The sequence below is a fragment of the Geothrix fuzhouensis genome (assembly GCF_024609325.1).
GTDB lineage: Bacteria > Acidobacteriota > Holophagae > Holophagales > Holophagaceae > Geothrix > Geothrix fuzhouensis.
Genome location: NZ_JANHMQ010000002.1, coordinates 108,083 through 220,420 on the forward strand (window position 1 = coordinate 108,083; position 112,338 = coordinate 220,420).

Annotated in this window: 99 protein-coding genes, 1 tRNA gene and 1 riboswitch (2 of these 101 only partly in view); of the genes, 54 read left to right on the forward strand and 46 right to left on the reverse strand. The window is 65.9% G+C overall.

Annotation, left to right across the window (positions count from 1 at the left end; translation table 11 throughout):
- The 7 genes from NOV74_RS07725 to NOV74_RS07755 form a co-directional block, all read right to left on the reverse strand.
- Positions 1 to 1,917, reverse strand: the 5' portion of a protein-coding gene (locus tag NOV74_RS07725; RefSeq protein WP_257310764.1) for a molybdopterin oxidoreductase family protein. Its footprint begins 345 nt before the window's first position; only the first 1,917 of its 2,262 coding nucleotides appear in the window; the start codon lies at positions 1,915 to 1,917; its stop codon lies beyond the left edge, outside the window.
- Between the two features lie 7 nt (positions 1,918 to 1,924).
- Entirely contained in the window at positions 1,925 to 3,037 is a 1,113-nt protein-coding gene (locus NOV74_RS07730) for a hypothetical protein (protein WP_257310766.1), read from the reverse strand.
- 104 nt (positions 3,038 to 3,141) lie between these two features.
- Positions 3,142 to 3,588 (reverse strand): RrF2 family transcriptional regulator, encoded by a 447-nt coding sequence (locus NOV74_RS07735; RefSeq protein ID WP_257310768.1) that lies wholly within the window; start codon positions 3,586 to 3,588, stop codon positions 3,142 to 3,144.
- Positions 3,589 to 3,670: 82 nt separating this feature from the next.
- Entirely contained in the window at positions 3,671 to 4,438 is a 768-nt protein-coding gene (locus NOV74_RS07740; protein ID WP_257310769.1) for a YwiC-like family protein, read from the reverse strand.
- Between the two features lie 63 nt (positions 4,439 to 4,501).
- Positions 4,502 to 6,640: an acetate--CoA ligase family protein gene (locus NOV74_RS07745; RefSeq protein ID WP_257310770.1), complete on the reverse strand. Its 2,139-nt coding sequence runs from the start codon at positions 6,638 to 6,640 to the stop codon at positions 4,502 to 4,504.
- 1 nt (position 6,641) lies between these two features.
- Positions 6,642 to 7,241, reverse strand: a complete 600-nt coding sequence (locus NOV74_RS07750) for an indolepyruvate oxidoreductase subunit beta (protein ID WP_257310772.1) — start codon at positions 7,239 to 7,241, stop codon at positions 6,642 to 6,644.
- Complete coding sequence (locus tag NOV74_RS07755) at positions 7,238 to 8,884, reverse strand: thiamine pyrophosphate-dependent enzyme (protein ID WP_257310774.1); 1,647 nt, start codon at positions 8,882 to 8,884, stop codon at positions 7,238 to 7,240. The genes NOV74_RS07750 and NOV74_RS07755 overlap by 4 nt, the downstream gene beginning before the upstream one ends.
- 537 nt (positions 8,885 to 9,421) lie before the next feature.
- On the opposite strand from NOV74_RS07755, the gene NOV74_RS07760 reads away from it, so the two are divergent.
- The 9 genes from NOV74_RS07760 (at position 9,422) to NOV74_RS07800 (ending at position 22,540) form a co-directional block, all read left to right on the forward strand.
- Complete coding sequence (locus tag NOV74_RS07760) at positions 9,422 to 10,804, forward strand: hypothetical protein (protein WP_257310776.1); 1,383 nt, start codon at positions 9,422 to 9,424, stop codon at positions 10,802 to 10,804.
- On the forward strand, positions 10,804 to 11,277 hold the full coding sequence (locus tag NOV74_RS07765) for a hypothetical protein (RefSeq protein ID WP_257310778.1): 474 nt from the start codon (positions 10,804 to 10,806) through the stop codon (positions 11,275 to 11,277). The genes NOV74_RS07760 and NOV74_RS07765 overlap by 1 nt, the downstream gene beginning before the upstream one ends.
- A gap of 68 nt (positions 11,278 to 11,345) precedes the next feature.
- Positions 11,346 to 11,957: a hypothetical protein gene (locus NOV74_RS07770; protein ID WP_257310781.1), complete on the forward strand. Its 612-nt coding sequence runs from the start codon at positions 11,346 to 11,348 to the stop codon at positions 11,955 to 11,957.
- 90 nt (positions 11,958 to 12,047) lie between these two features.
- Positions 12,048 to 14,690 carry an OmcA/MtrC family decaheme c-type cytochrome gene (locus NOV74_RS07775; RefSeq protein ID WP_257310783.1) on the forward strand — a complete coding sequence of 881 codons (2,643 nt, stop codon included), beginning with the start codon at positions 12,048 to 12,050 and terminating at the stop codon, positions 14,688 to 14,690.
- A 175-nt stretch (positions 14,691 to 14,865) separates the two neighbouring features.
- Complete coding sequence (locus NOV74_RS07780) at positions 14,866 to 15,273, forward strand: ComEA family DNA-binding protein (RefSeq protein ID WP_257310786.1); 408 nt, start codon at positions 14,866 to 14,868, stop codon at positions 15,271 to 15,273.
- Positions 15,274 to 15,522: 249 nt separating this feature from the next.
- Positions 15,523 to 18,192 (forward strand): OmcA/MtrC family decaheme c-type cytochrome, encoded by a 2,670-nt coding sequence (locus NOV74_RS07785; RefSeq protein ID WP_257310789.1) that lies wholly within the window; start codon positions 15,523 to 15,525, stop codon positions 18,190 to 18,192.
- A gap of 448 nt (positions 18,193 to 18,640) precedes the next feature.
- Positions 18,641 to 21,235, forward strand: coding sequence for an OmcA/MtrC family decaheme c-type cytochrome (locus NOV74_RS07790; RefSeq protein WP_257310792.1), 2,595 nt, complete (start codon positions 18,641 to 18,643; stop codon positions 21,233 to 21,235).
- A gap of 132 nt (positions 21,236 to 21,367) precedes the next feature.
- Positions 21,368 to 21,706 carry a ComEA family DNA-binding protein gene (locus tag NOV74_RS07795; RefSeq protein ID WP_257310793.1) on the forward strand — a complete coding sequence of 113 codons (339 nt, stop codon included), beginning with the start codon at positions 21,368 to 21,370 and terminating at the stop codon, positions 21,704 to 21,706.
- Positions 21,707 to 22,042: 336 nt separating this feature from the next.
- Positions 22,043 to 22,540: an RrF2 family transcriptional regulator gene (locus NOV74_RS07800; RefSeq protein WP_257310795.1), complete on the forward strand. Its 498-nt coding sequence runs from the start codon at positions 22,043 to 22,045 to the stop codon at positions 22,538 to 22,540.
- 71 nt (positions 22,541 to 22,611) lie between these two features.
- On the opposite strand, the gene NOV74_RS07805 is transcribed toward NOV74_RS07800, so the two are convergent.
- The 4 genes from NOV74_RS07805 to gltA all read right to left on the reverse strand — a co-directional run bounded on the left by NOV74_RS07805 (position 22,612) and on the right by gltA (position 30,783).
- Complete coding sequence (locus NOV74_RS07805) at positions 22,612 to 23,157, reverse strand: RrF2 family transcriptional regulator (protein WP_257310797.1); 546 nt, start codon at positions 23,155 to 23,157, stop codon at positions 22,612 to 22,614.
- 141 nt (positions 23,158 to 23,298) lie between these two features.
- Complete coding sequence (locus tag NOV74_RS07810; RefSeq protein WP_257310800.1) at positions 23,299 to 24,291, reverse strand: dihydroorotate dehydrogenase-like protein; 993 nt, start codon at positions 24,289 to 24,291, stop codon at positions 23,299 to 23,301.
- An 11-nt stretch (positions 24,292 to 24,302) separates the two neighbouring features.
- Positions 24,303 to 27,863 (reverse strand): pyruvate:ferredoxin (flavodoxin) oxidoreductase, encoded by a 3,561-nt coding sequence (gene nifJ / locus NOV74_RS07815; RefSeq protein ID WP_257310803.1) that lies wholly within the window; start codon positions 27,861 to 27,863, stop codon positions 24,303 to 24,305.
- 142 nt (positions 27,864 to 28,005) lie between these two features.
- The gene (gene gltA, locus NOV74_RS07820; RefSeq protein WP_257310806.1) at positions 28,006 to 30,783 is read right to left on the reverse strand and encodes an NADPH-dependent glutamate synthase; all 2,778 of its coding nucleotides are present in this window, start codon (positions 30,781 to 30,783) and stop codon (positions 28,006 to 28,008) included.
- Between the two features lie 387 nt (positions 30,784 to 31,170).
- Here gltA and NOV74_RS07825 point away from each other — a divergent pair, with 387 nt between their 5' ends.
- The 3 genes from NOV74_RS07825 (at position 31,171) to NOV74_RS07835 (ending at position 34,228) form a co-directional block, all read left to right on the forward strand.
- A complete protein-coding gene (locus NOV74_RS07825; protein WP_257310809.1) occupies positions 31,171 to 31,617 on the forward strand; it encodes a hypothetical protein in 447 nt (148 codons plus the stop codon).
- A gap of 188 nt (positions 31,618 to 31,805) precedes the next feature.
- Positions 31,806 to 32,903, forward strand: coding sequence for a prephenate dehydratase (gene pheA / locus NOV74_RS07830; RefSeq protein WP_257310811.1), 1,098 nt, complete (start codon positions 31,806 to 31,808; stop codon positions 32,901 to 32,903).
- The gene (locus NOV74_RS07835; RefSeq protein ID WP_371748423.1) at positions 32,900 to 34,228 is read left to right on the forward strand and encodes a 3-deoxy-7-phosphoheptulonate synthase class II; all 1,329 of its coding nucleotides are present in this window, start codon (positions 32,900 to 32,902) and stop codon (positions 34,226 to 34,228) included. Before pheA ends, NOV74_RS07835 begins: the two co-directional genes overlap by 4 nt.
- On the opposite strand, the gene NOV74_RS07840 is transcribed toward NOV74_RS07835, so the two are convergent.
- Positions 34,229 to 35,215 (reverse strand): isoaspartyl peptidase/L-asparaginase, encoded by a 987-nt coding sequence (locus tag NOV74_RS07840; protein ID WP_257310818.1) that lies wholly within the window; start codon positions 35,213 to 35,215, stop codon positions 34,229 to 34,231.
- A gap of 9 nt (positions 35,216 to 35,224) precedes the next feature.
- Entirely contained in the window at positions 35,225 to 36,229 is a 1,005-nt protein-coding gene (moaA, locus tag NOV74_RS07845; protein WP_257310821.1) for a GTP 3',8-cyclase MoaA, read from the reverse strand.
- A gap of 59 nt (positions 36,230 to 36,288) precedes the next feature.
- Between moaA and NOV74_RS07850 the strand changes: the two genes are divergently transcribed.
- Together NOV74_RS07850 and NOV74_RS07855 are read left to right on the forward strand one after the other, a co-directional pair.
- The gene (locus NOV74_RS07850) at positions 36,289 to 37,533 is read left to right on the forward strand and encodes a DUF1444 domain-containing protein (RefSeq protein ID WP_257310824.1); all 1,245 of its coding nucleotides are present in this window, start codon (positions 36,289 to 36,291) and stop codon (positions 37,531 to 37,533) included.
- Positions 37,533 to 38,891, forward strand: coding sequence for a tetratricopeptide repeat-containing S1 family peptidase (locus tag NOV74_RS07855; RefSeq protein WP_257310826.1), 1,359 nt, complete (start codon positions 37,533 to 37,535; stop codon positions 38,889 to 38,891). The genes NOV74_RS07850 and NOV74_RS07855 overlap by 1 nt, the downstream gene beginning before the upstream one ends.
- A 75-nt stretch (positions 38,892 to 38,966) precedes the next feature.
- Here the strand turns inward: NOV74_RS07855 and recA are convergent, their stop codons facing one another.
- Positions 38,967 to 40,025 (reverse strand): recombinase RecA, encoded by a 1,059-nt coding sequence (gene recA, locus NOV74_RS07860; protein WP_257310828.1) that lies wholly within the window; start codon positions 40,023 to 40,025, stop codon positions 38,967 to 38,969.
- A 96-nt stretch (positions 40,026 to 40,121) separates the two neighbouring features.
- Positions 40,122 to 41,249: a glycosyltransferase family A protein gene (locus tag NOV74_RS07865; protein WP_257310831.1), complete on the reverse strand. Its 1,128-nt coding sequence runs from the start codon at positions 41,247 to 41,249 to the stop codon at positions 40,122 to 40,124.
- 68 nt (positions 41,250 to 41,317) lie between these two features.
- Between NOV74_RS07865 and NOV74_RS07870 the strand changes: the two genes are divergently transcribed.
- Together NOV74_RS07870 and NOV74_RS07875 are read left to right on the forward strand one after the other, a co-directional pair.
- Positions 41,318 to 41,950: a GNAT family N-acetyltransferase gene (locus NOV74_RS07870; protein ID WP_257310834.1), complete on the forward strand. Its 633-nt coding sequence runs from the start codon at positions 41,318 to 41,320 to the stop codon at positions 41,948 to 41,950.
- A 12-nt stretch (positions 41,951 to 41,962) separates the two neighbouring features.
- Entirely contained in the window at positions 41,963 to 42,928 is a 966-nt protein-coding gene (locus NOV74_RS07875) for a carbon-nitrogen hydrolase family protein (protein WP_257310835.1), read from the forward strand.
- 104 nt (positions 42,929 to 43,032) lie between these two features.
- Here NOV74_RS07875 and NOV74_RS07880 read toward each other — a convergent pair whose 3' ends face one another.
- Positions 43,033 to 43,524, reverse strand: coding sequence for a MarR family winged helix-turn-helix transcriptional regulator (locus NOV74_RS07880; RefSeq protein WP_257310837.1), 492 nt, complete (start codon positions 43,522 to 43,524; stop codon positions 43,033 to 43,035).
- Between the two features lie 53 nt (positions 43,525 to 43,577).
- Between NOV74_RS07880 and NOV74_RS07885 the strand changes: the two genes are divergently transcribed.
- Together NOV74_RS07885 and NOV74_RS07890 are read left to right on the forward strand one after the other, a co-directional pair.
- Positions 43,578 to 44,876 carry a chloride channel protein gene (locus NOV74_RS07885; protein ID WP_257310840.1) on the forward strand — a complete coding sequence of 433 codons (1,299 nt, stop codon included), beginning with the start codon at positions 43,578 to 43,580 and terminating at the stop codon, positions 44,874 to 44,876.
- Positions 44,877 to 44,951: 75 nt separating this feature from the next.
- The gene (locus NOV74_RS07890; RefSeq protein ID WP_257310842.1) at positions 44,952 to 46,202 is read left to right on the forward strand and encodes a cation:proton antiporter; all 1,251 of its coding nucleotides are present in this window, start codon (positions 44,952 to 44,954) and stop codon (positions 46,200 to 46,202) included.
- 525 nt (positions 46,203 to 46,727) lie between these two features.
- On the opposite strand, the gene NOV74_RS07895 is transcribed toward NOV74_RS07890, so the two are convergent.
- The 4 genes from NOV74_RS07895 to NOV74_RS07910 all read right to left on the reverse strand — a co-directional run bounded on the left by NOV74_RS07895 (position 46,728) and on the right by NOV74_RS07910 (position 51,445).
- Positions 46,728 to 47,450, reverse strand: a complete 723-nt coding sequence (locus tag NOV74_RS07895; protein WP_257310845.1) for an ABC transporter ATP-binding protein — start codon at positions 47,448 to 47,450, stop codon at positions 46,728 to 46,730.
- Positions 47,447 to 48,433, reverse strand: coding sequence for a FecCD family ABC transporter permease (locus NOV74_RS07900; protein WP_257310848.1), 987 nt, complete (start codon positions 48,431 to 48,433; stop codon positions 47,447 to 47,449). The genes NOV74_RS07895 and NOV74_RS07900 overlap by 4 nt, the downstream gene beginning before the upstream one ends.
- A complete protein-coding gene (locus NOV74_RS07905) occupies positions 48,430 to 49,197 on the reverse strand; it encodes an ABC transporter substrate-binding protein (protein WP_257310850.1) in 768 nt (255 codons plus the stop codon). Before NOV74_RS07905 ends, NOV74_RS07900 begins: the two co-directional genes overlap by 4 nt.
- A gap of 220 nt (positions 49,198 to 49,417) precedes the next feature.
- A complete protein-coding gene (locus tag NOV74_RS07910; RefSeq protein WP_257310853.1) occupies positions 49,418 to 51,445 on the reverse strand; it encodes a TonB-dependent receptor plug domain-containing protein in 2,028 nt (675 codons plus the stop codon).
- 75 nt (positions 51,446 to 51,520) lie between these two features.
- A riboswitch (cobalamin riboswitch) is annotated at positions 51,521 to 51,718 on the reverse strand.
- 48 nt (positions 51,719 to 51,766) lie between these two features.
- Between NOV74_RS07910 and mtnP the strand changes: the two genes are divergently transcribed.
- Genes mtnP through NOV74_RS07925 form a run of 3 tightly spaced genes read left to right on the forward strand, consistent with a single transcriptional unit; the run spans position 51,767 to position 53,903 of the window.
- Entirely contained in the window at positions 51,767 to 52,639 is an 873-nt protein-coding gene (gene mtnP, locus NOV74_RS07915) for an S-methyl-5'-thioadenosine phosphorylase (RefSeq protein WP_257310856.1), read from the forward strand.
- Complete coding sequence (locus NOV74_RS07920) at positions 52,639 to 53,085, forward strand: hypothetical protein (RefSeq protein ID WP_257310859.1); 447 nt, start codon at positions 52,639 to 52,641, stop codon at positions 53,083 to 53,085. The genes mtnP and NOV74_RS07920 overlap by 1 nt, the downstream gene beginning before the upstream one ends.
- Complete coding sequence (locus tag NOV74_RS07925) at positions 53,082 to 53,903, forward strand: peptidoglycan DD-metalloendopeptidase family protein (RefSeq protein ID WP_257310862.1); 822 nt, start codon at positions 53,082 to 53,084, stop codon at positions 53,901 to 53,903. Before NOV74_RS07920 ends, NOV74_RS07925 begins: the two co-directional genes overlap by 4 nt.
- A gap of 18 nt (positions 53,904 to 53,921) precedes the next feature.
- Here the strand turns inward: NOV74_RS07925 and NOV74_RS07930 are convergent, their stop codons facing one another.
- Positions 53,922 to 54,833, reverse strand: a complete 912-nt coding sequence (locus NOV74_RS07930) for a DMT family transporter (protein WP_257310865.1) — start codon at positions 54,831 to 54,833, stop codon at positions 53,922 to 53,924.
- 195 nt (positions 54,834 to 55,028) lie between these two features.
- Here NOV74_RS07930 and mgtA point away from each other — a divergent pair, with 195 nt between their 5' ends.
- Complete coding sequence (gene mgtA, locus NOV74_RS07935) at positions 55,029 to 57,569, forward strand: magnesium-translocating P-type ATPase (protein ID WP_257310867.1); 2,541 nt, start codon at positions 55,029 to 55,031, stop codon at positions 57,567 to 57,569.
- 6 nt (positions 57,570 to 57,575) lie between these two features.
- Here mgtA and NOV74_RS07940 read toward each other — a convergent pair whose 3' ends face one another.
- From NOV74_RS07940 to NOV74_RS07950, 3 genes are all read right to left on the reverse strand, one after another.
- Positions 57,576 to 58,169: a non-canonical purine NTP pyrophosphatase gene (locus tag NOV74_RS07940; RefSeq protein ID WP_257310870.1), complete on the reverse strand. Its 594-nt coding sequence runs from the start codon at positions 58,167 to 58,169 to the stop codon at positions 57,576 to 57,578.
- 152 nt (positions 58,170 to 58,321) lie between these two features.
- Positions 58,322 to 59,326, reverse strand: a complete 1,005-nt coding sequence (locus tag NOV74_RS07945) for a ThiF family adenylyltransferase (RefSeq protein ID WP_257310873.1) — start codon at positions 59,324 to 59,326, stop codon at positions 58,322 to 58,324.
- A gap of 196 nt (positions 59,327 to 59,522) precedes the next feature.
- The gene (locus NOV74_RS07950) at positions 59,523 to 59,987 is read right to left on the reverse strand and encodes a DUF6941 family protein (RefSeq protein WP_257310876.1); all 465 of its coding nucleotides are present in this window, start codon (positions 59,985 to 59,987) and stop codon (positions 59,523 to 59,525) included.
- A 101-nt stretch (positions 59,988 to 60,088) separates the two neighbouring features.
- Between NOV74_RS07950 and NOV74_RS07955 the strand changes: the two genes are divergently transcribed.
- Positions 60,089 to 61,696: a bifunctional metallophosphatase/5'-nucleotidase gene (locus NOV74_RS07955; protein ID WP_257310879.1), complete on the forward strand. Its 1,608-nt coding sequence runs from the start codon at positions 60,089 to 60,091 to the stop codon at positions 61,694 to 61,696.
- Between the two features lie 24 nt (positions 61,697 to 61,720).
- On the opposite strand, the gene NOV74_RS07960 is transcribed toward NOV74_RS07955, so the two are convergent.
- The 5 genes from NOV74_RS07960 to NOV74_RS07980 form a co-directional block, all read right to left on the reverse strand.
- Positions 61,721 to 62,620, reverse strand: coding sequence for a hypothetical protein (locus tag NOV74_RS07960; RefSeq protein ID WP_257310883.1), 900 nt, complete (start codon positions 62,618 to 62,620; stop codon positions 61,721 to 61,723).
- An 82-nt stretch (positions 62,621 to 62,702) separates the two neighbouring features.
- Complete coding sequence (gene dxs, locus NOV74_RS07965; protein ID WP_257310885.1) at positions 62,703 to 64,610, reverse strand: 1-deoxy-D-xylulose-5-phosphate synthase; 1,908 nt, start codon at positions 64,608 to 64,610, stop codon at positions 62,703 to 62,705.
- Between the two features lie 26 nt (positions 64,611 to 64,636).
- Complete coding sequence (locus tag NOV74_RS07970) at positions 64,637 to 65,524, reverse strand: polyprenyl synthetase family protein (protein ID WP_257310887.1); 888 nt, start codon at positions 65,522 to 65,524, stop codon at positions 64,637 to 64,639.
- Positions 65,521 to 65,760 carry an exodeoxyribonuclease VII small subunit gene (gene xseB, locus NOV74_RS07975; protein ID WP_257310890.1) on the reverse strand — a complete coding sequence of 80 codons (240 nt, stop codon included), beginning with the start codon at positions 65,758 to 65,760 and terminating at the stop codon, positions 65,521 to 65,523. The genes NOV74_RS07970 and xseB overlap by 4 nt, the downstream gene beginning before the upstream one ends.
- Positions 65,761 to 65,803: 43 nt before the next feature.
- Positions 65,804 to 66,538, reverse strand: coding sequence for a DUF4412 domain-containing protein (locus NOV74_RS07980; RefSeq protein WP_257310892.1), 735 nt, complete (start codon positions 66,536 to 66,538; stop codon positions 65,804 to 65,806).
- Between the two features lie 87 nt (positions 66,539 to 66,625).
- Here NOV74_RS07980 and NOV74_RS07985 point away from each other — a divergent pair, with 87 nt between their 5' ends.
- The 6 genes from NOV74_RS07985 (at position 66,626) to NOV74_RS08010 (ending at position 71,375) form a co-directional block, all read left to right on the forward strand.
- Positions 66,626 to 67,996, forward strand: coding sequence for a sigma-54-dependent transcriptional regulator (locus NOV74_RS07985; protein WP_257310896.1), 1,371 nt, complete (start codon positions 66,626 to 66,628; stop codon positions 67,994 to 67,996).
- 172 nt (positions 67,997 to 68,168) lie between these two features.
- Positions 68,169 to 69,149: a hypothetical protein gene (locus NOV74_RS07990; RefSeq protein WP_257310897.1), complete on the forward strand. Its 981-nt coding sequence runs from the start codon at positions 68,169 to 68,171 to the stop codon at positions 69,147 to 69,149.
- A 241-nt stretch (positions 69,150 to 69,390) separates the two neighbouring features.
- A complete protein-coding gene (gene deoC / locus NOV74_RS07995; protein WP_371748437.1) occupies positions 69,391 to 70,077 on the forward strand; it encodes a deoxyribose-phosphate aldolase in 687 nt (228 codons plus the stop codon).
- Between the two features lie 42 nt (positions 70,078 to 70,119).
- Positions 70,120 to 70,617: a roadblock/LC7 domain-containing protein gene (locus tag NOV74_RS08000; RefSeq protein WP_371748424.1), complete on the forward strand. Its 498-nt coding sequence runs from the start codon at positions 70,120 to 70,122 to the stop codon at positions 70,615 to 70,617.
- A gap of 15 nt (positions 70,618 to 70,632) precedes the next feature.
- Positions 70,633 to 71,217: a GTP-binding protein gene (locus tag NOV74_RS08005; protein ID WP_257310903.1), complete on the forward strand. Its 585-nt coding sequence runs from the start codon at positions 70,633 to 70,635 to the stop codon at positions 71,215 to 71,217.
- Positions 71,218 to 71,299: 82 nt separating this feature from the next.
- Positions 71,300 to 71,375, forward strand: a tRNA-Asn gene (locus tag NOV74_RS08010).
- 261 nt (positions 71,376 to 71,636) lie between these two features.
- Here the strand turns inward: NOV74_RS08010 and NOV74_RS08015 are convergent.
- The 5 genes from NOV74_RS08015 to NOV74_RS08035 form a co-directional block, all read right to left on the reverse strand.
- Positions 71,637 to 73,094 (reverse strand): hypothetical protein, encoded by a 1,458-nt coding sequence (locus tag NOV74_RS08015; protein ID WP_257310906.1) that lies wholly within the window; start codon positions 73,092 to 73,094, stop codon positions 71,637 to 71,639.
- A complete protein-coding gene (locus NOV74_RS08020; protein WP_257310909.1) occupies positions 73,091 to 73,774 on the reverse strand; it encodes a hypothetical protein in 684 nt (227 codons plus the stop codon). Before NOV74_RS08020 ends, NOV74_RS08015 begins: the two co-directional genes overlap by 4 nt.
- Positions 73,775 to 74,056: 282 nt before the next feature.
- Positions 74,057 to 74,407 carry a hypothetical protein gene (locus tag NOV74_RS08025; protein ID WP_257310911.1) on the reverse strand — a complete coding sequence of 117 codons (351 nt, stop codon included), beginning with the start codon at positions 74,405 to 74,407 and terminating at the stop codon, positions 74,057 to 74,059.
- A 9-nt stretch (positions 74,408 to 74,416) separates the two neighbouring features.
- Complete coding sequence (locus NOV74_RS08030) at positions 74,417 to 74,698, reverse strand: helix-turn-helix transcriptional regulator (RefSeq protein WP_257310913.1); 282 nt, start codon at positions 74,696 to 74,698, stop codon at positions 74,417 to 74,419.
- Between the two features lie 470 nt (positions 74,699 to 75,168).
- Entirely contained in the window at positions 75,169 to 76,401 is a 1,233-nt protein-coding gene (locus NOV74_RS08035) for a tyrosine-type recombinase/integrase (RefSeq protein ID WP_257310915.1), read from the reverse strand.
- Between the two features lie 205 nt (positions 76,402 to 76,606).
- Here NOV74_RS08035 and NOV74_RS08040 point away from each other — a divergent pair, with 205 nt between their 5' ends.
- Positions 76,607 to 77,062 carry a hypothetical protein gene (locus NOV74_RS08040; protein ID WP_257310919.1) on the forward strand — a complete coding sequence of 152 codons (456 nt, stop codon included), beginning with the start codon at positions 76,607 to 76,609 and terminating at the stop codon, positions 77,060 to 77,062.
- 164 nt (positions 77,063 to 77,226) lie between these two features.
- Here NOV74_RS08040 and NOV74_RS08045 read toward each other — a convergent pair whose 3' ends face one another.
- From NOV74_RS08045 to NOV74_RS08055, 3 genes are all read right to left on the reverse strand, one after another.
- On the reverse strand, positions 77,227 to 78,063 hold the full coding sequence (locus tag NOV74_RS08045; RefSeq protein ID WP_257312453.1) for an endonuclease/exonuclease/phosphatase family protein: 837 nt from the start codon (positions 78,061 to 78,063) through the stop codon (positions 77,227 to 77,229).
- Between the two features lie 94 nt (positions 78,064 to 78,157).
- On the reverse strand, positions 78,158 to 78,391 hold the full coding sequence (locus tag NOV74_RS08050; protein ID WP_257310921.1) for a hypothetical protein: 234 nt from the start codon (positions 78,389 to 78,391) through the stop codon (positions 78,158 to 78,160).
- A gap of 393 nt (positions 78,392 to 78,784) precedes the next feature.
- Positions 78,785 to 79,225: a helix-turn-helix domain-containing protein gene (locus NOV74_RS08055; RefSeq protein WP_257310923.1), complete on the reverse strand. Its 441-nt coding sequence runs from the start codon at positions 79,223 to 79,225 to the stop codon at positions 78,785 to 78,787.
- Between the two features lie 675 nt (positions 79,226 to 79,900).
- Here NOV74_RS08055 and NOV74_RS08060 point away from each other — a divergent pair.
- The 4 genes from NOV74_RS08060 to NOV74_RS08075 are packed head-to-tail and all read left to right on the forward strand — an operon-like array spanning position 79,901 to position 82,408.
- A complete protein-coding gene (locus NOV74_RS08060) occupies positions 79,901 to 80,239 on the forward strand; it encodes a hypothetical protein (protein WP_257310925.1) in 339 nt (112 codons plus the stop codon).
- A 16-nt stretch (positions 80,240 to 80,255) separates the two neighbouring features.
- The gene (locus NOV74_RS08065) at positions 80,256 to 81,113 is read left to right on the forward strand and encodes an MbnB/TglH/ChrH family RiPP precursor modification enzyme (RefSeq protein ID WP_257310927.1); all 858 of its coding nucleotides are present in this window, start codon (positions 80,256 to 80,258) and stop codon (positions 81,111 to 81,113) included.
- Positions 81,106 to 81,888, forward strand: coding sequence for an HvfC family peptide modification chaperone (locus NOV74_RS08070; protein WP_257310930.1), 783 nt, complete (start codon positions 81,106 to 81,108; stop codon positions 81,886 to 81,888). The genes NOV74_RS08065 and NOV74_RS08070 overlap by 8 nt, the downstream gene beginning before the upstream one ends.
- A 52-nt stretch (positions 81,889 to 81,940) precedes the next feature.
- Entirely contained in the window at positions 81,941 to 82,408 is a 468-nt protein-coding gene (locus NOV74_RS08075; protein WP_371748425.1) for an FKBP-type peptidyl-prolyl cis-trans isomerase, read from the forward strand.
- A 4-nt stretch (positions 82,409 to 82,412) separates the two neighbouring features.
- Here the strand turns inward: NOV74_RS08075 and NOV74_RS08080 are convergent, their stop codons facing one another.
- Both NOV74_RS08080 and thiC read right to left on the reverse strand, forming a co-directional pair.
- A complete protein-coding gene (locus tag NOV74_RS08080) occupies positions 82,413 to 82,994 on the reverse strand; it encodes a DJ-1/PfpI family protein (RefSeq protein WP_257310933.1) in 582 nt (193 codons plus the stop codon).
- Positions 82,995 to 83,092: 98 nt separating this feature from the next.
- A complete protein-coding gene (gene thiC, locus NOV74_RS08085; protein WP_306672391.1) occupies positions 83,093 to 84,922 on the reverse strand; it encodes a phosphomethylpyrimidine synthase ThiC in 1,830 nt (609 codons plus the stop codon).
- Positions 84,923 to 85,089: 167 nt separating this feature from the next.
- Here thiC and NOV74_RS08090 point away from each other — a divergent pair, with 167 nt between their 5' ends.
- The 7 genes from NOV74_RS08090 to gluQRS all read left to right on the forward strand — a co-directional run bounded on the left by NOV74_RS08090 (position 85,090) and on the right by gluQRS (position 90,962).
- The gene (locus NOV74_RS08090) at positions 85,090 to 85,407 is read left to right on the forward strand and encodes a hypothetical protein (RefSeq protein ID WP_257310936.1); all 318 of its coding nucleotides are present in this window, start codon (positions 85,090 to 85,092) and stop codon (positions 85,405 to 85,407) included.
- On the forward strand, positions 85,404 to 86,372 hold the full coding sequence (locus NOV74_RS08095) for an ATP-dependent 6-phosphofructokinase (RefSeq protein WP_257310939.1): 969 nt from the start codon (positions 85,404 to 85,406) through the stop codon (positions 86,370 to 86,372). Before NOV74_RS08090 ends, NOV74_RS08095 begins: the two co-directional genes overlap by 4 nt.
- Before the next feature lie 66 nt (positions 86,373 to 86,438).
- On the forward strand, positions 86,439 to 87,506 hold the full coding sequence (locus tag NOV74_RS08100; RefSeq protein ID WP_257310942.1) for a mannose-1-phosphate guanylyltransferase: 1,068 nt from the start codon (positions 86,439 to 86,441) through the stop codon (positions 87,504 to 87,506).
- A 224-nt stretch (positions 87,507 to 87,730) separates the two neighbouring features.
- Complete coding sequence (locus tag NOV74_RS08105; RefSeq protein WP_257310944.1) at positions 87,731 to 88,090, forward strand: phosphomannose isomerase type II C-terminal cupin domain; 360 nt, start codon at positions 87,731 to 87,733, stop codon at positions 88,088 to 88,090.
- Positions 88,090 to 88,779 carry an outer membrane lipoprotein-sorting protein gene (locus tag NOV74_RS08110; RefSeq protein ID WP_257310947.1) on the forward strand — a complete coding sequence of 230 codons (690 nt, stop codon included), beginning with the start codon at positions 88,090 to 88,092 and terminating at the stop codon, positions 88,777 to 88,779. The genes NOV74_RS08105 and NOV74_RS08110 overlap by 1 nt, the downstream gene beginning before the upstream one ends.
- Before the next feature lie 235 nt (positions 88,780 to 89,014).
- Positions 89,015 to 90,007 carry a deoxyhypusine synthase family protein gene (locus NOV74_RS08115; protein WP_257310949.1) on the forward strand — a complete coding sequence of 331 codons (993 nt, stop codon included), beginning with the start codon at positions 89,015 to 89,017 and terminating at the stop codon, positions 90,005 to 90,007.
- 55 nt (positions 90,008 to 90,062) lie between these two features.
- Positions 90,063 to 90,962 carry a tRNA glutamyl-Q(34) synthetase GluQRS gene (gene gluQRS / locus NOV74_RS08120; RefSeq protein WP_257310952.1) on the forward strand — a complete coding sequence of 300 codons (900 nt, stop codon included), beginning with the start codon at positions 90,063 to 90,065 and terminating at the stop codon, positions 90,960 to 90,962.
- 1 nt (position 90,963) lies between these two features.
- Here the strand turns inward: gluQRS and NOV74_RS08125 are convergent, their stop codons facing one another.
- The gene (locus NOV74_RS08125) at positions 90,964 to 91,293 is read right to left on the reverse strand and encodes a DUF5329 family protein (RefSeq protein ID WP_257310954.1); all 330 of its coding nucleotides are present in this window, start codon (positions 91,291 to 91,293) and stop codon (positions 90,964 to 90,966) included.
- 627 nt (positions 91,294 to 91,920) lie between these two features.
- Here NOV74_RS08125 and NOV74_RS08130 point away from each other — a divergent pair.
- Together NOV74_RS08130 and NOV74_RS08135 are read left to right on the forward strand one after the other, a co-directional pair.
- Positions 91,921 to 92,493, forward strand: coding sequence for a hypothetical protein (locus tag NOV74_RS08130; RefSeq protein WP_257310956.1), 573 nt, complete (start codon positions 91,921 to 91,923; stop codon positions 92,491 to 92,493).
- A 188-nt stretch (positions 92,494 to 92,681) separates the two neighbouring features.
- On the forward strand, positions 92,682 to 93,182 hold the full coding sequence (locus tag NOV74_RS08135) for a protein-tyrosine phosphatase family protein (protein ID WP_257310957.1): 501 nt from the start codon (positions 92,682 to 92,684) through the stop codon (positions 93,180 to 93,182).
- Positions 93,183 to 93,264: 82 nt separating this feature from the next.
- Here NOV74_RS08135 and rpsT read toward each other — a convergent pair whose 3' ends face one another.
- Positions 93,265 to 93,528: a 30S ribosomal protein S20 gene (rpsT, locus tag NOV74_RS08140; RefSeq protein ID WP_257310959.1), complete on the reverse strand. Its 264-nt coding sequence runs from the start codon at positions 93,526 to 93,528 to the stop codon at positions 93,265 to 93,267.
- A 192-nt stretch (positions 93,529 to 93,720) separates the two neighbouring features.
- Between rpsT and NOV74_RS08145 the strand changes: the two genes are divergently transcribed.
- The 3 genes from NOV74_RS08145 to pyrG are packed head-to-tail and all read left to right on the forward strand — an operon-like array spanning position 93,721 to position 98,013.
- The gene (locus tag NOV74_RS08145; protein WP_257310961.1) at positions 93,721 to 94,551 is read left to right on the forward strand and encodes a transketolase; all 831 of its coding nucleotides are present in this window, start codon (positions 93,721 to 93,723) and stop codon (positions 94,549 to 94,551) included.
- A gap of 20 nt (positions 94,552 to 94,571) precedes the next feature.
- On the forward strand, positions 94,572 to 96,371 hold the full coding sequence (argS, locus tag NOV74_RS08150) for an arginine--tRNA ligase (RefSeq protein ID WP_257310963.1): 1,800 nt from the start codon (positions 94,572 to 94,574) through the stop codon (positions 96,369 to 96,371).
- A gap of 31 nt (positions 96,372 to 96,402) precedes the next feature.
- The gene (pyrG, locus tag NOV74_RS08155) at positions 96,403 to 98,013 is read left to right on the forward strand and encodes a CTP synthase (RefSeq protein WP_257310965.1); all 1,611 of its coding nucleotides are present in this window, start codon (positions 96,403 to 96,405) and stop codon (positions 98,011 to 98,013) included.
- 70 nt (positions 98,014 to 98,083) lie between these two features.
- Here pyrG and NOV74_RS08160 read toward each other — a convergent pair whose 3' ends face one another.
- A complete protein-coding gene (locus tag NOV74_RS08160) occupies positions 98,084 to 99,394 on the reverse strand; it encodes a citrate (Si)-synthase (protein ID WP_257310968.1) in 1,311 nt (436 codons plus the stop codon).
- A gap of 204 nt (positions 99,395 to 99,598) precedes the next feature.
- Here NOV74_RS08160 and NOV74_RS08165 point away from each other — a divergent pair, with 204 nt between their 5' ends.
- The 3 genes from NOV74_RS08165 to NOV74_RS08175 all read left to right on the forward strand — a co-directional run bounded on the left by NOV74_RS08165 (position 99,599) and on the right by NOV74_RS08175 (position 103,382).
- Positions 99,599 to 100,531, forward strand: coding sequence for a DUF3187 family protein (locus tag NOV74_RS08165; protein ID WP_257310970.1), 933 nt, complete (start codon positions 99,599 to 99,601; stop codon positions 100,529 to 100,531).
- Positions 100,532 to 100,571: 40 nt separating this feature from the next.
- Positions 100,572 to 102,086, forward strand: a complete 1,515-nt coding sequence (gene lysS, locus NOV74_RS08170) for a lysine--tRNA ligase (RefSeq protein WP_257310972.1) — start codon at positions 100,572 to 100,574, stop codon at positions 102,084 to 102,086.
- Positions 102,087 to 102,254: 168 nt separating this feature from the next.
- Positions 102,255 to 103,382: a DegT/DnrJ/EryC1/StrS family aminotransferase gene (locus tag NOV74_RS08175; RefSeq protein WP_257310974.1), complete on the forward strand. Its 1,128-nt coding sequence runs from the start codon at positions 102,255 to 102,257 to the stop codon at positions 103,380 to 103,382.
- 16 nt (positions 103,383 to 103,398) lie between these two features.
- Here the strand turns inward: NOV74_RS08175 and NOV74_RS08180 are convergent, their stop codons facing one another.
- A complete protein-coding gene (locus tag NOV74_RS08180) occupies positions 103,399 to 103,782 on the reverse strand; it encodes a PilZ domain-containing protein (protein ID WP_257310976.1) in 384 nt (127 codons plus the stop codon).
- A gap of 217 nt (positions 103,783 to 103,999) precedes the next feature.
- On the opposite strand from NOV74_RS08180, the gene rplI reads away from it, so the two are divergent.
- From rplI to NOV74_RS08195, 3 genes are all read left to right on the forward strand, one after another.
- A complete protein-coding gene (gene rplI, locus NOV74_RS08185) occupies positions 104,000 to 104,449 on the forward strand; it encodes a 50S ribosomal protein L9 (protein ID WP_257310978.1) in 450 nt (149 codons plus the stop codon).
- 108 nt (positions 104,450 to 104,557) lie between these two features.
- Positions 104,558 to 104,857, forward strand: a complete 300-nt coding sequence (locus NOV74_RS08190) for an HU family DNA-binding protein (RefSeq protein ID WP_257310981.1) — start codon at positions 104,558 to 104,560, stop codon at positions 104,855 to 104,857.
- Between the two features lie 77 nt (positions 104,858 to 104,934).
- Positions 104,935 to 105,567, forward strand: a complete 633-nt coding sequence (locus NOV74_RS08195) for a YqiA/YcfP family alpha/beta fold hydrolase (RefSeq protein WP_257310983.1) — start codon at positions 104,935 to 104,937, stop codon at positions 105,565 to 105,567.
- Position 105,568: 1 nt separating this feature from the next.
- Here the strand turns inward: NOV74_RS08195 and NOV74_RS08200 are convergent, their stop codons facing one another.
- Complete coding sequence (locus NOV74_RS08200) at positions 105,569 to 106,474, reverse strand: LysR family transcriptional regulator (protein ID WP_257310984.1); 906 nt, start codon at positions 106,472 to 106,474, stop codon at positions 105,569 to 105,571.
- 89 nt (positions 106,475 to 106,563) lie between these two features.
- Here NOV74_RS08200 and amaB point away from each other — a divergent pair, with 89 nt between their 5' ends.
- Both amaB and NOV74_RS15340 read left to right on the forward strand, forming a co-directional pair.
- Positions 106,564 to 108,078 carry an L-piperidine-6-carboxylate dehydrogenase gene (gene amaB / locus NOV74_RS08205; protein WP_257310986.1) on the forward strand — a complete coding sequence of 505 codons (1,515 nt, stop codon included), beginning with the start codon at positions 106,564 to 106,566 and terminating at the stop codon, positions 108,076 to 108,078.
- A gap of 100 nt (positions 108,079 to 108,178) precedes the next feature.
- The gene (locus tag NOV74_RS15340) at positions 108,179 to 109,897 is read left to right on the forward strand and encodes a sensor histidine kinase (RefSeq protein ID WP_306672392.1); all 1,719 of its coding nucleotides are present in this window, start codon (positions 108,179 to 108,181) and stop codon (positions 109,895 to 109,897) included.
- Here the strand turns inward: NOV74_RS15340 and thiS are convergent.
- Together thiS and NOV74_RS08220 are read right to left on the reverse strand one after the other, a co-directional pair.
- Entirely contained in the window at positions 109,884 to 110,081 is a 198-nt protein-coding gene (thiS, locus tag NOV74_RS08215) for a sulfur carrier protein ThiS (protein WP_257310988.1), read from the reverse strand. The two genes, NOV74_RS15340 and thiS, sit on opposite strands and share 14 nt — an antisense overlap.
- 59 nt (positions 110,082 to 110,140) lie before the next feature.
- Positions 110,141 to 112,338: the 3' portion of an aldehyde ferredoxin oxidoreductase family protein gene (locus tag NOV74_RS08220; protein ID WP_257310990.1), read on the reverse strand. Its footprint extends 28 nt past the window's final position; the window shows 2,198 of its 2,226 coding nt (coding positions 29-2,226); its start codon lies beyond the right edge, outside the window; its stop codon occupies positions 110,141 to 110,143.

The following is a 112,338-nucleotide window of genomic DNA, read 5'->3' on the forward strand; positions in this document are numbered from 1 at the left end:
GGGGTGCGGGCACTGCTCCACCAGGAACCCGATGCGGCGCGTCTGGGTGCCGCTCAGGTAGTGGAAGACCACGCGGCCCGAGGTGAGCCAGATGGGGTACTCGTCGTCCACCACCTCCATGGGCGGCCGCCAAGGCGTGGGGATGAACTTCGCCTTGCCATCAGGGTGGAAGAACTGGCCGCCTTCGAAGAGGCGCGGCGTGCCGGGATGGTCTTCGGTGGGGCAGGGCCAGAACACGCCCATGTTCTTGACGATCTTCTCGTAGGTGATGCCCGCGTAGTCGGCGGTGCCGCCCTTGGAAGCCACTCGCAGCTCATTAAAGATGGCCTCGGGGCTGGTGAAGTGGTCGAAGTACTTCCCGCGGCCCAGGCGCTTGGCCAGCTCCACCATGATCTGCCAGTCGGGCCGGGCGTCGCCGGGGCAGTCCACGGCCTTGTTGATCTTGATGACGCGGCCCTCGGCGCTGGTGGAGGTGCCCTCGTCCTCCTCGTGCAGGGCCGAGGGGAACACGATGTCGGCGTGCTGGGCGCTTTCGCTGAGGAAGAAGTCCAGGCAGACGAAGAACTCCAGCTTATTGAGGGCCTCGCGGGTGAATTGGGAATCCGGCAGCGAGACCAGCGGGTTGAAGCAGAGCAGCAGCAGGCCCTTGATCTCGCCGGCGTGGATGGCGTTCATGATCTCCTGGGCGCTCTGGCCCACGCCCGGAAGTTCCTCGTCCGTGCAGCCCCAGACAGAGCAGATGTACTTCCGGTGCTCGGGGTTGCTGATGTCGCGGTTGCCCGGCAGCTGGTCGCACTTGTGGCCGTGCTCGCGACCGCCCTGGCCATTGCCCTGGCCCGTGATGGTGGCATAGCCGCAGCCAGGTCGGCCGATGCGCCCCGTGGCCAGCACCATGTTGATGCAGCCGAGGACGTTGTCCACGCCCTTGCTTTGATGCTCGATGCCGCGGGCGTGGAGCAGGAAGCTGCTCTCAGCTTCGCCCCAGATCCGGGCGGCCTTTTCGATGGCCTCCACGGGCAGGCCGGTCTTTTCGCTGGTCCACTGGGGCGTGCAGTCCTTCACCGCTTCGAGGGCCTCCTCGAAGCCCTGGGTGTGGGCCTTCACGAACTCCCAGTCGATGAGGTTCCACTTGTGAAGCAGGTGGAGGATGCCATTGGTGAGGGCGGAATCCGTGCCTGGCTTCAGGGGCAGCACCAGGTCGGCGGTGCGGGCCAGGGGCGTGATGCGGGGATCCACCACGATGAGCAGGGCGCCCTTGTCCCGGGCCCGCCAGATGTAGTCGGTGGTGATGGGGGAGCACTCGGCCACGTTGGAGCCCGCCACCCAGATCACCTTGGCCTGCTCGATGTCTGCCCAGGAGTTCGCGGCGCGGTCCACGCCGAACGCTTTTTTGTTGCCCGCGCCGGCGCTCACCATGCAGAGGCGGCCGTTGTAGTCGAGGTTCTTGGTCTGCAACCCGAGTCGCGCGAACTTGCCCGCCAGGTAGCTCTTCTCGTTGGTGAGCGAGACGCCGGACAGCACCGCGAAGGCATCCTTGCCGTGCTCCTTCTGGATGCGCTGGATCTCGGCCACGGTGCGGTCCATGGCCTCGCTCCAGTCCATGGGCTCGAAGCCGTGCTCCGTGCGCTTCATGGCCTTGGTGAGGCGATCGGGGTGGTTGCCCTGGAGGTAGCGCTTCACGCCCTTGGGGCAGAGCTTCCCCTGGTTGAAGGGGAACTCCTCCCAGGGATCGAAGCCGATGACCTTGTTGTCCTTCACCTTGAGCTTGATGCCGCACTGCTGGCCGCAGAAGCAGCAGTGGGTCTCCACCACCTTGTCGGGCGTGGGGTCGGATAGCCAGCCCCCGGGCGGGGCCAGGTTCAAGTGGGGGCCGAACTGGGCGCGGAGCTGGTCCTGGGAGAGGGGAAGCGTGCTCATGAAAACCTCAGGACTTCATGCTGATGGGATCGGAAATGGGTTCTGCATACACGGGGATCGTGGCGAAGGGATCAAAGGCGCCATGCAGCCGCGCGCCCTGGGCCTTCGCCACCAGGCGCCGCTTGCACATGGGGCACAGGTCCAGGTGGTGCACCGTCCCCCCATGTCGCGCGCCATCCAGCTCAAGCACCTTCCAGAGGGCTTCCAGGTCCCGGCGCTGGTTGGCCCGGATGAAGCCTGCGCCACAGCCCTTGCAGGCCAGGCGGCCCTCGGCCTCGCCCTCAGCCTTGTAGATGGCCACGCCCACCTGAGCGGGTCGCTGGACGATGTGGAAGAGCTTCCCGAAGGGCAGGCCGAGGAGCAGGAGGATCACGGTCAGCTCGTGAAGGTAGGCCAGTGTGCCGAAGTTGCGGCCCTGGAGCCACTTCTCCGAGGCGGTGAGCATGAGGCCCGTCGTGCTCACGGCGATGAGCAGCACCAGGGGCAGCAGGTCCAGGTCGAAGCGCTGGGTGGCCGCATCGCCCTCGTCCTGCTTCCGGCGGATGAGGCTGAGGGCGCAACCCGCGATCACCATGGCGGCAGCCAGGTCCAGGACATGGAAGCTCACGAAGGCCTGGAAGCTGCCCAGCGGAAAGGACCCGGCGGGAATGCCGAAGAGCCAGGCCTGGTAGCGGTCCGGGTTCAGACCGTCACTGGTGAAGCGAACCCATCCAAACACCAGGGGCAGGGTCACGGCGAAACCCAGCATGCAGCCCCAGGCCAGGAGCGCGTGGGCGCCCCACCGCTTCAGGGAGCGCTTCTCGATGAAGCGCTGGAGGAAGATCTGGTCCAGCGTCAGCACGGCCATGCGCGGCAGGGCCTTGAGGGCCTTCGGGGAGAGCAGCGTGCGGAGGGTGTGCCAGAAGTACATCCGCGTGGCGGGCCGTTCGATCCAGGAGAAGTAGCGGTAGGCCACGCCGAAGCAGGCGAAGAGGGTGGCCAGCAGGTAGCCCAGGAGGGCGGGGTCGAGCCAGCGCCCGCCCCGGCTACCCAGGGCCACGGCACCACCGAGGGCCAAGGTGGCGAGGGCAGCTCCTAGCAGGGGGCGGGGCTCAAGATCGAGTTCGGCGAAGACACTCATGGCGGGGGCTCCGAAGCGTCAAGCAGATTGCATGGAAAAGGACTGGAGAGTCCTAATTTAGGGCAAAACCAAAGCGGTTCAAGGCTCGAGATCCTGGGCCTGGGTCAGGGCTTTTCGCAGGGCGGACGGCCCTTGCCATCTTTCTGGTGCCGCAGGTCCATGAGCTGCAGGTCCCGGATGGTGGCCTCGGTCATGGAGGTGGCCACCTGGGCCTTCACGGCGCCCCAGGCCTCGTGCAGGGGGCAGGGGTGATCGCCGCCGCAGGTGGGGAAGCCCATGATGCAGCCATCCATGGAATTCGGGCCCTCCAGGGCGATGACGACTTCGCCCACGGTGATCCGGTGGGAAGGCCGGAGCAGGCGGAAGCCACCCTTGGGACCGCGCACGGATTCGAGGATCTCGGCCTGCACCAGGCCCTGGAGGATCTTCGCCAAGTAGGGGCCGGGCAGTTCCAGGCGGGCGGACAGATCCTTGGCCAGGCAGTAGCTCCCATCCTCGGGGAGGGCAGCCAGAGCCCTGAGGGCATAGCCAGTGGCGGTCGAGAAGAGCATTCCGGAATGATACTTCTGATTTAAGGGGGCAACCCCCTGATTCTGGAGTCCATCTCCATTTGTGCCCGATTTGTGATCGAGGTCAGAGCAGGGCGCGCCACAGAAGCAGGAGCCCCAGCACGCTCAAGCCCCCCTCACGCCAGCCGAGCGTGCGGGCCGGGAGGGGCCGGTAAGGCGCCAGGGCACGGAGGTAGAGCAGCCCGGTCCACCCGGTCCAGACGAGCCCGGCAATGCCCCGGGGGGCCAGCAGCAGGGCCGAGGCCCCGATCAGCAGCAGGTGGAGGACATGGACGGGGATCCGGCGCCGGTCCAGCTCCGCCGCGGCCAGCTTGTGGGCATGGCCCAGGAGGCGCCGCACATGGGCCAGATTGGCGCCGCCCACCAGCGTGGCGAAGAGCCAGGCCCGACCGGCCTCGAGCAGGGGTGCTGCCCCGGCGGCGAGGATGGCGGCGGCCAGGCCGGCGAAGGCCCCCTGGGCCGCCAGCTCCACGGCCAGCGAGCGCACCGCCCGCTGCAGGTCAGCCCGCAGGGCCAGGAGAACCAAGGGGGCCACGCAGGCCAAGGGGATCAGGAATCGCCAGCCTGAAATAACCAAGGCTGTGAGTCCGAACCCTGCCGAGAGGGCTCCAAACAAGAGGAGCGCGCGGAATTGAAGGGCGTCCCGTTGGCCCGTGAGCACGCGGCGGAGGGAAGGGCGGGCGAGGAAGAAGGCCAGGGCGGCCAGTCCCAGGCAGAGGCCACCCGCGCTCGGGCGGAGCAGGAGTCCCAGCACCAGCGGGAAGCCCAGCATGAACCAGCTGCCATGCTCGGCCGGCAGGAGGGTGCGCCAGGGGGGGAGAACTCGGGACATTTCGGTCCTTTCAGGTCCGAAATAGAGTCTGACCGCAATCGGGCCCTGCGGCCATGCAGGAGATCACACTTCCGAGGCGATGAGCCGCAGCCCCTCCATGGCCTCTTCCATGGTGAGGAAGACGGGCAGGCCAGCTTCCCGCAGGCCCTGGCGGTAGGCGTCGTAGATAGCGCCTCCTTCCACAGCCACGCCCAGCCACTTGCCGTGCTTCCGGGCCAGGTTCGCCAGGGCGCTCGCGAAAGGGCCGAAGGCGGCCGGATCGCTGGTGTTCAAGCGCCTGGTCAGGGGCACCAGACCCACCACCACCACATCGGCTTCCGAGGCCAGCAGCAGATCGGCGCTGGCCAAGTAGGCGGCCTCGTCGGCCATGGGCGTGAGGTCCAGGGGCAGGCGGGGGCTGACAAGCCCGGTGAGGCCGTGGGTTTCGATGGTGGCGGCGAGGGCTGTGCCCTCGGCTTCCGTGAGCTTCGCGCCCCGGAAGGGACCCGTCAGCAGGTCGGCGGAGGCCACGGACTCGAAGCCCGCATTGGTCACGATGGCCACCCGGTGGGGCGTCCCCGCGGCGTAGGTGGCCAGCCAGGAGAGGGCGGCATCGAAGACCTCGATGCGCTCGGCCAGCATGGCGCCGGCCCGCCGGAGCACGCTGGCCTGGAGGGCGTGATCGCCCGCCAGGGCGCCCGTGTGGCTGCTGGCGGCGGCCATGCCCTCCTGGCTGCGCCCGCCCTTGTAGAGCAGCACGCGGCGGCCCGCGGCGCGGAGCTGCTTGGTGGCCTGGGCCGTAGCCTGCAGGTCGCCGGGGGCGAAGCCCTCCAGGTAGGCGCCCACCACCTTCACTGCCGGGTCCGAGCCGAAACCTGCCAGGAAATCCGAACAGCGCAGGTCCATCTGGTTGCCAATGGCGATGGCGGCCCGCAAACCCAGCTCCGGCCGGCGGCTCAGGCGGGTGATGAGGAAGGCGCCGCTCTGGCTCACCAGGGCCGCGTGGCCCGGCTTGGGTCGCAGGGGCAGCTTCTCGTCGGGGATGAAGAGGGTGTTCAGATTCAGGTCGGGACTGTAGAGGCCCAGGCCGTTGGGGCCCACCAGGGCGGGGGTCCATTTGCCGGCGCGGCGGTGCTCCGCGAGGCAGGCCACGAGCCGCTCGCCGAGGCCTTCGCAGTCGGCGCCGTCGCCCAGGCCACCGGCCACCAGGTAGACCACCGTGGCGCCGCCACCCTGGCGGCAGAGCTGTTCGACCACATCCAGGGTCAGAGCCGCCGGCAGGGAGAGGATGAGCTGGTCGGCGGGCGCTGCGGCGAGCTCCGCCACCGAACCAAGGCAGGGAAGGCCCAGGAATTCAGTGGCACCGGGCTTGATGAGGCGGATCGAACCTTCCGGCAGCGTGGACTGCTGGAGGTTTTCCAGAATGATGCGGCCCACGGTGCCTGCCCGGCTGGAGACGCCGGCCAGCACGATGTTCTTGGGCGCTACCAGCGCCTGGTACCAGGCCGGATTCGGGCTGGCGGGTGATTCGGCGGCGGCTGCTTCCAGCGTGCCCACACCGTCCAGGGCGGTGGGCAGGCCGTCACCATCCAGCACCACGGGGTTCAGCTCCAGCAGGGTGACGCCTTCCCGGTCCAGGCCTTCCGCGGCGCGCCACAGGCCCTGGAGGAAGGCCAGCAGCTTCGGCTCGTCCGTAAGCGCTTCGGTGCCGCGCTGGCGGCCCAGCCAGGTGCGGCCCAGCCAGTGCTCGCGCAGGTCCGCCAGGGCCTGCTCCGGCTTGCATAGGCCCAACGGCCAGATCAGGGGCGGGGCCAGGGCGGCCCAGGCGTCGGCCTGGAGGCCACCGATGCCACACACCACCAGCCAGCCCGCGTCCGGATCGCGCTTGAGTGACACCAGTGCCTCGGTGGGCAGACCCGCCAGGCGCTTGAAGGCCACCTTCTCGCAGACCAGGCCGCCGATCCAGGGATGCTCCGCCACGCGCCCGCGCATGGCCGCGGCTTCGGTTTTCAGCGCCTCGGCATCGAAGGGGCCGAAGTGGACGGCGCCCTTGTCCGACTTGTGCCAGAGCTGGTCCGCGATGCCCTTGAGCACGATGGGCTCGCCGTGAGCGAAGGGCAGGGGCCCGGCTTCCAGGAAGCCGTGGCGCGGCACTCGCAGGCCCGCGGCGGCGAGCAGGCCGTAGGCGCGCCCCTCGTGGAGGAATCCCGTGGTCGTGTGCATGTCAGGCTCCCACGGGGTCGTGGATCAGACCGCGTCCAGCCTCGAAGGCCTCAAGGTTCTTCTCCAGCACGCGGGCGCCCTTGGACTCGAAGCGCTGGCTGATGACATCGCGCCAGACCGCGTCTTCCACGGGCAAGAAGCGGGAAGCCATGCCCAGCAGGGCCATGCCGCCGGCCTGGCGATGGTTGAGCTTGCGGGCCAGGTCCTCGGTGTCGATGAGGTGGGCGCCGCGCACCACCTTGAGGGCCGCATAGACGTCGTCCAGGGGCGGGTAGCCCGCCATATCCATCTGGGGCTCCTCCGACACGACCAGGTGCCCGTCCAGGCGCAGCATGGACACGTAACGCAGCGCCTCCAGCGGTTCGAGGGCGATGAGCAGGTCCGCGCCGCCCTCGTCGAGGATGGGCGAGGTGAGGGGAAGCTTCGAGTAGCAGACCTGGGCGTGGACGCTGCCGCCCCGCTGGCTCATGCCGTGGATCTCGGACTGGAGGGCCTGGAGGCCGCTGCGGCGCAGGGCTTCCAGCAGGATCTGGGCGAGGGAAAGCACGCCCTGGCCACCGACGCCAGACAGGACGATGCCGTGGATGCGGGAGGCGTTCATGAGCAGACCTCGGCCGTGCAGCGCTCGCGTTCCTGGCGGTCGTGATCCTTCAGGACGCCGCGGCGGATGGATTGGATGCATTCCCGGCGGAACACCACCACCGAGGGGCCGGGATGCCGCAGGGCGGCCACGACGGCCGACACGTTGGCGTCGTGCTGCTTTGGCACGGGCAGGAGGACCTGGAGCTGATCGTCCGGGATGCCCATGCCCCGCACCATGCGCTCGACATGGTCCAGGGCCTGGCTGGGCTGCTGGCCCGTCATGCCCACCACGCGGTTGTCGAGGATGATCACGGTGACGTTCACGCCGGAATCGACAGCGGTCAGCAGGGCCGGCAGGCCGCTATGGCCGAAGGTGGAGTCGCCGATGACGGCCACGGAAGGCGTCTGGCCCGCCAGGGCCGCGCCCACCGCCATGCTGATGCTTGCGCCCATCTCCACCACCGCGTGGATGGCGGCCATGGGCTCCTGGGCGGCCAGGGTGTAGCAACCGATGTCGCCGAAGACGCGGGTTTCCGGGGCGCCGACCTGAACGAGGGCCTCCTGGAGGGCCTCGTAGGCATCCACATGGCCGCAACCATCGCAGAAACGAGGCGCGCGGATCGGCAGCTCGAGGCTGGTGGCGGTTTTCCCGGTCGAGGCTGCCAGACCGAGGGCGTCCTTAAGCAGGCGCGGGGACAGCTCGCCCGTGCGGGGTAGGGAGCCGTCCAGCCGGCCGCGAACCTTCACCGTGCCGCGGAGGCCGAGGCGCTCCTCCAGCACCGGGTAGTCCTCCTCGAAGACCACGATTTCATCCACCTGAGCCAGGAAGGCCTGTTCCAAGGCGGGGTCCACGGGGTAGGCGGCGATCTCCAGGCGGGGCAGGGCGGCCAGGTCGGGGTTCTCATGGAGCAGCTGGCCGAAGTAGGCCCGGCCCATGCCTGACATGGCCACCCCACGGCGGGTCGTGCCGGGGACGAGGCGGTTGAGGGGGGTGGTTTCGGCCATCAGGCGGGGCTGTTTCTCCAGCAGATCCACGTAGCGACGGCGTGCGTTGGCGGGAATCAGGACCCAGTTCTGGATGGCCGCTTCCGGAACAAGGCCCAGGCTGGTGGGGCACTGGGCCTCGCGGCGGACCAAGGCGGCGCGGCAATGGGCCAGGCGGGTGACGATGCGCAGCATCACGGGCACCTGGAGGGCTTCGGACAACTCGAAGGCCCGGAAGGTGAGGTCGTAGCATTCCTGGACGGTGCTGGGCTCGAGGCACGGCAGCCAGGCGAATTCGGCCAGGCGGCGGCTGTCCTGCTCGTTCTGGCTGCTGTGCATGCCGGGATCGTCCGCCACCAGCAGCACCAGCCCACCCCGGACACCCGTGAGAGCTGAGTTGGCGTAGGCGTCCAAGGCCACATTCAGGCCGACGTGCTTCATGGTCACCAGGGTGCGGTGCCCCGTGTAGCTCATGCCCATGGCCAGGTCATAGGCCACTTTCTCATTGGCGGCCCACTGGGCCACTCGGCCGTCGAGGGCCTTGTGAATGAGGCGTTCGACCGCCTCAAACCCCTCCGTGGATGGCGTGCCCGGGTATCCGAACGCGCCCTTGATGCCGGCATCGAAGGCGGCACAACCCACCGCTTCAACCCCCAGCGCGAGGGTGCTCTGAACCATGAAAACCTCCAACCTTTTCCAAGCGGGAAGTATGCAGAGCCTCCGCAGTGCCCAGGGTCACAGGGAGTATGGTCCGACCAGAAGACCAGTCCTGCCGCTGGAGAGATCCCCCTGGTTCCTGCTCGTTTCGGGTACGCCTAGCTGGGATCGGGATCTGGTGCGGAGCAGGGAACCTTTCCCCAGTGGCAAAGGTCACAACTTTGTCCATTCCTGGAAAATCTGTTTTGACTTTTGTGTTTTTTTGGCCTGTATTTAACTAATTTATATTTTTATAAAATATTTATTTTCAATATTTTACAAAAATTATAAATTGGTCTTTAACGTAATATCTTTGCTTCTTTTTAACCATACAGTCATTCAGTGGATTGTCATTTACTCCCTTGAGGTCAGCAGAGTGAGAGCTATAGTTTGGTTTCTGACGCCAGCATCAGCTTTTACCTGCTGTCCGGCTCCCACTGGCAAGGCTTCCCACGCTCACGGCTCTGCTCTTTCCGCAATTCCACCCCGGTCCATTCACGCCACCGCATGAGGCGAATCATGAAGCCACGAACCCAAGTGGTCCTGCTTGCCACCTTGATGTCTGCCACGGCTTGGGGCCAGGAGGTGAGCCTGTACGGCACCACCATGGCCCAGATGTGGAAGCAGGAGACACCGGGCTTTGACAAGAGCACCTTCACTCCGGCCACCCAGTACCTCGGCATCGACGCCACCAAGCTGGGCACCGACAACTTGTCGCTGCACCTCTTCGGCTGGGGCCGGACGGACCTGAGCGACGCCAGCAATTTCGATGGGTCGAAATCCGCCGGTTACCTTAACTACGGGTACCTGCAGTACCGCTTCGACCAGGCCAATGCCGAGATCAAGGCGGGGCGCTTCACGGCCAACCAGGCCACCGGGTTCGAGCAGGTGGATGGCGTCAGCCTCCGGACGGACCTGCGGGGCGGGTTCTCCGTGTCGGCCTTCGGCGGGAAGCCGGTCTACTACAAGACGGTGGATCCCCGGAACCAGTCCGACTACGAGTTCCAGCGTGACTTCATCATGGGCACCCGGTTCGCCTGGCGCATGCCCAAGTTCGGCGAGATCGGCCTCTCCTACCTCCAGGACGGCACGAAGGCGGCCAAGGACCTCGATGTCCCCTCGCCCATCGATTACACGCGGAAGCAGCTGGGGGTGGACATCCGGATCACGCCCGCCACCGTCTTCGATCTCCGTGGCCGGACCGTCTTCGACGTGGCCAGCCACCCGGACCAGGCTCCCGGCACCCGGGATCGTTCCAACATTGCCGAGCATGACTACACCGCCACCGTGAAGCTCGGCGAGCAGGTCACCATGTCCGGCAACTATGCGGAACGGAACTTCTACGCCTTCTTCGCTGGCACGAACCTCCCGTCCCTCTTCCGCCAAGATGAGAACGACATGTTCCGCGGCTTCGGCGGCAGCATCACCTGGAATGCGCCCACGGGTGTGCAGCTGGTGGGCGACTACCGCCACACGCACCGCGAGTCCTTCGGCGATGTGAACCGCGCGGGCGGCGAGATCCGCTGGGCCACCAGCGAGCGGACCTTCCTCGCCGGCGTTGGCGCCCACTGGGTGAATGCCGGAAACACCAAGTTCGTGGATCCCGCGACCCCCTACCGCAGCCTGAGCCACAAGGAGGCTCGCCTGTGGGCCATGGTCACCCGGGGCAAGTTCACTGGGAGCCTGGATGGCATTCTCCAGCGCTACGACAGCGGGAATCCCTACCTCGTCGGGATCAGGAACATCTATGAAGTGGTGGGCTCGCTGGGATACCAGGCCACCTCGAACGTGAAGGTGTCCGGCGACCTGAGCTACGGCAGCACCGCGGTCGCAAGGCACGAGACCCGGGGGCTTCTGCGGGCCGAGTATCGGTTCGGATTCGCTAAGAAGGGGGGCAAATAATGGCCCGGAAAACGGTATTCCAGATTCTAGGCATCGCGCTGGGCCTGGGCGTCCTGATGGCATGCAGCCTGATTTCGCCCGAGGCGAGCTTCGCGGCGACCCATCCCCAGGAACTGGGCGCGGGCCGTCCCATCTGCTCCGAATGCCACAGCAACGACGTGGCCAAGGGCGCGCTCAAGCCGTACGCCGCCTTCGACCACACACCCACCTTCGTGAAGGACCACCGCTTCCAGGCCAACCAGGATTCCAATACCTGCGCCGCCTGCCACGCCCAGTCCTTCTGCGCAGACTGCCATGGGGGCAAGGTTCCCATGAAGCCTGCCACCCGCTTCAGCGACCGGCCCGACCGGGAGTCGCCGCATCGGGGTGACTTCATGACCCAGCACCGCATCGAAGGAAAGATGGATCCGTCCAGCTGCTATGCCTGCCACGGCCGGGCCAACAACGAGAAGTGCGCGGCTTGCCACCGGTAGGAACTGAAAACGTGTCCAAGGGGAACACCATGAGCCGAACTAAGTTGATGGTAGGAAGCTGCTTCGCGATGGTTCTCGCGCTTCTTGCCTGGGGATGCGCCGGAACCGCCGGGAAGGGGGCGCCATTCAGCGCCACCGCCGGGCAGCACCCGACGAACTGGATCGAAGTCCACTACATCGATTACGCCAAGGCGCCCGATCAGTGCCGGACCTGCCATGGGTCCACCTCGGATCCGGCCCAGGCGGGCGGCATCTCCAAGGTGAGCTGCTTCAGCTGCCACGCCAACGGGGTGGATCATCCCGCGGGCTGGGCCGATGCCAGCCAGCATGGCCGCCTCGGCGCCCAGGCCGTGCCGGCCACGACCCAGCTGATCGGCGGCACGGTGGTCGACGGCTCCGGCTTCGCCTACTGCACCAAGTGCCACGGAGCGAACTACACCGATGGCATCGCCGTTTCCTGCAAGTCCTGCCACACCAAGGCCCCCCACCCGGACGCGCCCTGGCGCGGGGCCACGTTCACCACGCCCAGTCACGTCAATACGAACAGCGGGAACGCCCCCGCCTGCGCCCAGTGCCACCTCAATGGGGCCAACTCCTCCCTCAAGCCCGTGACCCCGGCACCCGCCGGCACCGCGCCTGGCTGCTTCAACAACACCCTCTGCCACGGCACGAGCTTCTAGATAAGGAGGCGCCTATCTGGTCGATCAGCCTGAAGACTTCCCACACCGTCCACCCAACCGCAGTTTGACTCCCTTTAAGGAGAATGCAGCATGCAACACCGACCTTTGAAACAGCTCTGCGGCCTGATCGCCACCGCAGCCATCGCCCTGGTGCTGATCGGCTGTAACGGCAAGACAGGCCCCGCCGGTGCGAACGGCACCAACGGCACCAATGGTACCAACGGCACCAACGGCACCAATGGTACCAACGCCAGCATCACCCTCAACGCCGCTCAGCTCACCACCAGCGAGTGGAGCCAGCTCACCCTGGACGGCACCGTGAACAGCGTCACGATGGGTGGGGCGCCCATCGTGAACTTCAAGGTCACGGACAAGAACGGCGTTCCGGTCATCGGCCTCGCACAGAAGGATGCCACCACGGGCAAGTACCTCAATTTTGGCTTCTCCCTCGCGAAGCTGATGCCCACCGACGCAGCGACGGGCCTTCCAACCCGCTGGGTCAACTACATCGTCTTCGGTTCGACGCCGACGGCGGGGACGATCCCCAAGCCGGGCTTTGCGAGTGTCGAGAACAGTGGCACCCTGACCGATAACCTGGATGGCAGCTACACCTATACCTTCAACCTCGATGTCACCAAGGTCAAAGGTTATGTGGACGCGTCAGTGGATGATGCCACCCACCTCAAGGCTGATCTGGACGACCTGACCTACGACCCGGCCAAGACCCACCGTCTAATCGTCATCGTGGGCGGAAACCAGCCCGGGACCACCACCCCGGTCCTGACATCAGCCAATTTCTCCTACGATTTCATCCCCTCCACCGGAAATCCAGTTTCGGCCACTGATACCAGCCGGGTGATCGTCGATGAGGCGTCCTGCAACGCCTGCCACACCAAGCTGTCCATGCATGGCGCCCACCTTCCGACGCTCCAGGCCACGAAGATGTGCGTGGTGTGCCACACCGAACAGCACAAGTACGGCGCCACCGAGTCCCTTCCGGCCACGGGCAACGTCTTGATTCCCGGGGCCTACGGGGTCTACACCGCCAAGCTGCAGGACCGGGCGCTGCCCAACTTCCCGAACATGATCCACAAGATCCACATGGGTGAGGAGCTCTACTACCAGGGCTACAACCAGTTCGGCGTCCAGTACAACGAAACGACCTATCCACAGGATCTGCGGAACTGCACCAAGTGCCACACGGCGACCAACGCCGCCACCCCCCAGGGCGACAACTGGAACACCACCCCCAGCCGCCTGGCATGTGGTGCCTGCCATGACAGCATCGTCTGGGCGACCGGTGCCAACCACCCCGGTGGCGCTCAGACCAGCGACCTGAACTGCACCTCCTGCCACGGGGCCGCCGGCGTCAAGCTCAACCACATCCCCGTGTCCCCCAAGAACGACGCCTTCGCCACCGGCGCCTACACCAACGGCGCATACCTGGCCGGCGACCGCAACAACCTGCCTCCGGGCGCCATCAAGGTCGACTATGACCTGAAGAGCGTCACCCTCGACGCGACCCGCCACCCGGTGTTCACCTTTAAGTTCAAGCAGACCCTCAACGGCACCACCTCCGACGTCGTCTTCAACACCTACGCGGCCGGCTCGGTCACGGAGATGATGGACAACTTCGTGGGCAGCCCCAGCGTCTACATGGCCTTCGCCGTACCGCAGGACGGCATCACCGCCCCGGCCGACGTCAATGCCACCCTCAGCGGCTACATCAAGGGCCTCTGGAATGGCACGGCGGTGGTTCCGAAGACCACGACCCCGTTGGGCACCATGACCGGGCCTGATGCCAGCGGCTACTACACCATCACGCTGACTGGTTACACGGTGCCTGCCAACGCCACACTGATTCGCGGTGGCCTCGGATACACCTACAACAAGAACAGCCAGCCCCTGACCCAGACGAACGTTCCGAATCTGGGCACCACCAGCTTCGCTTACGATCCCGTCACCATGCTGGGCGGACTGAGCGTTCCCGCGCCCAACAAGTTCATGACCGTCAGCGGCTCCACTGCCCGTCGCAACATCGTGGACACCGCCAAGTGCAATGACTGCCACAAGACCCTCGGCGTCTTCACCGCCTCCGCCTACCATGCGGGCGAGCGCAACAACGCCGAGTCTTGCCACTTCTGCCACAACCCCAACCAATCCAGCAGCGCCTGGAGCGCGAATGCCAGCACCTTCATCCACGGCATTCACGGAGGCGGCAAGCGGACTGTGCCCTTCACCTGGCACGCCACCTCCGCCACGGACACCTTCGCGAGCGTGACCTACCCGGCCATCCTCAACAACTGCGAGGCCTGCCACGTTTCCGGGTCCTATGACTTCAGCAACAGCACCAACGCTGCGGCCATCCCGAACATGCTCTTCTCCACCGTGGGCAAAGGAATCTACAACGGCGCCTCGGCCACGGCCTATACGCTGTCTCCGTATGTCGTGAAGGACAATGTCACAGACTACGGCACGGGCCCCAGCTACGACGCTGTCAACGGCGTGTTGATCACCAACGCCACCACGGCGAACAACCTGGTCAATTCACCGATCACCGGGGCTTGCGCCTCCTGCCACGACTCCTCGGCGGCCGTCGCCCACTTCAAGGGCAACGGTGGCTCGTTCTATGAGCCCCGCGCGACGGCGCTCCTCAAGGTCGAGCAGTGCATGGTCTGCCATGGTTCCGGCCGCACGGCCGACATCAAGGCCGTCCACATGACCTTCAAGTAATGTCCCCCGCCAGGGCGCGGCTCGCCGCGCCCTGGCGACAATTAACCGTCACAATCGAGGACCCGGCTGCCTTCCAGCACCGGGTCCTCGTTATCATTCTGCCCCCTGCCGACAGGGTTTGTTGACAACCCCGCCGTGCCGACTGGAAAATCGTGCTCCGGCTCTTGAGGTCCCCATGAAGAATCCCCTGCTGATGATGACCTTGGCCCTTCTGGCCACGTTTGCTCCCGCCCTGCCAGCCAGGGCCCAGGAAGACTTCGAGTCGCCCCGGAAAACGGAATCCAAGAGCGCCAAGGCCGCCAGGATCGCCAAGACCAAGGCCGCCGCGGCGAAGGCCAGGGCGCGGGCCAAAGCGAAAGCCGAGGCCGAGGCCAAGGCCATCGACATCAACAGCGCCACCAAAGACCAGCTGAAGACCCTTCCGGGCATTACGGACGCCTACGCCGACAAGATCATCGCCGGCCGTCCCTACCCCTCCAAGGCCTTCCTGGTGACGAAGAACATCCTGCCCAACGACCTCTTCCAGACCTTGCGAAAGCAGATCGTGGCCCGTCAGCCCGCCGCGAAGCCACAGACTCGGTAGAAACCCCACCACTCCAGTAAAAAGCCCCAGGGAACGGGGGCTTTTTGTTGTACGGACGCCGAGGTCCTTTGTGTTGAGCACTTTGCAGAATGTCACGCGACTCGTGACATGAATCACAACGGCGGTTGACTCGTTAGATTACCGGAGGATCCTCATTGACGAAATCAGGAGAAGGCAGTGGTCCTTGGCGGTCAATGCTTCTCCTTGCGCCCGAAGGTCTACAGTCCGAACCCCGAAGGAGGATGAACCATGCAACATCGACCTTTGAAGCAACTCTTCGGCCTCGTCGCGGGTGCCGCCGTCATCCTGCTGCTGGTCGCCTGTGACGGTAAGACAGGCCCAGCCGGCGCCAACGGGACCAACGGCACCAACGGGACGAATGGCACCAACGGGACCAACGGCACCAACGCTGTCCTCACCGTGAATGCCGCCCAGTTGACCAACGACCAGTGGGCGAAGCTCACCCTCAAGGGCACGGTCAACAGCGTCACCATGGGCGGTGCGCCCGTGGTGACCTTCACCATCACGGATGGGGTGGGCACACCGGTGAGCGGGCTCGCCGCCAAGTCGGCGAGCGGGAACTACACCAACTTCGCCTTCGCGATCTCCAAGCTGGTGCCGGGGACCAACGGCAGCCCCAGCCGCTGGGTCTGCTACAACGTGGTGACCACCCCGGCGACGGGTCAGGCGGCCGTGCCCTACTTCACGGAGCCCGAGAACAACGGGACCCTGAAGGACAACCTGGACGGCACGTACACCTACACCTTCGCCCTGGACCTTACCAAGGCCAAGGGCTACGTGGACGGGGCCGTCTATGACGCCAACCACCTCAAGTCCGACCTCGACGATCTGACCTACGACCCGACCTTGACCCACCGTGTGATCGCGTCCGTGGGCGGAAACCAGCCTGGCACCACCACCCAGGTGCTCAGCTCGGCGAACCTCTATTACGACTTCATCCCCTCCACCGGGAAGCCGGTCGCGGCCACGGATACGGAGCGGGTGATCGTGGACATCGCCTCCTGCAACACCTGCCACACGAAGCTGGCGATGCACGCCAACTTCTTCCCGGCCATCAACGACACCCACCTGTGCGTGGTGTGCCACACCGATCAGCTGAAGTACGGCAGCGGCGATTCCCTGCCCGCCTCCGGCAACGTCCTGCTGGCCAACGGCGTCTACGGCAGCACCCAGAAGCTGCAGGGCATGGCCCTGGCCAACTTCCCCAACATGGTCCACCACATCCACACCGGTGAACTCCTCTACTACCAGGGCTACAACCAGTTCTGGGCCTATAACGAAGTCACCTATCCGCAGGACCTGCGGAACTGCACCAAGTGCCATGCCCAGTCCACCGCCGCCCCCCAGGGTGACAACTGGACCAGCGTCCCCAGCCGCCTGGCCTGTGGCGGTTGCCACGACTCCATCGTCTGGGCCACCGGCGTCAACCATGTGGGCGGCGCCCAGACCAGCGACCTGAACTGCGCCAGCTGCCACGGCGCTTCGCAGATGCAGGTGATCCACACTCCGCTCGTCGCACCAGATGTCGCCGGCTTCGTGCCCGGCAGCCACACCAACGGTTCGTACATCGCGGACTACAAGAACATCCTGCCCGCGGGCGCCCACCAGATCACCTATGACATCAAGAATGTCACGGTGAACAGCAGCAACCAGCCCGTCGTGACCTTCCGGTTCATGAAGGACGGCACCGCGGTGGCCTTCAACGCGGCTCCCGCCGCCGCGGATGCCACGGTCGAGCTCATGCCGGGCTACATCGGCAGCCCCAACTTCTATGTGGCCTTCGGTGTGCCCCAGGATGGCATCGCCGCTCCGGCTGATTGGAATGTCACGCTCAGCGGCTACATCAGGAATGTCTGGAACAAGACTGCCGCCACGAACCTTGGCACCACGGCAGCGCCGAACTATGTCCCTACCGGAACCATGACTGGTCCGGATGCCGATGGGTATTACCAGCTGACCCTGACTTACGCGTCGATTCCGGCCAACGCCACGCAGATCACGGGCGGTATTGGGTATGTCTACAGCTACAACTCGCTGCCTCTGACGCAGATCGACCTGCCGGCCTACCCCTATGACCCGACCACCAAACTGGGCGGCCTGAGCGTGCCCGCGCCCAACGTGGCCAAGCTGGTCAGCGGCACTCTTCCGACGGGCTTCGCCGCCCAGACGGCCCGGCGCGCCATCGTCAGCAATCAGAAGTGCAACGACTGCCACGCCTATCTGGGCGTCTTCACTGAGAAGGTCTACCACGCCGGTGAACGCAATGATGCGCCGACCTGCACCTTCTGCCACAACGTCAACCGCGTCAACAGCGGCTGGGGCGTGAACATCAAGGATGCGGTCCATGCCATCCATGCCGCCGACAAGCGGGCGAACAAGTTCTCGTGGGAAGTCTCCGCGGGCGACAAGTACTGGGAAATCACCTATCCGGCGATCCTGAACAACTGCGAAGCCTGCCATGTGCCTGGCTCGTACGACTTCAGCAACAGCACCAACGCGGCCGCCCTTCCCAACCTTCTGTGGACGACGGTGGCCACTGGCACGACCCCGACTAACGTCAATGCCATCGTGACCGGCACCGAGACCGTACCCGGCGTCTACTGGTCGCCCTTCGCGGCGGCCTATGGTCCCGCTTATGCCTTCGGCAGCGGCTTCGCCTACAACGTCGGCACTCAGGCGATCACCAACGCGGCACCTACCACCCTGGTGAACAGCCCGATTACCGCGGCCTGCTCCAGTTGCCACGACTCGGCAGCGGCCATCGCCCACTTCCAGGGCAATGGCGGCGCGTTCTACGAGGCCCGCGCCACGGCACTCTTCAAGGTCGAGCAATGCCTGGTTTGTCACGGCTCTGGCCGGACTGCAGACGTCAAGGCTGTCCACATGACCTTCAAGTGAATTCCCCGTCAGGGCGCGGCTGTCCGTGCCCTGACGATCACTGAGCGTCATAACCGAGGACCCGGATGCCTTCCCGCGCCGGGTCCTTGTTTTGTCATTCCCTCCTGGCCAGCCCAATGGATGGTTCGATCGGTGACCAGGGTTGAAGGTGGATTTTCACACGATCCAGGGGTGGGAAATGATTCGCAACATCAAATCAAATCATATTGTTTTTACAATTAATGACCAGTAGGTGACAAACGTCACAAGGGTGGTTGACTCGTTAATTTACCGGAAGATCATCATTGACGAATCCCTGACGGAACTCTCCTCCCGGGAGGTGTGTGTGGTTTGTGTCACAGGTCGCCATCAGCAAAGCCGCCTGCGCAAACTCCGCAAGCCTTCCAGGCCAGCGGGAGAGTCTCCTACCCCCTACCTCACTGCTGGACTCCCAAAAGGAGAATGAAGCATGCAACACCGACCTTTGAAACACCTCTGCGGCGCCATCGCCGCGGCCGCCGTGCTGCTCACGCTGGTCGCCTGCGACGGCAAGACAGGCCCCGCCGGCGCGAACGGGACCAACGGTACGAATGGTACCAACGGCACAAACGGGACCAACGGCACCAACGCTGTTCCCCTGGTCGACGTCACCAAGCTGACGCCAGAAGCGTGGGCCGCCCTCAAGCCTGTGGGCCAGATCACCAGCGTCACAGTCGGCTCCGCCCCGGTGGTGAATTTCAAGCTGACCGATGCGGCCGGGACGCCCATCGTGGGCCTCGGCGCCGTCACGTCGAAGAGCACCGTCCCCGATCGGAGTGGCAACCTCGCCACACTGGCCGGCTATCCCAATCTGGCCTTCGCCATCGCGAAGCTGGTGCCCGAGGATGCCACCACCAAGGCCCCCAGCAAGTGGGTCAGCTACATCGTGACCTCCGTGCCGGTGATCAAGGCCTCCACTGGCGCAACGATCGCGGTCGGACCCACCACGCCCACCACCGACAACACCGGCACCCTGGTGGACAATGGTGATGGCACCTACAAGTACACCTTCTACCGCGACATCACCAAGACCCAGGCGGTCCTGGACGCGGCGACCTACACCGCCCCCAGCGACAAGGCCGACCTGGGTGACGTGACCTACGCGCCCACCCTCGTCCATCGCATCACCCTGCAGTTCTCGGGTAACGCCCCCGGCACTGGCAGCAACACGCCTGATGGTGTGACGCTCACCCCCGGCGTGGCACTGGAGAATCCCATCAACCTGATTTACGACTTCGTGCCTGCCACGGGCGCCCCACTGGCAGCCGGGGCGGACAACCGCGATGTCGTGGCCATCGGCAACTGCAACCAATGCCACGACAAGCTCGCCTTCCACGGCGGTGGCCGGGTCGAGGTGCGCTACTGCGCGGTCTGCCATACCGATCAGCGCAAGTTCGGTTATGCCGAAGCGGCCACCACGGCCACGGGCTACAACGCAACCACCGGCCAGCGCAAGATCAATGGCGGCGCCGTGGGCGATCTGACCGCCCTGGCTCACCGGATCCACATGGGTGCCGAACTGACCAAGGACGGCTACAACTATGCCAACGTCAAGTTCGAGAAGCTCGGCTACTCGATGCTGGATGGTGGTCAGCGCATGTGCTCCAAGTGCCACGATGGCGTGGCCCAGGCTCAGAACTGGAACCTCAAGCCCAGCCGTCTGGCCTGCGGCACCTGCCACGACCAGGTGGACTTCGCCACCGGCGCGAACCACATGCCGGGCACCAACGTGCCTCAGGCCAATGATGCGGCCTGCAGCATCTGCCACGCCCCGGATGACATCAAGACCTATCACATGACGCTCAACGTGACGCCCCACAACCCGACGATCGCTGCCGGCCTGGTGACCTTCACCTATGAGATCAAGTCCGCTGCCGTCTCCGGTACCACCGCGACGGTTGTGTTCCGGATCAAGGCGGATGGAACCGCGGTCACCTACCTGCCCGCTGCCGCCGCCATGGCGAACCCCCTCACGGGCTTCACCGGCGCCCCCAGCTTCCTGTTTGCTTATGCCCAGGACCAGGACGGCATCACGGCCCCGGCCGACTACAACAACCTCGGCCGTGCCAATGGCCAGCCTCTGACGGTCTCCATCGCCGCCCTGCTGGACACCAACAAGGCCCTGACCTCCGGTACGATGTCGGCCACGGCGGATGCCGACGGCTACTACACCGCGACCGTCCTCAATGCCTTCCCCGCGACCGCCACGCTGCGTTCCGTCGCGCTGCAGGGCTACTTCACCCAGGTCAGCCCCGCGGCTCCGCGCCATGCCATTTCAGTGGTCAAGGGCGTCACGGGTGACACCGCCCGCCGCACCGTCATCGATTCAGCCAAGTGCGCGAACTGTCACGAGTGGTTCGAGGGCCACGGTGGCAACCGCGTCTACGAAGTCCAGGTCTGCGTCACCTGCCACGTTCCTGGCTTGACCACGAGCGGCCGTGGGTTGCCGGATACGTACCTGAATGGGCTCGCAGCCACGAGTGCGACTCGTCTCACCCTCGAGGCTTGGGGTGTGGATACCACAGCAGTGAACGCTGCCTTGGCCATTCCCCAGACCACCAACAACTTCAAGGACATGATCCATGGCCTCCACGCAGGGAAGGACCGGACCAACCCGATCCACATCGCGCGCAATTTCCGCAACGCCGCGACGCTTGTGGATGGCGGCAACATCGGCTTCCCCGGCATCCTGAGCAACTGCCAGAGCTGCCACACGCCCACGGGCTACAACCTGCCCACCACGGGCAAGCTGTTCGCGAGCCGCGAATTGGCTGACAACGGCGCGATCCTCACGCCCGCCGATGCCACCACCTCCCTGAACACCGTCAGCGCGACCGACAAGATGATCACGCCGTTCACCGCTGCCTGCGTCACCTGCCATGACAGCACCATCGCCAAGGCCCACATGGTCTCGAACGGTGGTCAGATCCTGGTGAACCGCAGCGCTTTGAATATCGCGAATGAAGCTTGCGCCACCTGCCACGGCAAGGGTTCTCAGTTTGACCCTGTCACGCTCCACAAATAGGTATAGGACCTGGGGAGGGCGGTGCATTCCGCCCTTCCCGCGATCAATCGCGACCCGGGTACGTGATCGTATCCGGGTCGTGTTTGTGTTTTTCTTTCCCGGGGATTCAAGCCCCCATCACGGAGATCGCACATGACGAAACGCCTCATCAGGACCTTCCTGGGAGTCGCAATGCTCTTGCCGATTGCCGGGCTTCCGATGGCGGCCCAAAGCAAACCGATCGCGAAGAGCCAGGCACCTGCCACCACCACCAGGGCGAAAGGGAAGCTGAAGCCCGTGGACATCAACAGCGCCACCAGGAACGAACTGGGCTTCATGCTGGGCATTTCGGAGGAGCTGGCTGCCAAGATCGTGGCGGGGCGGCCCTACCGCTCGAAGGCCCACCTCCTGACGCACCACATCGTCTCCGCTGAGGTCTACGCGAAGATCAAGGACAAGGTGGTGGCCAAGCAGTCCGCGCCGGTTCGTTAGGGCGGGTTTCAAGCTGGCGCGGAGCCGGACCATGGGCCCGGCCCCTGCGTTTAGAGGCGCCACCCAGCCCAATCCCTCTTCCACTCGGCGTCCACCCCCGCCTGCAAGGGGGGAGGGTCCGCCAGCACTCTAGCCCTGCGGCTCAGGCACCCCGACGGGAGCCGGGGCCTTGGCCGGTCTGGGGAAGGCGGCTTTCGCGGTCAGGGGGGCCGGCGGGAAGCCTCGGACCCATGGCTGGGGAGGTCCCGATCCAGGGGTACTAATTGCAGTTCTTTTCCAACTGTGAGTCAGTTGGTGACGCAAGTCACAAGGGTGGTTGACTCATTAGATTACCGGATGATCCTCATTGGAGAGACTCCGAAAGAACCATTCTTCCAGGAGGTGCATGTGCTGCCCTTGTCCCAGACCACCGGTTACGCGTTACGCGCCATGCGCTGCCTCCAGGAACCCGGAGGGCAGCCGGTCCTGGTGGAGTCCGTGGCGGACTATACCGGCATCCCGAGGTCCTACCTCTCCAAGCTGGTTCACAAGCTCGCCAAGAAGGGGCTGGTCCAGGCCCGCCGGGGCCACCACGGCGGGGTGGTTCTGGCCAAGCCAGCCACGGAGATCACGCTGGAGGATCTCTCGGAAGCCATCGACGGCGTGGCTTGGCGCAAGCGCTGTATGATGGGCTTAGCGGGTTGCACGGAAGATACGCCCTGCGTCCTCCACGAGTACTGGAAGAGCACCCTGGAGGAGATCCTCGTGCGCCTGCGCTCGGTCACCCTGGCCGACATGTCCCGGCACCATGATCCCGGGGTGGAGCGCTTCCGCGCCGACCACGGGCTTGCCTGAGCACCGCCAGGGGGCACAAGCAAAGGGCGCCCGCTGGGCGCCCTTTGCTTGTGCCGAGGCTGGATGGCCCGTCAGGCCTTCTTGGCGGCCGGTTTGGCGGCGACAGTCTTGCGGGCGGGGGCTTTCGCTCCGGTGGGCTTGGCAGCCTTCTTGGGTCGGGGCTTGAGCTTCCTTTCGGGAAGCGCATCCGCCAGGCGCCAGGTGCGGCTCTGCTGCTCGAAGGTGCGGATCTCTTCCAGGGAGATGTCCTTCAGGCAACGGTGGATGTGGTCGCGTTCGGACTTCCAGAAGGTGTGGGCGGGGCAGGCGCGCTCATCGGAGCAGTCCTTGAAACCCAGCAGGCATTGGTTGCGCCATTCGGCGCCATCCACCGCCTCGGCGATGAGGTCGAGGGTGATCTCCTTGGCGGCCAGGGCCAGCACCACGCCGCCCTTGTTGCCACGCTTGGCCATCACCAGGCCCACTTTCGCAAGCTTGTGGATCATCTTGGAGAGGTAGGGACGGGGGAAGCCGGTGCGCGCGGCCACGTCCACCACCAGCGTGGGCTTGCCACCGGGATCCTCGAGGCAGCTCATGGCCAGGACTGCGTAACCGGAGGATTGGGACAGTGGGAGCATGGTCACCTGCACAGGAATGGAAGATGATTCGATCCTGAATGATAGACGATGTTCAGGTCAATCACATTCAAAGAGTGTGATTTCCTTCACAATGCGCGAGACCCCCGGATCGCCCGGGGGTCTCGGCGGAAGGCGGAGGTTCTAAGCCTTCCAGCCATTCAGAATGCGCATGTAGTTCGCGCGGGTGAAGGCCTGGGCGTTCGGGCACTTCTGCAAGCTCATGCTGCCCCGGGCCTGGGCCAGGGACTCGTACTCGTGCTCCTCCAGCCACTCGGCCAGGGTCGCCCGGGTCTGGGCCAGGCGCTCGGGCCCGTGGATCAGCAGGGCGGAGACCATCTGCACGGCGTCCGCGCCAGCCATGACGGCCTTGAGGGCGCCGATGCCGTCATGGATGCCGCCGGTGGCCGCGAGGCTGCCCTTGACTTGGTTATGCAGCACCGCCAGCCAGCGCAGGCGAAGCAGCAGATCCTCAGGGCCTGAGAGTTGCAGGCTGGGTTCGGCGGTCAGCTCCTCCACGTTGATGTCGGGCTGGAAGAACCGGTTGAAGAGCACCAGGCCATCGGCGCCGGCCGCCTCCAGTTCCACGGCGAAGTGCGCCAGGGAGGAGAAGAAGGGCGAGAGTTTCACGGCGACGGGAATCGTCACCTGGGATTTCACCGCACGCACGATGTCGAGGGTGCGCTTCTCGACTTCGGTGGAGGATTCCTTCGGATCCGTCGCCAGATAGTAGACGTTCAACTCCAGGGCGTCGGCCCCGGCCTCCTGCATGAGCTTGCCGTAGTGCAGCCAGCCCGCGGATGTGGTGCCGTTCAGGGAGGCGATGACCGGAACGGCCACGGCTTCTTTGATGCGGCGGAGCTGCTCGAGGTACTTCTCAGGGCCCAGGCGGAACTCGTCGGGCTTGGGGAAGAAGGAGATGGCTTCGGCACTGGAGTTCGAAGACAGCTCCATGTCCATGATGGTGCCCTGCTCTTCGCGGGTGATCTGCTCCTCGAAGAGCGAGTGCATGACGATGGCGGAAGTACCCGCATCTTCGAGGCGCTTGACCATACCCATGTCGTCGACCATGGGCGAAGCGCCCGCCATCAACGGATGGGCCAGCTTGAGGCCGAGGTAGGTGGTGGAGAGGTTCATGGCGTCTCCCTTCAGCTTTCCTTGGCCGTGACGGACAGCTTGGCGAGCTGTTCGTAGACGGAGTAGCGGTTGGTGGTGTCGAGTTGGGCCTGATCCATGAGCTTCTTGAAGTGCTCGGGGTTCTGCTGCTCGATCATGCGGTAGCGGGTCTCATTGCGGACGTACTGGAGCATGGGGACCTTGGGCGCGCCGGAATCCATTTGCAGGGGCACTTCACCCTTTTCCAGCCGGCGGGGGTCGAAGCGGAACAGCGGCCAGTGGCCGGAGTCCACGGCGAGCTTCTGCTGGTCGGCACCGTGGGCCAGGTCGTAGCCGTGGGCGATGCAGTGACTGTAGGCCAGGATGAGGCTGGGGCCGTTGTAGGACTCCGCTTCCTGGAAGGCCTTCACCGTCTGCGCGTCGCGGAAGCCGAAGGCGACCTTGGCCACGTAGATGCCGCCGTAGGTCATGGCGATCATGCTCAGATCCTTCTTGGGCATGCTCTTGCCGGCCATGGCGAACTTGGCGCCGGCACCCATGGGCGTGGACTTGGAGGCCTGGCCGCCCGTGTTGGAGTAGACCTCGGTGTCGAGCACCAGGACGTTCACGTTGCGGCCGGAGGCGAGGACGTGATCGAGACCGCCGTAGCCGATGTCATAGGCCCAGCCGTCGCCGCCCACGATCCAGACGCTCTTGTTGACCAGGTAGTCGGCCAGGTCGTAGAGCATCTTCGCTTCGGGCTCTTTGAGGCCCGCCAGCTTCTGCTTGAGGATCTCCACCCGCTCGCGCTGGGCCTTGATACCCGCTTCGGTGGTCTGGTTTGCGGTGGCGATGCCGGTGATGAGCTCATCGCCAAGCTGGGCGGCCAGGCGGTGCATCAGCTCCAGGGCGAATTCCTGGTGCTTGTCCACGGAGAGGCGCATGCCCAGGCCGAATTCCGCGTTGTCCTCGAACAGGCTGTTGGCCCAGGCGGGGCCGCGGCCGTCCTTGTTCACGGTGTACGGCGTGGTGGGCAGGTTGCCGCCGTAGATGCTGGAGCAGCCCGTGGCATTGGCGATCAGGGTGCGGTCGCCGAAGAGCTGGGTGAGCAGCTTGATGTAGGGGGTCTCGCCGCAGCCGGAGCAGGCGCCGGAGAACTCGAAGAGCGGCTCCAGGAACTGGCTACCCTTCACGTCCAGCTTGACCTTGGTGCGATCGGCCTCGGGCAGGTCAAGGAAGAACTTGAAGTTGGCCGCCTCGGCCTCGCGGAGCGGATCCTGGGCCACCATGTCGATGGCCTTGTGCTTGGGGTTGCTCTTGTCCTTGGCGGGGCAGACTTCCACGCACAGCGTGCAGCCCGTGCAATCTTCGGGCGCCACCTGGATGGTGTACTTCTGGCCCTTGTACTCGGGACCCTTGTAGTCCACACCCTTGAAGGTGGCGGGGGCATCGTCCAGCTCGGAGGGATCGTAGACCTTGGCGCGGATGGCGGCGTGAGGGCAGACCATCGCGCACTTGTTGCACTGGATGCAGATGGAGGCGTCCCACTCGGGGATCTCCAGGGCGATGTTGCGCTTCTCCCACTTGGTGGTGGCCAGGGGCCAGGTGCCATCCACGGGGAAGGCGCTGACCGGCAGCAGGTCGCCCTTGCCCTCCATCATCACGGCGGTGACGCGCTGGACGAAGTCCGGGGCCTCGGCGGGCACCACGGGGGGCCGCACGCGAGAGGAGGTGACGGTCGCGGGGACCTTCACCTGATGCAGGTGGGCCAGGGTCTCATCCACCGCCAGGAAGTTCTGCTGGACGATCGCATCACCCTTCTTGCCGTAGGTCTTCTTGATGGCCTTCTTGATCTGGGCGATGGCCTCCTCACGGGGCAGCACGCCACTGATGGCGAAGAAGCAGGTCTGCATGATGGTGTTGATGCGGACGCCCATGCCGGTGTTCTTGGCCACTTCGTAGGCGTCGATCACGTAGAACTTGAGCTGCTTCTCGACGATGGCCTCCTGCACTTCCTTGGGCAGGGTGTCCCAGACGGTCTCGGCGCTGTGGGGCGTGTTGAGCAGGAAGGTGGCGCCGGGAGCGGCGGGTTCGAGCATTTCGTACTTCTCGAGGAAGCTGGTCTGGTGGCAGGCGATGAAGTTGGCCTTCGTCACCAGGTAGGCGCTCTTGATGGGCCGGGGGCCGAAGCGCAGGTGGCTGATGGTGATGGCGCCGGACTTCTTGGAGTCATAGACGAAGTAGCCCTGGCCGTAGTTGGGGGTCTCTTCCGCGATGATCTTGATGGAGTTCTTGTTCGCGCCCACCGTGCCGTCGGCGCCCAGGCCATAGAACAGGGCGCGGGTCACGTCGCTGGGTTCCACATCGAAGCTCGCGTCGTAAGGCAGGGAGCTGTGGCTCACATCGTCCATGATGCCGATGGTGAAGTGGTTCTTCGGCTTGTCCTGGGCCAGGTTGTCGTAGATGGCCTTGACCATGGCCGGCGTGAATTCCTTGGAGGACAGGCCGTAGCGGCCGCCCACGACGATGGGATCGAGCTTGGTGTGGCCTTCCTCGCGGCCCTCGCGCAGGGCCGCGATCACGTCCAGGTGCATGGGGTCGGCGGGCGCGCCGGGTTCCTTGCAGCGGTCCAGCACGGCCAGTTTCTTCACGGAGGCGGGCAGGGCGCGGACGAACTCGGAGATGGCGAAGGGCCTGAAGAGGCGAACCTTCAGGACGCCCACCTTCTCACCCTGCTTCACGGCCCAATCGACGTATTCGTGGGTCACGTCGCAGCTCGAGCCCATGGTCACGACCACGCGCTCAGCCTCGGGATGGCCATAGTAGTCGTAGAGGCGGTAGTTGCGGCCCGTCAAGGCGCCGAAGCGGTCCATCTCCTGCTGCACGATCGCGGGGAAGGCGGCGTAGAACGGGGTGCAGGCTTCGCGGGCCTGGAAGAAGGTGTCGGGATTCTGGGCGGTGCCACGCAGGACGGGAGCGTCCGGCGTCAGGGCCATCTTGCGGAACTTGGCCACTAGTTCGTCGGGCACCATGTGACGCAGGTCCTCATCGTTGAGGATCTCGATCTTGGCGATCTCGTGGCTGGTGCGGAAGCCGTCGAAGAAGTGCAGGATGGGCACGCGGCTGCGCAGGGTGGCGGCGTGGCTGATGGCCGCGAAGTCGTGGGCCTGCTGCACGCTCTCGGAGCTGAGCATGCCGAAGCCAGTCTGGCGGCAGGCCATCACGTCCGAGTGGTCGCCAAAGATGCTGAGCGCGTGGGCGGCCAGGGTGCGGGCGGTGACGTGCATGCAGAAGGGCGTCAGCTCGCCGGCGATCTTGTACATGTTCGGGATCATCAGGAGCAGGCCCTGGGACGCCGTGAAGGTCGTCGTGAGGCTGCCGGCCTGAAGCGAGCCGTGGACCGCGCCTGCGGCGCCGCCTTCGGACTGCATCTCGATCACCGAGGGAATGGTCTTCCAGACATTGGTCTTGCCCTGGGAGCTCCACTCATCCGCCCACTCGCCCATGTTCGAGGAGGGCGTGATGGGGTAGATGGCGATGACTTCGCTGAGGCGATGGGCGACCGAGGCGGTGGCCTCGTTCCCATCCAGGGTCTTCATCACTCGCTGGGTCATGCTTCGCTCCTTCCGAGGGCGGTACGCGGGGCGCATCCGAAGATAGATTTCAGGACAGGCAATGGCATTTCAGAACAGACCAAACAGCACGGCCATCATATCTGATGGATGGGTCAATATTCATCACAACCCGGTCGAGTGGTCAGACCGCAACCTGAGGTTCGCCCATGAGGCGGTGGTGGATGGCGGCCGCCGCCCGGCGACCCTGGCCCATAGCCAGAATCACCGTGGCACCGCCGGTGATGACGTCGCCACCGGCGAAGACGCCCGGGAGCGAGGTTTCGCCCGTTTCGTTGTCCACCACCACCACGCCACCCTTGAGGGTCTTGAGGCCCTTGTCGGTCTGGGCGATGAGGGGGTTCACATCAAAGCCCAGGGCCACCACCAGGGTGTCGCAAGGGATCATGATGCGCTCGTCGGTCATCTTGGGGCTGCGGCGGCCGTCGGGACCGGGCTCGCCCAGCTCCATGACGGCGCACTCGGCGTGGGTCATCCAGCCCTTGTCGTTGCCGTGGAGCTGCACCGGGGTGGTGAGGTACTTGAATTCGACCCCCTCCTCCATGGCGTGCTCGAGTTCCTCCTTGCGGGCCGTAGATTCCTTCACGGTGCGGCGGTAGACCACCGTCACGTGCTCGGCGCCCATGCGGCGGGCGGCGCGGGAGGCGTCCATGGCGGTGTTGCCCGCACCCACGATGATGACGTGCTTGCCGACGGTCACCGGGGTGGAGTACTCGGGGAAGAGGTCCGCCCGCATTAGGTTGATGCGGGTGAGGAACTCGTTGGCGGTGTAGACGCCCTTGTACTCCTCGCCCGGGATGCCCATCATCTTGGGCAGGCCGGCGCCGGTGCCCATGAAGATGGCGTCGTTCTCCTGGCGGAGGTCGTCCAGGGTCATGCTGCGGCCGATGAGGGTGTTCATGACGAACTTCACACCCAGGCGGCGGAGCGTCTCCACTTCCTGATCCACGATCTTGTTGGGCAGGCGGAACTCGGGGATGCCGTAGAGCATCACGCCGCCGGGCTTGTGCAGGGCATCGTAGACCGTGACGCGGTGGCCCTTCTTGATGAGCTCGCCGGCCACCGTGAGGCCCGCGGGGCCTGCGCCGATGACAGCCACCTTCTTCCCCGTGGCGGCTTCGACAGGAGGCAGCTCGGTGGAGCCGAGCATGGAATCACAGGCGAAGCGCTCCAGGCGGCCGATGGAGACGGGCAGGCCCTTGATGCCCACGACGCACTTGATCTCGCACTGCTTCTCCTGGGGGCAGACGCGGCCACAGACGGAGCCCAGCGAGGAGCTTTCCTTGATGACCCGCGCGGCGGCCTGGGGATCCTCGTTGACGATCTGCTGCAGGAAGGCCGGGATGTTGATGCTCACCGGGCAACCTTCGATGCAGGCGGGATGCTTGCACATGATGCAGCGGGCAGCTTCGAGCTTCGCCTGCTCGGGCGACAGGCCCAGGCTCACCTCGTCGAAGTTGCACACGCGCAGCTCCGGCGGCTGGCAGGCCATCTCCTGGCGGGGGATCTTCATCTTCTGGCTGGGCTTGATGGCCCGCAGATCGAGGTTCTGCCAGTCCAGCTCGGTGACGGGGTCGTTCAGGTACTTGGAGTAGTCCACGGGGCCGGTGGCGGCCACGCGGCCGATCTTGCACTGATCGGGCTCACAGATGTCCTTCTCTTCCTGCTTGTACCAGTCGGACCGCATGCGGAGCATGTTGAAGTCGACCTGGTGGCCGTCGAAGTCGGGGCCGTCGAAGCAGGCGAACTTGGTCTGGCCGCCCACGCTGACGCGGCAGCCACCGCACATACCCGTGCCGTCCACCATGAGGGCGTTGAGGCTCACCAGGGTGAAGATGCCGTGGGGTTTCGTCAGGTCGGACACGGCCCGCATCATGGGCAGGGGGCCCACGGCCACCACCTGGGCGACCTTCTCGCGGGCGATGACATCCTTGAGGGCGTCCGTGACCAGGCCCTGGCGACCCAGGGTGCCGTCATCGGTGGTGACGATCAGTTCGGCGGAAGCCGCGCCCAGCTCGTCGGCGAGCAGCACGCGCTCCTTGCTGCGGCCCCCCAGGATGGTGATGACCCGGCGGCCCTGGGCGTGGAGGGCCTCGGCGGCGGGCAGGATGGCGGCGGAACCGTAGCCACCCGCCATCAGCACGATGGTGCCTTCCTCCACCAGCTCGGTGGGGGTGCCCATGGGGCCGGCCACGGCGTAGAACCGGTCGCCGGCGCTGAGGCGGCCCATGGCCTTCGTGGTGGCGCCGACCTCCTGCATGATGAAGTGGATGTAACCCTTCTTCGCATCGCCACCCGCCAGGGTGAGGGGGATGCGCTCGCTCTCGGGGAAGGGGGCGACCATGAAGAACTGGCCGGGCTTGCGGCCCCGGGCCACCTGGGGCGCCTGCACGATGAAGGACCAGGTCTCCGGGGCGATGAGCTTCTTCTCGAGGATCAGGTAGCCGTCCTGGGTCTCGTCCTCGGACCAGTACAGGGACTTCCCCTTGAGGAGGGGCAGCATGAGCTTCTCCTCGGCCTCGATGTGGTCGCGGATCAGGTCCACCAGGCGCTGACCCAGCAGGGTGAGGGACCGGGGCGCCCGGACCTGGCCCTCGTTGATCTCAGCCAGCAGCTGCAGGTCCAGGTCCCACATCTGGCGGTGGTCCTCCTGGAGGCGCTGGAGCAGGGCTTCCGCCCCGATTTCCTCGAGCAGGGGGAAGAGCTCGCGCTCCTCGGCCTCGTTGTGGGGCTTCAGCACTTCAAAAATCCACTTGGCGGCGAGGTCCACGGCCTTCCAATCCCCGGCCCCCAGGGCCTCCGCCAGGCGAGTGAGCCGTTCCTGAGCCTCCTGATGGGTGGCATGCCAGTGCGGCGCGGGCAGATTCTCGGCGGTGATCAGCTGATTGGCCGTGTCGGACATGGACGCCTCCAGATCTGTTCAGCATGCGACGACCTGGGAGGGATTTCTGTGTCTAAAAACCTATTCGGGTGCACTTGTGACTCATGCCACAGGAGGCTTGAATCGCAAGGACTTAGGCTGGTCAATTATCATTCTGTATGGATTATTTGGTTGTAGATCTCGGATCTCAACTGCCGCGAATCTCCCGGACTCCAGCCACCCGTGGGCGCCTCCGGAAGGACGTGTGGAGGAAACCGTCGTGGGGCAGGTGCGCAGTCCCTCCAGGAACCCCGTCCCTCGGTAGCCAATGATAGAGGATCAGGGGGGACGCCAGGCTGGTCTCCAGGGAGGAGCGCCCGCCACGGAAGGCCGGCCTGCGGTAGGGTGGAAGGTCCCGGAGGCCTCCCTGTGGACCTGCTCGACGAATTCCTGCCCTATGCCCAGGGCTGCCTGAAGCACCCCTCTGAGCGAGCCCGCCTGGCAGCCATGCTGACCCTCTGGGTGGCCAAGTGGCGAGGGAAGCACCGGGTGCTGGATTATTCCCGCAGCCACCATGGCGCCTTCCTCCACTTCAACCAGCTCATGGAAGGCAAATGGGTTCAGGCTTTCACCTTTGTGGCGACCCGGCGCGAAGGGGTCTGCCTGCGGGGCCCCGATCCGGACCGCTCGCGGAAATCCCACAAGTTCCGGCACAACCCCCTGGACGCCGCGCCTCTGGATGCCCTCTTCGAAGCTTGGTCCCTGCACCCCGAAGCCCGGCCCGCAGGCCACGCCGTGGAGTTCTTCCTGGAGGAGACGCCAGACGAGACCTGGGCCGCCTGTCTGGCCGAGGTGCTGGCGAATCTGGGAGCCTGAATCCCTTGCGGATCAAGGCGTTTTCCGTCAAGGTGTCTAGACTGCGATGACCCACTCCCGCCGCTTCTTCCCCTTTAGCTTTCGCACCTCGGGTGCGAGGGTAGGCGGCGTCTAGAATCCGGAACCGCTTCCGCCATCGCCCCCGAGACCCACCAGGCTCGGGGGTTTTTGCATTCCAGGAGTTCCCCATGACCGAGATCCCAGCTCTTCCCGGCCTCCGTCAGGCCATCGACGCCGTGGACGATCAGATGTTGGACCTGCTCAACCGCCGGGCCGCCCTGGCCGCCGAGGTGGGCCGCCTGAAGGTGGCCGCCACGCCCGAGGCGCTCTTCCATGCCCCGGCCCGGGAGCGGGAGGTGTTGGCCCGCCTGGAGGCGGAGAACACCGGCCCCTTCCCCCCGGCGGCGGTGCGCACGGTCTTCCAGGAAATCATGAGCGCCTGCCTCAGCCTGGAGAAGCCGCTGCGGGTGGCCTTCCTCGGTCCCGAGGGTACGTTCACGCACCTGGCGGCTCGGCATCAGTTCGGCGGGTCCAGCCAATCGCTGCCCCAGGGCACCATCCAGGCTGTGTTCCAGGCCGTGGAGCGCCAGCGCGCCGACTACGGCGTGGTGCCCGTGGAAAATGCCACCGAGGGGGCTGTGGACACCACCCTGGATGCCTTTCTCGATAGCCCGCTGCAGATCTGCGCCGAGATCCTGCTGCCCGTGGACCAGGCGCTGCTGCTGCGCCCCGGCCTGGACCTGGGCGGCGTGCGCCGGGTCTACTCCCATCCCCAGGCCCTGGGCCAGTGCCGTCGCTGGCTGGAGGCGCACCTGCCCGGGGCGGACCGCATCGAGGCGCCGTCCACGTCCGAGGCCGCCCGCCTCACCCGGGAGGACGCCGAGGGCGCCGCCGTGGCCTCGGAGCTGGCCGCGGACCTCTTCGGCCTGCAGGTGGCCGAGACCAAGATCCAGGATCTGGCCGCCAACGCCACCCGCTTCCTCGTGCTGGGGCCGAAGTCCGCCGAGCCCACGGGTCGGGACCGCACCACCCTGCTGGCCATGGCCCAGGACGGCCCCGGTGCCCTGCTGCGCCTGCTGGAGCCCCTGGCCCGCCGGGGCCTCAACCTCAGCCGCATCCAGAGCCGGCCGACCCGGCGGAAGGTCTGGGAGTACGCCTTCTTCCTGGATGTGGAGGGGCATGCCGCCGACGCCCCCATGGCCGAGGCCCTGGTCGAACTCGAGGCTGCCTGCGCCTCGCTCAAGGTGCTGGGCAGTTACCCGAGGGCCGTGGAGGTAGCGCGATGACAGGGATGGCCTGGACCCCCGATTCCTGGCGCGGCCTGCCCGCCGCTCAGCAGCCACGCTACCGCGACGTCGCCGCCGTGGAGGCCGCCCTCACCGAGTTGCGGGAGTTGCCGCCCCTGGTGGTGGCCGAGGAGGTGGACCACCTGCGCAGCCTGATCGCCGAGGCCGCGGCAGGAAAGCGCTTCCTCCTCCAGGGCGGCGACTGCGCCGAGGCCTTCGACGACTGCCGCGGCGCCATCATCCAGGACAAGCTTCGGGTTCTGCTTCAGATGTCCGTGCTCATCACCCACGGCGGGCGCACGGGCGTCATCCACCTGGGCCGCATCGCGGGTCAGTACGCCAAGCCCCGCAGCGGCGATACGGAAATGGTGGAAGGTCGCCGGGTGCCGGTCTACCGCGGCGACCTCATCAACGGCGTGGCCCTGGACCAGCGCGAGGCCGATCCCCAGCGCCTGCTGGAGGCCTACCACCGTGCCGCCGCCACCTTGAATCACCTGCGGGCCCTGGTGGCTGGCGGCTTCGCCGACCTGCACAACCCCGAGCACTGGGAACTGCCCTGGAGCCGGGAGGACGCCGGCCACTACCTGGAGACGCTGGATCAGGTACGGGCCTCCCTCGACTTCGTGCAGTGCCTGGGCGGTCTGCCCGAGCACCTCCGCACCGGTGAGCTGTTCACCAGCCACGAGGCCCTGCACCTGCCTTTCGAGACGGCGCTGACCCGCTGGGTGCCGGAGAAGTCGGCCCACTACAACCTGGGGGCGCACTTCCTCTGGATCGGCGAGCGGACCCGCCAGCTGGACGGCGCCCACCTGGAGTACATCCGCGGCCTGGCGAACCCCATCGGCCTCAAGGTGGGCCCCACCATGACGCCCGACGACCTGCGCACCACCCTGGCGAAGCTGGATCCCCAGCGCCAGCCGGGCCGCCTCACCCTCATCACGCGCTTCGGCGCGGGCAAGGCCGGCCGCGTCCTCCCCGCCCTGATCGAAACGGCCCGGGCCGAGGGCCACCCCGTGCTGTGGAGCTGCGATCCCATGCACGGCAACGGGCGCACGACCGCGGGAGGCGTGAAGACCCGGGCTTTCGGCGACATCCTTCAGGAGCTGCGGGAAGTGGCCGACCTCCACCGTAACCACGGGTCGAGGCTGCGGGCGGTCCACTTCGAACTCACCGGCGAGCCCGTCACCGAGTGCACCGGCGGCGTCGAAGGACTCGACGAAGCGGGCCTCCACGCAGCCTACCGCAGCGGCTGCGATCCCCGCCTCAACCGCAGCCAGAGCCTGGAGATGGCTTTTCTGATCGCTCAGATGATGCGGCGGCCCTGACTACTCTCGGACGCTCCACGCCATCTGGTTCCGGTAGTCCGTCACGAAGGCCTTCTTCTCGGCGGAGTAGTTGCAGCCGCCGCCGGTGGTGGCGGGGCCTACGGCGACGAGGCCGAGGTCGATGGTGGGGGGAAAGGCCTTCAGGGCGCGGTCCACGGCCTCCTGGGCGGAGAGCCCCTGGGCCAACAGGTCGTAAGTGGCCTTGGCCACCAGGTGCTTGATGATGTCCTCGCCGTTGCCGGTGCAGGCTACGGCGCCCTTGGGGCCGGCGTAGATGCCCGCGCCGAACATGGGCACGTCGCCCACGCGGCCGTAGAAGGTGATGGTGGTGCCGCCGGTGCTGATGGCCGCGGCGAAATTCCCCTTCGCGTCGCGGGTGACACAGCCCACGGTGTCGGGTGAGCCGAGCGCCTCCTTCAGGGGTGTGGGGAAGTTCCAGGCCTTCTTCCAGTCGTAGCGCTTCCATGCTTCAAGCTGGCGGGGGTCGGAACCCTTGAGGATGGCCTGCACGCGCTGGAAGCGGGCCTTGTTCTCGGCGCAGGTGGGGTCGTAGTCGGGGAAGCCCATGGCGCGGGCGAAGCGCGTGGCGCCGTCGCCCACGATGAGGAGGTGAGGCGTGTCCATGACCTTGCGGGCCACGAGGACGGGGTTTTTCACGCGCTCGATGGCGGCCACGGCGCCGAAGCCGCCGGTGGTGCCGTCCATGCAGGCGGCGTCCATCTGGATGGTCCTGCCGTCGAGGCGGAGGTTGGCGCCGGTGCCCGCGTTGAAGCGGGGATCGTTCTCCAGTAACACGACGCCGGCCAAGGCGGCCTCCAGGGCGCTGCCGCCGGCTTTCAGGGTGGCCAGGGCCTTCACCGCGGCCGGGTCCGTCCCGTCCATGCGGGCGCGGGGGCTGCCGGCGCCACCATGGACCACGGCGGCGGGCGGGGCAGCACCGAGGAAGGTGGCCAAGAGCAGGGAGGCGAGGAGCTGTCGGGTGTGCATGAGGGAATCCTACCCCCCGATGCGGGACATCTCCACCTTGGGCAGGTTCGGCGTGGCGGCATGCCGGAGTTCAGAATAGTGGTCGTCCCGCCGCTTCCAGTGGAAAGCCAGCAGGGAGGCGAGGCTCGCGTCCGTGTGCCCGCCGCGGAGGAAGCTCCGGAGGTCCAGGCTCTGGCCTGCAAAGAGGCAGGTGTAAAGCCGGCCCTCGGCGGACAGTCGCGCCCGATCGCAGCCTCGGCAGAAAGGGGCCGTGACGGAGGCGATGAGGCCCACTTCGCCCTTGCCATCCCGGTAGCGCCAGGTCCGGGCCACCGCACCGGCCCCGTTGACCTGAGGCTCGAGGGGCCACCGGGATTCGAGAATCTGACGCACTTGGGCGGCTGGAACCACAGCTTCCATCTGCCAGCCATTGGTGGTGCCCACATCCATGAACTCGATGAAGCGCAAGGTGTGACCGCCCTCCCGAGCGAAGGCGGCGAGGTCGAGAATCTCGTCATCGTTCACGCCGCGCTTGAGGACGCAGTTGAGTTTGAGGGAGTCGAACCCCGCGGCTCGCGCGGCCTCCAGCCCCGAAAGCACGCGCTCCAGAGGCAGGTCCGTGTCGCTGATGGCCCGGAAGCGCTCAGGGCGGAGGGTATCGAGGCTCATGGTGAGCCGCCGGAGGCCCGCGGCCTTCAGCGCGGGGGCCTGCTCGGTCAGGAGGGCCCCGTTGGTGGTGAGGGCCAGGTCGTCGAGGCCGGGCACCTCGGCGAGCATCCTCACCAGGGCGGGCAGCTCCCGGCGCATGAGGGGCTCACCCCCGGTGAGGCGGATCTTGGTGACGCCGAGGCCGGTGAAAACCCGCGCCAGCCGCGTGATCTCCTCGAAGCTGAGCAGGGCCTCCCGGGGCAGGAAGGTGTAGTCCGGTCCGAAGACATCTTTGGGCATGCAGTAGGTGCAGCGGAAGTTGCATCGGTCGGTGACCGAAATGCGCAGCGCCTTGAGGGGGCGGCCCAGGGTGTCACGAGGCTCCATTCCCCAAGCATAATTTCATTTACTGCGTCAGAATGGACTGTTTGATTGGACCGCTGAAAATGGGCTTTTTTGATCGATTCCGCTCCCGCGCCGACGAAGCGCCCCTCCCAGGGCTTGCCGCCTTGCTGGAAGCCCGGGGCCTGCCGGCCGCGGTGCCGGGGCTGGCCCCCCTGTTTCCGGCCTTTGATGCCCACCGGAGGGTCGAGGAGCGTGAGGCCTGGGCGGATGCGGTGGCGGACGTGCATCGCCAGGGGCTGCCCATACCAGAGCCCTGGATCGACGCCCAGGACCACCTGCTGCCCGAACTGGTGCCCACCTGGCAGGCCGAGCGCGAGGGCCGCTGGAGTCGGAACTTCATCGACGGGCTGAGCCAGCGCATCCGCGTCGGCGACGTGGTGATGCCAGCGGCTTGGCTGAAGCTGTGGGACCAGTCCGCCGACGATGTGCTGGACCTGGCCCTGGAGCACCTGCGCCGGCGTAGCGAAGGCGCCTTCGTGCGGCTGCCTTCGGGCATCTACCGCGGCCCGTGGCGCGATGGGGCCGATGCGGCCCGCCTGCTGCTGCCGGAGCTCTGGCACGGCCTCTTCAAGGACCAGCATCCCTTCCTCGCCATCCCCGCGGCAGACACCCTGCTGGCGGCGCCCCAGATCCTGCTGCCCAAGCTCATGGAAGAGGTGGGCCGTTCCATTCAGGCCGATGGCCCTGCGCTCCAACTCGCCGTGCTGGAACGCATCGAGGACAAGCTGGTGACGGCCCGACTCCAGGATCCCCATCCCATGTCCGCGCCCCAGCGGGAACTCAAGCACATGGACCTCCTGGAGGCTCTGCGCACCCAGGAGAAGGATCTCGATCCCGGCCTGGGTCGTCCGGCCCCGGTCCTCATGGTGAAGACCGCCCAGGGCAAGCCGCTCATCATGGCCACCTGGGCGGCCGGGGCGCCCGTTCTGCTTCCCGAGGCGGATCTTATTGCCTTCGCCGACCAGGAGGGTGCGCCGCTGGGCATCTTCTGGCGCCAGTCCCTGCCCCGCATCAACGAGCTGCGCGGCGAGGGTGTGGCCATCTGGGGCCCCCGCCGGGTGCGCTACGAGGGGTTCCCCACGGCCGAGCAACTGGCCCGCCTGGAACAGTTCGCCACCGCCGAGCAAATGAAGGCCCTCCAAGCCCAGCCCGGTGCCCAACCAGGCGCCCGGCCCGCTGCCCCGAAGGCGGCGGCCCCCGCTGGCACTCCCTTCAGGGCCCAGGAGGCGGCACCGCTGCCCAGGCACCTGCGGGGCGCTGGGTTGGGTGTTCAGGATAAGGAGTGATGCTGCCTGGGTGGCCGCTGCTTCTGATGCTTCAGAGCGCACCACCCCCGGTGATGGCTTCTCCGCAGTCGCGGGCTCAGGCTTCCGTGCTGCTGGTTCGCGGTCGGAAGGGCAAAACCCGCGGCCAGCAGGGCAGTGGCGTGGTCATTGCGCCGAACCTGGTGGCCACCAATGCCCATGTGGTCGAGGGCACCCAGGAGATCACCGTGCGGCAGGGGCCACGGACCTGGTTAAGTTCTGAAGCACGGATGGACTGGAGCCACGACCTCTGCCTGCTCACCGTGCCAGGGCTGACCGCGCCGGTGGCCGTCCTGGCGCCAGTACCGCGAGAACCCGGCCAGACCGTGATGGCGATTGGCTTTCCGGGAGGTCGGGGCCCCGTGGTGTCCAGGGGACGCTTGCGGGGCCATTGGCATTACGGGGACAGCAGGTTGTTCCAGAGCGACACCGCGATCCTGCCTGGGAGCAGTGGGGGTGGTCTGTTTGATGACCAGGGCCGGCTGCTGGGGCTGACCACCAGAATCTTGACTTCCGGGCCAAGGTTGACCTTTTCCGTACCGGCGGCTGCGGTTCAAGCCATGGCCCAGCGATCCGACGGCGGCGGGGACCGACCCTCGGATTGGGTTCCGGTGGGTGGTGGCCCGGACCTGCTGGAAAGGCTGGCAGCGGATCCGCGGAACTGGCCTGCCTGGGAGATCGCGGCCCGCCAGTGGGTGCTCGACCTGCCCCAGGACGAAGATGCGTGGCGGGCCCTCGGTCTGGCGCTCGACGCTTCTACCCGGATTTCGACCGGGGCCCCGCCAGGGGCGGCGGCCGAGGCTCTCGCCGAGGGCGTGGAGGCGTACCGGCAGTCCCTTTCCCTGCGGCGCGAGGCCAAGACCTGGAACAACCTTGGCGTGTCCCTGGATCTGCTCAATCGGTACGATGAAGCCGAGCGGGCTTTCAAGGAGGCTCTGGCCATGGAACCTGACTACGGCCTGGCTTGGCTGAACCTGGGCAGCACCCGGTTGAACGCAGGGCGTCATGCCGCCGCGGTAGAAGCCCTTGAGAAGGGACTCAGCCTCCGCCCGGACGAGGCCAGCGGCTGGGCGAGGCTGGCGCATTGCCAGCGCCGGTTGGGCCAGCGTGAGGCCGCGGCGGCGACGATGCAGATCGCCCTCCGGTACCGACCTTTGAGTGCGGAAGGGTGGCTGGATTTTGGCCTTCTGCTGGTGGATATGGCCCGCCTGACGGAGGCCCGGGAAGTGCATGGGAGGCTGGTGGCGATGGACCCGGAGCGGGCCGCCCGCCTCCAGGCTTCGCTGAACCGGGACCGGGTGATCCATGCCGGCGCCGGCGGGAAGAAGCGCCGGCGCTGATGTAAAAACGGCGGCGGCCTTTGAGGACCGCCGCCGTCTGCCGACCCCTTCCAAGGGCGCGCAGGTCGAGGTTTCTTAGACTTCCACGGACACCCGCAGGCCGAGCCGCTCGCGGATGAGGCCTTCCACCTCGTCCGCCAGCTCGGGGTTGTCCGTAAAGAGCTTCTTCACGTTCTCGGCGCCCTGGCCCAGGCGGCTGTCCTTGTAGCTGTACCAGGAGCCGCTCTTCTGGATGATCTCCAGCTGGGTGCCCAGCTCCACCAGCTCGCTGGTGCGGCTGATGCCCTCGCCGTACATGATGTCGAAGGTGGCGACCTTGAGGGGCGGGGCGACCTTGTTCTTGACGACCTTCACCTTGGTCTTCTTGCCGACGACGGAGGAATCCTCGTCCTTGGCAGCCACCAGGGGATCGCCGGTGTTGCCCTTGATGCTCTGGATGCTGCGGACATCGAGGCGGACCGAGGCGTAGAACTTGAGGGCGTTGCCGCCGGTGGTGGTCTCGGGGTTGCCGAACATCACGCCGATCTTCATGCGGATCTGGTTGATGAAGACGACGCAGGTGTGGGTCTTGCTGATGGTGCCGGTCATCTTGCGCAGGGCCTGGCTCATGAGGCGGGCCTGGAGGCCCACATGGCTGTCGCCCATCTCACCGTCGATCTCGGCCTTGGGCACCAGGGCGGCCACGGAATCCACCACGATGATGTCCAGGGCGCCGCTGCGCACCAGCTGATCGCAGATCTCCAGGGCCTGCTCACCGCTGTCGGGCTGGCTGATGAAGAGGTTGGCCACGTCCACACCCAGCTTCTGGGCGTATTCGGGGTCGAGGGCGTGCTCGGCGTCGATGTAGGCGGCCAGGCCGCCCTTCTTCTGGGCCTGGGCCACCATGTGCAGGGCCAGGGTGGTCTTGCCACTGGCTTCCGGGCCATAGACCTCCACGACGCGGCCCTTGGGCACGCCGCCGACGCCCAGGGCGGCATCCAGGGCGATGGAGCCGGTGCTGATGACCTCGATCCCCTCGGAGGGACTCATCCGGTCGCCCAGCTTCATGATCGAACCCTTGCCAAAGGCCCGCTCGATGTCGGCCACGGTGCGGGACAGGGCTTTCAGGCGGTCATCTTGTTCGGCTGCGGCCATGGGGTCCTCCGGAAGGGGTGCTTTCCAGGATGGATTCAAAAAGCGAAAAAAACAAGAAAATCTTTTCGACCAGGGGCAGGGGCCGGGTCCACCAGCCTAGCGCAGCTTGACATCCCGCCCACGCCAGTGATTCACCCCCCGGAGGCGGTCCACGAAGGCCCAGGCGGTGCCCGCCGCGAAGACCAGGGCATTCAGGGGCCAGAGGGCCCAAAGCAGGTCCATGGGCCGGCCGGTCATGCGCTGCTGCACGTCCCCCGCCAGGGTCGGCACCAGCAACCAGAGGAGGAGGGCCAGGCCCGGGTGGCCCGTGAAGGGCAGCCAGAGGGGCGCGAGCACGACCAGCGCCAGGGGTGGCAGGAGCACCGGCAGGAGCCACCAGGCGGGCAGGGCCGCGGCGTTCTTCCGCATGGCCCGGACCAGCTCGCCCAGGCCGTGGTACATCCGCAGGTGCAGGTCCGGGCCGCCCCGGGCCACGCGGTTCACGAAGCCGGCCTGCTTCATGCGCCGGGCCAGCAGCATGTCGTCGATGGCCTCGAGAGGCGCCGCCGCGTGGCCCCCGGAGGCCTCGTAGGCCGAGCGCCGGACCAGCGTGAAGCCCCCTACACCGCAGAAGGCCGGGTGCCGGGGATTTGGCACCTGGTGCGGCGGCACCAGCACCTGGAAGGCCGAGGCCGCCAGGGGAAGCACCACCCGTTCCGCCGGGCTGACCGCATCCACGCCGGGGATCAGCGCCAGGATGTCGGTGGGCTGGGCCAGGGCGAAGGCCATGGCCCGCCGCAGCAGATCCGGCGCCGCCTGCACATCGGCATCCGCGAAGAGCAGCCAGGTTGCTGCCTGGGCTTCGGGCTGGCGGGAGGCCAGATCCAGGGCGTGGTTCTTCCCCAGCCAGCCGGGGGGCAGGAGGTCGTTGCGGAGCACCCGCAGGCGATCAGGATTGGTCCCTTCTCGCGCCTGCAGGATGTCCGTGCTGCCGTCCGTGGAGCCGTCGTCCACCACGATGACGCGCAGGGCGGGGTAGTCCTGGGCCAGCCAGGAATCCAGCGCAGCGGGCAGTTCCAGGGCCTCGTCGCGCACGGGGATGCAGAGGCACACGGAGGGCGGATCGGCCGGCAGGGCGGGATCGGGCGCCAGGGCGGGCAGGCGAGTCCAGTGGCGGCGCAAGAGAATCAGCCCCGCCAGAAGCAGGGCGGTGGCGGTCCACGCTGTGAGGTCGGTCCAGGGCATGCCTCAGGCTAGCCCGAACGGCCGGGTTGGCGGCGTGGGTTAACCTGGGGGGCAACTCCGGGAACGCCATGGACGACCTCGGCCCATCCACCCCCGTGCTGCGCCGTCTCCGGCGCCCGGAAGATGTGCCTGGGATCCGGGATCTGATGGCCCGCGTCTACCCGCCGCCCCATGGCCCCGAGGCCGTGTGGTCCGCCGAGAACCTTCTGCGCCACATCGAGCGGTTCCCCGAGGGCCAGATGGTGGTGGAGGTGGGCGAGCGCCTGGTCGGGACCTCCACCGCCCAACGTGTGCCCCTGGCCGCGGCGCTGGCCCCCCACACCTGGTCCGTGATCACGGGGCGGGGCAGCCTGTCCACCCACGACCCCGAGGGAGATGCCCTCTACGGTGTGAACATCGCCGTGGACCCCGCCTGGCAGGATCAGGGCATCGGACGGCTCCTCTATCAGGGCCGCATCGACCTGGGCCGGCGCCTGGGCTGCCGCGCCTTCGTGGCTGGGGCCCGCATCCCCGGCTACCACCTCGTGGCCCACGAGATGAGCCCCGAGGCCTATGTGGAGGCCGTAGTGGCTGGCCGGATCTTCGATCCCACCCTCTCGAAGCAGCTCCGCGTGGGCTTCCAGGTCCGCGGCGTGCTGCGGGACTATGCTCACGACGTCGAGACTCTGGGTCACGCGGCCCTCATCGTCATGGAACTCTGAGGAGACGACGGCATGCGCTTCAAGGCCCCCACCCCGTTCCTGTCCCGCCCGGTGCGGGTCTGCGGCATCCAGTACGCCCTGCGCCCCGTGGCGGATTTCGCCGCCTTCGCGGCTCAGGTGGAGAACTACGTGGATGTGGGTGATGACTACGATGCCGATGTCATCGTGTTCCCCGAGCTGCTGGCGGTCCAGTTGCTGAGCTGCCTGCGGCCCGGCTTCCCTCCGCCGGAAGCCATGCGGGAGCTGGCGGAGCGGTTCACGGTCGACTTCGAGGGACTGTTCCTCCACCTGTCGCAGAAGTACGACCGCATCCTGGTGGCCGGCACCCATCCGCGCTTCGTGGACGGGAAGCTGCAGAACGTGGCTTCCATCTTCTTGCCGGGCCATGGGCCCGTGCACCAGCCCAAGCTCCACCTCACCCCCACGGAGCGGAACGTCTGGCACTTCGAGCCGGGCCAGGAGATCCACATCATCGATACGGATTTCGGTCGGATGGGCGTGTCCATCTGCTACGACGTGCAGTTCCCCGAGGTGGCCCGCATCCAGGCCGAGCAGGGCGTCCAGCTCCTGGTGGTCCCCTACCTGACGGACGACCGGCGCGGCTACAGCCGCGTCACCACCTGCGCCCGGGCCCGAGCCGTGGAAAACCAGATCTACGTGGTCACCGCGGGCATGGTGGGCAGCCTGCCCCTCATCACGGACCTGACGGCCCAGTACGCCCAGAGCGGCGTCTACACACCCTCGGACTTCCCCTTCCCCATGGATGGCATCGCCACCGAGGCCGCCCCGAACTCCGAGATGGTGCTGGTGGGCGACATCGATCTGGCCATCCTCGACCAGACCCGGGCCCGGGGCTCCGTGCTCAACCACCAAGACGCCGCGCAGGACGGACTCCACGTGACTTTCGACGGGCGGATCCATGTCCACCACCTGCCCTGGCTGAAGGCGGACGAGGACCTCACGAAATCCCGGGCCTGACGCCTCAGGCCAGATCGTTCTCCTGAGGACTCCCTCGATCTGCCCGACACCGGCCGAATTCGTCGCCAGGTCCCGGGTCCGTGACAAGCGGGACACCCGCCCCTTTAGGTTTCCGCGAAGAAGAAGCGGACGTCGGTGGAATCGACCTCCATGAGAGTGGCTACCTGCTTGAGCGCGTGGTCCAGGCGCTCCACTTCCTTGAGGGGCATGGCGTGCAGGGCGTGCAGGAGCTGGCCCTGGGCGGGGTGGGGCGCCCTCTTCAGCAGCTGGGCTCCGGCGACCGTGAGTGAAAGGATCACCCGGCGACGGTCTTCGGGATCGGGCACCCGCACCAGCAGGTTCCGCCGCTGGAGGCGGTCGACCACGCCCGTGACGGTGCTGGGATCCAGGTGCATCTGAGCCGAGAGGGCCTTCAAAGACAAAGAACCCGCCCGGCTCAACTCCCACAGGGCCCAAAGCTGGGGGCCCGTGAGGCCGATCTGCTGCTCCACGGAGGTGGAGTAGTCGTGCAGAGCCTTCACGATCCGCCGCAGGCTTTGCACGGCCTCCTCGGCGTGGTGATGCTTTGCCTGGGCCTCCGACAAAACAGTTTGCATGCAAATATTTTGTGCTAAAGCCCTGAATCGGTCAAACTTGGATGGATTCTGAGATGCGCCGTCCAACAGGCCCAACCACCATGTCCATCCTGCCTCAAGACATATTCCCCAAGCGATTTCAGCAATTACGGCTGCTGGCTCATTCCCGCCGCCTGGTTTTCGTGGTGATGCCCCTGGGCGCCCTCATCGGCCTCCTGGTGACGACCGCCCTGCTCGGGCTTGGGCGCCTGCAACCCCTGATCTCCCATCTGGGGAGTCGCACCCACTTGGTGGTCCTTCTGCCGGCCATCGGTCTCTTTCTCACGACGCTCTTGCTTTCGGTCACCGGCATCGGCGAGGTCTCGCTTTTCCGCGATCTGGATCTGGCCCATGTGGCGCCCCACGCAGCGTTTCCCTTCCGGAAGTCCATGGGCAAAGTCCTGGCTTGCGTTCTCACCATCGGGTTTGGAGGCAGTGCCGGTGTCGAGGGTCCCGGCAAGTGGCTGGGCGCGGCCCTCGGGCTTCAGTACCACCGGGTCTCACGCTGGCTGAGCCGCCACGTCTCCCCTTTCCGGAGGCTTCATGCCCACCCGCTCGTCATGGTGGAGGCCGGCGCCGCATCCGCCCTTTCGGCCGTCTTCCGGGCCCCGCTTTCGGGAGCGCTCATGGCCGCAGAACACCACGGGCTGGTGACCCCGGGCGCCCTCATCCCCTGCGTGGTGGCCTCGGCCACAGGCTACGTCGTCTTTTCCAGCATCGTTGGGACCGCCCCCTTGTTTCCCCAGGCCAGACCCTACCGGCTCCATCCCCAGGATCTGGCCTGGGCCTTTCTGCTGGGCATCGCCATCGGCGTGGGGGCCAACGTCTACTTCTGGTTCAGAAAAACCTTCCAGCGGTTCTTCGGCCACATTCCCCTGCTCTGGCGGGGCCTGGCCGGAGGGCTTGGTCTCACGATCCTGCTGCTGCCTGCCCGGTTCTTCTGGGGCGGGCTCGCGGTCACGGAAGGGGGAGGCCTGGACCTGGTGCGTCAGCTCCTCACGGGGGGAACCCTTCCGAGTCAGGCCGTGCTGTTCCTGGCCCTCAAGCTCCTGGCCACCGCCGTGACCTTTGCCGCGGGCGGGGTGGGGGGGCTCTGGCTGCCTTCCTTCACCATGGGGGCCGCCATCGGCGCGGCCTTCGACGGGTTGCTGGGGCTGGGCCAACCAGGCTACCTCACCCTGGTCGGGGCGGCGGCATTCGCCGGCTCCACCCATGAATCCCTGCTGATACCGGTGGTATTCCTGGCGGAGACCACCGCCCAGGCGGCACTCGTCGTGCCGGCGCTGGTCGGCTCCACCGTCGCCTATTTGATGGTGCGCGAGACGAACCCCTGATATCCAGGTAAGCGGGGTGCGCGGCCCCCGGCTCAATTCGGGTAGTCTTCCTTCCGTTCCGTGCCTGAGGTGCCCATGCCCTTGGCCTTCGTGGCTCACGATCCCCTGGCTGGCACCTTGATGCTGCTGGCGCTGCTGTGGCTGTCGGCCAAGGTGGGCGGCGAACTGGCCGTGCGTCTCAAACTTCCGGCCGTCACGGGGGAACTGGCCGTGGGCCTGGCGCTCACGGCGCTGCACAGGGTCTGGTCCTGGTTCCCCGAGGTGGCGGCCTCGCCCGGGGCGGAGTTGCTGGGAGGACTGGGCGTGGTGGTGCTCATGTTCGCCGTGGGGCTGGAATCCACGGTTCCGCAGATGATCAAGGTGGGGGCGGCGTCGCTACGCGTGGCCTTCGTCGGCGTGGTGGCGCCCATGGCCGCGGGCCTCGCGGGGGCGTGGCTCCTGCTGCCCAGAGGAACTCCGTTCGTGCTGGACCTCTTCATCGGTGCCTGCCTCTGCGCCACCAGCATCGGGATCTCCGCCCAGGTGCTGCGGGAGAAGGGCGCCGCGGAGTCCATGGAGGGTCGCATCATCGTGGGCGCAGCCGTGGTGGACGACGTGCTGGGTCTTCTGGTGCTGGTGGCCGTTTCAGGCCTGGTGGCCAGTTCCGGCTTGGGTCCCTCCGGCGGTTCCCTCGGCCCCGAACTCGTCCGCACCCTCCTTCTGGCCCTGGGCTTTCTGGCCGCCGCGCTCACGCTGGGACGCCTGGCCACCCCACGTCTGTTTCGCCTCGCCAGCCGCTTCCGAGGTGAGCAGGTCCTGCTTCCGTTGGGCCTCGGCTTCGCCTTCCTGCTGGCCTGGCTGGGCAGCCTCGCGGGCCTGGCCTCCATCGTGGGAGCCTATGCCGCGGGGCTCATCCTGGAGCCCGCCCACATTGAGGATCTCGAACGCCGTGAGCGGCACACGCTGGAGGAGTTGGTGCATCCCCTGGTGACGGTACTGTCGCCCCTCTTCTTCGTGCTGATGGGGGCCAAGGTGGATCCCACGGCCCTCTTCAAGCCCGCCACGCTGGGCTTCGCCATCCTGCTGGCCGCACTGGGCGTGATTGGGAAGTTCGTGGCGGGCTACGCTGGCGGCCGGGGCACCCGGGCCACCGTGGTGGGTTGGGGCATGGTCCCCCGGGGCGAGGTGGGCCTGATCTTCGTGGCCACGGGCGCCCAACTCCAATGGGACGGTGTTCCCCTGTTGAGCCCGGAAGTCCAGGCCGGCATCATCGGCGCCCTCCTCCTCACCACCGTGGCCGGGCCCGTGGGGCTGGGCTGGGTGCTGAGGCATAAACAACCAGAGTGAGCCACCCCGCGGTGTTGGAACCTTGCCGCTAGTGCGGAAGTCCGGGGGCCGACTGGTGCCCGTCGATGTGCCGATCGTCCCGATCCCGATCCCGGTCTCTGTCTCTGTCATCCCTGTCGCGCCGGGGCTCACGCCGCTCTTCGCGCCGATCATAGGGCCCGCGCTCGCGCCTTTGGTCGTAGTCAGGATAGAGGCAGCCAATGGAAACGCCGAGCGTGCCCACGGCAAGGGTCAGGCAGAGAAGACGGTTTTTCATGTTGGACTCCCGAGTGTGTAAGTGGAGGAAGGCTTTGAGGCCGAGCTGACTCCGCATCGTCAAAGGATCCTTGGGATTCCTTTGCGATGGACCGACAGTGTCCGGCACCTCGATGGCCGCCCGAGGGTCTGGGAGCATGTTCTGGGCCAATAAATAAGAGTTATAATGATTCGATTTATATAACAACCGTGACAATTCAGAAGGGCCTGAACCATCAGAATGAAGCCCTGCCGTATTCAATTCGAAGGCCTGGGGGCCTGTATGGAGACTCACATCTCCGGCAGCTCCGGCACCAGGGATTCGACGAAGGTGGCCTCCACGCGGAAGACCTGGCGGATGAGGGCCGCGGTGAGGACCTCGTGGGGCCTGCCATTGCCCACGAGGTGGCCCTGATCCAGGACCAAGACGCGGTCGAAGCGGTAGGCGGCGCGCAGGTCATGGAGGCTCACCACCACGGTGGCACCGCCGTCCACCAGACGCCGGGCCAGGCGCATCACCTCAAGCGCATGGCGGACATCCAATTGCGCCACAGGTTCATCCCAGAGCTGGATGGGAGCCTGGGTGGCCAGAGCCCGAGCCAGCCCGACGCGATGGCGCTCACCGCCGGAAAGCCGTGTGGCGGGCCGATCGGCGAGGAAGGTGAGATCCAGTTCCGCCAGCGCCTCGGCCACCCCGGTGAGATCGTCGCCCCATGCGAAACGCCCCTGGGCTACCACCTCCCGCACGGGGAAGGCGAACTCGAAGTGGGCCTCCTGGCCCACCCAGGCCAGCTTGCGGGCCCGCTCGGCGGCCGGTATGTGCGACAGGGATTGTCCATTCCACTGGACTGTCCCGTGGGCGGGCAGCAGCCCCGCCAGGGCCTGGATCAGCGTGGACTTGCCCGCCCCGTTGGGTCCCACCATCGCCACCAGCTCGCCGGGGCCGAGGTCCAGCGACACCGCCTCCAGGCGGCCGGGCACGGACAGATCGGCGGCGTGAAGGGCGGCGCTCATCGCGGCCTCCGCAGCAGCCAGAGGAAGAAGGGGCCGCCGATGAGGGAGGTGACGACGCCCAGACGCAAGCCGAGGGGAAAGGTGCGGGTGACGAGATCGCAGGCGAGGAGGAAGGCCGCGCCGCCCAGCATGGAATAGGGCAGCAGGCGCCGATGGTCGGGGCCGAAGGCGATTCGGAGCATGTGCGGCACCACCAGCCCCACGAAACCGATGATGCCACCGACCGCCGTCGCCAGGGCCGTGAGGACGGTGGAGAGGACGATGAGCTGGCGGCGCAGGCGGCGCACATCCACGCCCAGGCTCTGGGCGCTCTGCTCGCCCAGGCTCAGCAGGTCCATGGCCCGGCCCAAAGGCAGCAGCAGCAGACAGCCCGCCAGGATCGCCGGGACACCCATCCACACGTGCTCCCAGCTGCGGCTCTCCAGGCCGCCCATGAGCCAGAAGAGGATCTGGGCGTTCACCTCGAAGTGGCCCGCCGTGGTGGTGAGCAGGAAGCTGGTGCCCGCGCCAAGGAGCGCGTTGAGGGCCACGCCGGAAAGCAGCAGCCGCTCGGTGCCGGCGCCCCGCTGGGCGAGCATCAGCACCGCGCCCGTCGCGCCGAAGGCCCCCAGCACCGAGGCCACCGGCAGGGCCCAAAGGGTGGCGGCGGCGAAGCCCGTGGCAGGGGCCAGGGCCAGCACGGCCACGGCCCCCAGGGCGCCGCCGCTGCTCACACCCAGGAGGCCGGGGCTGGCCAGGGGGTTGCGGAAGAAGGCCTGCATCACCACGCCGCTGGCTCCCAGGGCCGCGCCCGCCGCCATGCCCACCAGGGCGCGGGGCAGGCGGAAGTCGCGCACCACCGTACGGGCGATGTCATCGCCGCCACCCATCAGTGCCGACAGCACCTGGGCGTAGGAGAGCCGCAGTTCCCCGAAGGCCAGCGAGGCCAGGAAGGCCAGGACCAGCAGCGCCACGAGGACGGGGATGGCCAGACGGGTTCTCACCGGAAGCGCTCGGGATGGAGGGCCCGGGCCAGTAGCTCGTAGGCGTCGATGCGATGGTGGGAGACGCTTGACATGAGGGCGCCGGGGAGGACCGCGAAGCGACCGGCCTTGAAGGCGGGCAGGACACGGTAGTGGGGGACCTCCGCCAGGCGGGCCCGGGTGTCCGAGGCATCTGGCCGGTCCCCGGAGATCACCAGCACTTCGGCGTTCCAGGTGAGCAGCCTCTCGGAAGGCGTGGGCGCGTGGCCCTTGAGCCCGGCCTCGGCGGCCACGTTCAGGGCGCCCGCGTGGTCGCAGAGGTCCTGGAAGGTGGTGCCGGCACCGGCAGTGAAGGGATAGACCCCGGCTGTGAGCACGCGGACGGGGCGGGCCCCCTTGAGGCGCTCTGCGAGGGCCTGCACCCGGCCGCGGCACTGGGCGATGAGGGCTTCGGCCCGAGCCTCCTGGCCCAGCTCACGACCCAAGATCCGGAGGCTGGCGTAGACGTCGTCCAGGCTGTCGAAGCGGTCCAGCACCACGAGCCGGATCCCGGCCCGCCGAAGCAGGGCCAGGGTCTCGGGGCGGGTGAAGCTGGCGGCCAGCACCAGATCGGGCCGGAAGCGCAGCACGCTTTCCGCGTCGCTATCCTTGAGGGCCGGGAACCGCTGGGCCTCGGCGGCCACGACGCTGAACCGCGCGTCCCGCCCGATGTGGCTCAGGGCGGCGATCTGGCCGGGATCGGCCAGGGCCAGCAGCAGCTCGTCCGTGCCCACGGACTGGCTCACCACCCGCTGCGGCCGCGCCGCCAGCATGGGCTGGGGCAGCAGAAGTAGGATCAGGAAGAAAACATAATTGAACTGGAAACCGCAGATGTCGCAGATCGCGCAGATAAAGCCCGGCCAGGAGGCGGGAGCGCCTCTCTTCTCTTTCCTGATTTTTATCTGTGTCATCGGCGTCATCTGCGGTTTGAAACTAGTCTTCTTTTGAGTGGGGTTCCGGGATCCGTCACCACTTCCAGGTCGCGGCCAGGGTCCAGCGGGGCCCAGGCGCGGGGAAGCCGTAGACCAGGCTGGCGTCGCCCTCCTGATCGTAGCGGCCGCTGAGCCAATCCTGGACGGTCTGTTTCCGCTGAAGAAGGTGCTCGCCGCGGAGGGCCAAGGTGAGGTGCTGCATGGGCTCGCAGGAAAGGCCTGCGCTGAGGTCGCGGTAGGGCTTGCGGGTGCTGAGTACCTCGTAGGTGGTGTCATTCAGGTCATAGCGGGGGCCCACCTGGGCCAGGCGCAGGTCGGCGCGCCAGGCCTTCGACTGGACGAAGGTCGCCACCGCGGCGGTGAAGAAGGGGTGCCGCAGGATGGCGGTGTTCTGCGGGCCGAAGCGATCCGCCTCGGTGTTGTGGTCCAGGTCGCGAGTCTCCTGGCTGCGGAGGATGACGTCCCAGCCATAGGCGACGGCCTCGCCGCCCCTCCAGCCCAGGGCGCCCTCCAGGCTCTGGGCCCGGATGGAACCCTGGTTCGCGTAGTGGGACGTGAACAGGGGCGGAAACGCGAAGCTGGTGTCGTAGACATAGGCCAGCAGGTCGGTGATGCGCGAGCGCTGGGCCTCCAGGCGATACTCCCAGTGGCCCGCGAACTGGCCGGTGGCGCCGACCTGGAGGGTGCGGCTGCGCTCGGGCAGGATCGGATAGGCCGCACCATCCTGGCTGGCCGCCTGGGCATTGAGGGTGAACTCCGTGGTGTTGGGCATCCGGAAGCCCTGGCCCACGCTGGCGTAGAGGCGCAGTTCCGGCCGCAGCACCCAGTTGAGGCCTGTGCGCCAGGTGCCCGCCTCGGCGCTGCCAGCGCGGCTGCGCAGGCCCGTGTCGTAGCGGGTTAAGTCGCGGTGGCCGGCGTCCCGGCGGAGACCCGCCACCCAGTCCAGGCCTTCGGCGAGGGTCCAGCGCAGCTCCAGGGCCCCGGCCACATCGCGGCCTTCGCCCCGGTACTGCACGGCGGAAAAGGTGTTGGGGTCGTAGTAGTTCTGGGCGTGGCTGGTGTCCTCGCGGCCTTCAAGGCGGCCCGACAGGCGGAAGGTGGAGACCGGCGTCCAGTGCAGGGTGAGCTGATCCTCCACGCGGCGGAAGTCACGATCCGTCTGTTCGCGCTTGGGCCCGCTGGGATCGCCGGTGCGGCCCGACAGGGCCTGGAGGGTATTCTCCAGCACCAGGCTTGGCGCCAGGGTCCAGCGCAGGCTGGCCCCCCAGCTTTCCTGGCGGGCGCGCATCTCGCGCTGGGGTTCGTAGCTGCGGATCGCGGGCCACCCGGAGGTGGTGAACGGAATCGTCGCCGTCTGGCCGCTGTTGCGGTAGAAGGCTGTCACCTCCGCCCCGCCGAGCGTTGTGCCCAGCCGCAGGTAGCCACCCGCCTGACGGAAGGCGTCCTCGGGGAAGCCGCTCTCCTGCTTTTGCGCTTCGCCACCGGCGGCGATCCAGCCGCGAGGTCCCGTGACCTGCACTTGGGCCGTGCCGCCGAGCAGTCCGTCCGTCCCCACCTTCAGGCCGACCTGGCCATGGCAGCCCTCGGCACCGCGGCCCGTGCTGGTGAGCGCGATGACACCGCCGATGGCGTCGCTGCCGTAGAGGACCGAGGCAGGGCCGAGGATCAGCTCCACGCGCTCGATGCCCACGAGGCTGAGGGCCCCCAGATCGGGGCTGAGGGCGGTGGGATCGTTCAGGCGCAGGCCGTCCAGCAGGACCACCACGTTGCGGCTGAGGTTGCCATTGAGGAAGGCCGAGGCCTGCTTGCCGGTGCCGCCCGTGCTCATCACGGCGCCCGGCTGAAGGACCTCCAGCAGATCCGCCAGGGTGCGGCTGCCCAGGCGGGTCAGCTCCTCGGCCTCGACGACGCGCACCGGGGCGGGGGTGCGGATGACAGCTACGGGCTGGCTCTCGGCACTAACGGTGACCGTGGCCTCGGCGGGTTTCCGGTCGGCCTCGGCGGCCAGGGAGAGAGCGGACACAGCCGCCAGGGAGAAGAGAATGCGGGTAGAACCCATCATGCCTCCACGCATGACGTCGTGGCGGCTGGGCGGATCCCCTGTGGTGGGAAACCATGGCCCAGCCCGTTCCCACGACGGGGGGTGAGGTGCAGGACCGGTCTCCGGGCTCGCACGCGACAGGGGCCTTTCAGCTCCCTCCGAGCCTTCCCGGGACGATCCCAGTGACTCGGACTTGAGGTCTCACGCCGGTGCTGCGTTGGCGTGGTGCATACCGTTGCGGGGCAGCGCAGGAGTCTCACCTGCTTCCCGTGCATCCAGCACGAAATTGTCAGGCCTCCAGGGAAACACGGCATCGGGAACGGGTGCAAGTACAATGGCCAGATGAACGCACCCATAGGCATCATTGGCGGCAGTGGGCTCTACCGGATGGAGGGGCTGTCCCTCGATCGGACGGAGCTGGTGCAGACCCCCTTCGGCGCCCCGTCGGGTCCCGTGCATCTCGGGTTGCTGGACGGCGCCCCCGTGGCCTTCCTGGCCCGCCACGGCGAAGGCCACCGCTTCACGCCCAGCGAAGTGAACTACCGCGCCAACCTCTGGGCCCTGAAGTCCCTGGGCGTCGAGCGGCTGATCTCGGTGTCCGCCGTGGGCAGCCTCCAGGCCCGCCACAAGCCGGGCGAGCTGCGCCTCGTGAGCCAGTTCATCGACAAGACCCGCCACCGCAAGGACACTTTTTTCGGAGAGGGCCTGGTGGCTCATGTGAGCTTCGCCGAACCGGTCTGCACCCAAACCACAGCGACTCTGCTCAAGGCTGGACAAGCATTGTCCATTCCCATCGAAGGTGGCGCCACTTACGTCTGCATGGAAGGCCCAGCTTTCTCCACCCGCGCCGAAAGCCGCCTGCACCAAAGCTGGGGCGCGGACCTCATCGGCATGACCCAGGTGACGGAGGCGCGCCTGGCCCGCGAGGCAGAGCTCTGCTACGCCTGCATTGCCCTGGTGACGGACTATGACGCCTGGCGCGAGGAGGAGGAGGGCGTGGACGCCGCCTCCGTGCTGGAGGTCATGCACGCCAACGTCGACAAGGCCCAGCGCCTGCTCCGACAAGTCATACCCCAGCTCGCGGCTTCCCCCCGCTCCTGCGCCTGCGGCGAAGCCCTGAAGGCCGCCCTCTTCACAGCCCCCGAGGCCGTGACCGAGGACGCCCGGAAGCGGCTCGACTTGCTGGTGGGCAAGTACGGATACGGAGGCCGCTAATGCCTGTCGCCGCCCCCAGCGCCAAACTCCAGGCCTTGCTCAAAGAGTTCCAGCAGGTGGCGGCCATGGCCGGCTTCCTCAACCACGGCTTCGATGCCCCGCAGTTGCGGCTCCAGTTCACCCTCTATGGCCGCATCCGGACGGGAACCGAGGCCGAGGCGGTGGGAGCCATCCCGCGCCTCCAGGCCTGGTCCGGGACGGTGCTGCAGAAGCTCCGCGAGGACAGTGCGGGCGCCATCCTACCCGGCCAGGTTCTCGTGGCGCCCATCCAGCCCTTCCAGGGCGGCGGCTATACGGTGGTGGTCAACGCCACCTTCGCCACCAAGGTCACCGACAGCGGCTACTTCAAGGTGAAGACCGCCGTGCTGGCGGCCTACCAGGAGGCCGTGCGGTTGCGGGAGGCGGGGCTCGATCCTGAAGCTCCAGCCCTGGGAGCCGCGGAATGACCCTGGCTCGCTGTCGCGTGGCGGCTTTGCTGATGGTGGTGGCGACGGGCCGAGAGCTCACCGGCGCCGAGCCTGCACCGCTCCCCTTCAAGCCCTCCCCCGTCCCCGGCGGCGTGGTGGTCGTCGCCCTTCCCGGAGGGCCTGCGGCGCCGAAGGCCACCTACCGGGGCGAACCGGTGCTGGTTCGGCGGAGCGGCCGGAGCTGGACGGCGGTGGTGGGCATTCCGCTGAGCGCAAAGCCGGGCCGGCACGAAATCGCGGTGGAGGGACGCCCCGTCACCTTCACCGTCCGTGCCAAGCGCTACCCGGAGCAGCGCATCCGCCTGAAGGACCAGCGCCAGGTGACGCCGAACGCCGAGGACGAGGCACGCATCGCCCGGGAGCAGGCGCTCATGGGGCCGGCCTGGAAGGCCTGGCCCGAGGGCCTGGCCCCCACGCTGCGGTTCCAGCAGCCTACGCCCGGCGGCCTCACCAGCTCCTTCGGCTTGCGCCGGATCTTCAACGGCCAGCCGAGGGCGCCCCACGCGGGGCTCGACATCAAGGCCCCCGCGGGCCAGGCCGTGCGCGCCCCCGCCGCGGGCATGGTGGTGCTCACGGGCGACTTCTTCTTCAGCGGCAACGCCGTGTTCCTGGCCCATGGCGAGGGCGTGGTGAGCCTCTTCGCCCACCTGTCGAAGATCACGGTGACCCAGGGCCAGGTGGTGAAGCCCGGCGACCTCCTGGGCGAGGTCGGCATGACCGGCCGCGCCACGGGCCCCCACCTCCACTGGTCCCTGAGCCTCAACAACGCCCGGGTGGATCCGCGGCTCTTCCTGTAGTGCCGGGGTCTGCCTCCATCATCTAGCTGCGTGATGCCCGCGCGTCTGCACGACGACGACGCCGGCGATGGCGATGGCGCCACCCACGATGGTGAGCAGGGTGGGGAGTTCGCGGAGCCACACCCAGGCGATGACGCTGGCGATCACGGGAGAGAGATAAAGGAAGCTCGAGAGCAGTCCGGCAGGCATCCGGGCCAGGGCGTAGTTCCACAGGACGTAGGCGATGGCGGCGGGGAAGATGCCCAGGTAGATCCCAGCCAGGGTGGCGGCCGGCGCCGCGTGGGGGAGCTGCCGGATCAGCCCAGGCAGGAAGACGAGCATGGGCAGCGTGCCGGCCCAGATGGCGTAGCTGGTGAACTCGAGGGCCGCGTAGCGCCGGAGGTCCTGCTTCGACAGGATGGAAAACACGGCGGCGACCGCGGCTGAGAGCAGGATGAGCAGGGCGCCGGGTGTGAAGTGCAGGCCCTTGCCGCCACTGACGGCGATGAGGGAGACCCCGGCGAAGGCGAGGAGGATGCCACCCCAGCCCACCCGCGTCAGGCGCTCGCCCAGGAACAGGGCTGAGAGCAGCGCCGTGAACACGGGGGCGGCGGAGATGAGCAAGGACGCCGCTCCGGCCTGGACCGACACCTCGCCGAAGTTCAGAGCTACATGGTAGATGGTGATACCCAGGAAGCCGGCGAGGGCGATGCGCGGCAGGTCGGCGCGCTCCGGCAGCCGCATCCGCGTCGCCAGGGCGTAGAGGGCCAGCACTGCGGAGGCTGTCCCGAACCGGAGCAGGGCCAGTTGGCCTGGGCCATAGCCGTCTGGTCCCGGGCCTCCCATGGGGGTGAGCCGCATGCCCGCTCGGATGCCGGCGAAGGCCGAAGCCCATAGCAGGAGCACCACGGCGATGGCCGTCCAGGTCCGGGGATCACGCTTCCAGGTCATACCTTCCACCCTATCGGAGCGCGGACGGAATGCACCCCTGCCGCCCAGTGGCCTGTCACGCGCGCCGTGTGCAGAGCACCGGCCTTCCGCCCGGATCCGTCGCGAGATTCATGGTCATGGCGACGCTACGTGCCTACACTCAACACGCGGTCTAGGAAATACCAGGCGACCCAAGGTCCCAGAGGGGATTCCACCATGCCGACACCCGCAGCCACCCCCGAGATCGCCTTCTGGCGGCTGCCCCTCGCCGGGCTGCTGGAAAAGTTGTGCGCGACGCCTGGCGGACTGAGCCGCGCCGAGGCCACGGCGCGCCTGGCGAAGGTCGGTCCCAATGTGACCAGCGGCGAGCGGAAAAGGGCCGTCATCCTTCAATTCCTGGCGAAGTTCCTCAACCCCCTGGTGATCATCCTGCTCGTGGCCAGCGCCATCTCGGGCGCCACCGGAGACCGGGTCAGCTTCATCATCATCAGTGCCATCGTGTTGATGAGCGTGACCCTGGATTTCGTCCAGGAGCACCGGGCCGGCCAGGCGGCGGAGTGGCTGCGTGATTCGGTGGCGGTGCGGGCGCGGGTCCTGCGGGACGGCCAGACCCTCGATATTCCTCTGGCCGAGATCGTGCCGGGGGATGTGGTCCTCCTCGCCGCCGGAGACCTGATCCCGGGTGATGGCCGCGTGCTGGAGGCCAAGGACCTGTTCATCAATGAATCCCTCCTGACGGGCGAGCCATACCCCGTGGAGAAGGCGCCGGCGGAGCTGCCGGATCAGGCGGAGGTGCTCCGGGCCAAGAACACCGTACTCATGGGCACGTCCGTGATCAGCGGCTCGGCCAAGGTGCTGGTGTGCCGCACCGGCCAGGGCACGTCTCTCGGAGAGATCGCCGACACCCTGGCCGCCAAGGCCCCGGCCAACTCGTTCCAGCAGGGCACGCAGAAATTTGGCCTCCTCATCATGCGCATGACGATCCTCCTCGTCCTGTTCGTGCTGCTGGCCAACGCCCTCTTCCACCGCCCGTGGCTGGAGTCGTTCCTGTTCGCGGTGGCCCTGGCGGTGGGGCTGACGCCCGAACTCCTGCCCATGGTGGTCTCGGTGACCCTCGCCCGTGGCGCCCTGCGCATGTCCGCCAAGAAGGTGATCGTCAAGCGCCTGGATTCCATCCAGAACCTCGGCAGCATGGATGTGCTCTGCACGGACAAGACCGGCACCCTCACCGAAGCCAAGATCCACCTGGAACGCCATGTGGATGCGAGCGGCAAGGAGAGTCAGCGGGTGCTGGAGCTGGCCTACTTCAACAGCTTCTTCGAGACGGGGCTGAAGAGCCCGCTGGACGACGCCATCCTGGAGCACCAGGAAATCGACGCCAAGGCCTGGCACAAGGTCGACGAAGTGCCCTTCGATTTCGAGCGCCGCCGGGTGTCCGTGCTCCTGGAAGGCGCCACTGGCAGGCTGCTCGTGGTGAAGGGGGCACCCGAGGACGTCCTGCGCCTGTCCGAAAGCTACGAGGCGGAGGGGGGCGCCCGCGCCCTGGATCCCGCCGCCCGGGCCGGCATCACGGCGGTGTTTGAAGCCCTCAGCAAGGACGGTTTCCGGGTCCTGGGGATCGCCTCGCGGTCCGTGGGGATGGACCATCCGCATGCCGTGGTGGGCGACGAATCGGCCCTGGTCTTCGCGGGCTTCGCGGCGTTCCTCGATCCCCCGAAGGAGAGCGCCAAGCAGGCACTGGCGGACCTTGCCGCCGGTGGGGTCACGGTCAAGATCGTCACCGGCGACAACGAGCTGGTGACGCAGCACATCTGCGCCGAGCTCGGCATGCCCGTGGCTGGCGTGCTCACCGGCACGGAGATCCAGCAGCTGGATGATCATGCCCTGCAGGCCAAGGTGGAGCAGGTGAATCTTTTCTGTCGGGTGGCGCCCGCGCAGAAGAACCGCGTCATCCTCGCCCTCAAGCAGCGGGGCCACGTGGTGGGCTACCTCGGCGACGGCATCAACGACGCCCCCGCCCTCCACTCCGCCGACATCGGCATCTCCGTGGAGAGCGCCGTGGATGTGGCCAAGGCGTCCGCGGCCATGATCCTTCTGGAACACGATCTGGGCGTGCTCCAGGCCGGTGTCTTGGAAGGCCGGCGCACCTTCGGGAACATCATGAAGTACATCATGATGGGCACCAGTTCCAACTTCGGGAACATGTTCAGCATGGCCGGAGCGGCTCTGTTCCTGCCGTTCCTCCCCATGCTGCCGGTGCAGATCCTGCTCAACAACCTCCTCTACGATGTCTCCGAGATCCCGATCCCCCTGGATAACGTCGACGAGGAATACCTGGCCAAGCCCCGCCAGTGGAACATGGCCTTCATCCGCAATTTCATGCTGGTGATCGGCCCGGTGAGCTCGCTCTTCGATTTCCTGGTCTTCTTCATCCTGCTGAAGGTCTTCCATGCGGGCGCGGAGTTGTTCCACACCGGCTGGTTCATCGAGTCCATGGCCTCGCAGGTCCTGGTCATCTTCATCATCCGCACCCGCAGGAATCCCTTCACGAGCCGCCCGAACGCCTGGATCGTCGCCTGCTCGCTCGCCGTGGTGGCGGTGGCCATCGGCCTGCCCTTCACGCCCGCCGGCGTCCACCTCGGGTTCGTGGCGCCTCCGGCCTTCTTCTTCCTGGTGCTGGCCGGCATCCTGGTGGCCTACCTGCTGGCCGTCGAGGGGGTCAAGCAGTGGTTCTTCCGCCACCTGGCACCAGCCTAAGGGCGATTAGTCCAGACCGAGCCGCGCCCGCAGCGCGGCGCACGCCCGGGCCCGGTGGCTGAGGGTGTGCTTGGTCTCTGAAGGCAGCTCGCCGAAGGTCCGATCTTGGCCATCAGGAATGAAGATGGGATCGTAGCCAAAGCCCCCCTCGCCGCGATGGTCGAAGGCGAGGGAGCCATCCACGCTGCCGCTCACCGTGCAGGCCTCTCCCTCAAGGGGCGCATAGGCCAGCACGCAAACGAACCGGGCGGCCCGGTCCGCCCCATCGGGGATCATGGCCAGCAGGCGCCGGTTCTTGTCCTGGTAGGCGAGCAGGTCGGGCGCGAAGCGGGCCGAGAGTACGCCAGGGCCGCCCCACAGCGCATCCACGCAGAGGCCCGAGTCATCGGCCAGCACACCATCCACTGGCTCCGCACCGTGCTCGCGCCACCAGGCCCGGGCCCCTTCCGCCTTCTGCAGGGCGTTGTCCTGAAAAAAGGCGCCGGTCTCGGGCAGCTCCGGCGCCTCTGCGGGCCAGGGGATGAAGTGGAGTTCCGGCAGCAGCTCCGCGAACTCGCGCAGCTTGCCGGCGTTCCGGGAGGCGAGAAGGACTTTCAGCATCGAGGCATCACCTTTTCATCAGAGCTAAGGAATGTTGAAAGCGGAGGGCAGCAGAGGAACGGAGGAAAGCGGAGAAAGGAACCCCGGGACCTCAGCGGGCCACTTCATGAAGTGCCTCCGCTCTCCTCCGCTTATCCCAATTCTTTTCCGCCTCAGCACCCCACGACCTCGGTGTACCAGCTGCGGGCGCGCTCGGGGGTCATGGGGCCGTGGACGAGGGCGCGGCCGTCGGCGAAGAGGGTAATCTCGTCGGGGCCCTCCTGGCCCTTGAGCATCATCCCGGCCTGCTTCCAGGGGCTGCGGGTGCGGGTTTCCAGGCGGGCCCTCAGCGCCGCCAGGTCCAGCTTCCCGGGCGGGTTCACGCGGATCTGCACGCCCTCCAGGCCGCAGAGGGCACTGGCCTTGAGGGTCCAGCGGGCGTCCAGGAATTCGGTGACCCTCTCCGTGCAGAAGCGGCAGCGGGTCTTGGGAGGCTTCAGGAACTGGCGCTCGTCGTGCCAGAAGTCGAAGCGGGCCAGGTCGGCATGGGGCGTCTTCCCCGTGAGGACCTTGATGGCCTCCAGGGCCGCCCAGCTGGCGATGACCCCCACGGCGGGGCCCAGCACGCCGGCGCTGTCGCAGGTGTCCACGTCGCCACCCGCCGGGGGCTCCTCGAGGAGGCAGCGCAGGCAAGGTGTGTGCGGTGGGTTCAGGGGCCAGACGACGCCTTCGCCGCCGATGGCGCCGGCGTAGATCCAGGGCGTGCCCGTGAGGATGGCCACATCGTTGATGAGGAAGCGGGCCTCGAAGTTGTCTGTGCCGTCGCAGATGAGGTCGAAGCCCGACAGCAGCTCCCGGGCGTTGCCGCTGGTGAGGTCGGCGACCACGGGTTCCAGCTCGATGGAAGAATTGGCTTCGTGCAGCCGCTCCGCGGCCACTTCAGCCTTGGGGCGCCCCAGGTCCGATTCACCGTACAGCAACTGGCGCTGGAGGTTGCTCTGCTCCACCAGGTCCCGGTCGACGAGCGTGAGATGGCCCACGCCCGCCCGGGCCAGCCAGGGCGCGATGACCGAGCCCAGGGCTCCCAGCCCCAACACCGCCACGCGCTTGGAACGCAGGGCCTCGTCCGCCTCGCGGCCGAGAAAAATGCGTTGCTTGGCATACCGGTCGATGGACATGCCTGGCGCCTAGGTGGGGTTTGGGTAGCTGGATGAGGAGGTCTCGCGTATCGCCGCAGGCGATACCGAGAAGATGCGTTGCTTGGCGTAGCGGTCGGGCAAGGGAAGTCCTCGGGGATCCGTCCTCGGTCTTCAGTCTAAAAGCAACGGCGCCCCATCGGGGCGCCGTTGCTGAAGGCTGATGGCTGACAGCCGGTTAATTCGCGCCCTGGCCGGACTCGGCCATGGCCTTCTCGTACTCGGCCTGGAGGCGGCTGGCGTCGGAGATGGCGAACTTGTAGACGTACTCGAAGCGGTCGGCACCCTTGGTGAGGGCGATGATCACTTCGTAGACGCCCTCGCCGCTCACCTCGAAGGGAGCCGCGATGACGTTGAAGGTGCCTTCCTTGGCGCCGTCGGGGATCTGCACGTCGCTGTCGCGGATCACGTCCTTGCGGTCACCGGTGGGGCTCACGATGGAGAAGCCGAACTTGAACTGGCCGTCCATCCGGGAGAAGCGGGTGTAGAAGCACACCTTGGGCAGGGTGAAGGGCACCTGGGGCACCACGATGTGATGGTCGTACAGGCCCATCAGCGAGGTCTTGCCGCCCATTTCCTGGCGGATGTCATCGCAAAGCAACGTGAATTCGTGCTTGGGGGCCTTGATCTGGACTTCTTGCATGGGGGGGCTCCGAAAGAGGGGGCATCCTGGGGTGAAGGGAAAGTTTACCCTTGAAGACGGTACCATCCAACCACGGGTTGGTGGCCGGCCCTGGAGGCTGCATGCGGCATTGGTTCTGGATCTTGTTGATCGCCCTGGGGCTCCAGGCCCAAGAGGCCCGGATTCAGATCCTTGGGACTACGGATATGCATGGCCACGTGATGGCCGAGGATACCTTCAGCCTCCAGCCCGCCAATCTTGGCTGGGCGAAGATCGCCACCTTGATCCGCCGGCAGAAGGCCCTGAACCCCGACACGATCCTGGTGGATTGCGGCGACACGATCCAGGGCGAGCCCCTGAACTATGTCCGGAACACCCTGCGCCGGGATCTGCCCGAGCCCAACATGGCGATCATGAACGCCCTTGGCTATGCCGCCATGGCCGTGGGGAACCATGAGTACGACTTCGGCTTGGATCTGCTGCGCGAGGTGGAGAAGCAGGCCAAGTTCCCCTTCTTGTCCGCCAACACCCTGACTGCCAAGGGAGGTCCGGCCTTTCCCACGCATGTCCTGGTGACCGTGGCCGGCGTGCGGGTGGCCCTGGTGGGGTTCACCACGCCGCGGACCGCGGTTCTGGCCGGACCCCGAAACGTGACTGACCTGACCTTCCAGGACATCGTGACCGCCGCCCGGGAACTGGTGCCCCGGTTGCGCGAGAAGGAGAAGGCCGATGTGGTGGTGGCCTTGGTCCATTCGGGCCTGGGGAAGGTGGACGGCCGCCCGGGCGACGAGAACGCAGCCTTGCGTCTGGCGGACCAGGTGCCCGGCCTCGACGCCATCTTCACGGGCCACACCCATCAAGCCATCCAGACGGAGCATAAGGGTGTGCTCATCCTCCAGGCCCAGGACTACGGGCGGGCGTTGGCGGTGGCGGACCTGAGCCTTCGGAAGGAGAAGGGCCGCTGGCGCGTGACCGCAACGCAGGGCCGCCTTCTCCGTCCCGAGGCCAGCACACCCGTGGACCCAGAGGTGCTGAGCCTGACGGCAGAACTCCGCGCCGCCACGGACCGTTACCTGGACACGGCGGCCACCAACCTGCTGGTGGACCTCGACAGCCGCTGGTCCCGCATGGAGGACACGCCGCTCATGCAGCTGCTCCACCAGGTCCAGCGGCAGGCCACGGGGGCCCAGTTGTCCGCCGCCGCCAGCCCCGGTTCCCGGCTCTTCATCCCCAAGGGCCCCACCAGCGTGCGGCAGTTCTATGCCCTGTCGCCCTATGAGAACCAGGTGGCCCGCATTCGCATCAATGGCGCTCAGCTCAAGGCCTACCTTGAACACGCAGCACGGCATTACTCCTACAGCTGGGAGCCGGAACTCTACAATCGCGAGGTACCCATCCACGACTTCGACACGGTGGATGGCGTCACCTACGCGCTAAACCTGGGGCGACCCGCTGGCAGTCGAGTGGCCAATCTCAGCTTCCAAGGGCAGCCCGTGAAGCCTGAGCAAACCTTCACCTTGGCGCTCACCACCTACCGGCTGTGGGGCGGCGGGGGCTACATGGAGGCCATCGGCTTCAAGGGAACCCCGGACCTGGTGACCGAGGCCTCCCAGCGCAACCTGCTGCTGGCCTATGTCCTGGCCCGTCCCACGCTGAATCCGGGGATCACCAATGCGTGGCGAACCATCCCCTACCTGGACCGGGAGCGGGTGCTCAACCAAGCACGGTGAATGTCCAGCCCGACAAGGCCCGAGCTACTTGATCTTCACCAGCATCAGGCCGCCCTTGGGGTTCACGAACACGGCATCGGAATCCAGGATTCCCACGAGGATGTGGCTGTCGTCCAAGCCGGTGGGAAGGAATTCCAGGCCGTTGTGGGGCAGATCGAGCCGAGCCAGGACGAGGCCCTGAAAAGTGCCCCGTTGGACGGCGGGGATCTGGGAGGCCTTCAGGGCGGCGAGGATCACGCCCTTGCCCACCCACACGGCCAAGGGGCCACGGCTCAGGGTGTCGCCTTCCAGGCTAGGGGGGGGCGCCCCTTGGAAGAGCAGGGCAGTCTCGCCGATCTTGTGGCCGGTATTGGCATCCAGGATGCTGAGATTGAGGGCGTTCCCGTCGGCCATGAGGATGTTGCCGCTGTCATCCAGGGTGAGGGGGCGGCGATTCTGGGGGGTGGAGCCCTCCTTCCTCGTCGGCTTGGCCCCAAATGACCAGATCACCTCCGCATTGCGGAAGTCGCGCTTCTCGAGATAAGGCTCGGGGGTGCGGTAGGAAAGGATCATGCCTACGGCGTCCCAGCAGATGTCGCCGACTGGGGCGGGAAGCCGCTCGCTGCCCAGGCTCCGTCCCGTCCGATCGAGGTGGGTCAGCGTGGTGCCGTGGGCGACCCAGGCGGCGTTGCGGGGGTCGATCACCCAACGATCAGGCTCGCCATCGAGTTTCCCGAGGGGAAGGGTTCCCAGCAGGCCGCCGTCCCGCACCCAGGTGTGGAGGGCACGGCCCGGGGCATCGTAAAAAGTGAAGGAATCATCCTTGTCCTGCTTGGCCCAGCTGGCAGCCTTGGTAGCGGCATCCCAGCCTTGGGCGGAACCAGTTGCAGGGGCTAGGCAGAGCAGGGCGCCCAGGATGGACGCGTAGATAGGGAATGACCTCACGAGAGCCTCGGGGAAAGAGCACGCAGCCACGGCGGGTTGGGTCCAACCATAGGAATTCCGCGAGTCTTTCGCAAGGTATTACTTAGATGTCACGGAAGAAATTCCGGATTCTGCTTTCAAGAAGCTGGGGGCTGAGGCCTTCTTCTTCCAATAGGCGCTTGGGATCGCCATGGTGGACCAAATGGTCGGCAACGGCACACCTCAGCAGCGGACGAGGCAGGCCAGCGTCCGCCAGGGACTCGGCCACGGCCCCGCCGAAGCCAGCGGGAGCGCAGCCTTCCTCAAGGGTCACGACGGCGCGGCAGCGGCTCGCCCAGGCGTGGATGAGCGCCTCGTCCATGGGTTTCACGAAGCGGGCGTTGATGACGGCACAGGAGATGCCGTCCGCCGCCAGGGCTTCCGCGATCTGTGAGGCCGGTTCCACCATGGCGCCCAGAGCGCAGAGCAGGAGATCGCTGCCTTCGCGCAGCAGCTCGCCTTTGCCCACGGGCAGGGCGGTGATGGGATCCTCGAGGGGGACGCCGAGGCCGTTCCCACGGGGGTACCGGAGGGCGGCTGGGTGGCCGCAGTAGAGGGCGGTCATGAGCATGCGCCGCAACTCGTTCTCGTCCTTGGGGGCCATGAGGATGAGGTTGGGTAGGCAGCGCAGGTAGGCAATGTCGTAAAGTCCGTGGTGGGTGGGGCCGTCGGCGCCCACGATGCCGGCCCGGTCCAGCGCGAAGGTCACGGGCAGATCCTGGATGCAGACGTCGTGGGCCACCTGGTCGAAGCCGCGCTGCAGGAAGGTACTGTAGATGGCGGCCACGGGCCGCATGCCCTGGGTCGCGAGGCCGGCGGCGAAGGTTACGGCGTGCTGTTCGGCGATGCCCACGTCGAAGCAGCGGTCGGGAAAGGCCTTCTGGAACAGGTTCAACCCCGTGCCGTCGAGCATGGCGGCCGTGATGCCGACGATCTTGTCGTCGTTCTTCGCCAACTCCACCAGAGCCTTGCCGAAGACGCTGGTGAAGCTCGGAGGCGCGGGCTTCGAAGGATCCCCCTGGATCTTGATGATCTCCCCGGATTCGGCGTCGAAGGCGGTGACACCATGCCACTTGAGGGGATCCAGCACGGCGGGCTCGTAGCCATAGCCCTTCTTGGTCTGCACGTGGAGCAGGACGGGACCTTCCTTCATCTTCTCCTTGGCCTCGGCCAGCGCCTTGGAGGTGGCGTTCACGTCGTGACCGTTCACGGGCCCGATATAACGGAAGCCCAGATCCTCGAAGAGCAGGCCGGGCACCATGAGGCGCTTGAAACTCTCCTCGCTCCACTTGGCGGCCTTGGCCACGCCCTTGCTGAGGCCCTCGAGGGGGATCGCCTTGATGGCATGCTCGATGCGGTCCCGCCAGCGCTGGTAGTACTGGCCGGATATGAGCTGATTGAGGTAGCCCTGCAGCGAACCCACGTTGGGGTTGATGCTCATGTCGTTGTCGTTGAGGATCACCAGGAACTTCTTCGTCTCCAGGTAGCCCGCCTGATTGAGCCCCTCGAAGGCCATCCCGGCGGTCATGGAGCCATCGCCGATCACGGCGATGCAGGCGTGATCCTGCTTCTGGATATCCCGCGCCTTGGCCATGCCGAGGGCCGCGGAGATGCTGGTGCTGGCGTGGCCCGCACCGAAGTGGTCATAGGGGCTCTCGTCGCGCTTGAGGAACCCGGAGAGACCGTGGTGCTGGCGCAGGGTCGGGAACCGGTCCTTCCGGCCCGTAAGGATCTTGTGCGGGTAGGCCTGGTGACCCACGTCCCACACGATGCGGTCCTGGAGGAAGTCGAAGTGGTGGAACAGGGCCACGGTCAGCTCGACCGTGCCGAGGTTGGAACTGAAATGGCCCCCGGTTTCGGAGACAGAGGCGATGATGAAAGCCCGCACCTCGGCGGCCAGGCGTTCGAGCTGGTCCGGGGTGAAGTGGCGGATCTGCTGGGGAGCCGTCAGGGAATCGAGCAGGGGGTACAAGCTGGCGGGGATCTCCACTTGGAGGCCTATTTCGCCCGCTGGGCCAGATACCGGGCCCAGGCTGCCAAAGACGTGCGATTGGGAAGGGTTGCTAGGTGACATAGGGCATTCTCAGTGGCTTCACTCAGGGCCTTACGGGCGCCGTCCAGGCCCAGGAGCGAAGGGTAGGTGATCTTACCCCTGCCCGCATCCTTCCCGGCGCGCTTGCCCAGGTCCGCGTCAGTGGCAGTGGCGTCCAGGATGTCATCCTGGATCTGGAAGGCGAGCCCGATGGCTTCGCCGTAGGCGCGCAGCGCGGCCCGGTCCGCGGGTACCGCGCCGCCCAGCACCGCGCCGATCTCCAGCGAGGCGCGCAGGAGGGCGCCGGTCTTGAGGCGATGGATGAGGCGCAGATGCTCCAGGTCGTAGGTGGCGAGCGCCTCGCCTTCGAGGTCGAGCGCCTGGCCACCGGCCATGCCGCGCCAGCCGGCGCCCTCGGCCAGCAGGGCCAGGGCCTCGGCCCGTCGCACCGGATCGAGGTCCGCCGAGGCCAGCACGCCGAAGGCCTCGGTGAGCAGCGCATCGCCTGCGAGGATGGCGTGGCCCTCCCCGAAGACTTTGTGGTTGGTGGGCCGGCCCCGCCGCAGGTCGTCGTCGTCCATGGCGGGGAGGTCGTCATGGATGAGGGAATAGGTGTGGACGTATTCCAGAGCCAGGGCCCCGGGGAGGGCCTGCTCCGCCGTGCCGCCCACGGCCTCGGCGGCCAGCAGGCAGAGGATCGGCCGCACGCGCTTGCCGCCGGCCTCCAGGCTGTAGCGCATGGCCTCGCCCAGGCGGGCGGCATCCCCCTTCTGGAGGGGGGCCGTGAGGGAGGCATCCAGCAGCGGGAGCAGGCGGTCCAGGTCGGCCTGGACCTGCGAGGCGGCCCCAGTCATCGGGAATCTTTCGCGTCGTCCAGGGGATCCGCCCGGTACTCGCCGCCCAGGCCGGCCTTCAGGACTTCGACCCGGCGCTGGGCCTCGGCCAGCTGCTTCTGCAGGGCCTGGCTCAGCTGAACGCCTTCCTCGAAGCGGGCCAGGGCCTCTTCCAGGCTGAGGCTGCCGGACTCCAGCTGCTGCACCAGGGCCTCCAGCCGATCCAGGCCATCATCGAAGGAGGGTTGGGTGCTCATGGGGATTCCGAAGGAAGGGGCCCCGGAAGGGGCCCCACCCAGTCTACCGCTTCCCCTTCACGCTTTCCTTCATCTCCTTGCCCCCGTCCTTCATGGTGTAGTCCGAAGGCAGGGCCCAGGCGCTTTCAGGAATGGCGGTGGTGGCAATGGCGGTGGCTTCGGTGGTCACATCCATGCCCATGAGGCCGGTGATGTGGGTGCGGAGGGGCACGCCCTTGAGCTTGGCGGTTTCCTGGTAGACCCGCTTGAAGAGGGTGCCCATGGGGCCGGGGACCCGGTTCAGCATGGCCATGGACTTGGCGTAGTCCTTGATCGGGAACTGGAGGGAGGGATCCACGCTCAGCTCCTCCACCATCTTGCCGAGGGTGACTCGCACCTTCTTGCAGGGGCGGCCCAGGACGGTGTCGGTGCCCAAGGGCTCCACCTTCACCTCGGACACGTCGCCGAACATCATCCTCGTGACCATCTCAGGCATGCCGGCCATCTGATCCTCCAGGGCCTGCATGGTCTCCTGCATGTCCTTGAAGGTGAGCTTGGTGATGACCTTCTTCGCATGGTCGATGCTGTAGATGACCTCGTGGCCGTAGTCGACCAGACTGTCGAACTTTGAACCGGCGTGGTTGACCCGCATCCGCGTGGCGCTGAGGTACTGCACCTGGGCGCCATCCTTGGCCAGGGCACCCTTGCCCGTGACCTGGGAGGTGATGGTGAGATCGCCCGCGACCAGGTTGACCGCGGCAAGGGTCATCCCGAGGGCAAGAGCCAGAAGGGTGCGCATGGGAATTCTCCGTTGAAGGAATCCGGTGAGCATACCCCGGGAACGCGTCTGGGGCCAGGTGGGGTACCTTCAAGGGTGGGGGTGGCCATGGCCCGAGTCCTTGTGGTGGATGACAGCAAGGAGACGTGCGAGTTCCTCGAGGAGCTGCTGGGGACGATGGGCCTGGAAGTGACCAAGGCCACGCATCCCGACCGGGCCATCGAGCTGCTGCACAAGGGGGACTTCGACCTGCTGCTGTCCGACATCAACCTGGAGGCCAAGAAGGATGGCCTGGACCTGCTGCGAGAGGCCAAGCCCCTGGGCGTGGACACCATCCTGCTGTCGGGCTTCGGTACGCTGGAAACCGCCATCGAGGCTGTGCGGGAGGGCGCCTTCGACTTCCTCAGCAAGCCCTGGAACAACGAGGAACTGAAGGCCCTGGTGACCCGGGCCCTCGCCCGGCGGCAGTCCGCCGGCCAGGGTGGGACGCAGGACGCCTCCCCCAAGGCCAGGCGCAGCCTCATGATCGGTTCCAGCCCCAAGATGATGGCGGTCTACAAGACCATCGCCAGCCTCCAGAACAGCCGGGCCACCGTGCTCATCACGGGAGAGAGCGGCACGGGCAAGGAACTGGTGGCCCGGAGCATCCACCTGTCCAGCGATCGCCGGGACCGCGCTTTCGTGGCGGTGAACTGCGGCGCGCTGACGGAAACTTTGCTGGAATCCGAGCTCTTCGGCCATGTGAAGGGCTCCTTCACCGGCGCCGTGAACGAAAAGCCCGGTCTGTTCGAGGAGGCCTCCGGCGGCACCATCTTCCTGGACGAGATCGGGGAAACGAGCCCCAGCTTCCAGGTCCGGTTGCTCCGAGTGCTCCAGGAGCAGGAGATCCGCCGCGTGGGTGGCAACAAGACCATCAAGGTGGATTCCCGGGTCATCGCCGCCACCAACCGGGACCTCCAGCAGATGGTGAAGGCCGGAACCTTCCGCGAGGACCTCTACTACCGGCTGAGCGTGGTCGAGCTGGCCGTGCCGCCCCTCCGGGAGCGGGGGGAGGATGTGGACGCACTGCTGGACCATTTCCTGGCCGAGTTCGGGCAGAAGGATCAGCAGACCTATCGTCTGCATCCCGAAGCACGGCGCGTGCTTCAGGCCTATTCCTGGCCGGGCAATGTGCGCGAGCTGAGCAATGCCGTGGAGAACCTGACCCAGCTGAGCCGGGGCCGCGAGATCACGGTGGACGACCTCTCGGCCAAAATCCAGGCCGACGTGCTCAAGCGGGCCCTGCTTCGGCCCGAACCCACCGAGGGTACCCCTTCCCTGATCGAGGACTGGCCTTCCCTGGACGAGCTGGAGCGCCGCTACATCCAGATCCTGGTGGGCCGGCACAAAGAGAAGCAGCGCATCGCGGAGATCCTGGGTGTGGACCGGACCACCCTGTACCGGAAGCTGAAGCGGTACGGATTCCACGAGGGCGAGTAACCCATGGCAGGGGCCAAGGCCGTCGCACCCTGCGACAAGTTGCAGAACGCAACGCTACGGGCTGATCACCAGAAACAATAAGATGCCCTTTTGCAGTAATTATATGTTGGCCTGGATCGTGCATATTTGGGCTCACTTCCGGCCGTGCCGGATCCACCCAGGGAGAACCCCCATGAACAAGCTTGCTGCGCTGCTCGTCGCTGCCGCTCTGATCAGCCCCGTTTTCGCGGAAGAGGCGAAGAAGCCTGAAGCGAAGAAGGTCGAGACCAAGAAGGTCGAGAAAAAGGCTGAGAAGAAGGTCGAACCCAAGAAGGCCATGACCGCCGAGGAGAAGAAGGCCGAGGCCGCTCCCAAGGCCGAGAAGAAGGCTGAAGCCGCCCCCAAGGCCGAGAAGAAGGCCAAGAAGCACGCGAAGAAGGCCGCCAAGAAGGCCGAGCCCGCCGCTCCTGCCGCCGAGAAGAAGGCCATGACCGCCGAAGAGAAGAAGGCCGAGGCCGCTCCCAAGGCTGAGAAGAAGGCTGCCAAGAAGGCCGAGAAGAAGGCTGAGAAGAAGGCCGAGGCCAAGAAGGCCATGACCGCCGAAGAGAAGAAGGCTGAAGCTGCCCCCAAGGCCGAGAAGAAGGCTGAAGCTGCCCCCAAGGCCGAGAAGAAGGCCAAGAAGCACGCGAAGAAGGCTGCCAAGAAGGCCGAGCCCGCCGCTCCTGCCGCCGAGAAGAAGGCCATGACTGCCGAAGAGAAGAAGGCTGAAGCCGCTCCCAAGGCTGAGAAGAAGGCTGAGAAGAAGGCTGCCAAGAAGGCCGAGAAGAAGGCCGAGAAGAAGGCCGAGGCCAAGAAGGCCATGACCGCCGAAGAGAAGAAGGCTGAAGCTGCCCCCAAGGCTGAGAAGAAGGCCAAGAAGCACGCGAAGAAAGCTGCCAAGAAGGCCGAGCCCGCTGCTCCTGCCGCCGAGAAGAAGGCCATGACCGCCGAAGAGAAGAAGGCTGAAGCCGCTCCCAAGGCTGAGAAGAAGGCTGCCAAGAAGGCTGAGAAGAAGGCCGAGGCCAAGAAGGCCATGACCGCCGAAGAGAAGAAGGCTGAAGCTGCCCCCAAGGCCGAGAAGAAGGCCAAGAAGGCTGCCAAGAAGGCCGAAAAGAAGGAAGAGGCCAAGAAGTAACAGGCTTCACCGGTTTGTGGGAAAGCGGGCTTCGGCCCGCTTTCTCGTGTACGGCTTTCCGGGGCGCGATCCCGAGGCCATGATGGAACCTATGATCGATTCACTCCTTGACCTCACTGCCGAGATCCGCACCCGCCTCCACACGTTCCCGGAAGGAGGGCGGCCCCAGCTCCTGGGTTGCCTTGCGGGCGCCTGCCTCCTTCGGGATGGTTCGGGGCAGCACCATCTGTCTGCAGCGCAGATGGCCCCTCCAGCCGGACCCTGGGATCTATCCCCCCTCATCGATCACACCCTGTTGAAGGCCGACGCCACCGGGGCCCAGGTAGAAGTCCTTTGTGCGGAAGCGCTTAAGTACGGGTTTGCGTCGGTCTGCATCAACCCCTTGTGGGTGCCCCTGGCATCCTCTCTTCTGAAGGGCAGTCCCGTCCGGACCTGCACGGTGGTGGGCTTCCCCCTCGGGGCCTCCTCGCTGTGTTCGAAGGCCCACGAGGCAGAACTGGCCGTGAAGGAGGGAGCCCAGGAAGTGGACATGGTGCTGGCGATCGGTGCCGCGAAGGGTGGGGACTGGGATACGGTTCGCCGGGATCTGGTGGGCCTCCGGGCGGCCGTTCCGGCGCCCACGGTGCTGAAGGTGATCCTGGAGACTTGCCTGCTCACGGATGGCGAGAAGGAGCGGGCTTCGACCCTGGCCCTGGAAGCAGGCCTCGATTTCGTGAAGACCTCCACGGGATTCTCCACCGGGGGTGCCACGGAGGCGGATGTCGCGCTGATGCGCCGAGTCGTGGGAACCGGGATGGGGGTCAAGGCCTCCGGTGGTATCCGCACTTATGAGGGGGCGTTGGCCATGGTTCTGGCCGGGGCGACACGTCTTGGGCTTTCCGCCTCCGTGGCGGTGGTTCAGGGCGGAGCCGGGGCGGGGACCTACTGAAAAGTGCTATCCTCACAGATAGCAGTCCCGGCGGAGGTTCTTGTGGCAAAGCTTGATCTCATCATGTTCGAGGAGGAGTACAAGCTCCTCCACGAGATCATCAGCCGCCTTCAGAAGGATGCCTCCGCCAAGGTGGTCTTCCTGGTGGACAAGAACGGGCAGCAGATCGCCTCGGCCGGCGACGTGAAGAGCATCGACGCCACCAGCCTCGCCTCCCTTACCGCCGGCAACGTGGCGGCCACAGACGGTCTGGCCAAGCTCATCGGTGAAAAAGAATTCAGCCTCCTCTTCCATGAGGGCGAGAAGGACAACCTGCACATCTCCATCGTGGGCAAGCGGGGCATCCTGGTGGTGATCTTCGACCAGAACTCGAGCCTCGCCCTGGTGCGCCTGCGGGTGAAGAAGGCCAGCAAGGAACTCCAGGAGATCTTCGACCAAGTGGAACAGCGCGCGCAGAAGGAATCCGACGGCGGCAGCCGCTTCGAAAGCCCCTTCTCGGAGATCACGGACGAAGACATCGACCGCCTCTTCGGCGACTGAGCCTGGGGCGACAACATGACCTTCATCAACTACGCATCGCGCGAAATCAACTGCAAGATCGTCTACTACGGTCCCGGACTTTGCGGGAAGACGACGAACATCCAGTGGATCTTCGAACAGGCCAACCCCGACAAGCGGGGCAAGCTCGTCAGCCTCGCCACTGAGACGGATCGCACGCTCTTCTTCGACTTCCTGCCCCTCGACATGGGCATGGTCAAGGGGTTCAAGGTCCGCTTCCACCTCTACACCGTGCCCGGTCAGGTCTTTTACGACGCCAGCCGCAAGCTCATCCTTCGTGGCTGCGACGGCATCATCTTCGTGGCCGATAGCCAGAAGGCGCGCATGGAGGCCAACATCGAATCCATCGCGAACCTGGCCACCAACCTGCGTGAGAACGGCTTCGACGTCCGGACGATCCCCTACGTCCTTCAGCTCAACAAGCGGGACATGCCCTCCGCCGCACCTGTCGCCGAGATGGAGCGGCTGCTCCGGTTCCGGGGCGAACCCATGATCGAGGCGGTGGCCAGCGAGGGCACCGGCGTCATCGACACCCTCAAAGCGGCTGCCCGCCAGATCCTGATGGAACTTCAGAAGAACTAGGGCCAAGGCGACCTGGATCACAGGTCCCGCCCCTCTCCGCTTGAATCTGCGCCCACCTCCGGTAGAATGAACCCTTGCCCTTTCCGGAGTAGCTCAGGGGTCAGAGCGGGTGACTGTTAATCACTAGGTCGGGGGTTCAAATCCCTCCTCCGGAGCCAGCAAACAAAGCACTTAGGCCATCCCTGGTGGATGGCCTTTTTCGTGGGATCAAACACCCGTCAAACACCCGTACGGATTCGGCCCCTCCAGAGGGGCAGGCGGTGGCGGCTTGGGGTGAACCCCTGTACTAGTACTTTTCTCATTTCCCACTCTGAAAGTGAAAACAACCTCCGCAACCTCCGCAAAATCGCGGAGACTCGCATGGGCACTAGCTTTGAGGTGCGGACGTTAGTGCGGAGGTTGTGCGGAGGTTGCGGAGGTTAGCCTAGGAGGTCGGGAATCTTGAACCCGTCTCGGTCCTCCGGGTGCTCCTCCATCGGCTCCAGGCGAATGGGTAGACAACGGCGGGTTGTGTCAGGGGCAAGGGCGATGTTGTTGCCGGTGCAAACCCACACGGTATCGTTGGGCAGCTCCACTAGGGCGGAAGCACCCAGGAGGCGGCCCCGGTAATCGGTGGAGGTAATCAGGGCATTCCAGCCCCGGCCTCCGAATCCGGGGTGTACTTCGTCCATCACTTGGACCCGCGTGGCGTCCATCAAGACAGGAAGAATGGACTTCATGAGTTCCACTTCCTCGCGGGGGCAGGCCATCACGGGCGCTCCTCCGCCGGTTGCGATGACGGACAGGGTTTGAGATAGAAGGCCCTTTCCGGCGGCGTTGCCGTTGGCCTCGACTGCGACGAATGGGGCAGGCCCGGTGAACCCGTATCGCCCAACGATGGTTAATAGCGCAGCGAGCACGGCGGTCTCTTGTGCATCGGCGCATGGGTTCAGTGCCCACGGGAAGTCCTGCCAGACGAGGCGGAGGTGCTCCCAGGAAGCTACGGCATCTTGCTCGCTGGGGTGCTCTGGCACGGGGGGAAAGTCAGACGGTCCCAGGTAAAGCACCCCGTCGCGGAGCTCGCCATTCTCGGCATGAATGGAACCATCCGACAGGATGACGGGCACGGTGACAACGGCGCGGAGCTCGCGGAACCCAGGGCCAGGCGCTTCTAGGATCATGGATACTGCCCAATCGGGCACCATGCTCGCCACGCGGCTGAATCCGTCTTTCGTCTTGGTGGCCCGCTCAAAATCAGCGGCTTCGCTCAAGCGCTCGCGGACCCAGGCGGGGCCTGCGTCTCGGATGCCCACGGATCCGGCGGGGATGGTGCGCTTGCCGTTCTCGCCTGAATGGCGATGGACGTGCACAAGACGGCCCCGCCTGGCGTACACACCATCCACGGGCCAGAGTGCCTCGCGGCTTGCGTCTGCGACTTCCACTTCCGGCGGGCAGACGAGGATGGTTGGACGGCCCGCCTTGCTCCGAGCCTGGGAGGGCAAGCCGTCAAGGGTGCGGTTGCCGAAGTAGGGCACCTCAATGCCCCGCTCGCGGGCCAGCTTGAGCACGTCTTCGATGGTCCGATGCTCACAGTGGGAGTGCCGGCAGCCGAAGTGACGTGGAACCCCGTCCGGATGGGTCGTCAGAAATCCGGATTCATCGTTGATGCCATCGGTGTGCGAGCTGGCCCATGGGCAGGTGGTCCGGAACCCTGTGCCGTCGCCTAAGTCTTTTGCGGGTGCCACAGTCATCCCCAGGGCGCGGAAGGTGCTGAGGATGGGCGGCTCACCTTTGGCGCTGGGCTTGGTGCCCGTGGCCTTCTTGGGGGCCTTCTTGGCCTTGGAATCAGGCGGGAATGTGGCGGCGATCTCTGCGGGGGTGTAGCGCGGGCCGGTCATCGGATCACCTCAACTAGCACCGGCTCCCGTTTCACGTTGTAAAACCCAGGCAGGCGGAGCACAGAGGCCACCTGGCACACCTGGCCATCCGCACCGAAGGGGGCCAACACCTTTTGAATGCCCCTGAGCAAGGCCTCGTGCTCCGCCTGGTGGCCTTCCTGATAAGGGGTGGCCTCGCTGAAACACCAGTAGAGGTGCACCCCGTGGCCAGAGCTCACGGCCATGGTTGGGGCAAGGGGTAGCTTGGCGAGGTCGAAGGGTTCGGCGTCTTCGGCGGCGGCCTTGAAGTCCACGTCTGCCCAGGCGGCGCGAGGGGTGATGATGTTCTTTTTCTCGCGGCCTCGGAGGTCCGTCTGATTCACGGCGATGAAGATGCCGTCGCCTTGGGCGTTGCGGGCGTCTAGATCCTCTGCCAGCTCCTCCAGACACCCATGGAGGATCTTGGCCCGCTTAGGATCCTTGCGGGGTGTGTCATCGAAGACCTGGCTGGTGAAGGGGCGCGTCCCGGCTTCTTCCTCTGTGCAGTTGAAAAGCACGGCCAGGAAAGGCAGTGTGTCGCGGACCATGCGCTCGCGGAGGGGTTGACGGTAGGAGGTATCAAGCCCATCCTTTCCTTGTTCTCTGACCGATTCGGTCAACATTCCGCCCCGGTGCCCGCCGGGGTTTTGTTTTGTGGGCATCACAGCCTCCCAAGGCGCTGGTTTTCTTCGGGTGTTTGATCCGTGTTTGATCCGTGCTCATGCGACGATGCGTCTAGATGGCTCAAAGTGGCGTCTAGCATGGTTCTGCCTCGGTTCTACCGTGTGATGGGTCATCACTTTCGGCGTCTAGGAGCTCACCGAGCAGGCGCTCGGGTGACTCTGGATCGGGGCCGGGTTCCGCGAGCTGGCCAAGGGATCGAAGACTCATGGCCTGGGCCAGTCCACCGGGCAGTACGAGTGCAAAGGTGGCAGCGGAGGGGGTCATGCTGGGACCTGTTCAAATCGAACCTCGGCCTCGGTCATCACCTCACGGAGAATCCGTAACCAGGTGGACCATTCGCCTGGGTTTTCTGCCCGCGTGTCGAAGATCCGCACGGCGACGGCCTTGAAGTGACCGCACATGATTGCCTGGAGTTCCAGCGACTCGGCCTCGGTCATCCTGGCTTCTGCAATAAGGGTGGCTTCCGCTTCCTTCCAGCAGAACGCCGCGCGTTCCATGGCGGAATAATCCACCAGGGCTTGGGTTTCAGGGGGGGCCTCCTCATAGCTGAGGAGGGGGGTTTCGGGACAGGCCTTCGGCTGGGCCTGGGGGGCGGTCATTAGCTCGGTCATGGGCTCCCCTCACACAGCCGGGGACGGGGTGACGGTGCGACTCGCCATGTATTCCCGAAGGGCGGCGATCTCATAGACCACCCGGCGCGGGGAGACGCGCACCCATTTGGGGCCGGTGCCCGTCTGCCTCATGGCGTCCAGGGTGGGCTTGGACAGACCGGTGTAGGCGGCGGCCTCGCGGACCGTCACGTACTCCGTGGGGATCCGGGGTGCCACATACCCAGCGGGCAGGCGGGGATCGGGCGCGGTGGGCTTGCTGGCTGTGGAGGGCGTGGTGCGGGGTCGGGCCATGGTTGGGCCTCCGGTAGCGCGGAAGATGGGCGGCTCACCCCATGCGCTAAACTGGAGGCGAGCTAGGAAGGGAAACCTTCCGGGTTCGCGGCATCCAGTGGAGTCCTGCCAGGGATTCAATCCACTGGATGCCGATCTTGTTATTGGGTTTTCAAAATCGCTTGACCGGTCTTCCTGTTCACTTTGGGTCTAGATCATTCTTTGGTCATGGTAGGACGGCGGAATATCTGCACGGGATGCGCCGTCCTGTTCACTTTGGGTCGCGTCCTTTTCCTTTACCTTCAAACAACGAAAAAACTAATGGGCTGATCCTAGAAGGGCTTACCTGTGGAGGTTGTGCCTTATTCATATTGTCTAGTGATTCCGGAGGCGAGACAGGTCGGGGGGGCTTGACTCAATCGGCATAGATCGCATCCAAGCGGGGCGAGGGTTTGCGGGTGCGTGTACTGCATGTTGTGAGTCTTCCGCACTCATTCAGCCTCCATCGCTTCGCCCATCTTCGCGGCGATCTTCTCAGCAGCGATGCGCTTCTTGTGGCGCTCCAGGTGGGCATAGTGTTTTTTCGTGGTGACGGTGGAGGCGTGGCCTGCAACCTCGGCAAGCGCTTCGAGGGTCTGCCCCTCATCGCCATAGGTGACGGATAGCGCGGTCCTGCGGAGGTCATGGAGGTGCACGTCTTCGATGTTGAGGGCCTCCGCCTTTTTCTTTTTCTTGGCCTTCACGAGCTCGGCTTCATCCTTGGTCAGGCGCTCGCGGATTCGCTCCCACACCTTTTGAAGGCCGATGAAGTGCCCCAGCTCCTCGCCGGGCTCCGGGGTGATTGGGGAAGGGAATACCCAAGGGCTTCCGGCCCGCGTCGCCTGAGCTCTGAGGATCTTTCCGAGCTGAGGTGTGATGGCCACGAGCTTGGCCCCGGAGCGGCGGGAAGACTTGTGTTCTTCCTTCTTGATCCACCCTGTAATGGCTTCCTGCACCTCTCCGGATTCGGGGTCTGTGGTCGGCTCATCCCATTCGATCTCATCCCAGCGAAGGGTGAGGCACTCTTGCAGGCGCATGGCGGATAGGAGGAGGGCGCGGATGGCTCCGGCGGCGGCGGGGTCAATTCCAGTCTTCTTGGATTGCGGGTCTGTTTCCTTCTCCGCCTTCTCCGCCTCCATGGCTCGCATGGTGCGCTCAAGGGCTTTCCGTTCGGCCTGGGATAAGATGCGCTCGCGCACCTTGGCGGCACCCGTGACCTGCTTTTTCAGCTTGTAGGCAGGGTTGTCCGTCCTCCAGGGTGGAGCCTCCTCCAGAGCCAGATTGAAGATTTTGGAAAGCACCCGGAGGGCGGCGTCTGCCTGGGAAGGGTGTTCCCGCATGGCGTCCGACCTGTGCCAGTCCTTAACCTCTGCCCGTGTCACGTCTGCCACCAGACGATCGCTCCAGTACGGCAGAATCACCCGCTTGATGAGTGCATTCGTCCATGCCTCCGTGGAGGCCTTCACGTTGGCCCGATCCGCCGCATAGGTTGCGTACAGCTTGCAGGCGTCGGCCATGGTCGGGGCCTTGCTTTTGCCCTCTGCAATCCTCACGGCCTCTTCAGTAGCGGCGGCCTTGGCTTTCCTTGCTTCCTCGCGGAGCCTGTTCCGCTCCTCCATCGGATCCTTCTCCGCCTTCATCTTCCGCACCTCGGCGGCCTTGGCGTGGAGCTCCTCCAGGCTCACGTCCTCCGGGTAGGATCCCAGCGGGTACCAGATGATCTTTCCCCTAGGCTCTGCGCGATAGCAGACGTAGCAGGGCGCGGAGCCTTGTGGACCTGGTAGCAGGCGGATGCAGAGTCCTTTGATGGCCCCCAGGCCTACCACCATCGTCTTGGTGCGCGGTTCCTTCTTCTTTGGATCCGGGCTCTTGAACCCATCGAGGAGGCGCTTGAGGTTCGTGGCGGTGACAGGCCTGCTGATTACTGATCCGCAGGCTGCACCTATCAGGATCACAAATGATGTTGATGTGATTGTGGAGGTGGCAAGCCAGGGGGTTTACCACCACGTCGATAGTGCCCTCCGAGTTCGAGGATTCAGAAATGACATCAGTGAGGGAGCCCCAGCATGCAGATACCGATTGGAGGACCTCATCCTGGATGTCATGCCCACAGACCCAGCAATCCTAGGGTTCAGCAACCGGTGGTACCCAGAAGCCATCCAAAATTCCCAAGAGCATGTTCTTGCAAATGAGTTGCCCATCTTAGTTGTGACACCCCCTTACTTCCTCGGGACGAAGCTTGAGGCGTTTTTCGGGAGCATGATCCTCTCTCAGCAGAAACTCATCCACCACCTTGACCAGGCGGCCTTTCAGTTTGGGTCGATCGCCGGTCAATCACCTGGCTGAGTTCAGCCACTCCGGAACCAGGCAGGGCCACAGAGCCAGGCAGTTCTTCACCGAGGCAGCGTCCCGTATCCGGTTGAACGGAGGCTCTCGATTGGGGACTCTGCACCTGGCACCGAAGGTCGGATCCATGTCAGGGCTGACTTGCTTCCACGACCTGCGCGGGTTTATCGAGGGGGGAGCGTCAAGCCAGGTTGGGTCGCGGCTGAGGCTGCTTTCCTCAGAGCTGGAGACTCATCGCCTGTCCACTTCAGATGCGCTGAGAGTGCGGCGTGGTCTGAGATCTTCGACCAAGGCGCACCGGAATGCATCTCGGCCAGTTCGACCGTAAAGCCGCGTACGTAGATGCGATCCAGACGTAGCAAGGGTTGCTTGGAGGGGAAACTCCGGCCAGGCGACTCGAGACTGCCGAACGCCCCACCGAATGCCTCGATCATCCCGAGGCGATGAGCCAGCAATTCATCCGCATCGTTCCGCCAGTCGTTGAAGTCACCGGCGATGATGAGGGGCGAGGCGGGGTCGGCAATGCCCTCGATGCATCCGGCGAGCGCATCCATCTGACGGCGCCGCGAGGGGGCGAACACCGAGAGATGGACACAGACACAGTGCAACGCCCTGGTCAGGCCCGGCAGGTGAATGGTGCAATGCAACAAGCCCCGCCGCTCGAAAGGAAAGTGGGTGACGTCCTGGTTGTGCGAATGCTCGATCGGAAAACGGGCGAGGATCGCATTGCCATGGTGCCCGTGGCCGTACATGACGTTGCCGCCATAGGCGGTGGACTGCCAGACATCTTCGGCCAGGAATTCGTGCTGGGGCTTGTAGGGCCAGTCTTCGTATTTTTTGGCATGCTTGCTGTGCAGGCCCTGGACCTCCTGAAGAAACACAATGTCCGGACCAAGCTCCCGCAGCCGCTCCCTCAGCTCATGCACCCTCAGGTGCCGATTGAATTGCGAGAACCCCTTGTGGATGTTGTAGGTGACGATGTGGAGGTGGGTAGAATCCATGGTCTTCACGATGCTGAGGACATCCTTCCTGCGCGTGGGCGGCGCAAATCCCGGGGAGCAGTGGTTGCGGTGGAGGCCAGGAAGCTTCGTGGCCCTAATCCGCCTGGCGATCTGCTTCTTCCTCCTGCAGGTCAGCGAAGAGATCCTCCATGTCATCGCGGGATTCCGGTGTCACTTCGCCGGTCAGGGCTTCGGTCACTTCATCTTCGGTCAGAGACCCGACGACCTGTTCATGAAGGGGCCGCTCCTGCATGTCCGCCGATACCGGAGCCGCTTCTTCCGGGAACGCCACTCCCATGGATTCCGACTCCTCGCGGGTCAGGTTCAAGGAGTCGTGGCGCTTGGTTCTCTTCGATGCCATGGATGCCTGCCTGTCCTTGAATGAAGGGAGGCTTCCTGCGACTTGGCCCTTCGTGCCTGATGTCAGGGTGGCGATCTCCGCGGGCCTGCCTCGGGAAAGAACCTCCTTCGCCTGGGGGTCATGCACCCTTCGGGCCATTATTAAAAAGCTATATATTCAACATTTTAGAAATGCGATCGGCCTCGCCTCTCCGAGCTTCCGATCAATTTGAAAGCCCATGGCCTCAAAGCGAAGTCACCCAAGCCGTCAAAAAGCCCCACTCAAAAGGCGGGGCTTGTTGTGAGCTGCGGGTGGTCTCTCAGTGTGGGCAGGAACTCCGCTGGCAGCGGGGCCAGGCCCCTCAGCGGCGTTCTGCTCTGCTCATTGGGCTGCCAATTCCTCAAGACGTGCTTTGGCTTGCCGCTTTCCCATGTCTCTCACGGCAGCAATCGCGGCCAATTGAGCTTGGCGAGGTTTCGATTTCTCGGCCTCCCAGTTGTAGACGGTCTGAGCGGAGACGCCGAGGAGGGTTCCCATTTCCGCAGCGGACAACCCAAGTTTCTGCCTCTTACTTGCCAACCCCTTTGCGCTGAACCTCATGCGGCCGGTCCCTTCCGGGCTTGGCTGCGCCGTCGCTTGTCCTGAGGCTTTTTTCTCCATGCGGGCCAGTTGTTTCTCCAATGAAGCCACGCTCCGCTTTAATCCGGAGATGTCAGACCGGTGTTGGGCCACAGCTTTCTTGAGGGCTTCTGTTTCAGTCCGCAACTCCTTGCGGGCCAAGCGCACAATTTCTACCTTCAGAATGGAAGCAATGTTTGGCATCTTGATTCTCCCATCGGAAATCGGCGACTCATGATTCCCCACAACCATCCTAGGTCATGTAGGAAGGGATCTTTCAGGCAAGTTTTTGAAAAATCTATTCCATTCATCACCAATTCCCTACAAGGGCCCAGTTGCTTGAGGGAAAGATCTGAAGGAACAAAAGATGTTGAAATCTTGCTGCATGAATTGCCAACCTGGATTTTGGGAATAGTTGGCTGAAAATCTTAAAATCTTGGCAGTTAAATGGTTCGTCTTTGGCCAAGAATCCCCTGCTTGAAGGTATTTAATGCCGAGCCAGAACCCACTCGGGGTCCTCCGAGGCCTTGGCCCTGCGCTGGCTATGGTTCGGTGATTTTAGAGCCCGAGGGGTCGCTGCACCGATTCACAACCTGGGCCCCGAGGGTGGGAGTGCCAAGCGTACCTCTGGGCCGCAACCGGCACAGTAGGAAATGGCCCGGATGGTCGGAGTCGCCAAGCCTGGCACATCTGAGCCAGGGAAAAACCACGCGATTCTGAAAAATAATTCGTCACACCTTTGCCGGTCTCTGCACCCCACAGGCTAACGACATGGCCGACCCTGGACTCCGGGATCACCACCGGGACAGGGATGAACATGGACGGATTTTCGGGGCCGCGCGGCGGCCCCTGCCGCGGGTGTGCCCGCAGGAGGATTCAATGATCACAAGACTCGTCGGTGCCGCCACCCTCTTCGCCGCTGGTTCGCTGGTGGCAGGCGGTTCCACCGTGGTCGCCGCCATGCCTGTTGGCGCCTTTGGTTCCGAAGCGGCCCTGAGCCAGGCCGGCGACTGTGGTGCCAAAGACGCCAAGCCGGATGCGAAGGCTCCTGCAAAAGCCAAAGACACCAAGGAAGCCAAGGGCAAGGTCAAGGATGGTGGCTGCGGCGGTGGCGGTGGTTGCGGCAGCGCGGACATGAAGAAGGACCAGAAAGGCAAGAAAGAGGGCAGCTGCGGCAAGGACAAGAAAGAAGGGTCCTGCGGCAAGGAGAAGAAGTAGGCCGCGGGAGATTCCGATGGTACAGGAGCGGTTCACCGGGGTCGGCCTGGGCCTCCGCCGCCCCCATCTGGAGGCGGTGGCGGCCCGGCCGGAGCACGGCGTGCCCTTTTGGGAGACCTGTCCCGAGAACGTGATCGGGGATGGCGGGCGGCCCCACCGGGACGCCTGCGCCATCCTCGATCGCGATCCTGTGCTCACCCATGGCTTGGCCATCTCCCTCGGCGGCTTCGACCCCTGGGATGGGGACTACCTGCGGGAGCTGGGGCGTCTCCTCATCCGCACGGGGACGCCCTGGCATTCGGAGCACCTCTGTTTCACGAGTGTGGATGGCAGCTGCCTGCATGAGCTGCTGCCGCTTCCCTTCACGCGGGAGGCCGTCCGCCACACGGTGGCGCGAGCCCGGGATCTCCAGGCCCACCTGCCAGTGCCACTCCTCCTCGAGAACATCACCTACTACGCCGAGCTGGGCCGGGCCGAGATGGACGAAGCCGCCTTCATCGCCGAGGTGCTGGAGGGCGCGGATGTGGGCTGGCTGCTGGATGTGAACAACGTCTACGTCAACGCCCTCAACTTCGGCTTCGATCCCAGGGAGTGGCTGGCGCGCATGCCCCTGCACCGCGTGGCCCAGCTGCACATCGCCGGACACAAGCGCTTCGGCACGCTCACCGTGGACACCCACGGTGCCGAGGTCATCGATCCCGTCATCGAGCTGATGCAGTGGACCCTGGCAAGGCTGGGGCGCCCCGTGCCGGTGCTCCTCGAACGGGACAATCACATCCCCGACCTGGAGGTGCTGCTGGCGGAGCGGACCCGCCTTCAGGTCGCCTACGACGACATCTTGGCCAGACCAATGCTGGGGGCGGGCCATGGCTGAAGCCAGCGTCCTTAAGCTCCAGCAGGCCCTGGCGGCCCTGGTGCTCGATCCGGAAGGTGCGACCTTCGAGGACGATCCGGCGGCCTTCGCCCGGAGTCAGGGTTTGCCAGAGAAGGATGCGCAGAGCTTCCAGCAATTCAACGAGGGGCTGGCGGCCTACCGGGAACTGGCGCGATTGAGCCTGGTGGAGCCCATCGAAATCATGTTCCCCATCACCAAGGCGCTGCTCGAACGGGAGGACGCCTGGGAGCCCTGCATCGAGGCCTTCCTCCAGGCGCGTTGCGTGGCCAGTCAGCACTACCGGGACATCGCGCCCGCCTTTCTGGGCTGGCTGGCGGAAACAGGCTGGGGCCAGGTCACGTGGCCCTTCCTGCTGGAACTGGCCCACGCTGAGATTCTGGAAGTGCTGGTGGCCCGATTCCCGGAAACCGAATGTCCATCGGGACTTCATCGGGATCCGAGGCCCGAGGATCGCCTCGTCCTGGATCCCGCTGCGCAAGTCGTGTCCTACCGCCACGCAGTCCACCAGGTGAGTGAGGCGGCACCGATACCCGAGTCCCGGCTCACCCACCTGCTGGCCTATCGGGACGGCGACGGCCGGCCGCAGCTCATGGACCTGACCCCTGCCGCCGCGACGCTGTTGGTCCAAGCCCAGACGGAAAGCTTGGTCGAGGCCGCCGCGGCATTAGGACTGCCGGATCTGGTCGCCACCATGACCCTGCTGGAGGAACTGCGGGACCGGGGCGCCATCGCCGGGTACCACGGAGTCTCCTGATCGGGCTGCCTTCCAGCCAGGCCTTCACGTAGACTCGAAGGTTGGAGGCGCCATGACCCGTAGACATCTCGCCCTGGCTGCGTTGCTGCTCGCGCTGCCCCTGGCCGCCCAGTCCAAGGCCGCGCCGGCCAAGAAACGCGCCAAAACCCTCAAGAAGAAGGTTCTCGCCATGACCACGACCGCCAGCGGCCTCCAATACCTCGACTCTCAGATCGGCACGGGAGCCTCGCCCCAGCCTGGCCAGCGCTGTGCCGTCCACTACACGGGCTGGCTCTCGGACCACGGGAAGAAGGGCAAGAAGTTCGACAGCTCAGTGGATCGCGGGGAACCCTTGGTCTTTCCCGTTGGCGTGGGCCGCGTCATCAAAGGGTGGGATGAGGGGTTGTTGACCATGAAGGTGGGCGGCAAGCGTACGCTCCACATCCCCGCCGCCCTTGGTTACGGCGCCCGGGGCGCGGGGGCGGACATCCCGCCCAACGCCGACCTGATCTTCGAGGTGGAGCTGCTAGGAGTCCAGTAGGCCGCTAGAGTGTGATGCGGGTTCCCAGCACGGTCAGGAACTGGGCCATCCAGGCAGGATGGGCCGGCCAGGCGGGGGCGGTGACGAGGTTCCCGTCGGTGACGGCGCCATCGATGGCGATGTCGGCGTACTTGCCCTTGGCGATCTCCACCTCGGCACGGCAGGCGGGGTAGGCCGAGCAGGTGCGGCCCTCCAGCACGCCCGCGGCGGAGAGGATCTGGGCGCCGTGGCAGATGGCCGCCACGGGCTTCTTCGCGGTGAAGAAGTGGCGGACGATCTCCAGCACCTTGGGGTTGAGGCGCAGATACTCGGGGGCACGGCCGCCGGGAATCACCAGGGCGTCGTACTGGTCCGGCTTGATGTCCGCGAAGGTGGCGTTGAGGGCGAAGCGGTGGCCGGGCTTCTCGGAGTAGGTCTGGTGGCCCTCGAAGTCGTGGATGGCGGTGGCCACGGACTCGCCGGCCTTCTTGTCGGGACACACCGCGTGGACCGTGTGGCCCACGGCCAGCAGGGTCTGGAAGGGCACCATGATTTCGTAGTCCTCTCCGAAATCGCCCACGAGCATGAGGATCTTCTTCGCGGCCATGACTGCCTCCTGGAAGAGAAACGGTCCTGATGATACGCGCTCATAGAGAAAAAGCCCCGCCTAAGGCGGGGCTTTTTCTCAGCGCCTGGCGGCGGAGATCAAGCTTTCTGGTAGACCTCGGCGCCTTTCTGGACGAACGTCTCCGCCATTTCCTCCATGCCCTTCTTGAGTGCCTCTTCCTCGTTGTACCCATGGCTCTCGGCGTACTGTCGCACATCATCCGAGATCTTCATGGAGCAGAAGTGCGGGCCGCACATGGAGCAGAAGTGGGCGGACTTGGCGCCCTCGGCGGGCAGAGTCTCGTCGTGGAACTCGCGGGCGGTGTCGGGGTCCAGGGCCAGGTTGAACTGGTCCTCCCAGCGGAACTCGAAGCGGGCCTTGCTCATGGCGTCGTCCCAGAGGCGGGCGCCGGGGTGCCCCTTGGCCAGGTCCGCGGCGTGGGCCGCGATCTTGTAGGTGATGACGCCGTCCTTCACGTCCTTCTTGTTGGGCAGGCCCAGGTGCTCCTTGGGCGTCACGTAGCACAGCATGGCGCAGCCGTACCAGCCGATCATGGCGGCGCCGATGGCCGAGGTGATGTGGTCGTAGCCCGGCGCGACGTCCGTGGTGAGGGGGCCTAGCGTATAGAAGGGCGCCTCATCGCAGACTTCCAGCTGCTTGGTCATGTTCTCCTGGATGAGGTGCATGGGCACGTGGCCGGGGCCCTCGATCATCACCTGCACATCGTGCTTCCAGGCGATCTTGGTGAGCTCGCCCAGGGTCTCCAGCTCGCCGAACTGGGCCTCGTCGTTGGCGTCGGCGGTGCTGCCGGGGCGCAGGCCGTCGCCCAGCGAGAAGGCCACGTCGTAGGCCTTCATGATCTCGCAGATCTCCTCGAAGTGCGTGTAGAGGAAGTTCTCCTTGTGGTGGGCCAGGCACCACTTGGCCAGGATGCTGCCGCCGCGGGAGACGATGCCCGTGACGCGCTTGGCGGTCAGCGGCACGTAGCGCAGCAGGACGCCGGCGTGGATGGTGAAGTAGTCCACACCTTGCTCGGCCTGCTCGATGAGCGTGTCGCGGTAGATCTCCCAGGTGAGGTCCTCGGCCTTGCCGTTCACCTTCTCGAGGGCCTGGTAGATGGGCACGGTGCCGATGGGTACGGGGCTGTTGCGCAGGATCCACTCGCGGGTCTCGTGGATGTTCTTGCCCGTGCTGAGGTCCATCACCGTGTCGGCGCCCCAGCGGATGGACCAGGCCATCTTCTCGACCTCCTCCTCGATGCTGGAGGCCACGGCGCTGTTGCCGATGTTGGCGTTGATCTTCACCAGGAAGTTGCGGCCGATGATCATCGGCTCGGTCTCTGGGTGGTTGATGTTGGCTGGGATGATGGCGCGGCCCCGGGCCACCTCGTCCCGCACGAACTCGGGGGTGATGCGGCTCTTGAGGCCCGCGGCCTCGCGGCCCAGGTTCTCGCGGATGGCGATGAACTCCATCTCGGGCGTGACGACGCCCTGCCGGGCGTAGTGCAGCTGGGTGACGTTGCGGCCGGTCTTGGCCCGCAGGGGCTTGCGGTCCGCGTGGAAGCGGATGGCGTCCAGCTCCTGGTCGCGCTCGCGGAGCTTGCGGTAGAGGCTGGTGGCGCCGGGCAGGGCCTCCACGTCGCCCCGACCCAGGATCCAGTCCTGGCGCAGGGGGCTTAGGCCTTTGGCCACGTCGATGGTGACGGTGGGATCGGTGTAGGGGCCCGAGGTGTCGTAGAGCACCACGGGTTCGTTCTCCGTGAGCTGGTCCTTGAAGTCGCGGGTGGGGTGGAGCTGGATCTGGCGGAATGGAACCTGGACGCCGGGCTGGGTGCCGGCCACATGGATCTTGGTGGAGGCGGGGAAGGGCTGGAGGCAAGCCGCCAGGGCCGTGCCGTCCACGGGGGTAAAACCGGATTGCATGGTCATGAAAACTCCGGACTTGAGAAAATCGGGCGGGATTGATCCCCGAATCAGCAAGTTTATCGCGGGGGGCGGGGGCGACGGATTCAAAGATTACGAAAGGGGATTGTCACGGGAGAACCGAAAGCCCGCCATCGGGTCAGATGCGCGATAATCAAATCTCCGGAGGGATCATGCCGCGACGCGTCCTGTTCATCAGCAGCCTGGCCCTCAGCTTGGTGGCCGCCCCCCGCGCCCAGGAAGATCCCGTGATGAAAATCCGGGCCCAGCGCGCCTCGGCCCAGGGGATTGCCGAGGGCGACCTTCCGCCGGTGCCCCGGGGCATTGTGGAACCGCCGCCCCTGCCGCCCCCGGAAGCCCATGTGAAGGACACCCGGAAGGGGAGACGGGCCGCTGCCAAGGCCCGGCACCGTAAAGGCAAGGCCGGCCTGAGGAAAGGCAAGGCCACAGCCTCCAGGCCCAAGGTGCCAACCCGCAGGAAGACGAAGTGAGGATCGGCGTCCTCACCTCCGGCGGGGACGCTCCAGGCATGAATGCCGCGGTCCGTGCGGCGGTTCGCCAAGCGGATGCCCTGGGGCACGAGGCCTGGGGCATCCGGCAGGGCTATCAGGGGCTGCTGGAGCGTGACTGGGCGCCCATGCCCAGCCGGGCCTGCGCCAACATCCTGCAACGGGGTGGCACCGTGCTGCACACGGCCCGCTGCCCTGAATTCATGGAGGCGGCCCGGCGGGCGGAAGCCGCGGCCAACCTCCGCGAGGCGGGGATCGAGGCCCTGGTGATCATCGGCGGGGATGGCAGCTTCCGGGGCGCCGATGCCCTCCAGCGGGAACAAGGCATCCGCTGTGCCGGAATTCCCGGCACCATCGACAACGACCTGCCCGGCACGGATCGCACCCTGGGCTTCGACACCGCCCTGAACACCGCTGTGGAGGCCATCGACCGCATCCGCGACACGGCTTCGGCCCACGGCCGGCTCTTCCTGGTGGAGGTCATGGGGCGCAGCTCGGGCATGCTGGCCGTCCATACGGCCCTGGCCTGCGGGGCCGAGGCGGTCCTTTATCCCGAATCCATGGACGATTCCTATCAAACCCTCGTGGCGCGACTGCACGCCAACTGGCTGCGCGGCAAGCGCAGTTCCATCGTGGTGGTGGCCGAAGGGGACGGTCTCGGCAGCGCCGTGGCCGTGGGCGAGCGGCTCCGCCGGGACTATGGCCTTGATCTGCGCGTGGTCGTGCTGGGCCACATCCAGCGTGGCGGCAGCCCCTCGGCCCTCGACCGCATCTGGGGTAGTCGCTGGGGGGCCGAAGCCGTGCGACGGCTTGGCGCGGGCGAGGGCGGATTCTACCTCGGCGAGGTGGCCGGGGCCCTGGCGGTCCAGCCCCTGTCCCGCATCCTGGATCCGCGTCCGTCGCCCCCCGGGGAGATGGGCGACTTGGTGGACATCCTTTCACGCTAGGCGGCTTGTGATGAATGCGGCCGCCGTGGTTCCCTGGAGGAGCCGCGAAACGGCAGGAGGTTGGTGATGTCGAGTACCCACAAGGACTCCTTAGTCGCGGTCGTTATGGCCGGGGGCCGCGGCACGCGGTTCTGGCCCCGCAGCCGCAACGCCCGACCCAAGCAGTTCCTGGCCATCGTGGGCACCGAGACCCTGCTGCACCAGACGGTTCGCCGCCTCGACGGGCATGTGCCCCCCGAGCGCATTTTCGTCGTGACCACGGAGGATCTGGCCGCCGAGACGCGCCGCATGCTGCCCGAGCTGCCGCCGGAGAACGTGATCGTGGAGCCTGAGGGCCGCAACACCGCGCCCTGCCTGGCCCTGGCCCTGGTGGAGATCGAGAAGAAATTCCCCGAGGGCGTCATGGCCGTGCTATCGGCGGACCACTGGATCGGTGACCGCGAGCTCTTCCTGGAGGATCTGGACACCGCCGTGAAGCACGCGGCTTGGGAGCATGAGCTGGTCACCTTCGGCATCCGGCCCACCTATCCCGAGACCGGCTACGGCTACATCGAATCCGAGGGCCATGGCCCCGTGCAGAAGGTGGTGGCCTTCCGCGAGAAGCCGCCCGTGGAGGTGGCCGTGCAGTACCTCGAGTCCGGCCGCCACTACTGGAATGCCGGCATGTTCGTGTGGACCCTGGCGGATTTTCGCGAGGGCCTGATGAAGCATGCCCCCGAGGTGCTGGCCCCCCTCGACGCCTGGATGAAGGCCGGCGCACGAGCCGCAGAGCTGCCCGCGGCCTATCGCCAGCTGCCCAAGCTGGCCATCGACGTGGCGCTCATGGAGAAGGCGGAGACGGTCGCCGTGGTGCCCACCCGTTTCCGCTGGTCTGACGTGGGATCCTGGCCCGCCGCCATCGAGTTCCAGGAGACCGATCCCGAAGGCAACGTGAGCCAGGGCGAGACCCTGCTGCTGGATACCCGCAACTGCGCCTTCTTCGGCGGCAAGCGGTTCATCGCAGCCAGCGGCGTCGACGACCTCATCGTGGTGGACGACGACGATGCCCTCCTCATCTGCCATCGCGACCACGCCCAGACCGTCAAACAGATCGTCGAGCGGCTCCGGGCCGAGGGGCGTGAGGATCTGCTGTAGGGATCAGGCTCCAGTCTCCAGACTGAACGCAGTAAACTCCTCCCATGGATAAACCGACCACCCTCCACGTCGACAAGCCCTGGGGACGGGGCCCCGTCCGCGAATCCGGAGGATGAGTGGGAGCGCGCCACAGGCGTGGCGTGCGATCCGGGGGTAGTCCCGGAGCCCCCCGCGAGGCTTGCCGAGCGGTGATGATGAACGGACCTTTCCAGCGAGCAGAGACCATGCAGCGACCCGACACCCTCCACGTAGACAAGCCCTGGGGCTCCTTCGATCAGTACGCCCTGAACACGCCCTGCACGGTGAAGATCCTCACCTGCAACCCGGGCCAGAAGCTGAGCCTCCAGCGCCATGCGCACCGGGGCGAATTGTGGGTGGTGCTGGATCCGGGCGTGGTGGTGGACCGCGACGGCGTGGAACTTCGTCCGGCCGTGGGCGAGGAGATCTGGCTGCCTCTGGGCAGCACCCATCGCCTGCGCTGCGATGCCAGCACGGCCCACCCGGTCCGGGTGCTGGAAGTGAGTCTTGGCACCTTCGACGAGGCGGACATCGAGCGGCTTCAGGACGACTACGGGCGCCATTGATGCGCGCCATCGTCCTGCTGTTCACGGCGGCCCTCCCGCTGCTGGCCCAGAGTGGCGAGGAGATCCTCGCCCGGGTGGATCGGCTGCGCCATCCCTGGCCGGTCTTCACCGTGGAACTCACGGTGAAGGCCCCAAGGATGGCCCAGCGCTGGAAGGTATCGGCGCGGGAGAACGGCGATGCCCGGCTGGACGGACTTTCCGACAAGGAGAAGGGCCGGGCCGTCCTGTTGCGGGGCGATGAGATGTGGCTGTTGCTGCCCGGCACGAAGCGGCCGGTGAAGGTCTCGCCCCAGCAGCGCATGATGGGGCCCGCGGCCGGGGGGGATGTGGCTCGCACCCGGTTCCGGGAAGACTACAGCGTGCGGGCGGTGGCAGAAGAACCCCTGGATGGCCGGGCCTGCTGGCGTCTGGAGTTGGTGGCGAAGCGGCCGGCCATCAGTGCGCGCCAGGTGGTCCTGTGGGTGGCGAAAGAGGGCTCCCTACCCTTGAAAGCCGAGTTCCGGCTCGCTTCGGGGCGGCTGGCTCGCACGGCCCGGTTCGGCCCCCCGGTCCAGGCGCACGGCCAGCCCGTGCTATCACGGATGGAGATCGAGGAGGTCGGCGGGGTCGCGGTCGAGCTGGCCTTCGGGAACTGGACCCGAGGCGGGGTGGCGCCGGGCGCCTTCGACCTTCCCGGCAGCGACCGGTGATAGACTGGTAGGCGAGGTGCCCGCAAGGGCTTCCCGCCACCAACCATCCCACCAATCGATCCCAGTCCCGTCCGCGGGGCTCCCGCTAAAAAACCCCACCACTCGAAATCCCGCCAAATAACCCTCACGAAGCGCCCGCACCTCCGGGCGCTTCCTTTTTTGGGGGCTCCGGGAGCGCAATCAGCGCTCGGAGCTGGAGGAACCCACTGGCACAATGAAAAGATTCGGAGGATTTATGGCCCCATCTGCGCCCAAGCTCGGTCCCGTCGGCAGCTATGTGAAGCATCATTTCCGGCACTTCAACGCCGCCGCCCTGATCGACGCCGCCGAAGGCTACCGGGTGTTCCTGGAGCAGGGCGGCAAGATGATGGTGACGTTGGGCGGGGCCATGAGCACCGCCGAGCTGGGCCTTTCCTTCGCCGAGATGATCCGGCAGGACAAGGTGCACCTCATCGTCTGCACGGGCGCCAACCTGGAAGAGGACATCTTCAACCTGGTGGCCCACGACTTCTACGAGCGCGTGCCCCACTACCGGGACCTGACGCCCCAGGACGAGAAGGCCCTCCTGGACCGCCACATGAACCGCGTGACCGACACCTGCATCCCCGAGATGGAGGCCATGCGCCGCATGGAAAAGGCCATGCTCGAGGTGTGGATGGAGGCCGACGCCAAGGCCGAGCGCTACTTCCCCCACGAGTTCTTCCAGAAGGTGTTGAAGAGCGGAAAGTACGAGCAGTACTACCAGATCGACCCGAAGCACAGCTGGATGCTCGCCGCCCTCGAGAAGAACGTGCCCATCGTCGTGCCCGGCTGGGAGGACAGCACGCTGGGCAACATGTTCGCCGCCGCCGTCATCCGCGGGGATGTGAAGAACGTCCACACCGTGCGCACCGGCATCGAGTACATGACCTGGCTCGCCAAGCACTACCAGGACGTCACGAAGACGTCGACGCTGGGCATGTTCCAGATTGCCGGCGGCATCTCCGGTGACTTCCCCATCTGCGTGGTTCCCATGCTGCATCAGGATCTGGAGCTGACGGAAGTGCCGCTCTGGGGCTACTTCTGCCAGATCAGCGACAGCACCACCAGCTACGGCTCGTACTCCGGCGCGGTGCCCAACGAGAAGATCACCTGGGGCAAGCTGGGCATCAACACCCCGAAGTTCATTGTGGAATCCGACGCCACCATCGTGGCCCCGCTGATCTTCGCCTACCTGTTGGGTTGGTAGCTCGCGGCTGTCAGCCCTCAGTTGCAAGCTGGCAGCTCGGCAGCCTCCCGATCCCATGACCATCGGCCGTTTCGCACCTTCGCCCACGGGGATTCTCCACTTGGGGAACCTGCGCACGGCGCTGGCTTCCTGGTTGTCCGCGCGAGCGGCAGGCGGGCGCTGGCTCGTGCGCATGGAGGACGTGGATGGCCCCCGCTGTCGCTGGGATCTGGGCGAGGCACAGCTGCGGGACCTGGCGGCCCTGGGGCTGGAATCCGATGGACCGGTGGTCTGGCAGTCCGGGCGCCTCGCCGACTACCAGGCGGCCCTGGTGGCGCTGCATGCGGCGGGGCGTCTCTACCCCTGTGCCTGCACCCGCAAGGATCTCCAGCTGCTGGCTTCTGCCCCCCACGCCGAGGACGGCCTGCGGCCCTACCCCGGTCGCTGCCGGGGTAGGGCCTGGGAAAGGTTCGAGCAGGCGCTCCGCCTCCGGCTGCCCGAGGGGGCCATGGCCTGGGAGGACCGCCTGCTCGGGCCTCAGACGGACGATCCCGCCACCCTCACGGGCGATCCGCTCCTGTTCCGCCGGGATGGCTGCTTCGCCTACCACCTGGCGGTGGTCGTCGATGATGGTGCCCAGGGCATCACGGAGGTGGTGCGGGGGGCCGACCTGCGCCCCGTGACCGCCACCCAGATTCGCCTCCAGGAAGCCCTGGGTCTGCCACGCCCTGACTATGCCCACTTGGGGTTGGTCGTGGCGCCCGACGGCAGCCGCCTGGGCAAGCGGGCCGGGGGACTGGGCCTGGAAGCCTTGGCGGCCCGGGGCGTTTCCTCTGCAGAGGTGCTGGGCTGGCTGGGCTGGAGCCTGGGTTGCCTGGAACGGCCGGAAGCCTGCCGCTCCGAGGAGCTCATTCAGGCCTTCGACTGGGCCGGGGCGCCGAAGGGCGAGGTGCGGGTGCCCGAGGCCTGGGCCTGATTCAGCGCTCAGCTTCCAGCCGCTTCAGCTCCGTCCACAGCCAGTCCCGAGCCAGCACGGTACGGCCGTCCTTGAGGCGGATCTCATAGGGCTGGCCGCTCAAGGAGCTCCCGCTGGCGCAGTAGCGGATGAAATCGGGCGCAGTCTTCACCCGGCGACCCGCGTTCCTCCATTTCAGGCGCAGGTGGTCGGCGGCGGCCTTGGGCGCGTGCTCGGCTCCATTCCGGAGGAAGACCGCACCCTCGAGGTTCGCCACGGCCTGGATGAGGGCCTCGATCTTCTGGGCCTCGGGCATGGCGGCCGGGACGGTGAGAAGGAAGGCCGAAATCATCTTTTGAGCATGCCAGGTATGGCTGCCCCCAGGAATCACCTGGTGCGCCTCAGTCGCAACCCTTTGGGGAAAAGGGTTGCGACTGAAAATGAGACCTTGACTCTGGCGCACCTTTCTCCATATTGAGATGCCACCTCAGGAAGTCGGAGATTTCCAGGTCGTGTGCCTTGGTTGTTTGATTTTTCGGGTTCGATGGCAGATCGTCAACTCGAGTCTTTGCTTGAAAAGATCAAGTTGATTCCCGCGGGAGGAATCATGGTTGCCCTTGCTACCAACCGCCAGGACCCAGACCTGGGCGATCCTGCCGTGTGGGTGCCCGGCTTGGCAACCAGCCCTGGCCTTCCTGGTACATCCCACCGCCATTTCGAATTCCGAGGAACTGAACCTACGCATCTTCTCGGCTCCTTCGCGTCCCTTCCGGATGGTGCCGATCGGCAACGGTGGCGGGCTCCGCCCCGACGCCAGCGGTCGACGAATCCACCACCTCACGGCTCGGACACGGCACCCAGCCGGGGAGCGGGGATGTGTGGCGGTCACGTTGGAGCCCCGCCCGAAGGGCACCGACATCGGGCACACCCAATCCAGCGACCGATCGTGAGCTCGGCCGCCCCTTCTTATGGAGTTCACATGAATCGCCTATTCACTTCACTAGCTGTGGGGGCCGCCACCCTCGCCTGCAGTACGCTGGTCGCGGAAGATTTCCAGCCCTTGATGGCGGCCACTCGGACCACTTGGCCCGAAAAGCAGCATATCGGCGTCATCTGCAACTACCGGGTGAGCCAGCCCCAGGTGATGGCCCTGGCCAAGGCTGCCGGCGAAGGCGCCTTGATCACGGTTGTGGATGCCCGGATTCCCGATGAGGCCAGTGCCGCGGCCACCTTGCTGGCGCGATCCAAGGCCAACTATGTGGTCCTGATGCCCCGGGACCAGGTCTTCCACGATGGCTCCTTTGCCGCCACCGTTGCCGTGGCGCGGCTGGCCGCGGCTGGCATTCCAGCGACCGGCACCACGCCTGTGGCCCTGAAGCAGGGCGCCGTGTTCAGCGTGGGGGACGGGACGGAGGGCCAGATCCTGGTCAACAACCATCTGATCGGAACCATCGATGTGACCCTGCCGGATCGCAGTACGATCCTTCAGAAGTCCAGCCTTGTCATGACCAGAGAGGGCATGGCTACGATCCGCGTGCGTTCGGCCAAGTAGTCCACCCGGTTCACAGGTAGAGCCCGGCTAAGCCGGGCTTTGTGTTGTGGCATCTCCCGGAGGGTTGTGACGCTGTTCATACAACCATATACGGATGGATCGGTCCCCTTGACTACACTAGGTGGGAGGGCGTATCAGCCGCGCCCCGGACTCCTTGGTTGGATCCAGTTACCGAATCGGAGGCCCTTGTGCTCCGTCCCATCCTTTTTCTGCTGTCCGCGCTGATTTTGACCGCTGCCAGCAACCCCATCCCCGAAGCTGTGGAGATGCGGCCCGGGGTCTTCATCCTGAAGGGCGGCGCCACGCCGACGATCTACCTTGATCTGAAGCGCCAGCACATCACCCATGTCCTCGACTTGCGGCAGGACAGTGAAATCACCCCTGCATCGACCTTCGGCTTCACGGTTCTGCAGGAAATGAAGGTGCATTACATGCGCTATGCGACCAGCCGGGTGCCGCCAGCGGCGGATCTCGACTTCATCCGCTCCCTGCTCAAGGAGTTGCCGAAGGGAGCGCGCATTGTGGTCACCTGCAGCAACGGAAACCGTGCGGCAGCCGCCGTCTGTCCGTGGCTGGTACTGGATCAGGGCCTGCCCCTGGCCGAGGTGCTAGCCGCGTCGCATCAAGCCGGACTCACCGTTCCAGAAACGGAAGTGGCCATCCGGGGCTACCTCCAGGCGCGCCTGTGATCGTTCGGCGCACAAGGGTTAGGAGAGTGTACAAAACAATGGACCCGGCTCTCCGGGTCCATTCGTAAAGCCTGAAGGCTGGTTAGGCCAGCTTGTTCACCTTGTCGGCCAGGCGGGACTTGGTCCGGTCGGCGGCGTTCTTGTGCATCACGCCCTTGCGGCAGGCTTTGTCCACCAGACCCTGGGTCTGGGGCAGCAGCTTGGCGGCGCCAGCCTTGTCGCCCCCGGCGATCAGGGCCAGGAAGCTCTTGACGGCCGACTTCAGGGTCGAACGGTTGCTGCGGTTGCGGAGGCGGGCCTCGGCATCGCGGCGGGCCTTCTTGGCGGCGGACTTGTGATTGGCCATGGGATCTGATCTCCAGCTTCCGGGGCAGTCCCCCTTGCAGGGGCTTGGGGAAGCGCGAAAGACCATCCTATCGCAAACACCGCGCAGGTCAAGGGCAAAAGGCGGCTCTCAGGGGTCATTCGCCCCTTCCGGAGCGGCCCTCCCCAGGGCATCCTAATCGGAGGCGAATGGCCTCCCGGGAAGGATGGGGTCATGCCGCAGCAGAAACTGGAGTCCGTCGAGGATCTGGCGGCGAAGGCGAAAGCCTTGCGCCGAGATGTCCTGCTGCAGGTGTTCAAGGCCCAGAGCGGCCACCCCGGCGGCAGCCTCAGCTGGATCGACATCGGCGTGGCGCTTTACTACCACGAGCTGACCGTATTCCCGGAGAACCCGGCGAACCCGGCTCGGGACCGCTTCGTGCTCTCCAAGGGCCACGCGTGCCCCGCCCAGTACGCCATCCTCGCCGACCAGGGCTTCTTCCCGAGGGCCTGGCTGGAGACCTTCCGCCAGTACCCCACGCACCTCCAGGGCCACGCGGAGAACCACTACACGCCCGGCGTGGAGGTCACCACGGGCAGCCTGGGCCAGGGCCTGCCCCAGGCTGTGGGCATCGCCCTGGGCCTCAAGGTGCAGCAGGCGGCCCAACGCGTCTACTGCGTGATCGGCGATGGCGAGAGCCAGGAGGGTGTGATCTGGGAGGCGGCCATGGCCGCGCCCCATCACAAGCTGGACAACCTTTGCGTCTTCCACGACCTGAACGGCCTGCAGATCGACGGCGAGGTGAAGAAGGTGATGAACATCAACCCCGTGCCGGACAAGTGGCGCGCCTTCGGCTGGGCTGTAAAAGAGATCGACGGCCATGACTTCACGCAGATCCTGGCGGCCCTGGCCTGGGCGCACACCATCAAGGGCCAGCCGGCGATGATCTGCGCCCGCACCGTGAAGGGCAAGGGCGTGAGCTTCATGGAGAACCAGGCAGGCTGGCACGGCGTGGCCCCCAAGCAGGACGAATACGAGAAGGCCCTAGCCGAACTGGCCGACTAACTGACTGAGGACTGACCTGAATGGATGCTTTGCGACACACCTTCGAACAGCAGCTGGCGACGGCTCTGCCTGGCGTGGAAATCACGCTGGAGCGGCCTAAATCCGGCGAGCTGGGAGATCTGGCCTTCCCCTGCTTCCGTGCCGCCAAGCAATTGGGGAAGAACCCCGTGCAGCTGTCGCAGGGGCTGGCGGCATCCATCACCATCGAAGGTGCCAAGCTCGTCGCCACCGGCCCCTACCTGAATCTCAAGCTGGCGCCGGAGACTCGCGCCCAGGCGGTGTTGGGGGCCATCCTGGAGGCTCCACTGGGCACGTCCTATGGCTCGCGCCCCGCCAACGGGAAGAAGGTGATCGTCGAGTACAGCTCGCCGAACATCGCCAAACTCTTCACCATCGGCCACCTGCGTTCCACCATGATCGGCCACACCCTGGCCCAGGTGCATCAGTTCCTGGGCTACGAGGTGATCCGCCTCAACCACCTCGGCGACTGGGGCACCCAGTTCGGGACGCTGCTGGCGGCCTACACGCGCTGGGCCCAGGTGGAGAATGCGGATCTGGAACAGGATTTCGACTGGGCCGAGCCCGCGCCCGAGAAGCGCCGCACGCCGCTGTTCCGGCTCTTCCAGCTCTACGTGCGCTTCCACGCCGAAGAAGAGAACGATCCGGCCATGCGCGACGAAGCCCGAGACTGGTTCAAGCGGTTGGAGGGCAATGATCCGAAGGCGCGGGAGCTCTGGAAGCGGTTCCGAGACCTTTCGCTCGCTGAATTCCAGCGCATCTACGACCGTCTGGGCGTGAGCTTCGACACCCTGGAGCAGGGCGAAGCCTTCTATGAAGATCAGCTCGCTCCCACCCTGAAGCGCCTCACGGAGGCGGGCCTGCTCGTGGAAGGCAACAACGGTGCCCGCATCATCAACCTGGAGGATGTGGGCATCACCACACCTTGCCTGGTGCAGAAAGCAGATGGCACCAGCATCTACGCCACCCGCGACCTGGCGGCGGCCCTGTACCGCAAGCAGGCCTACGGCTTCGATCGCTGCCTCTACGTGGTGGGGACGGACCAGGTGCTGCACTTCCAGCAGATCTTCGCGGTGCTCGACAAGCTGGATCCCTGGTTCAAGGGCCGCATGCTGCACACGCCCTTCGGCATGGTGAAGCTGCCCGAAGGCAAGATGAGCACCCGGAAGGGCAACGTCATCTTCCTCGAGGACGTGCTGGACGAGGCCCGGGAGCGCGTGGCGGCCATCATTGCGGAGAAGAACCCTGACCTGAAGGACAAGGAGGCCGTGGCCGAGATGCTGGGCATGGGTGCCGTGGTGTTTTTCGATGCCATGAACGACCGCGTGAAGCCCATCACCTTCACCTGGGACCGCGTCATCGCCCTTGATGGCGACACGGGCCCGTACGTGCAGTACGCCCACGCCCGCATCATGAGCGTCCTGCGCAAGGCCGGTGGCGATTGGGCAGCCAAGGCCCAGGCCGGCGCCGCAATTGGACCCTTCCTTCCCTTCGCGGATGCAGCGGCGCCCGCGAACTTCGATGGCCTGGCCGCGCCCGAAACCCAGGCCCTGCTCTTCGAGTTGGCGGGCCTGCCCGGCGCCATCGCCGCCGTGGCGGAGGGCTGCATGGCCACGCCCCTCGCGCGCCAATTGGTGACCCTGGCCCGCTCCTTCAGCGGCTTCTACACCAACTGTCCAATCCTGGCCCCGGAGAACGCGCCAGAGGTCCGCGACGCCCGTCTCATCCTCTGCGTCGCCACCGCCCGCGCCCTCCGCCAGGGCCTCCACCTCATGGGCATCCAGGCCCCGGAGGAGATGTGAACACCCCCCATTGCCGATTCCAGGAGCTCCCATGACCAAGTATGTGTTCGTGACCGGTGGTGTGCTGAGTTCGCTGGGCAAGGGGATCGCGGCGGCCAGTCTGGGCGCGCTGCTGGAGGCCCGGGGGCTGAAGGTCACACTCATGAAGATGGATCCCTACCTCAATGTGGATCCAGGCACCATGTCGCCCTTCCAGCATGGCGAGGTTTTCGTCACGGACGACGGTGCCGAGACGGATCTGGACCTGGGCCACTACGAGCGCTTCACCTCGGTGCCCACCACGCAGAACCACACCATCACGACGGGCCGCATCTACAACACGGTGATCCAGAAGGAGCGGCGCGGCGACTACCTGGGCAAGACCGTGCAGGTGATTCCGCACATCACCGACGAGATCAAGGGTGTGATGAAGAAGGTCGCCAAGGACATGGACGTGGTGATCATCGAGATCGGCGGCACGGTGGGCGACATCGAGAGCCAGCCGTTCCTGGAGGCCATCCGCCAGTTCAAGCTGGAAGTGGGCCTGGATTCCCAGATGAAGGCCAACGCCCTCAACATGCACCTCACCTATGTGCCCTACATCAAGGCCGCGGGTGAGCTGAAGTCGAAGCCGACTCAGCACAGCGTGAAGGAGCTTCGGGCGCTGGGCATCCAGCCGGATGTGCTGCTCTGCCGCGCGGAGCAGGACATTCCCCGCGACCTGAAGGACAAGATCGCCCTGTTCTGCTCGGTGACGCCGGATGCCGTGTTCAGCTGCCGCGATGCCCACTCCATCTACGAAGTGCCTCTGAACCTGCACCTGGAGGGCCTGGACGCCAAGGTGGCCACCCTGCTGGGCCTCGGCGAGAAGGAGCCGGACCTGAGCGCCTGGCAGAACCTGCTCCAGCGCATCCGCAACCCCAAGGGCAACGTGCGCATCGGCATCGTGGGCAAGTACGTGGAGTTCAAGGAGAGCTACAAGAGCCTCATCGAGGCGCTCCACCACGCCGGCTACGGGCTGGAGACCCACGTGGACCTCAAGTGGATCGAGGCCGAGGATCTGGAGGACCAGGATCCGGCCAGTTTCCTTCAGGACTGCCACGGCATCCTGGTGCCCGGCGGCTTCGGCGTGCGCGGAACGCGGGGGATGATCAAGTCCATCCAGTACGCCCGGGAGCACAAGATCCCCTTCTTCGGCATCTGCCTCGGCATGCAGATGGCCTCCGTGGAGTTCGCCCGCAACGTGGTGGGTCTCGAGGGCGCCGATTCCACGGAATTCGACGATGCGCCGAAGCACCGCATCATCTTCAAACTACGGGAACTGGTGGACGTGGAGGAGCTGGGTGGAACCATGCGCCTGGGCGCCTATCCCTGCCGCCTCGCCCCGGACAGCCAGGCCGCGAAAGCCTACGGGAACCTCGAGATCAGCGAACGCCATCGCCACCGTTATGAGTTCAACCATGAGTACAAGAAGGCCCTGGAGGACAAGGGGCTGAGGTTCACGGGCATGAGCCCGGATGGCGTCTTCGTCGAGATCGTGGAGCTCAAGGACCATCCCTATTTCCTGGCCTGCCAGTTCCACCCCGAGTTCAAGAGCCGCCCCCTGAAGCCGCATCCCCTGTTCACCGCATTCGTGGAGGCGAGTGCCAAGAACCGGGGGTAGCTGTTTTTGTGCAGAAGAAAAGGGCGGGCCAGTTGGCCCGCCCTTTTCTTCTGCTAGCTGAGTGTCGCTATTACTTCCGTCCGCCCTTGGCCGCCCAGTCTTCTAGCATGGCGGTGGTGACGGACTTGGGGCGCTCGATGGGGTAGCCCAGGGCGCGGTCCCAGGTGATGTTGGCCAGCACGCCCAGGGCACGGCCTACGCCGAAGAGCACGGTGTAGAAGTCGTAATCCTTCAGGCCGTAGTACCACTGGATCACGCCACTCTGCGCGTCGACATTGGGCCAGGGGTTCTTGGTCTTGCCCTGCTCGGTCAGCACGCCGGGGGCCACCTTGTAGATCATGTTGACCAGCTTGAAGAGCGGATCATTGGGCAGATGCTTGAGGCAGAACTCCATCTGCGCGGTGTAGCGGGGATCAGTCTTGCGCAGCACCGCGTGGCCGTAACCGGGGATGACGTGGCCGGAGTTCAGCGTGTCCCACAGGGCCTTCTTCACGTTCTCCTCGGTCGGTTCGGCGCCGCCCATCTGCTTCTGGAAGCCCATGATCCAGTCCAGCACCTCCTGGTTGGCCAGGCCGTGGAGGGGGCCCGCCAGGCCGTTGATGCCGGCGGAGAGGCTGTAGTAGGCGTCGGACAGGGCGGAGGCTACCAGGTGGGTGGTGTGGGCGCTGACGTTGCCGCTCTCATGGTCGCTGTGGAGGATGAAGTACATCCGGGCCACGTCGTCATAGGGCTTGTCGATGCCCATCATGTGCGCGAAGTTGGCGCCCATGTCCAGGCCGGCCTTCGGGGCGATGATGTCGCCGTTCTTGTACTTGTAGCGGTAGATGAAGGCGGCGATCTCGGGGAGGCGGGCGATCAGCGTCGTCGCGTCCTCGTACATCGGATCCCAGTAGTCGTTCTTCTTGGTCTCGTGATACTTCGACGCGAACTGGCTCTCCTTCTGCATGGAGAGGATGGCCGCGGACAACATCACCATCGGGTGGCTGTCCTTGGGCATGGCCTTCAGCATGTCGAAGACGTAACCGGGCACCTTCGAGCGGCTCTGGAAGTCCGCCAGCACCTCGTCCACCTCAGCCTGGGTGGGGATCTCGCCCGTCAGCAGGAAATACCAGAAGGATTCCACCGTCGGGTACTCACCGCCCTTGGCCTTGGGCAGGGCCGCGAAGGTCTCGGGGATGTTCTTGCCGCGGAAGCGGATGCCCTCCTGGGGATCCAGGTAGGAGATGTCCGTCACCAGGGCATGGATGTCGCGCGCGCCGCCGATGACCTGGCCGATGTTCACCTGGTCGATGACGACATCCGCGAACTCCTTCGTGAGCTTCTGGGTGCGGGGGCGGTGTTCCTGGATCTTTTCCAGAAGACGGGTTTTCAGGCGTGACATGGCTGGCTCCAAAAAGAAGGGCGGTGGGAGAGTGGCGTTTGGAATGAACCGGGTTCGATCATCATACGGGCATCATCTATCCTGGTGACGCCATTCTTTCATGACCATTAGGGAATTTATCAAAAATATTCCCGTCCTAGAAATCGAGTATGTATGGAGTACGGAGGAGATGCCGTGACCTGCGTCAATCCGAGGGTATTGGTTATGGCAATGATGGCCTTCGGCCTGGGAGCCCAGGAGACCCCCCGGCCCAACCGGCTCGCATGGTTCGAGGGCTTCCCCGAGCCCCTGCCCGAAGGTGCCACCGAGCTGGCCCTGGAAGCCACCAGCCAGATGCTGCGCCCGGATCTGGAGCACAGTGCCGATGGGCGCAGCTTCGCGCGCCTGGACGGCGAGGAGTGGCAGCTGACCTGGGACTGGGCCAGGAAGGTCGGGTCTACCCGGATCAACATCCGTACCCGGGTGGCCTCACGGTCCGGTGGCATCGCCGATCAGGCCATCTGGAACTGGCATCAGCTGCTCAACCTGCCTCAGGGAGGCCGGGAGGATGCGCCGAAGAACCGGCTGGTCTACCACCTGGAGCGGGATGGGCACGTGATCGGCGACCTGTCCCGACCGGGTGTGGCACTCATGGACCTGGATGTGGCCTGGGTCCGACCCTTCGGCACGCCGGACGCCGGTGGTCGTGTCGGCGTGACGCTGCAGTTGCCCACGGGGAAGCAGGCCAATTTTTCAGGCGATGGGGGCACCGACGGACTGGTGGGTGGCGCGGCCTGGAGGCGGTTTGGCCGCTTCAAACTCTTCGGCCAGGTGGAGCACGTGATGCTGGGCCTCCCGGAGCACAGCCCGCTGCGGGAGGTCATGGACAAAACCTCCTTCAGCCGCGCCTGGGGGTCCCTGGCCTGGCTGGGGCAGGGCCCCGGCCTGCTCAACGGGCTCGGCCTTGAGATCAGCCTGGGGTACACCGGCAGCCCCTACCGCACGGGTCTCGCACGCCTGGACCGGGCGGGGTGGCAGCAGCACTGGACCCTGCGCCATACGCGCCTTGCGCGCTGGCGATTTGGTGTCAGCGAGGAGGCCGGCACCTTCACCGCCCCGGATATCACGGCCTACGTGGCCTATCGTTTCAGAGACTGAGGCCGCTTCGGTAAACTAGATGGTTCGTGCCGGAGCCCCCATGCAGCCCAACCAGTACCGCGACATCCGCCTTGAGAAGCTTGAGAAGCTCAAGGCCCTCGGGCTGGATGCCTGGCCGCGGAAGGCGAAGCGTACCCACGGCATCGCTCAGCTGGCGGCAGCCTATGCGGATGCTGAAGCCTGGCCCAACGAAAAGCTGGAGGGCCTTGGGCTGAGCGTCTCGGCCATGGGTCGCGTGCTCACCATCCGGGAGATGGGCAAGAGCGTCTTCGCCCACCTCACGGAAAATGGCGAGAAGCTCCAGGCCTTCTTCCGGAAGGACGATGTCGCGGAACCGGGCTGGGACGTGCTCAAGCTCCTGGACATGGGAGATTTCATCAGCGTCACAGGGCCGCTCATGCGCACCAAGACGGGCGAGCTGAGCATCCGCGTGAAGGAGGTGCAGTTCCTGTCCAAGGCCCTGCTGCCCCTGCCCGAGAAGTGGCACGGCCTTCAGGACAAGGAGCAGCGCTACCGCCAGCGGTACCTCGACCTCATCTCCAATGGCGACGTGCTGAAGACCTTCAGGACCCGCTCGCGCATTGTGAGTGCCGTGCGGCGCTACATGGAAGATCAGGGTTACCTCGAAGTCGAGACGCCCATGATGCAGCCCATTCCTGGTGGTGCCACGGCCCGGCCCTTCATCACCCACCACAACGCCCTGGACATGCCCCTCTACCTCCGCGTCGCGCCAGAGCTCTACCTCAAGCGCCTCATCGTAGGCGGCTTCGAGAAGGTCTTCGAGATCAACCGCAACTTCCGCAATGAAGGCCTGAGCGTCCGCCACAATCCCGAATTCACCATGATGGAGATGTACGAGGCGGGCAGCGACCTCCGCGACATGATGACCCTCACGGAGAACCTGCTCAGCACGGTGGCGCGCGAGGTCATGGGCTCCGAGCAGCTGCCCTGGGGTGAGCAGGTGATTTCGTACGCGGCACCTTTCCGGCGCCTCACCATGAAAGACGCCATCGCGCAGTACGGCGCCATCGATCGCCACCAGCTTGAGGACGGGGACAGCGTTCGCACCCTGGCCAAGTCCGTCCACATCGAGGATGTGGAAACCAAGACCGTGGGCACCCTCCTGGGGGACCTCTTCGAACACTACGCCGAGAAGCAGCTCATCCAGCCGACGTTCATCACGGACTATCCCATCGAGCTGTCCCCGCTTACCAAGGCACTAGAAGGCGATGACCGTTTCGTGGACCGTTTCGAGCTGTTCATTGGCGGCATGGAGCTGGCCAACGCCTACTCCGAGCTGAACGACCCCATCGACCAGATGGGCCGCTTCCAGGCCCAGATGGATGAGCGGGAAGCGGGCAATGACGAGGCCATGCTGCTGGACATGGACTTCGTCACCAGCCTGGAGCACGGCCTTCCCCCCACCGGCGGCGAAGGCATCGGCATCGACCGCCTGGTCATGCTCCTCACCAACAGCGCCAGCATCCGCGACGTCATCCTTTTCCCACTCATGCGGCCGATGAAGCCTAGTGAGGCCGCTGACAACACCGAATGATTTTTTTTAACCGCAGATGGCGCAGATAAGGCCTGAATCCATCTTTCATCTGCGGCCATCTGCGACATCTGCGGTTTCAGCATCTGACTCTTTGATTTCTCTGAAGCCGATGTGACTGAATCGCCTTTGACCCGCTGCCATACTTGAAAACCGTGATTGGAGGCTGCCATGCCTGTCCCGATGCTTGAGCTCGCGCCGCAGAATGCCGCCGTGAAGGCCAAGGTGCTGGAAGGGCTCTCGGGCCTCATCGACCGCTCCTCGTTCATCCTGGGCGAGAACGTGAAGGGCCTGGAGGCCGAGATCTCCGCCTACGCCGGTGCCGCCCACGCCGTCGCCATGTCCAGCGGCACGGACGCCCTGCTGGCGGCCCTGATGGGTCTGGGTATCGGCCAGGGCGACGAGGTGATCGTCCCGAGCTTCACCTTCTTCGCCTCGGCAGGGGTGGTGTCACGCCTGGGCGCGAAGCCCGTCTTCATCGACCTCGAACCGGCCACCTTCAATGCCACGGGGGCCCTGGTGGAAGCGGCCATCACACCCCGCACCAAGGCCATCATGCCCGTGCACCTCTTCGGCCAGCTGGCAGACATGCCGAGCATCATGGCCGTGGCGCAGAAGCACGGCATTCCGGTGCTGGAGGACGCCTGCCAGAGCCTGGGCGCCAAAGGCTGGGGCAAGTCCGCAGGCCAGTTCGGCGACATGACTGCCTACAGCTTCTACCCCACCAAGAACCTCGGTGCCTTCGGTGACGCCGGGATGACCGCCATCCGCGGCGATGCCGCCCTGGCCGCCCGGGTCCGCCGCATCCGTGTCCACGGCATGGAGCCCGTCTACATGCACCACGAGGTGGGTATGAACGGGCGCATGGATGAATTCCAGGCGCTGGTGCTGCGGGCGAAACTGCCGATGCTGGACGGCTGGCATGAAGGCCGCCGCAAGCATGCCGCCTGGTATCTGGAGCGCATGCAGGGGCTGACCGCTGACGAGGCTGTGCTGCCCCGCGAGGTGGTGCCTGAGGGCCGGCACATCTACAACCAGTTCACCATCCGCGTGAAGGGCGGCAAGCGCGATGCCCTGCAGGCCCACCTCAAGGAGCGGGGCATCGGCAGCGCCATCTATTACCCCATCTGCCTCCATGAGCAGCCCTGCTTCGCCTCCCTCGGCTACAAGACCGGCCAGCTGCCCCAGTCCGAACTGGCCGCCAAGGAGGTCCTCAGCCTGCCCGTCTATCCCGAGATGACCGCAGCCATGCTCGAGGAAGTGGCCGCGGCGATCCTGGGGTTCTTCGGCAAGCGATAGGGCTCGCCGAGACCTTTCAGCCCTCTCCCGCCTGGCCAGCCGTGGCGATCGCCAGCCAGGCCTCCAAGGCGGCGCGGGTGGCGGCGTCCAGGGACAGGAACTGCAGGCCCATGCCCACCTGATCCGTGGCCTCACCACTGGTGGAATACCCCAGTACATACGCCACCGCGGCCCTGATGGGGCCCTTGGGCAGGTCCGGGTGGAGGAGCACCAGGCCGTCCAGGGTCGCTCCCGGCAGAAAGAACCGGGCGGTGCGGCCCCCCAGCAGGGCGAAGCAGCCGCCGACGCTCAGATTCATGATCCGTATGTCCTGGAAGGCATGTCCCTGGAGCGTAAAGGCGATCGTGAACTCCGGTCCTGTGACGACGCGGGTGTCTCGCCGGTTGCCATGGCTGTTCATGAGCGGAGCCCCTTCGGTCGGAAATCCCTGCTTGGGTATCGGACAATCCGTGGATAAACTGGATTTTCTGATCGGCCTGAACCCACCGGGGGACAGGGCGGGTTCCTGGGAATCCGGCCCTGACGGCGCAGGACGCCGTCTCACCCAAGCGGGGACAACGCGGGCACCACGGCGCTGGCCGGACCTTCAAATCATTCATTTATTTCAGGGAGTTCCCATGGAAATCCTCCTCATCGAGAACGTGACCAGTCTGGGCGCCCGCGGCGACGTCGTGAACGTCAAGGACGGCTACGCCCGCAACTTCCTCCTGCCGCGCAAGATGGCCCTCCCGGTCACGGCCGGCAACAAGCGCCAGATCGAGCTGGAGAAGATCCGCGTCGAGAAGCTCCGCGCCAAGGAACTGGCCGACGCCAAGAGCCTGGCTGAGAAACTCGAAGCCGTCAGCCTCGCCGTGGCCAAGAAGGCTGGCGAGCACGGCCACCTCTTCGGTTCCGTCACCAACGCTGACGTGGCCGAGCTCTTCAAGGGCAAGGGCTTCACCCTGGATCGCCGCGACATCACCGTGCCGCACATCAAGGATGCCGGCACCTACACCGTGGATGTGCGCCTCTACAGCGGCGTGCACGCCAAGGTCACCCTCGAAGTCACTGCCACCGCGGCCGAGTAGACCCACCTGGAATCCAACCCCCCACCTGGCCGGTGCCTCGCGAAGGTGCTGGTCCCGCCGGGATTCCGCGTCGTCGGATCCCGTCCATCCCATCCAAGGAGTGCATTCATGGCGAAGACTTCTGCCAAGCCTGAAACCCTCGGCATCGCCGAGCTCGCTGCCACCCTGGCGGAAGCCCAGGACCTGTCCAAGGCCCGCGCCAAGTCCATCCTGGACGGCGTTCGCGATCACATCGTGGAGACCCTGCTCTCCGGCCAGCGCGTCAACCTCTTCGGCCTCGGCACCTTCGAAGTGCGTGCGACCAAGGAGAAGATGGGCCGCAACCCCAAGACCGGCGAAAGCATCAAGATTCCGGCCGGCCGCAAGGTCGTCTTCAAGACGGCCAAGGGGCTCAAGGATCAGATGTAAGGTTTGTCGAAGCAAGAGTCAGAAGGCCGCCGCGAGGCGGCCTTCTGCATGCTGGGCTCCCTGAAGGATCATGACGGATGGACCTCATCTACCTCCACGGCTTCTCCTCTTCCCCCGGTGGGAACAAGGGGCGCGTCACCCGCCAGTGGGCCGAGGCCCGAGGCATTGCCTTCCACGCGCCAGATCTGAATCTGCCGACCTTCGAGACGCTCACGATCACGGCCCAGGTGGAGGCGGTTGAGGCGCTGGTGCGAAGCCTCCCCGACCCGCCCGTGCTGGTCGGAAGTTCCCTGGGAGGGTTCATCGCCACGGCGGTGGCCCACCGGGGAAGTCGGCTGAAGGCCATGATCCTGCTGGCTCCGGCCATCCATTTCGCCTCCCGCCGCCTGGTGGACACCGGTTGGGCCGCCTACCGGGCGCAGGGAGAGATGGAGGTCTTCCACCATGGCGTGGGCAAGCCGATGAGGCTGGGACCAGACCTGCTCCGCGACCTGCCGAGTTGGCGGGGGGACGATGCCTGGCGCCTATCCGTACCCACGGTGGTGCTCCATGGCCGCGCGGATGCCGCGGTTCCCGTCGCAGAGAGCGAGGCCTACACGGCCCGGAACCCGGAGGCGACGCTCCATGTCCTCGACGATGACCATGGCCTGCTGGCGCTCCCTTCCCTGGCGCTGCTGAGGGCCCAGCTGGAGGCGGCCTTCACGCTTTGAATCACGACCCGAATTCCGCCGGGCTCAGCGACTGCAGGTACCGCGTGAGGAGCTTCTGCTTCTCTTGGCCGGCCTTCACTTTCTTCTGGTAGATGGAGAAGCGATCTTCGGTGGGCCGGATGGCGGGGAAGAGGGCCACAAGGTCTCCCCGCTCCAGTTCCTCCAGCACGCTGTAGCGGGGCACGAGCAGGGCGCCCATGCCCTCCACGGCGGCATGGATCATGGCCCGGATATGGTTCACGGCGATGAAGCGATCCAGGTGGGGTTGTTGCCGGTCGGGTACGGCCATGAGGAAGCGATTCCACCAGGCGCCGGCCTTGTCCAAGGAGAGGACCGGACAGCCGGACAGGTCTGCTGGCACGCGGAGGCGGTGGGCCCTGCGGAAGGCGGGGGTGCAGGCCACCACGTAGGTCTCGCGGAACAGGGGCACCTTCTTCAGGGCGGGGAGGGCATGTTCCACACAATCGATGGCGAGGTCGAGGTCGTCCCGCAACAAGGGGCCGAGCAGGTCATGGCTGAGGGTGAAGTCGATCTCCAGATCCGGATTCGCGGCCAGGAAGGGCTGCATGTGTCGCATGAGGATGCTGCTGCCGAACTCCACCGTGGCCCCCACCCGGAGTCGGCCCCGGGCCTGGGTCTGGTGGCGCTGCAAGTCCTCCGCCGCGGCGTCGAGGGTGGCGAAGGCCTGCTCGCAGGCCTGGTAGAGGCGCCGGCCCTCCTCGGTCAGGCGCAGGCCGCGGTTCCTGCGGTCCAGGAGGGGGACGCCGACCAGGTCCTCCAGCTTGGTCATGGCGTGGCTGACGGCGGACTGGGTGCGGCCCAGGCGCCGGGCGCAGGCGGTGAAGCTGCCCACCTGGGCCAGGGTGTAGAAGGTCCGCAATTGGGGAAGGTCGAGGGGCGCGTCCATATCTATGAATCATATTCATGTCTCATGTGAATCGAATGAGTTTCAGCATTGACGCAAAAAAAGATACAAATGAGTGCTGGAGGTGGACCATGCAGGAGGTCCTGAAGGCGCTGGGTATTTCAGAGGTGAACCCGGGCGGGTTCTCGGGCGTGTGGACGGGCAGTGGCAAGGCCCAGAAGGTCGTCTCCCCGATCAGTGGAGAGCTGCTGGCCACGGTCACGAACGTCACTCCCCAGGAATTCGAATCCATCCTGGCCAAGAGCCATGCAGCCTTCGCTTCCTGGCGGCTGGTGCCCGCCCCCAAGCGCGGCGAAGTGGTGAAGGCCCTGGGTGATGAGCTGCGGCGGAACAAAGCGGCCCTGGCCGAGCTGGTCACGCTGGAGATGGGCAAGACCTTGCGCGAGGGCCTGGGCGAGGTCCAGGAGATGATCGACATCTGCGACTTCGCCGTGGGCCTCTCCCGCCAGCTCTACGGCCTCACCATGCCCAGCGAGCGGCGCCTGCATCGGCTTCAGGAACAGTGGCATCCCCTCGGCGTGGTGGGCGTCATCACGGCCTTCAACTTCCCCGTGGCCGTGTGGAGCTGGAACACGGCTCTGGCCCTGGTCTGCGGCGATACGGTGTTGTGGAAGCCTTCCTCCAAGACACCCCTGACGGCCCTCGCCTGCACGAAGATCGCCGAGAAGGTGCTGCGCAGCTTCGGCTACGACCCCGCCATCTGCAGCCTGGCCATCGGCAAGGGCAGCGAGATCGGCGACCTCATCAACACGGATCCGCGGGTGGCGCTGGTCTCGTACACGGGCTCCGTGCCCGGCGGGCGCCATGTAGGCAAGCTGGTGCAAGAGCGCTTCGGCCGGCACATCCTCGAGCTGGGCGGCAACGGCGCCGTGATCGTCAGCGAGAAGGGCGACCTCGACATCGCCTTGCGGTCTATCTACTTCGGTGCCATCGGCACCTCGGGCCAGCGCTGCACGTCCACGCGCCGCGTCATCCTCCACGAGTCCATCTACGGCACCTTCCGGGACCGCCTGCTAGATCTCTACAAGAAGACGCCCATCGGCGACCCCCGCAAGGACGAAGTCCTCATGGGACCCCTGGTGGATGCAGGCGCCGTGGACACCATGCTGGCGGCCATCGAGACCGTGAAGGCCCAAGGCGGAAAGATCCTCATCGGTGGCGAGAAGCTGTCCAATCATGGAGGCTGCTACATTTCCCCCTGCATCGCCGAGGTGTCCGGCAACCTGCCCATCGTGCAGGAGGAGACCTTCGCCCCGGTGCTCTACCTCATGCCGTACCGCACCATCGAGGAGGCCATCGCCCTCCAGAACGGCGTGCCCCAGGGCCTCTCCAGCGCCATCATCACCAACGACCTGGGCGAGAGTGAGCTGTTCCTGTCGGCGGCCGGTAGCGACTGCGGCCTGGCCAACGTGAACACCGGCACCAGCGGCGCCGAGATCGGCGGCGCCTTCGGTGGTGAAAAGGAGACCGGCGGCGGGCGCGAAAGCGGTTCTGACGCATGGAAGGCCTACATGCGCCGGCAGACGAGCGCGATCAACTTCAGCGGAAGTGTGGAACTGGCCCAGGGCATCACCTTGGAGCTCTGAGGAAGCCTCCGCGGTCCACGTGGCTTCCGCTAAGCTGTGAGGATCCTTCCGAGAGGGCTCCTTGCCTGGGCAATTATCACCCTCCCAACGGCGTGACCCGTTGGGCCATCCCCTGACCACGGCTGCCCGGGCGGCCCTCGTGGTCTTTTGGGGTGCCGCAGCCGTGCTCCACGCCGCGCTTCCCGTGGCGCAGCGCCTGCTGGCCTGGCCGTTGTGCTATCTGGGGCTGGAGTTCCTGGCGGCGGTGAGCTTGGGCTATCGCGCCTGGAGGTCTCCGAGGGAGAGCCGCCTGACCTGGTGGCTGCTGACGATCTCGGCCGCCCTCGAGGTGCCGAGCCTGGTCGTGACCGTGCTCCTGAACCGGGGCTGGACCGCGCCCTGGGCCGCGGGCCTGCCGAGCCTGCTGGGGCTCGGGACTGGCCTCCTGGTGCTGGCAGGGGTCCTGAGCTTTCCGCGGGCCCAGGAATCAAGCGGAGTGCTCTGGCGGCGGGTGCAGGATGGCCTCATCTTCGCGGTGTCCGTGCTCTTCCTGCTCTGGGTGATGGGCATCCAGGGCAATCTACGCGTGGCGGCCCATGGCATGGGACTGCGCGTCTTCGTGGCCTATCTCAATGCGGCGCTGTTGGGGGGCGGCCTGGTTTTCATGACCTCGTATGATCCCGGCCGGATCCAGGGTCCGCTGGGCTGGCTCGGGGCCTCGGCGCTGGCCTGGCTCGCGGCCCTCTCTTGCTGGGCCATGGCGGGCCTGCCGCCGGTGGTGGCCACCCAGGGCTGGGTCGTCCTGGCCGGGGCCATTCCGCTCTTCCAGGGGCTGGCGGCCTGGTCGCCCCGCCCTGTGGAGCAGGTCCTGGCCAGTCCGGGATCCGAGCGCAGAGCCGTGGGGCTGCTCCCTTACCTTCCCGTGGTCATCGCCATCGGCGTCCTGGCCGTGCTGCTCGCCACGAACCCCGAAAGCGTGACGCGGGTCGCCTTCGCCATATTCCTCGTCATGGTGGCGCTGCTCCTCCTGCGGCAGTTCCAGTCCATCCAGGATCTCCAGGCGGCGCGCCGAACCCTTGAGGACCGCGTCCGGCAGCGGACTCGGGCCCTGGAGCAGGTCCAGGGCACGCTGCTGAGGACCGAGCGCATGAACACCGTGGCCTTGATGGGGGCGGGCCTGGCGCACGACCTGAACAACCTGATCTGCTCTGTGAAGAGCTCGGCTGAGCTGGCGGCCCTGAAGCTGGATGCGGGAGATGCCCCGGGCCCGGAAGATCTCAACCGCATCGCCTTGACGGCGGATCGTGCCGCCCGCCTGACCGGTCGCCTAATGGGCTTCGCCCGGCGGGAGGAGGAGGGTCTGTCCTTTCTGGACTTGGGCATGGCCGTGAAGGGGCTGGAGGCGACCTTGCGCATCATCCTGCCCCGGTCGGTGGAGCTGCGGATCGAGACTGGCGCCGGCGACGGACTGATCGTCCAGAGTTCCGGGCTCCGCGTGGAGCAGATGGTGGTGAACCTGGTGGCCAACGCCCGCGATGCCATGCCGGATGGGGGCACCCTCACCGTGCGAACCGGGGTGGGGGACTCGGAGAAGCCGATGGCCCTGCTGGAGGTGGCGGACACGGGCATCGGCATGGCCCCGGACATCCTGGCGAAGATCTTCGATCCCTTCTTCACCACCAAGGCCCCGGGCCAGGGCACGGGCCTGGGCCTGCCTTCCCTGAAAGCCCTGGTGGAGGAAGGTGGCGGCCGGATGGAGGTTGCAAGCGAACCGGGGAAGGGCGCCCGGTTCCGGATCCTCCTGCCCCTGATGCCGGTGGCGGGTCTCAGCCCCCGCTGATGAGGTGGATGACCTTCACCACCGCCCCGTCAGGGATGGAGGTGGTGTCGTAGTCCGTCTTCTGGATCAGCGCGTCGTTCACATGGATGACCAGCATGGGGAAGCGGTAGTTTCGCGCCCTCAGCACGTCCCGGACCGTCATGCCCGGGTGCCACGCGAGCGGTTCTTCATTGACCACGATCATGCGAGCCTTCCGCCTTTGCTTTTCATCAAGAGAATCGGCCGCGAGCGCGGCCGATTCTCTCAGAGGTGCTGCTTCACGACTTCGACGACTTCCGGGAACGCGTCGAGGCCCAGTTCCTTCAGGCGCGCCAGCGTGGGCACGCCGTCCAGCGTCCAGCCGCGGCGGGTGTAGACGCTGTCCATGAGTTTGGAGAAGCGCTCCGTGCGCCACTGGCGGTGCATGGCCATCTTCTCTTCGGTGGTCTTGCCGGCAGGATCGAGGTCCATCTCGGTGATGATCTGCTGGTCGTAGCGCTCGGCACGGGATTCGTACTCTTCCTTCGTGACCGGCCCGAGCGACCGGTAGGGCGCCGCATCGTGCAGGCGGAGGCCCTTGCCCATGCGGATGTTGAACACCCGCTGGAAGTTGTAGACCTTCGCGGACTGAATGATCAGATCTTCCTTGCTGATCTTGATGCCCGTGGTGGCGCTGAAGAGATCCACGTAGTTCTGCACGTGCTCGGGCACCTTGTGGGCCTCAGGCTGGGAGGAATTGTCCGCGGGCACGACGTCGTTCCAGGGCAGCTTGCAGAAGCCGTTGAGACCGAACCAGGTGCGGAAGAGAGGGAAGTAGTAGAGTGCTTCGGCCTTGTCCTCGAACGTGGGCAGCTGCTTGTTCACCATGTCCATGAAGATCAGCCAGGCCTCGTCGTGCTGGGGGCCCTTGTTGGTGAGGGCGTAGCCGCCCTGCTGGGCCAGGGATTCCTTCGACATGTACTGGGAGTACTCGAGGCCCTTGTTCTCCATGCCGATGTCGTTGATGAGCTGAGGATCGCCCCAGCCCTGCTTGATGAAGTATTCCTTCATCTTCTTGACGCCCAGGCCGGCGATCTTGCCGAAGCCTTCGCCGCGGGCCATCTGGTGCATCATCTCCAGGTCAGCCTCGGCGTTGCCCCAGGTCATCTCCAGGCCGCCGGTGCGTTCCTGGTTGAGGATGCCGCGCTGGTAGCACTCCATGACGAAGGCGGTGAGCGTGCCATAGGTGATGGTGCAGATGCCGTAGGTATCGCAGTAGAAATTGAGCTCCAGCAGGTAGTCGGGGTCGAAGACACCGCAGTTGGAGCCCAGGCCCGCCGCATTCTCGTACTCGGGACCGTCGACGGTGACCATGTCGCCCTTGTAGGGGCCGGTCTTCAGTACGAGGCCGTCGGCGCCCTTGGCGCAGGCCATGGAGCAGCCGTACCAGCAGCCATCTACGGTGTGCTGGGTGCAGCGCTGCTGCCAGTAGCTGGAGTCGATCTTGTGGACGTCCGGGTGCGACCCGTACTGGAAGTTGTGGACGGGCAGCAGGTCGTAGGCGTCCATGATCTCCACGATGTGCGCGGTGCCATTGCGGCGCATCATGCACTGCGTGCCGTCGTTCTCGCGCATCTCCTTGTGGAATTTGATGCCGGTCTTGGCGATGGTCTCGGGATCCGCCGGGTGGTTGAGGTCGCCCGCCACCTTGGGCCCGCGCACCACCAGGGCGCGAATGCGCTTATCCCGGAAGACGGTGCCGATGCCGCCGCGCCCGGCCTGCTTGAAGCGGACGCACTTGCGGCGGCGGTCGTAGAAGGAGAAATTGAGCATGCCGATGAGGCTGTGCTCGGCCGCCGCACCCGTGGACACGACGGAGATGTTGGGCAGGTCCTTCTCGTTCTCCGCGTACATGTGGGTGAGCACTTCCGCCAACACATGGCTGTCCACGGGGTCTTTCGGGGCCTCCTCGATGCGGATGATTCCTTTCACGCCATCGATGAACAGGATGATGTCCTTGTCGGATTTACCCTGGAGTTCCAAGCCGTCGAAGCCCGAGAACTTGAGCAGGGGGCCGTAGAAGCCACCCACGTTGGAGTCGATGGGGATGTCCGTCTGCGGCGACAGGCTCACCACCAGCGACTTGCCCGTGCCGGCGTACTGGGTCATGCCGGCCACAGGCCCGGGGCTGATGATGATTTCGTTCTCGGGATCGTTCCACCGGGTGGTGGGCTTCACGGCGTTCCACAGGTGGTAGAGGCCGAAGCCGCGGCCGCCGATGAAGACATCTTTCATCTGCTGGGTGACGGGCTTCTCCGTGATCTCAAGAGAGCCCACGTTCACGTAGAGGGTGCGGTTGGTGTAGCCCTTGTCGGGCAGGCTGGGCGTGTAGGTGATCTCCTTCAGCACCTTGTGCGCGGCCTTGATGGCGGCGAGGCCGTCCAGGTAATCCGTGCGCTGGGTGTAGTCGATGTCCATCACTT

Excerpts from the sequence above, each read along its gene's own strand:
- NOV74_RS07730 (WP_257310766.1), bottom strand. The coding sequence starts at position 3,037 with ATGAGTGTCTTCGCCGAACTCGATCTTGAGCCCCGCCCCCTGCTAGGA.
- NOV74_RS07735 (WP_257310768.1), bottom strand. The coding sequence starts at position 3,588 with ATGCTCTTCTCGACCGCCACTGGCTATGCCCTCAGGGCTCTGGCTGCC.
- NOV74_RS07740 (WP_257310769.1), bottom strand. The coding sequence starts at position 4,438 with ATGTCCCGAGTTCTCCCCCCCTGGCGCACCCTCCTGCCGGCCGAGCAT.
- NOV74_RS07745 (WP_257310770.1), bottom strand. The coding sequence starts at position 6,640 with ATGCACACGACCACGGGATTCCTCCACGAGGGGCGCGCCTACGGCCTG.
- NOV74_RS07750 (WP_257310772.1), bottom strand. The coding sequence starts at position 7,241 with ATGAACGCCTCCCGCATCCACGGCATCGTCCTGTCTGGCGTCGGTGGC.
- NOV74_RS07755 (WP_257310774.1), bottom strand. The coding sequence starts at position 8,884 with ATGGTTCAGAGCACCCTCGCGCTGGGGGTTGAAGCGGTGGGTTGTGCC.
- NOV74_RS07760 (WP_257310776.1), top strand. The coding sequence starts at position 9,422 with ATGAAGCCACGAACCCAAGTGGTCCTGCTTGCCACCTTGATGTCTGCC.
- NOV74_RS07765 (WP_257310778.1), top strand. The coding sequence starts at position 10,804 with ATGGCCCGGAAAACGGTATTCCAGATTCTAGGCATCGCGCTGGGCCTG.
- NOV74_RS07770 (WP_257310781.1), top strand. The coding sequence starts at position 11,346 with ATGGTTCTCGCGCTTCTTGCCTGGGGATGCGCCGGAACCGCCGGGAAG.
- NOV74_RS07775 (WP_257310783.1), top strand. The coding sequence starts at position 12,048 with ATGCAACACCGACCTTTGAAACAGCTCTGCGGCCTGATCGCCACCGCA.
- NOV74_RS07780 (WP_257310786.1), top strand. The coding sequence starts at position 14,866 with ATGAAGAATCCCCTGCTGATGATGACCTTGGCCCTTCTGGCCACGTTT.
- NOV74_RS07785 (WP_257310789.1), top strand. The coding sequence starts at position 15,523 with ATGCAACATCGACCTTTGAAGCAACTCTTCGGCCTCGTCGCGGGTGCC.
- NOV74_RS07790 (WP_257310792.1), top strand. The coding sequence starts at position 18,641 with ATGCAACACCGACCTTTGAAACACCTCTGCGGCGCCATCGCCGCGGCC.
- NOV74_RS07795 (WP_257310793.1), top strand. The coding sequence starts at position 21,368 with ATGACGAAACGCCTCATCAGGACCTTCCTGGGAGTCGCAATGCTCTTG.
- NOV74_RS07800 (WP_257310795.1), top strand. The coding sequence starts at position 22,043 with ATGATCCTCATTGGAGAGACTCCGAAAGAACCATTCTTCCAGGAGGTG.
- NOV74_RS07805 (WP_257310797.1), bottom strand. The coding sequence starts at position 23,157 with ATGCTCCCACTGTCCCAATCCTCCGGTTACGCAGTCCTGGCCATGAGC.
- NOV74_RS07810 (WP_257310800.1), bottom strand. The coding sequence starts at position 24,291 with ATGAACCTCTCCACCACCTACCTCGGCCTCAAGCTGGCCCATCCGTTG.
- nifJ (WP_257310803.1), bottom strand. The coding sequence starts at position 27,863 with ATGACCCAGCGAGTGATGAAGACCCTGGATGGGAACGAGGCCACCGCC.
- gltA (WP_257310806.1), bottom strand. The coding sequence starts at position 30,783 with ATGTCCGACACGGCCAATCAGCTGATCACCGCCGAGAATCTGCCCGCG.
- pheA (WP_257310811.1), top strand. The coding sequence starts at position 31,806 with ATGACCGAGATCCCAGCTCTTCCCGGCCTCCGTCAGGCCATCGACGCC.
- NOV74_RS07835 (WP_371748423.1), top strand. The coding sequence starts at position 32,900 with ATGACAGGGATGGCCTGGACCCCCGATTCCTGGCGCGGCCTGCCCGCC.
- NOV74_RS07840 (WP_257310818.1), bottom strand. The coding sequence starts at position 35,215 with ATGCACACCCGACAGCTCCTCGCCTCCCTGCTCTTGGCCACCTTCCTC.
- moaA (WP_257310821.1), bottom strand. The coding sequence starts at position 36,229 with ATGGAGCCTCGTGACACCCTGGGCCGCCCCCTCAAGGCGCTGCGCATT.
- NOV74_RS07850 (WP_257310824.1), top strand. The coding sequence starts at position 36,289 with ATGGGCTTTTTTGATCGATTCCGCTCCCGCGCCGACGAAGCGCCCCTC.
- NOV74_RS07855 (WP_257310826.1), top strand. The coding sequence starts at position 37,533 with ATGCTGCCTGGGTGGCCGCTGCTTCTGATGCTTCAGAGCGCACCACCC.
- recA (WP_257310828.1), bottom strand. The coding sequence starts at position 40,025 with ATGGCCGCAGCCGAACAAGATGACCGCCTGAAAGCCCTGTCCCGCACC.
- NOV74_RS07865 (WP_257310831.1), bottom strand. The coding sequence starts at position 41,249 with ATGCCCTGGACCGACCTCACAGCGTGGACCGCCACCGCCCTGCTTCTG.
- NOV74_RS07870 (WP_257310834.1), top strand. The coding sequence starts at position 41,318 with ATGGACGACCTCGGCCCATCCACCCCCGTGCTGCGCCGTCTCCGGCGC.
- NOV74_RS07875 (WP_257310835.1), top strand. The coding sequence starts at position 41,963 with ATGCGCTTCAAGGCCCCCACCCCGTTCCTGTCCCGCCCGGTGCGGGTC.
- NOV74_RS07880 (WP_257310837.1), bottom strand. The coding sequence starts at position 43,524 with ATGCAAACTGTTTTGTCGGAGGCCCAGGCAAAGCATCACCACGCCGAG.
- NOV74_RS07885 (WP_257310840.1), top strand. The coding sequence starts at position 43,578 with ATGCGCCGTCCAACAGGCCCAACCACCATGTCCATCCTGCCTCAAGAC.
- NOV74_RS07890 (WP_257310842.1), top strand. The coding sequence starts at position 44,952 with ATGCCCTTGGCCTTCGTGGCTCACGATCCCCTGGCTGGCACCTTGATG.
- NOV74_RS07895 (WP_257310845.1), bottom strand. The coding sequence starts at position 47,450 with ATGAGCGCCGCCCTTCACGCCGCCGATCTGTCCGTGCCCGGCCGCCTG.
- NOV74_RS07910 (WP_257310853.1), bottom strand. The coding sequence starts at position 51,445 with ATGATGGGTTCTACCCGCATTCTCTTCTCCCTGGCGGCTGTGTCCGCT.
- mtnP (WP_257310856.1), top strand. The coding sequence starts at position 51,767 with ATGAACGCACCCATAGGCATCATTGGCGGCAGTGGGCTCTACCGGATG.
- NOV74_RS07920 (WP_257310859.1), top strand. The coding sequence starts at position 52,639 with ATGCCTGTCGCCGCCCCCAGCGCCAAACTCCAGGCCTTGCTCAAAGAG.
- NOV74_RS07925 (WP_257310862.1), top strand. The coding sequence starts at position 53,082 with ATGACCCTGGCTCGCTGTCGCGTGGCGGCTTTGCTGATGGTGGTGGCG.
- NOV74_RS07930 (WP_257310865.1), bottom strand. The coding sequence starts at position 54,833 with ATGACCTGGAAGCGTGATCCCCGGACCTGGACGGCCATCGCCGTGGTG.
- mgtA (WP_257310867.1), top strand. The coding sequence starts at position 55,029 with ATGCCGACACCCGCAGCCACCCCCGAGATCGCCTTCTGGCGGCTGCCC.
- NOV74_RS07940 (WP_257310870.1), bottom strand. The coding sequence starts at position 58,169 with ATGCTGAAAGTCCTTCTCGCCTCCCGGAACGCCGGCAAGCTGCGCGAG.
- NOV74_RS07945 (WP_257310873.1), bottom strand. The coding sequence starts at position 59,326 with ATGTCCATCGACCGGTATGCCAAGCAACGCATTTTTCTCGGCCGCGAG.
- NOV74_RS07950 (WP_257310876.1), bottom strand. The coding sequence starts at position 59,987 with ATGCAAGAAGTCCAGATCAAGGCCCCCAAGCACGAATTCACGTTGCTT.
- NOV74_RS07955 (WP_257310879.1), top strand. The coding sequence starts at position 60,089 with ATGCGGCATTGGTTCTGGATCTTGTTGATCGCCCTGGGGCTCCAGGCC.
- NOV74_RS07970 (WP_257310887.1), bottom strand. The coding sequence starts at position 65,524 with ATGACTGGGGCCGCCTCGCAGGTCCAGGCCGACCTGGACCGCCTGCTC.
- xseB (WP_257310890.1), bottom strand. The coding sequence starts at position 65,760 with ATGAGCACCCAACCCTCCTTCGATGATGGCCTGGATCGGCTGGAGGCC.
- NOV74_RS07980 (WP_257310892.1), bottom strand. The coding sequence starts at position 66,538 with ATGCGCACCCTTCTGGCTCTTGCCCTCGGGATGACCCTTGCCGCGGTC.
- NOV74_RS07985 (WP_257310896.1), top strand. The coding sequence starts at position 66,626 with ATGGCCCGAGTCCTTGTGGTGGATGACAGCAAGGAGACGTGCGAGTTC.
- NOV74_RS07990 (WP_257310897.1), top strand. The coding sequence starts at position 68,169 with ATGAACAAGCTTGCTGCGCTGCTCGTCGCTGCCGCTCTGATCAGCCCC.
- deoC (WP_371748437.1), top strand. The coding sequence starts at position 69,391 with ATGGCCCCTCCAGCCGGACCCTGGGATCTATCCCCCCTCATCGATCAC.
- NOV74_RS08005 (WP_257310903.1), top strand. The coding sequence starts at position 70,633 with ATGACCTTCATCAACTACGCATCGCGCGAAATCAACTGCAAGATCGTC.
- NOV74_RS08015 (WP_257310906.1), bottom strand. The coding sequence starts at position 73,094 with ATGACCGGCCCGCGCTACACCCCCGCAGAGATCGCCGCCACATTCCCG.
- NOV74_RS08020 (WP_257310909.1), bottom strand. The coding sequence starts at position 73,774 with ATGCCCACAAAACAAAACCCCGGCGGGCACCGGGGCGGAATGTTGACC.
- NOV74_RS08025 (WP_257310911.1), bottom strand. The coding sequence starts at position 74,407 with ATGACCGAGCTAATGACCGCCCCCCAGGCCCAGCCGAAGGCCTGTCCC.
- NOV74_RS08030 (WP_257310913.1), bottom strand. The coding sequence starts at position 74,698 with ATGGCCCGACCCCGCACCACGCCCTCCACAGCCAGCAAGCCCACCGCG.
- NOV74_RS08045 (WP_257312453.1), bottom strand. The coding sequence starts at position 78,063 with ATGGATTCTACCCACCTCCACATCGTCACCTACAACATCCACAAGGGG.
- NOV74_RS08055 (WP_257310923.1), bottom strand. The coding sequence starts at position 79,225 with ATGCCAAACATTGCTTCCATTCTGAAGGTAGAAATTGTGCGCTTGGCC.
- NOV74_RS08060 (WP_257310925.1), top strand. The coding sequence starts at position 79,901 with ATGATCACAAGACTCGTCGGTGCCGCCACCCTCTTCGCCGCTGGTTCG.
- NOV74_RS08065 (WP_257310927.1), top strand. The coding sequence starts at position 80,256 with ATGGTACAGGAGCGGTTCACCGGGGTCGGCCTGGGCCTCCGCCGCCCC.
- NOV74_RS08070 (WP_257310930.1), top strand. The coding sequence starts at position 81,106 with ATGGCTGAAGCCAGCGTCCTTAAGCTCCAGCAGGCCCTGGCGGCCCTG.
- NOV74_RS08075 (WP_371748425.1), top strand. The coding sequence starts at position 81,941 with ATGACCCGTAGACATCTCGCCCTGGCTGCGTTGCTGCTCGCGCTGCCC.
- NOV74_RS08080 (WP_257310933.1), bottom strand. The coding sequence starts at position 82,994 with ATGGCCGCGAAGAAGATCCTCATGCTCGTGGGCGATTTCGGAGAGGAC.
- thiC (WP_306672391.1), bottom strand. The coding sequence starts at position 84,922 with ATGACCATGCAATCCGGTTTTACCCCCGTGGACGGCACGGCCCTGGCG.
- NOV74_RS08090 (WP_257310936.1), top strand. The coding sequence starts at position 85,090 with ATGCCGCGACGCGTCCTGTTCATCAGCAGCCTGGCCCTCAGCTTGGTG.
- NOV74_RS08100 (WP_257310942.1), top strand. The coding sequence starts at position 86,439 with ATGTCGAGTACCCACAAGGACTCCTTAGTCGCGGTCGTTATGGCCGGG.
- NOV74_RS08105 (WP_257310944.1), top strand. The coding sequence starts at position 87,731 with ATGCAGCGACCCGACACCCTCCACGTAGACAAGCCCTGGGGCTCCTTC.
- NOV74_RS08110 (WP_257310947.1), top strand. The coding sequence starts at position 88,090 with ATGCGCGCCATCGTCCTGCTGTTCACGGCGGCCCTCCCGCTGCTGGCC.
- NOV74_RS08115 (WP_257310949.1), top strand. The coding sequence starts at position 89,015 with ATGGCCCCATCTGCGCCCAAGCTCGGTCCCGTCGGCAGCTATGTGAAG.
- gluQRS (WP_257310952.1), top strand. The coding sequence starts at position 90,063 with ATGACCATCGGCCGTTTCGCACCTTCGCCCACGGGGATTCTCCACTTG.
- NOV74_RS08125 (WP_257310954.1), bottom strand. The coding sequence starts at position 91,293 with ATGATTTCGGCCTTCCTTCTCACCGTCCCGGCCGCCATGCCCGAGGCC.
- NOV74_RS08130 (WP_257310956.1), top strand. The coding sequence starts at position 91,921 with ATGAATCGCCTATTCACTTCACTAGCTGTGGGGGCCGCCACCCTCGCC.
- rpsT (WP_257310959.1), bottom strand. The coding sequence starts at position 93,528 with ATGGCCAATCACAAGTCCGCCGCCAAGAAGGCCCGCCGCGATGCCGAG.
- NOV74_RS08145 (WP_257310961.1), top strand. The coding sequence starts at position 93,721 with ATGCCGCAGCAGAAACTGGAGTCCGTCGAGGATCTGGCGGCGAAGGCG.
- argS (WP_257310963.1), top strand. The coding sequence starts at position 94,572 with ATGGATGCTTTGCGACACACCTTCGAACAGCAGCTGGCGACGGCTCTG.
- pyrG (WP_257310965.1), top strand. The coding sequence starts at position 96,403 with ATGACCAAGTATGTGTTCGTGACCGGTGGTGTGCTGAGTTCGCTGGGC.
- NOV74_RS08160 (WP_257310968.1), bottom strand. The coding sequence starts at position 99,394 with ATGTCACGCCTGAAAACCCGTCTTCTGGAAAAGATCCAGGAACACCGC.
- NOV74_RS08165 (WP_257310970.1), top strand. The coding sequence starts at position 99,599 with ATGGCAATGATGGCCTTCGGCCTGGGAGCCCAGGAGACCCCCCGGCCC.
- lysS (WP_257310972.1), top strand. The coding sequence starts at position 100,572 with ATGCAGCCCAACCAGTACCGCGACATCCGCCTTGAGAAGCTTGAGAAG.
- NOV74_RS08175 (WP_257310974.1), top strand. The coding sequence starts at position 102,255 with ATGCCTGTCCCGATGCTTGAGCTCGCGCCGCAGAATGCCGCCGTGAAG.
- NOV74_RS08180 (WP_257310976.1), bottom strand. The coding sequence starts at position 103,782 with ATGAACAGCCATGGCAACCGGCGAGACACCCGCGTCGTCACAGGACCG.
- rplI (WP_257310978.1), top strand. The coding sequence starts at position 104,000 with ATGGAAATCCTCCTCATCGAGAACGTGACCAGTCTGGGCGCCCGCGGC.
- NOV74_RS08190 (WP_257310981.1), top strand. The coding sequence starts at position 104,558 with ATGGCGAAGACTTCTGCCAAGCCTGAAACCCTCGGCATCGCCGAGCTC.
- NOV74_RS08195 (WP_257310983.1), top strand. The coding sequence starts at position 104,935 with ATGGACCTCATCTACCTCCACGGCTTCTCCTCTTCCCCCGGTGGGAAC.
- NOV74_RS08200 (WP_257310984.1), bottom strand. The coding sequence starts at position 106,474 with ATGGACGCGCCCCTCGACCTTCCCCAATTGCGGACCTTCTACACCCTG.
- amaB (WP_257310986.1), top strand. The coding sequence starts at position 106,564 with ATGCAGGAGGTCCTGAAGGCGCTGGGTATTTCAGAGGTGAACCCGGGC.
- thiS (WP_257310988.1), bottom strand. The coding sequence starts at position 110,081 with ATGATCGTGGTCAATGAAGAACCGCTCGCGTGGCACCCGGGCATGACG.